We start from the raw sequence: 113,570 nt of genomic DNA, 5'->3' as shown, positions 1-113,570 counted from the left end.
GGCGGGCGAGCAGCACCCGGTGCATCGGGGTGTCGAGCAGGCCGATCCGGCGCAGCCCCGCGTCCGCCAGCCACTGGTCGTAGTCGTGGACGGTGAAGGCGTCGCCGCCGCCGGTGGCCAGCATCGACGCGGCGAACAGCCGGAAGAACCTGTTCTGGACCGAGCCCTCCCCGTTCTCCTCGTCGACGATGTGGTCGGCGATCGCGATCACTCCGTCCTCGGTGAGCCCCTTGGCCGTCTTCAGCAGCAGCTCACGGGCCGACTCGGGGGTCTGGAGGTGGAAGATGTTGACGAACAGCGCGAGGTCGGTGCCGTTGCCCCAGTCCTCGCTCCAGAAGTCCACGACCTCGCCCCGGAACCGCTCGGCGACCCCCAGCTGTGCGGCCTGCCGGGCGGCGATCGGGATGATCCGCTCGGCGTCCAGGCCGCGCGCGGTCAGCTCGGGGAACTCGCGCAGCAGCAGGTGGCTGTAGATGCCGGTGCCGCAGCCGACGTCCAGGAGGGTCGCGGAGCGGCCGGTGCTCCAGCCGAGGTCCCGCAGGGCGTCGGCGAGCGCCCGGGTGATCGGCGGCGCCCAGAAGCTGATGCCGCGGACCAGCGAGGTGTAGTCCTCTTCCGATATCTGGTTGAGCTGCTGCGCGCCGTCGGCGGACCGGGCGCCGGAGCGGACGTTCTCGGCGAGGTGGCGCCAGGCGTTCCAGGCGACGTTGCGGTCGTGGCCGATCTTCCCGGCGAGGCTGAACAGCCCGTCGGCGGCGAAGACGCCGTGCAGCTCGGGCGGGAGGGTGTAGACGGCCTGACCGTCCGCTCCTCTCGTGCGTTCGACCACGTCGTACGCATAGAGGCCGTCCAGCAGGACGCGGGTGGCCCGCAGGTCCGTGTCGAGGATCTCGGCGAGCTGGGCGGCGGTGGCCGGGCCGACGGTGAGGGCGGCGAAGGCGCCGAGGTCCTGGGCGGCCTCGATGACGCCTGGCGCCCAGATGCCGATCAGATGCTCGTACAGCCGGTGGGCGGCCCGCACCTCGCCGTCCATGGTCTGCGGGAAGGCGGTGGTGTCGACGAGCGGGGTGAGGTTGGCGGACGCGGTCGTGGCGGGGAGGGTCATGAGGCCGGCTCCTTGGCGGGGCGAGTGAGGACAGGGGTGTGGTGGGCGGTGGTGCGGCGGGCCGGGGGCGGGTGCGTCACAGGATGATCCCGCCGTCGATCTGAAGCACGGATCCGGTGATGTACGCGGACCTGTCGGAGGCCAGGAAGGACACGGCCTCCGCGACCTCCTCCGCGGTGCCGAACCGGCCCAGCGGGATGGCCGCCACGGCGCGGTCCCGCCGGCTGCCGCTGAGGGCGCCGGTCATATCGGTGTCGATCATTCCGGGGGCCACGGTGTTGGCGCGGATGCCGTACCGGCCGACCTCCTTGGCCAGCGCCCGGGTCATGGCGACCATCCCGGCCTTGGAGGCCGAGTAGTTGCCCTGGCCCGGGTTGCCGTAGACCCCGGACACCGACGAGAGGGTGATGATGGAGCCCGACTTGCGCTTGACCATCGGGAACAGCACGGCCCGGCAGACGTGGGCCGCGCCGTCCAGGTTGGTGGAGACGACCGCGTGCCAGTCCTGGTCGGACATCATCAGCATCGGCTTGTCGCGGGTGATGCCGGCGCTGGCCACGGCGACGGCGACCGGGCCCAGCTCGCGCTCGGTGCGCGTGACCCATGCGCGTACGGCCTCGCCGTCGGAGATGTCCAGGCGCTGGGCGAGCGAGCCGACCCCCAGCTCGGCGAGTTCCTTGCCGAGCTGCCGGGCCGCCTCCTCGTCCGAGCGGTAGCAGAAGCTGATCGCGTAGCCGTCCTGGGCCAGCCGCAGCGCGGCCGCCCGGCCGATGCCCCGGGAGCCGCCGCTGACCAGCGCGACCGGAGGCACAGGCGGGATTGGAGCGACCGGCGGTTCCGTGGGGCTCATCGGGCACCGCCCAGCAGCCGCAGCACCGCGCAGGCCACCAGCCCCTCGCGGTCCACCGAGGTGATCACGGCGGCCCGGCCGGCCGAGGCCGGGTCCTCGGCCGCCGTGACCAGGACCCCGGCGAGCTGGAACGCGGCCTGGGCGGAGGCCGTGTCGCCGATGAGCTCGTGGCACACCAGGCGGCCGGCGGCCTCCTGCCCGAACAGCTCGGTGAGCAGCGCCCGTTCGGCGTCTCCCGCGGCGCCGGTCAGCCCGCCGCCGGCCGCCGCCCACACCTCGCCCGGCTCGACGCCGGACTCGGCGAGGGCGTGGCGCACGCTCTCCCGCAGGGTGCCGGGGAGGTCGCCGGTGACGTCCACCCGTACGTCGATCGCCAGGAGTTCGGCGAGCGGCGGACGGTCCTCGGGGAGGGCGTCGGCGGGCTCGACCAGCAGCACCGCGCAGCCCTCCCCCAGCGGCGCGGCCTGATCCTCGTCCGCGCCCCGGCTGTGCCGCTCCAGCCAGGATCGGGTCCCGGAGTACTCCTCCATCGCCCCGACCAGCGCCCGCTCGGCCCGGCCCGCGGCCAGCAGCCGGCGGGCGTAGGCGAGGGCGAGCAGGGCGGCGGGGCGGCCGCCGGCCAGGGTGGTGTTGGGGCCCTTGAGGCCGAAGCGGATGGCGCTGGCCCCGGCCGAGCTGTTCATCAGGGTGTTGGGCATCAGCTGGGCCGGCACGTCGTAGGGCTTCTCCCCGACGAACGAGGCCCGGCTGAAGTTGTGCTGGCCGGCCGCGCCGCCCCAGGTGGTGCCGAGGACGAGCGCGGTCCCGGCCCCGCGGGTCACCGGGCGCTCGTCGGCCTCGGCCTCCGCGAACAGTTCGCGTACGGCGGTGACGGCGAGCCCCATGCCCCGGTCCATGGTGCGGGTGCCGGCCCGGCCCAGGACCGTACGGATGTCGAAGCCGGGCACCAGGCAGGCGGTGGCGTCGGGCGTCTGCCAGGCGTCCGGGTCCGGGGCGGCCGCGGTGGGGCGGCGCGCGGCGATCCCCGCCGCGTACGCCTCCCGCCCCAGCCCGTACGGGGAGACGGCCGACCAGGCGGTGATGACGGCGCGGTCGGTACGGGCGGCGGTACGGGCGGGCGGCCGGTCGTTGGGCCGGTCGTCGGGGGTGACCTCCGTGAGGTGTGCGGGGGTCATCGCTGGTCCTCCTCGTAGCGGCCGAGGACGACGGAGGCGTTGTTGCCGCCGAAGGCCAGGCCGTTGTTGACCACGATCCGCAGGGGCGCCGCGACGGCCTGGTTGGGCACGCAGTCGATGCCGCACTCGGGATCGGTGGAGCGGTGGTTGACGGTGGGCGGGATGAATCCGTGGGCCAGGGCGACGGCCGAGGCCGCGGCGCCCAGGGCGCTGGCCGCGCCCATGGAGTGGCCGAGCATGGACTTCAGGGCCACGGTGCGCGGCGGCCGGTCGCCGAACAGCTCGCGGATCGCGCGGGTCTCGGTGATGTCGTTGGTCTTGGTGCCCGTGCCGTGCGCGGACACCAGATCGACCTCCTCCGGCTTGATCCCGGCGTCGGCGAGCGCGAGGCCCATGCAGCGGGCGACGCTCTCCCGGTCGGGCGCGGTCGGGTGGTGGGCGTCGCAGTTGAGGCCGTAGCCCAGCAGCTCGGCGTAGATCCGGGCGCCGCGCGCCAGGGCCGACTCCAGGGTCTCCAGCAGCAGCACACCGGCGCCCTCGGCGGTGAGCAGCCCCTCGCGGTGGGCGTCGAACGGCCGGCACCGGTCGGAGGCGACCAGGCCGAGCCGGGAGAAGCCGGCGAAGGTACGGCGGGCCAGCGCGTCCGACCCGCCGACCAGCGCGTAGTCGGCCTCGCCGGAGCGTACGGCGTCGAAGCCGTCGCCGATGGCGTAGTTGCCCGCCGCGCAGGCGGTGCCGAGCACGGACGGCACCGCCCGCGGCAGCCGCAGTTCACGGACGACGGCGAGGGCCAGCCGGTGGGCCGGCAGCCGCCGCACCGCGGTCGGGGACAGGCCCTCGGTGCCGAACTCCAGCTCGGACTCGACGAGCCGGTCGAGCTCGCGGGCCTCGCCGTCGGTGGTGCCGATGGTGACCAGGCCACGCCCGCCGCGCAGTTCGTCGAGGCCGAGCCCGGCGTCCCGGACCGCCAGCCGGGTGGCGGCGACGGAGAACTGGGCGGCCCGGCCGAGTTCCTCGAGCGGGGTGTGGTGGATCCACTCGGCCGGGTCGAAGCCCCTGACCTCGTGGGCCAGTTGGCGGCGGAAGCCGGTGGCGTCGAAGAGAGTGATCTCTCCGGCGCCGCACCGGCCTTCGCGCAGCCCCCTGGTGAACTCGGTGACGCCATTGCCGATGCTGGACAGGACCCCGAGTCCGGTCAGCACGACTCGCCGGGCGGTCATCGCGACTCGGCCCGGGAGAGCACCTCGAGGACCGCCTCGAAGTGGATCATGTTTTCCAGTTCGTCCTGCTCGATGGTGACGCCGAAGGCCACCTCCAGGGCGGACAGCATCTCGATCGCGCACAGCGAGTCGGCCCCGTACTCGTCCACGAACAGCCCGGTGCGGGTCAGCTCCTCGCCGTCCAGGTCGAGGGAGTTGGCGAGGATCTCACGGACCTTGTCCTCGGTGGCGGTGTCGATGGTGATGGCGCTCATGGCGAATTCCTCCGTTGGGAAAATGAGTGGTGCGGCGGTGCGGCGGTGCGGTGGGGGGTTGGGCGGTGCTCGGTGGCAGTTGTCGGTTTCAGCGGTCGGGCCGCCTGGCTCAGACCGCGTCGATCAGGCTCTTCGGGCGCAGATCGGTCCAGGTGCGCTCGACGTAGGCCAGGGCCTCCTCACGGCTGGTCTCGGCGAGTACCGCCGTCCAGCCGGCCGGGACCTCGGCGAACGCGGGCCACAGGGAGTGCTGGCCCTCGTGGTTGACCAGGACCAGAAAGGTTCCGGTCTCGTCGTCGAAGGGGTTTGTCATATCCGGGTGTTGTCCTCTCTCGTGTTCCTTTTCCGGCATGGGCATCCCTCGGAGGAAATTCACCATTCTCGTCGGGAGGTCTTCTCGGCTCAGCCGCCGAGCGCTTCGGAAATCACTTTGGCGATATGGGCGGCGGGTTGCGGGGACAGCATTCCGTCGTGGTCGGCGTCGACCTCGTGGCGCACGATGGCGCCCTCGATGTGGGCCGACCAGCGGGCCTCGGTGGGGGCCGGTTCCGGGAGCCCCCGGGTGGCCGCGAAGAGGAGCAGATCTCCGCGGTAGCGGCCCGGGCGGTGGGCCGATCCCAGGCCGCTGAAGTGGCGAATCACCTGGAGGAGATTGCCGAGCTGCGCCTCGTCGAGCTCGGCGAGGGGGTTGCCGTCCCGGGCCAGCAGCGCCAGCACCCCGGCGGCGTCCAGCTTGCCCCCGCCCTCGGCACCGCCCCGCGGATCGAGGCCGCAGCGCAGCAGGACCTGGGCCAGCAGGGCCTGATCGCTCAGGTCATCCTCGGGATCCCGCTCCGCCCCCGGGTAGCCGTCCAGATCGGCCAGCAGCGCCACTTCGCGCCCCTGCGCCTGCAATTGGACGGCCATTTCATGGGCCACCAGCGCTCCGAAAGACCACCCGAGAATATGGTAGGGGCCGTCGGGCTGGATTTCCACCAGACTCCGGATGTAATCCGCTGCCATTTCCCGTACGGAGGCGGGCTGTTGTGCCGGTGCGAGAATTCCGCCCGCCTGGAATCCGTACACGGGGAATTCGATGAGCGCGCCGGCCAGCTCAAGGAACGGCCAGGAGAGGCCGACCCCGCCGTGCACGCAGAACAGCGGCGGGCGCGTCCCTCGGGAGCGGATCGGCAGCACCCGGGCGAAGGCGTCGGCCACTTCCGGCGCCGACCCCGCCGCGGTGGCCGCCGTGGCCAGGCCCGCTGCCGTCCGGTGCAGGAACACATCGGCGGGGGTGAGCCCGACGCCCAGCTCGCGGGCGCGGCCGACCAGCCGGATGGAGCGGATGGAGTCGCCGCCCAGCTCGAAGAAGCTGTCCTCGGCGCCGACCCGCTCGACCCCCAGCACCTCGGCGAAGGCCTGGCACAGCGTCTGTTCCAGCGGGGTGCGCGGCCCGCGGCCGGTGGCCGCGCGGGGCAGCCCGGGCGCCGGCAGGGCCTTGCGGTCCACCTTCGCGTTGGGCGTCAGCGGCATCCGCCCCAGCTCGGTGAAGAACGCCGGGACCATGTAGTCGGGCACCGCGCCCGCCACATGGGCCCGCAGCTCCGCCGGGTCGAGGCCGGGCTCGCCGCGCGGCACGACGTACGCCGCCAGCGAGCCCTCGCGCACGACCACCACCGCCTGCGCCACCCGCGGATGGCTCAGCAGCGTGGCCTCGATCTCGCCCGGCTCGATCCGGAAGCCGCGCACCTTGACCTGGTGGTCGGCCCGGCCCAGATGGTCGAGCGTGCCGTCCGGCCGCCGCCGCACCAGGTCGCCGGTGCGGTACATCCGGGCGCCGGGCACCGGCGAGTACGGGTCGGCGACGAACCGCTGCGCGGTCAGGCCCGGCCGGTCGTGGTAGCCGCGGGCCGGGGCCGCCCCGCCGAGATACAGCTCGCCGGTCACCCCGGCCGGCACCGGCCGCACCGCCGCGTCCAGGACATACGCCCGGTTGCCGGCCAGCGGGCGGCCGATGGGCGGGGTGCCCGTGCCGTCCAGTTCGGCGGCGGTGGACCAGATGGTGGTCTCCGTCGGCCCGTACAGATTGGTCACCCTGCGCGCCGCGCCGTGCAGCGCGGCGGCCAGGTCCTGGCCGATCGCCTCGCCGCCGGTCAGGGCGTGCACCTCGCGCAGCGCCCCCGGGTGCCCGGCCACCAGGGCGTGCCACAGCGTCGGGGTGGCCTGCATGACGGTCGCGCGGGACTCGACCAGCAGCGCGGCCAGCGCCTGCGGGTCCCGTACGGTCGCGGGCGGGGCCAGGACCAGCGTGGCGCCGGAGAGCAGCGGGACGAAGATCTCCAGGTTGGCGATGTCGAAGCCGAAGGTGGTCACCGACACCAGCCGGTCGTCCGCGCCCAGGTCCAGCAGGCGCGAGGTCTCGGCCAGGAAGTTGGCGAAGGCGCCGAGGGGCACGACCACGCCCTTGGGGCGGCCGGTGGAGCCCGAGGTGTAGATGACATACGCGGTGTGGCCCGCGCGCGGCGCGGCACGGCGCTCGTGCGGCCGCAGGTCGTCCGCCGGCAGGGCGCCGATCTCCGCCTGTGCCGACGGGTCGTCCAGCAGCAGATGCGGTGCGGCGGCCAGTCCGGGCACCGCCCGCGCCACCTCACGGTCGGTCAGGGCCAGCACCGGGCGGGCGTCCTCGACCATGGAGACGATCCGGTCCGCCGGGTACGCCGGGTCGATGGGCAGATACGCGGCGCCCGACTTGAGCACCGCCAGCACCGCCACGACCATCTCGGGGGAGCGCGGCAGGGCGATGGCGACCAGCCGGTCGGGGCCCGCGCCCCGGGCGACCAGGGCCCGCGCCAGCCGGTTGGCCCGCTCGTCCAGCTCGCGGTAGCTCGTGGTCCGCCCCTCGAAGAGCAGCGCGGGATGGTCGGGCACAGCGGCCACCCGCGCCTCGAACCGCTCGTACAGCGGCGGTTCCGCCGGGTGCGCGGGTGCGCCGTTCCACTCCTCCAGCAGCCGCTCCCGCTCGCCCGGCAGCAGCGCGTCCGTCTCGCCCAGCCGGCCGTCGGGGGCGGCGGTGAGCCGGTCCAGCAGATGGCACAGCCGGGCGGTGAGCGTGCGCGCGGTCTCCTCGGTGAACAGGTCGGCGCTGTACTCCAGGCGCCCGGCGATCCCGCCCGGTTCCCCGGACCCGGTGTGCTCCTCGGCCAGGTCGAAGGCCAGGTCGAACCGGGCACTGCCGGTGCGCGCCGCCCCGGCGGTCCCGGTGAGGCCCGGCAGCTCCAGCTTCGCCGCCGCGTTGTTCTGGAAGGCCAGCATCGTCTGGAACAGCGCGTGCCGGGCCATCGACCGGGCGGGGGACAGGGCGTCCACGAGCCGCTCGAACGGCAGGTCCTGGTGGGCGAAGGCGGCCAGCGACGCCGAGCGCACCCGGCCCACCAGCTCCCGGAAGGTCGGGTCGCCCGTCAGATCGCCGCGCAGCACCAGGGTGTTGACGAAGAAGCCGACCAGGTCGTCCAGCGCGTCGTCGGTGCGCCCGGCCACCGGGGTGCCCACCGGGATGTCCTCCCCGGCGCCCAGCTTGGACAGCAGCGTGGCCAGCGCCGCCTGCACCACCATGTACAGGCTGGCCCCGCACTCCCTGGCCAGCGCGGCGGCGCGGGCGTGGACGGCGGCGGGGACGGTGAACTCCACGGTGCCGCCCCGGTAGGAGGGCAGTGCGGGGCGCGGGAAGTCGGTGGGCAGCGCCAGCTCGTCCGGCAGCCCGTCCAGCGTCTCGCGCCAGTACGCGAGCTGCTTCGCGGCCAGGGACGCGGGGTCGCCCTCGTCGCCCAGCAGCTCCCGTTGCCACAGCGCGTAGTCCGCGTACTGCACCGGCAGCGGGCTCCACCGCGGCTCCTCGCCGCGCAGCCGGGCCGCGTAGGCGCGGCTGAGGTCCCGGGCCAGCGGGGCGTTGGACCAGCCGTCGCCCGCGATGTGGTGGATGACCGTAACCAGCACGTGGTGGTGGTCGCCCAGTGCGAACAGCGCCGCCCGGAAGGGGAGTTCGCGCGCGAGGTCGAAGCCGCGCGAGGCGAACTCGGCGACCGCGTCGTCCAGCCCGTCCTCGCCGACGTGGTGCACCGGCAGCGTGATCCGCGCCCGGCGGCGGACGCGCTGGTACGGGCCGTCGGCCGCCTCGGGGAAGACGGTGCGCAGCGCCTCGTGGCGCATCACCACATCGCCGAGGGCGGCGCGCAGCGCGGGCCGGTCCAGCTTCCCGGTCAGCCGCAGCGTCCACGGCAGGTTGTAGGTGCCGGACGGGCCCTCGAGCCGGCCCAGGAACCACATGCGCCGCTGGGCGAACGACAGCGGCAGCCGCCTGGGCCGCTCGCCCGCGGTCAGCGCCGGGCGGGCCGCGTCGGCGCCGGTCAGCCGGGCGGCGAGCGCGGCCGGGGTCGGCGCCTCGAAGACCGTACGGAGCGGGACCTCCGCGTCCAGCAGCGACCGCACCCGGCTGATCAGCCGGGTCGCCAGCAGCGAGTGGCCGCCGAGGTCGAAGAAGTCCTCGTCGATGGAGACCCGGTCCAGGCCGAGCACCTCGGCGAACGCCTGGCACAGCAGCTCCTCGCGAGGGGTGCGCGGGCCGCGCCCGGCCGAGGTGGCGATCCCGGGGGCGGGCAGCGCCTTGCGGTCCACCTTGCCGTTGGCGGTCAGCGGCAGGGCGTCCAGCAGGACGAACGCGGACGGCACCATGTACTCCGGCAGCCGCTCGGCGGCCGACGCCCGCGCCGCCACCGGGTCCGCCGCGCCCGCCAGATAGCCGACCAGCCGGCCCTCGCCCCGGGTGTCCTTCGCGACGTTCACCACCGCGTCGGTGACCCCGGGCACGGTGCGCAGCACGGCCTCGATCTCGCCGAGTTCGATGCGATGGCCGCGGATCTTGACCTGGTGGTCGCGCCGCTCCAGGAACTCAAGACGCCCGTCTGCCCGCCGCACCACCCGGTCCCCGGTGCGGTACATCCGCGCCCCGGGCAGCGGCGAGTACGGGTCGGCGACGAACACGGCGGCGGTGCGGCGCGCGTCCCGCAGATAGCCGCGGCCCACCCCGGTCCCGCCGACGTACAGCTCGCCGGGCACCCCGGCGGGCACCGGGCGCAGCCCGTCGGCCAGGACATACAGACCGGTGTTGCGGACCGCCGACCCGATCGGCGCCCGCACCCCGGGCACCTCGCCGGCGTCATGGATCACGGCGTGGGTGACATCGTCCGAGCACTCGGTGGGCCCGTACGCGTTGACCAGCGGAATGCCGGGGAAGTACGCGAACCAGCGGCGGCACAGCTCGGCGGGCAGCGCCTCGCCGGTCACCACCAGGCGGCGCAGCCGGGACAGATCGGGCATCGCCGCGCCCGCGTCCCAGCTGTCGAGTGCCGTCCGCAGCAGCGAGGGCACGACCTCCAGGACGGTGATCCGCTCCGGGCCGACCATCCCGAACAGCTCGGCCGGGTCGGCCCCCGTCCGCTTGGGCACGACCCGCAGCAGACCGCCGACGACCAGCGGGGACAGCATCTGCCACACCGAGATGTCGAAGGTGACGGGCGCATTGTGCACGACCGTGTCACACGCGGTCAGATCCAGGTCCCAGACCTTGGCCAGCAGGTGGTTGACCATGCCCCGGCGGTGCACCATCGCGCCCTTGGGGCGGCCCGTGGAGCCCGAGGTGAAGATGACATACGCCAGGTCGTCGGCGGCCCCGGCCACGGGTACGAGGTCGCTCACGGCGTCGCGGCGGTCGGAGACCGGCAGGACGGGCAGCGCGCCGCCCACCTCGGCGGCGAGCGCGGCGTGTTCGTGGTCGGTCAGCAGCAGGGCCACCCCCGCGTCCGCGACCAGCGCGGCCGTACGGGCGATTGGCGCCGCGACGTCCAGCGGCACCCACGCCGCGCCCGCGCCCAGCGTGCCGAGCACCGCCGTCACAAACCGGGCCCCGGGCGCGGCGAGCACGCCCACCAGCGAGCCGGGTCCGATGCCGAGCCCGGACAACTCCCGGGACAGGGCGCTGCCCCGGGCCACCAGCTCCCGGTAGCTCAGGGTCTCCCGGCCATCGGTGACGGCCGGGGCCTCCGCCTGCTCCCGGGCCAGCGCCCGTACCCGCTCCACCACATCCGCGAACGGGTCCTTGGGCGCCGGGTCGGCGGGCAGGTCCAGGACCCGCTCGCGCTCGCCGGGCAGCAGCGCGTCGAGCTGCCCGAAGGGGCGGTCGGGGTGGTCGAGCAGGGTGCGCAGCAGCCCCGTGAGGCGGTCCATCACCGCGGCCGCCTCGTCGGCGGTGTACAGGTCGGGGGCGTAGCCGACGTCCAGCCGCAGCCGCTCGCCGGGCAGCGCCATCAGGCTCAGCGGATAGTGCGTGGCGTCCTTGGCCTGGAGGGCGGCGATGCGCAGCCCGGGCGCGGGCTCCGCCATCTCGGAGGGGTCGAGCGGGTAGTTCTCGAAGACCAGGACGGTGTCGAACAGCTCCCCGGCGCCCACGGCCTGCTGGATGCGGGTGAGGCTCAGATGCTGGTGCGGCAGCAGGCCGGTCTGCCGGTCCTGGAGCGCGGTGAGGATCTCGGCGAAGGAGCGCGCCGGGTCCAGGTCGACGCGTACCGGCAGGGTGTTGATGAACAGCCCGACCATCGTCTCGACCCCGGGCAGCCCCGGCGGCCGGCCGGAGACCGTGCCGCCGAAGACCACGTCGCGCAGGCCGGTGAGGGTGGAGAGGGTGGCCGCCCAGGCGCCCTGCACCACGGTGTTCAGGGTCAGACCGCGCCCGCGTGCCCAAGCGGTGAGTTCGGCGGTGAACGCCTGGGGCAGCTCCACCGCGTGGTGTCCGGGCAGCGCCGCCGTGAGCCCGGTCGCGGCCGGGGCCACCAGGGTCGGCTCGTCGAGTCCGGTCAGCGCCCCGCGCCACGCCTCCTCGGCGGCGGCCCGGTCCTGCCCGGCCAGATGCGCCAGATAGGACTTGTACGGGGCGGCGGGGGCGAGAGCCGCCGCGTTCCCGCCGTACAGGGTGAACAGCTCGCGCACGATCAGCGGCATGGACCAGCCGTCGAACACCATCTGATGCGCGGTCAGCACCACACGGTGCGCGCCCCCGCCCAGGTCCAGCACGATGAACCGCAGCAGCGGCGGGCGGTGCACGTCGAACCGGCGCACCCGGTCCTCGTCGGTGAGGCGCTCCGCCTCGGCGGCCCGCTCCTCGGGGGCGAGCGAGCGCAGATCGGTCTCGGTCCACGGCACCTCGACGGCGCGCGGGATCAGCTGCACCGGATCGCCGTTCCCGCGGTAGCGGAAGGCCGCCCGCAGATTGGGGTGGCGCTGGAGCAGGGCGGCGGCCGCGGCCTTGAGGCGGCCGGTGTCCAGCGGGCCCTCCAGGTCCAGGACCAGCTGGACGGCGTACACGTCGAGCTCGGCCTGCTGCTCGTACACCGCGTGGAAGAGCAGCCCTTCCTGGAGCGGGGTCAGCGGCAGGACGTCCTGGAAGTTGGACCGCTTGGCGGTGCGCGCCGGCGCTCGAAGCGCGCCTTCCGGTTGACTCAGGGTTCCGCTCACAGAGACCACGCATCCATCTCGTCTTCGAACTCGTCGATCTCGTCCTGGCTCAGCTCCACCAGGTCGACATCGGAAGGTGTGTGTCCGCCCGAATCGGGGCTCTGGGCGTGCAGGGCCAGGGCCCCCAGCGCGCGGAACCAGGCCTCGGCGATGGCCCGCGCGTCCTCCTCCGGCAGGAGCTCGGCCGCCCAGGTCCAGGCGGCGACCAGCCGCGGCCCGTCCGGCCCGTCCTCGGTGCGGGCGTTGAGGCCGAGCACGTGCGGCAGCGGCAGGGACGGGTCCGCGCCGGCCGCGACCAGCGCCGCCTCCGGGGCGACCGACCAGTCCTCGGCCACCGGGGCGGGCAGCCGCCCCAGGTAGTTGAAGCCCAGCTGCGGCGGGCCGGCCGCGACCAGCTCGGGCGCCGTGTCCGGGGCGAGCCGCCGCAGCAGCCCGTGGCCCAGGCCGTGGTCGGGCAGGGCGCGCAGCTGCTCCTTGACCGACTTGAGGACCAGCCCGGCGGCGGGCCCGCCCGACCAGGCCTCGGCCCAGACGGAGTCGTGCACGAGGTGCGAGCCCACCTCCAGCCGGGCCGGGCAGGTGGTGGTGAACCAGCCGACGGTCCGGCTCAGATCCACCCCCTCCGTGAACTCCTCGCGGCCGTGGCCCTCCAGCTCCACGAGCACCGCCGAGCTCTCCTCGCCCCTGCGCCGCCGCCAGTCGGCCACGGCCAGCGCGAGACCCGCCAGCAGCACGTCGTTGGCCTCGGTGTGGAAGGCCGCCGGGACCTCGGTCAGCAGCGCCGCCGTGGTGGCGGTGTCCAGGGTCAGCCGCAGGGTGCGGGCGGTGGCCGCGGTGTCCCGGGCGCGGTCGAGCGGGCGCGCGCCCAGCAGCGGGTCGGGGGTGGCCACCACCTCGCGCCAGAAGGGGAGTTCGGCGCCGCGGCGCACGGTGCGCGCCTCGGCCGCCAGCAGCCCGGACCAGTGGCGCAGCGAGGTGCCCACCGGCTGGAGCGCCACCGGGGTGCGGTGGGTGACCGCCTCGTACGCCTGTGCCAGGTCGGGCAGCAGGATCCGCCAGGACACCCCGTCGACGACCAGGTGGTGCAGGGCCAGCAGCAGCCGCCCGGGGCGGCCGGGGCCCGCGTCGAACCACACCGCCCGGACCACGACGCCCGCCCGCGGGTCGAGCCGGGCCTGGGCCGCGGCGGCCGAGCCGGCCACGGCCTCCGCGAGGGACTCCTCGGGCAGTGAGGCGACGCCCACGCGGCTCAGCAGCTCCTTGGCCCGCACCGCGCCGGGCTCGGCGATCCGCAGCGTCCAGCGTCCGTCAGCGGATTCAAGGCTCATCCGCAGCGCGTCATGGTGGTCGAGCAGGGCCTGGAGCGCCGCGGCCAGGGTGGCCTGGGAGGCGCCGGCCGGGGTGCGGATCACGACCGCCTGGTGGAATCCGGCGAACTCCGCTTCCTGGGACAGGTCCTGGAGCCAGTGCGCGATCGGGGTGGGCGCCAGGGTGCCGACGCCGTCGTCCGTGCCGAGCACCACGTGTTCGGCGGCGGGCCTGGCGGCGGCGGCGAGCGCGGCGGGGGTGCGATGGGTGAACACGTCCTGCGCGGTGATCAGCAGCCCGGCCTTGCGGGCCCGGCCCACCAGCTGGATCGAGACGATGGAGTCGCCGCCCAGGTCGAAGAAGCTGTCGTCGGCGCCGGCCCGCTCCAGGCCCAGGACGTCGGCGAAGACCTGGCACAGCGTCTCCTCCTGCGCGGTGACCGGCGCCCGGCCGGTGGCGCGGGCGGTGAAGTCGGGTGCGGGCAGCGCCTTGCGGTCCAGCTTTCCGTTGCCGGTCAGCGGCAGGGCGTCCAGCGTGACGAAGGCGGTGGGGACCATGTAGTCGGGCAGCCGCCCGGCCAGCCGTTCCCGTAGCCGCGCCGCGTCAGGCGCCTCGCCCCCGGCCGGGACGACATACCCGACCAGGCGCTTCTCCCCGGGCCGGTCGGAGCGCACGATCACCGCGGCCCGGGCGATGCCGGGGTCCGCGAGCAGGGCGCTCTCGATCTCCCCGGGCTCGATCCGGAAGCCGCGCAGCTTGACCTGGTCGTCCGAGCGGCCGATATAGTCCAGCGTGCCGTCGGGCAGCCAGCGCACCAGGTCCCCGGTGCGGTACATGCGCGCCCCCGGCTCCCCGTACGGATCGGCGACGAACCGCTCCGCGGTCAGCCGCGCCCGCCCCAGATAGCCGCGGGCCAGCCCGGCGCCCGCCATGTACAGCTCCCCGGTGACGCCGACCGGCACCGGCCGCAGCGAAGCGTCCAGCACCCGCACCTGTTTGCCGGCCAGCGGGCGGCCGACGGGCGGTTTGACGGCCCCGGCGAGCGGCTCGCTGAGGGTGGCGCACACCGTGGTCTCGGTGGGCCCGTACGCGTTGATCATCCGGCGTCCGGCCGACCACCGCTCCACCAGCTCGGGCGGGCAGGCCTCGCCCGCCATGATGACCGTGATCCCCTCCGGCATCGGCAGCTCCTCGGGCCACGCGGAGAGCACGGTCGGCGGCAGGCAGACCACGTCGATACGGGCCTCGGTGATCAGCGCGGCGAGCGGTTCGCCGGGCGCCCGGTCCGCCTCGGAGGCCAGCACCAGCACCGCGCCGGTGAGCAGCGAGGTGCACACCTCCCAGGCGGCGGCGTCGAAGCTGAACGAGGCGAACTGGAGCACCCGGGTGCCCTCGCGCACCCCGAACGGCTCGCCCTGCGCGGCCAGCGCCACCACATTGGCGTGCGGCACGACCACGCCCTTGGGGCGGCCGGTGGAGCCCGAGGTGTAGATGACGTACGCGGGGTGCTGGGGCGTCAGCCGCGCCCGCCGGTCGGCGTCCGTCGGGCCGTGCGCGGGGGCCGTGGCCAGCGCGGCGGCGGTCTCCGGCGCGTCCAGCGCGACGATCCCCTCCGTCCGCCGGAACGCTCCCGCCCGCTCCACCGTGGTCAGCACCGCGGCCGGCCGGGCGTCGTTGACCACGTAGTCGACGCGGTCCTGCGGATACGCCGGGTCGACCGGCAGATACGCCGCACCGGCCTTGAGCACCCCGAGCACCGCCACCACCGCTTCGACCGTGCGGGGCAGGACCAGCGCGACGGTGTCCTCGGGGCCCACGCCCAGCGAGATCAGATGGTGGGCGAGCCGGTTGGCCCGCTCGTCCAGCTCCCCGCGGGTGACCGGGCCCACGCCCGTGGCCAGCAGCGCCGTACGGCCCGGATCCGCCGCCACCCGGGCCGCGAACAGCTCGGGGAGCGTGGCCGCTTCGGGCGCCCGGGCACCGCCGCCGGCCCATGGGCCGAGGATCCGCGCGGCCTCCTCGGGCAGCAGGGCGTCCAGCCGGCTCAGCGGCCGGTCCGGCCCGGCGGTGGCCTTGCGCAACAGCTCCACCAGCCGTTCGGCGATCACCGCGGCGCTCGCCTCGGTGAACAGGTCCGCGCTGTACTCCAGCTGTCCGCCGATGCCCCCCGGCGCGCCGCCGTCCGTGTGCTCCTCGGCGAGCTCGAAGGCCAGGTCGAAGCGGGCGGTGCCGGTGGGCACCGGGGCCATGGTGGTGGTCAGGCCCGGCAGCCCGAAGTCGGCGGGCGCGTTGTTCTGGAAGGCCAGCATCACCTGGAACAGCGGCTGCCGCGACAGCGAACGGGCCGGGCCGACCGCATCGACCAGCGCCTCGAACGGCACGTCCTGATGGTCGAAGGCCGCCAGGTCGGCGTCGCGCGCCCGCCCCACCAGCTCCCGGAACGTCGGGTCGCCGGAGACATCGGTGCGCAGCACCAGCGTGTTGACGAGAAAGCCGACCAGCCCTTCGAGCGCCGCCTCGCCGCGCCCCGCGACCGGCGTGCCCAGCGGGATGTCCTCCCCGGCGCCCAGCTTGGACAGCAGCGCCGCGAGCGCCGCCTGGAGCACCATGAACACGCTGGCCCCGGACGAGCGCGCCAGCTTCGTGACGGCCGCGTGCAGCTCGGGCTCCAGGCGGAAGTCCACGGTGCCGCCCCGGTAGGAGGGCACGGCGGGGCGCGGGAAGTCGGTGGGCAGCTCCAGCCCGTCCGGCAGCCCCGCCAGCGCCTCGCGCCAGAAGGCGAGCTGCCGCGCGGCCAGGCTGTCCGGGTCCTTCTCGTCGCCCAGCAGCTCCCGCTGCCACAGCGTGTAGTCGGCGTACTGGACCGGCAGCGGCCGGTACGCGGGCGCCCGGCCGCGCACCCGCGCCGCGTACGCCTGGCGCAGATCCTGGGCCAGCGGCAGCACCGACCAGCCGTCGCCCGCGATGTGGTGCAGCACGACCAGGAGTACGTGCTCCTCCCCATATACGGCTCGGTTCGCCTCCGGGGCGCCACAGCCTCCCCCAGCTACCGCTGGGAGGTGTCCCCGGCCGGCGCCGAGCCGGAACAGCTCGGCGCGCAGCGGCAGTTCCGCCGCGAGGTCGAACGGGCGCGCCGCCCGCTCGGCGAGCAGCGACTCCAGCTGGTCCTCGGCCGCCTCGGTCACCGGCAGGCCCGGCCGGGCCACCTCGGCGGCCAGTACGACCTGGGTGGCGCGCCCGTCCACCTCGGGGAAGACGGTGCGCAGGCTCTCGTGCCGGGCGACCACGTCGGCCAGCGCCTCGGCCAGCGCGCCGGTGTCCAGCTCGCCGGAGAGCCGCAGCGCCCTCGGCAGGTGGTAGGTGGCGCCGCGGTTGTCCAGGTGGCCGAGGAACCACAGCCGCTGCTGGGCGAAGGACAGCGGCAGCTCGGCGGGGCGGTCCGCCGCGACGAGCGCGGGGCGCGCCTGCCCGGCGCCGTCCAGCGAGGCGGCGAGCCGCTCGACGGTGGGCGCGTCGAACAGCGCCCTGATGGGCAGTTCGATGCCGAGCAGCACCCGCAGCCGGCTGATCACCTTGGTGGCGAGGAGCGAGTGGCCGCCGAGCCCGAAGAAGTCGTCGTCGATGGACACCCGCTCCAGTTTCAGCACATCGGCGAAGAGCTGGCACAGCACCTCCTCGCGCGGGGTGCGCGGGGCGCGGCCCGAACCCGCCGCGGCGGCCGCGAAGTCCGGCTCGGGGAGCGCCTTGCGGTCCACCTTGCCGTTGACGGTCAGCGGCAGGGCGTCCAGTACGACGAACGCGGCGGGCACCATGTAGTCGGGCAGTGCGCCGGCCACCCGGTCCCGCGCGGCGACCACATCGGCGGAGCCGGACAGGAAGGCCGCCAGCCGGGAGTTTCCCTCGCGGTCCACGGCCACGGTCACCACCGCGTCGACGACCCCGGGCACCTCGCGCAGCACGGACTCGATCTCGCCGAGTTCGATGCGATGGCCGCGGATCTTGACCTGGTGGTCGACGCGCTCCAGGAACTCCAGTTGGCCGTCCGGCCGGTGCACCACCCGGTCCCCGGTGCGGTACATCCGGGCGCCGGACACCGGGGAGTACGGGTCCGCCACGAACACGGAGGCGGTGCGGCGCGAGTCGTCGAGATAGCCGCGGCCCACCCCGAACCCGCCGACGTACAGCTCGCCGGGCACCCCGGCGGGCACCGGGCGCAGCCCGTCGCCGAGTACGTACAGGCTGGTGTTGCGCACCGCCGAGCCGATCGGCGCCCGCACCGGGCCCAGGTCGTCCTCGGAGCGGATGAACGCGTGGGTGACGTCGTCCGAGCACTCGGTGGGCCCGTACGCGTTGACCAGCGGAACGCCGGGGTAGTGCGCGAGCCAGCGGCGGCACAGGTCCGCGGGCAGGGTCTCGCCGGTGACCACCAGATGGCGCAGCGCGGCCAGTTCGGGCCGGGACGCCCCGGCGTCCCACTCGTCCAGGGCCACCCGCAGCAGCGAGGGCACCACTTCGAGCACGGTGATCCCCTCGGTGTCGGCCAGGGCGAACAGCGTCTGCGGATCGCCGGCCACCTCGCGGGACACCACCCGGGTGCGGCCGCCCACGACGAGCGCGGACAGCATCTGCCAGATGGAGATGTCGAAGGTGACGGGGGCGTTGTGGACCACCGAGTCGGCGGCGGTCAGATCCAGGTCCTCGACCTTGGCGAGAAGGTGGTTGACCATGCCGTGGCGGTGGACCATCGCGCCCTTGGGGCGGCCGGTGGAGCCCGAGGTGAAGATCACGTAAGCCAGGTCGTCGCCCTTGCCCGCGACCGGTAGCAGATCCGCCGCGGCATTCCCGGAGCCCTCCGCGCCCGGTCCGGTCGCGTCCAGCTCGATCACCTGGGGCCAGCCGCCGCACGCGGCCAGCGCCTGGTGGGCGAACCCCTCCTGGTCCCGGCCGAACAGCAGCGCCCGCGCGCCGCTGTCGGCCAGCAGGGAGGCCCCGCGGGCGACGGGGGCCCGTACGTCGAGCGGCACCCACGCGGCGCCCGCGCCCAGCACGCCGAGCAGGGCGGTCACAAAGGCCGCGCCGGGCCCCGCGGCCAGCGCGACCAGCGAGCCGGGTCCGAGCCCTGCGGTGGTCAGGGTGCGGGACATGGCGTCGGCGCGGGCGACCAGCTCGGCGTAGCTCAGCCGGGTCGCGCCGTCGTCGACGGCCACCGCGTCCGGGGTCAGCCCGGCCAGCTCGCGGACCCGTTCCACCACGTCGGTGAAGCCGTCGGTGCGCTCGGTGGCGTTCCGGTCGACCAGCAGCCGCTGCCGCTCGGCGGGCAGGGTGACGTCCACGCGGCCCAGCGGGAGGCCGTCCGCGCCGTGCGCGAAGGCCTCGATGGCGGCGAGCAGCCGGTCCTGATGCGCGGTCAGCTCGGCTTCGGTGTACAGGCTGGAGTTGGCGTCCAGGCGGACCGTCCAGCCCGCGTCCGGCGTGTCCAGGTAGATGATCTGGAGATCGGGCACCGGGCCGGTGGACAGGTTGTGCAGCCGGCCCGTGCAGGAGTCGCCGAAGGCGAAGTCGGCGCCGGACTCCAGCACATTGACGGTGGGCCCGTACGTGGTGTCCGCGTCCCCCGTGAGGCCCAGTTCGCGCCGCAGCTCGTCGCCGCGGTACCGCTGGTGGCGGACGGTGGCGCGCAGCTGGGCGGCGGTGTGCGCGAGCAGCCCGGCGCGGGTCATCGAGGGGCGCACCGACAGGGCCAGCGGCAGGAAGTTGGCGCGCATCCCGGGCACGGCCCGCGCGGTGGCGGTCGTCCGGGCGGGCACCGGGAGGGTCAGCAGCACCTCTCCGTCGCCGCTGGCCCCGGCGGCCCATGCGGCGGTGGCCGCGATCAGTGTGGTGGGCCAGGTGACCCGCGCCTGCCAGGCCAGCTCGCCCAGCCGCGCCACGGTGGCGGCGGGCAGCGGGGCGGTGCGGCGCAGGGTGTGGCGGGCGTGTTCCGGGCGCCTCGGGGACAGCCGGGTGGGCTCGGGGGCGGCCTCGAACCGCCCGGCCCAGAACCGCGCGTCGCGCTCGTACGCCCGCGAGGCGTGGTACGCCTCCTCGTCGGCGAGCAGCTCGGCGAGCGGCGGCAGCGGGTCCGTGGCGTCCGCTCCGTCGTGGCCGCCCTCGGCCGCCTCATTCCGGTAAAGCGCGGCCAGCCGCTGGTGGAACACCGCCCGGCTGAACCCGTCCATATGGATGTGGTTGGTCCGGGCGTAGAGCCTGACCCGCCGCAGGCCGAGCAGATGCAGCTCGCTGTGGAAGGCCTCGGCGCCCAGGGACGAGGGGAGCCGCAGGTCTTCGCGCATCCGGTGGCGGGACGCGGCGTCGGGGTCGGTGGCGGCCCGGAAGTCCCGCACCGCCAGCGTGCGCTCCCCGAGCGGGTGGATCGTCTGCACGGGCTCGCCGCCGCGTTCGGTGAACCGGGCCCGCAGACACTCCGTTTCGCGGATCAGCCGCCACCAGGCGCGCTCGAACCGGGCCAGGTCCAGCGGCCCGTTCAGGTCGAGGTGGTCGGCCATGGTGAAGACCGGGTTGCCGGGGTCGAGCGCTTGCGCGTACCACATCTCCCGTTGCGCACCGGAGAGCGGCAGTTCGAAAAAGGCGGTCTCTCTCATCGTCAGTGCACTCCTGATGTGACGGCGCCCGGACGGGGGGCCGGCTCCAGTGCGGCCGGCCCGTAGACGTCCTGGACCCAGGTGGGCCGGTAGATGGTGTCCAGGTAGCGGTCGCCGAGATCCGGCGAGATGGCCACGGCGGTGACGTCCCGGCCCGGGCGGTGTTCGGCCAGCCACTTCACGGCGCCGTTGACGACGGTGCCGGTGGAGCCGCCGAACAGAAAGCCGCTGCGGGCCAGGGCGTGACAGGTGCGGACGGTGTCGACCTCGGGGACCAGCACCATGTCGTCGACGTACCGCGGGTCGAACAGGGCGGGCCGCACTCCGGCGCCCAGGCCCGGGATCATGCGGGGGCCGGCCGGGGCACCGAAGGTGACCGAGCCGACGCTGTCGATGCCGACGATGGTGACGGGGGAGTTCGGCTGCTCCTTGAAGTAGCGCGCGCAGCCCATGAGGGTGCCCGTGGTGCCCGCCCCGACGAACAGCACGTCCAGGTCGGGAAACTGCTTTTCGATCGCGGGCGCGGTGGTGCGGTAGTGCGCCTTCCAGTTGTTCTGGTTGGCGTGCTGGTTCAGCCAGACGTAACGCGGATCCGTGGTGCAAAGACCGCGTACGAAATCGAGGCGAGCCCCGAGAAAGCCGCCGGTGGCGGAGGGCTCCGTGATGACGTGCACCTCGCTGCCGAGCGATTCGATGACCTGCCGGGTCGACAGGTTGGTTCGTGAGTCCACCACGCAGATGAACCGGTAGCCCTTGGCCGCGGCGATCACGCTGAGCGCCATACCGAGGTTTCCCGAAGAGGACTCGACCAGGATCGATTCGGGGCCCAGGAGCCCGCCGCGCTCCGCGGCTTCGATCATGGACGCGGCGGCCTTGAGCTTCACCGAGCCGGCGAAGTTGAACCCCTCGCACTTCAGGTAGAGCGGATGACCGAACATCTCCCGCAGGTCCACGAAGAGGTCTTCCTCGTTGAACTCCTGCGGCGTCGTGATGATGGGCACGAGGCCTTCCCCCTGATCGCCGTATCCGTCCCGCCGCTCAGTCCCAGCCCACGTCGGACTTGTCGGCCGGCCTGCGGTCCCGGCCGGCGCCCGGCCCGTTCGCCGGCGCGCTGTCCCAGCCCACGTCGGGGCGGTGCGCCCCGACCAGGTCCCAGCCGACCTCCGGTGAGGCGAGGACTCTGTCCCAGCCGACGCCCGGAGCGGTCTGGGCGGTGGCGAGAATGACGGCTCCGAAAGCGAGCGAGATGAAGGCATTCATGCGAGCGGAGGAGTTATTGGCGGCAGGCATGAGTATTCCCTTTTCTCTGGGATTTGGTTGGTCTCGAATATTGGAATCGAGAATTCCAGAATGGATTTTGAATTCTCGTCCGGTGTTACGAGTCTGTACCGCTGTAGACCCGGTGTCATGTGTTTACGCTGTCAGGGTCCTGCGGTGGCCGGAGAATGCCAGGGGGTATTTGGGTTTCCCCTAGACTTAGCCTCGACGGCCTTCCCACTCCCAGCCCCGGAGTTCATCCTGGGCAAGCAAGCGGTCCACGATGCGGACGGCGGTGGCCTCAGCTCGTTCAGCGGAAGCGGCACAGAGAAAGAGGACGGTGCCGGCGCCCTCCAGATCGGTCTCGGCATAGACGTGCTCGAGACCGTCGTCCGGCTCGGCGGCGGCGAACACCAGGGCTCGCAGCTGCCCTGCGTCCACGATCGTACGGCCGCGCAGCATGCGTCCCATGACGATGTACATGGCCACCTCTCACGGTTCGATGCCGGGCTGCCGAAGGACAGGTGAATTAATCAACTACCGCGCGGTCACACCCCGTTCGTGCCGTAACATGCAGGAGAATGATCGGGACGTAGGGGTGGGTTTCGATCACGCGCGGGGGGCGCGGGGACGAGGGAGTACACACGTGCTGGAGATCCTCGGTGTCAGTTCCGCGGCCGAGAGCGTGTACCGAGCGATGCTGGGCCGGCCCGAACTCGGCGTATCGGACCTGGCCGGACATCTCGGCTGGGCTGAGGAGCAGGTCAGGAGCGCCCTGGACGAACTGGCCGGGCTCTCCCTGGTGCGCCAGTCCGACCAGCGGCCCGGCGGGCTCTTATTGATCAATCCGGAGATCAGCCTGGTGTCTCTGCTGGCGCGCCAGGAGGTCGAACTGACCCAGCGGCAGCAGGAGATCATCTCCGGTCGGCTCGCCATCAGCAAGATCGTCGCCGAATACGTCGACGGCGTCCAGAACAAGCGCCGGGTGGACGTCGAGGAGCTGAGCGGCATCGACATGGTCCGGGTCCGGCTCGAGGAGCTGGCCCATGACTGCACCTCCGAAATCATGGAATTCACCACCGGCGGGGGGCAGTCGGCCGAGTCCCGGCAGGCCAGCAGGCCGATCGACCAGGCACTCCTGGAGCGCGGCGTGCGCATGCGCTGCGTGTATCTGGAGAGCGTGGTCAACCACCCCCAGACCGTGTCCTATCTGGACTGGCTGACCGGCCTCGGCTGCCGGGTCCGGGTGGTCCCCTCGTTGCCGCTGCGCATGGTCATCTTCGACCGGCAGGCGGCCGTCGTGCCCAGCAACCCCGACGACACCGCCGTCGGGGCGCTGCTGCTGCGCGGCACCGGGCTGGTCTCCGCCCTGTGCGCGCTGTTCGAACACATCTGGGAAGAGGCCCCGCCGTTCGGCTCCACGCGCCGGCGCGACGAGGACACCGGGCTCACCAGTCAGGCCCGCGCCGTGCTGAGCCTGCTGGCCCAGGGCCACACCGACGAGGTGGTGGCCCGCAAGATGGGCATCTCGGTGCGGACCGCCCGCCGGATCACCGCGGAGCTGATGACCCAGCTCGGCGCCCGCAGCCGCTTCCAGGCCGGTGTGATCGCCGGCGAGCGCGGCTGGCTCCAGGGCAGCACGGACGGGTCCTCGGAACCGGAGTGACCGGCGGGGTCTCCCCACGGTCAGCGCACAGCCGCCGTGCGGAAGGTCCGCAGGGCCACCGGGATCAGGACGGCGATCAGCGCGCCCACCGTGATGACCGAGACCAGCACCGGATGCTGCATCGGCAGGCTGCCGCCCGTTGACGCGGGCGCGTTGCCCCACAGCACCCGGCAGGCCTCGGACACCGTGCTGACCGGGTTCCACTCCACCACCGTGCGCAGCCAGCCGGGCAGCCCGGACAGCGGCATGAAGGAGTTGGACATGAACGACAGGATGACCAGGGCCAGCGCCGAAATGCCGTTGATGGCCTCCATGTTGCGCAGCACCATCCCCAGCAGCGCGCCCAGCCACAGCATCGCGTACGCGAAGGCCAGCAGCAGCGCGAAGCCGCCGGCGATGGACAGCGGCCCGGCGTCGGTGCGCCAGCCGACCAGCAGCCCGACCGCCCCCACCGCGACCATGCTGATGGCCACCGGCACGAGATCGGCCGTGGTGTGGCCGACCAGCACCGAGGACCGCGCCATCGGCAGCGAACGGAACCGGTCGATCAGCCCCTTGCCCAGGTCCGAGGCCACCCCGAGCGCGGTGATCCCGATGCAGGTGAGCCCGATCTGGGCGAACACCCCGGCCATCACGTAGTCGTGGTATTCGACCCCTCCGCTGTTCTTGATGGTCACGACGCTGGCGAACAGATAGCCCAGGATCACCACCATGGCCACCGGCGTCAGGGCCACCGCGATCAGCTTCTCGGGCGTTCTGCGCAGATGCCTCAGATGCCGCCCGGTCAGCGCCAGCACATCCCCGACGGCCGCCATGCGACCCATCCCGGCCACCCCCGTCACGCCGCTCATGACCCGTCCTCCGCGGTGGTTGTGGTGTGTTCCCCGGTGAGGTGGAAGAACACGTCGTCGAGCGAGGGGCGGCGCAGGGCGAAGTCGACGACATCGGCCCCGCTGGCCTCCAGCGCCGTCGCGGCGGCCGCGATGGCGCCCATCCGGTCCGTCAGCTGGACGGAGATCCGGTGGCCCGCCTCGTCCACGGTGGGGCTGGCGACGGCCACCGGCCCCAGCGCGGACAGCGCCGCGGGGAGGTCCCCGGCGGTGGCCACGGCCACCTCCAGCCACTCCTCGCCGACCTTCTGCTTGAGCTCGTCCGGGGTGCCCTCGGCCAGGGTGCGGCCCGCGGCGAAGACCATGATCCGGTCGGCCAGGAAGTCGGCCTCCTCCAGGTACTGCGTGGTCAGCAGCACGGTCACCCCCTGGGCGACCTGCTCGCGCACCATCTGCCACAGCACCATCCGGCTGGCCGGGTCGAGCCCGGTCGTCGGCTCGTCGAGGAACAGCACGCTCGGCGAGGAGATCAGACAGGCCGCCAGGTCCAGCCGGCGGCGCATCCCGCCGGAGTAGGTGCGCACCGGACGCTCCGCGGCCCCGGTCAGCTCGAACGCCGTCAGCAGCTCGTCCGCCCGCTGCCGGGCCCGCTTGCGGCCCAGCCGCAGCAGCGTGCCCAGCAGGACCAGGTTCTCCCGGCCGGTGAGCAGCTCGTCCACGGCCGCGTACTGGCCCGCCAGGCCGATCCTGCGGCGCACCTCGCGCTGTTCGCGTACGACGTCGAAGCCCGCGACCCGGGCGCTGCCGGAGTCCGGTTCCAGCAGCGTGGCCAGTAACCGGACGGTGGTGGTCTTGCCCGCGCCGTTGTGCCCGAGCAGTCCGAGCACGGTTCCGGCCCGCACTTCGAGATCCACTCCCGCGAGCGCCTGGTGATTTCCGTAGCGCTTTCCAAGATTCTCTGCCGCGATGGCGATATCCACGAATCCCCCTCTCCCAGCTTCCTTTTCGGTGGAAAGTTCGATGGAAATCCGAATTCCCTTCGAAGCCTGGGAGTTCGGGTGTCAACTGCTGGGGAAATGTAGCAGCGGAATCGCATACCTGGTGCCCGATATGCCCGGATCGTGGTGGCAGTACTCTGCAAGCGCAGCTTGCTGCAAGCTCCATGCCCGCCACGGCCTCTGATCAGCGCCTAGCGTTTTGGGTAATCCCCCACAGCCTCCGCGGCTACGGGGCAAACGCCGCTGACCGCAGGAGAGGTAATGGCACGTCATCGAAATTTCGCCGCCGCGCTCGGTGACTGGAGCGCCCGCCACCGGAAGACGGCCGTCTTCGGCTGGCTGATCCTGGTGGTCCTGGTCACCGTCGTGGGCGGCGCCGTGGGACAGAAGACCCTGACCAACGCCGATTACGGAACGGGGGACTCGGGCCGGGCCGAGCGCATCCTCCAGGACGCCGGCCTCGCCCCGCCCGCCGCCGAGCTGGTGCTGGTCCACAGCGATAAACTCACCGCCGAGGAGGCCGAGTTCCAGGGTGCCGTGACCGCCACGGTCAACGCCATCAAGGCGACCGGGCTGGCCGAGAACCTGCGCGACCCCAACACCACGCGGGTGGTCTCGCAGGACAAGCACTCCGCGCTCATCCAGTACGACGTCAAGGGCGACCCGGACACCGCGGCCGACCGCATCCAGCCCGTCATCGACGCCGTCAAGAAGACCGACCAGGCCCAGGACTCGGTGACGCTCGGCCAGTACGGCGCCGCCACCGGCCTCAAGGGCATCAACGACAGCCTCGGCGAGGACTTCGCGCGGGCCGAGATGACCGCCCTCCCCGTCGCCCTCGGCATCCTGCTCGTCGTCTTCGGCGCCTTCGTGGCCGCCGTGCTGCCGGTGCTGCTCGCCGCCACCGCCTGCGTGGGCGCCATGGGCCTGCTGGCCCTGACCAGCCAGGTGGTGCCGGTGGACGGCATGACCAGCTCCGTGATGTTCCTCATGGGCCTGGCCGTCGGCGTCGACTACTGCCTGTTCTATCTGCGCCGGGAGCGCGAGGAGCGCGCCGCCGGGCGGGACAAGGACACCGCCCTGCACATCGCCGCCGCCACCTCGGGACACTCGGTGCTGATCTCCGGCATCACCGTGGTGGTCGCCATGGCCGGCATGTTCCTGTCCGGGCTGACCGTGTTCAAGGGCTTCGCCTTCGCCACCATCGAGGTGGTCCTGATCGCGGTCATCGGCTCCATGACCGTACTGCCCGCCATGATGGCCATGCTCGGCGACCGGGTCGAGAAGGGGCGCATCCCCTTCATCGCCCGCCGCCGCCAGGCCCGCGCCGAGGCCGCGGCGGCCGTCGGCGGCCGCCGCACCAACGCCCTGCTGCGCGGCGTGCTCGCCCGGCCCGGAGTCTTCGCCCTCCTGGGCGCCGCGCTGCTGCTCGCCCTGGCCGCGCCGGCCCTGGGCATGAAGACCGAGAAGCTGGGCACCGACAAGCTGCTGCCCGCCGACAACCCGATGGTGTCCGTCTCGACACGCATCGGAAGGGAGTTCCCCGGAGCGCCCGCCCCCGCGGATGTGGTGGTCACGTCCGACGACATCGACTCCCCGAAGGTCACCCAGGCCATCGCCGACTTCAAGAAGCAGGCGCTCGCCTCCGGACAGACCGGCGAGCAGATCGACGTGACCGTCCACGCCAAGGAGAACATCGCCGAGATCAGCGTCCCGCTGATCGGCAACGGCACCGACAAGACCTCCAAGAAGGCCCTCGCGGAACTGCGCGGCACGCTGATCCCCGACACCCTCGGCAAGGTCGCGGGCACCACCACCCTCGTCCGCGGTGACCTGGCCTTCTCCGAGGACTACAACGACCAGCTCAAGAGCAGCATCGTCCCGGTCTTCGCCTTCGTGATGGGCGTGACCTTCCTGCTGATGCTGGTGTCCTTCCGGTCCCCGGTCATCGCGCTGACCTCGATCGTGCTCAACCTGCTGTCGGTGGGCGCCGCCTACGGTGTGATGACCGCCGTCTTCCAGCACGGCTGGGGCGCCTCCCTGGTCGGCACCGAGGCCCCGGGCGCCCTGGAGTCCTGGATGCCGCTGTTCGTGTTCGTGGTCCTCTTCGGGCTCTCCATGGACTACCACGTGTTCGTGGTCTCCCGGATCCGCGAGGCCTACGACCAGGGGGCGAGCACCCGGGACGCCATCGCCCACGGCATCCGCTCCACCGCCGGGGTGGTCACCAGCGCCGGGCTGATCATGGTCGCCGTGTTCGCGGTCTTCGGCACCCTGGCCATGCAGGACTTCAAGCAGCTGGGCGTGGGCCTGGCGGTGGCGGTCCTGCTCGACGCCACGGTCGTCCGGGCGATCCTGCTGCCCTCCGTGATGGCCCTGCTGGGCCGGGCGAACTGGGCCGCCCCCGGCTTCCTCCGCAAGTCCCGCCCCACCGAGGCGGACCACGGCGGCCCGAGCCATGTGGTGGCGCGGGAGACCCAGCAGGGTGTGCCGGTGACACACTGATTGACACCTGGGTGAAAGCGACATCGACACATTCGGCACGAGGAAACGTACTGAAGTAATGACAGCGGGCGGGGCCGGCGGCATGCTGGCCCCGCCCGCCCCCCACGTAGACGCGACGCAACGCCACCCCCCAGCGCGCCCAACGACCGGAAGGACACCCGTGTTCGAGTTCAGCGTGATCGGCGGCAAAACGGCCCGCGAGATCATCGGCCGCAGCCGGCGGGAGATCGTGCGGGAGGTGAAGGACACCTATCTGACCCACGACGACGGCGACTCCGTCAACCCGGACAGCTACTTCCTGCGCTTCCCCGACAAGCCGGACAGCCGCATCATCGCGCTCCCGGCCTACCTGGGCGGCAAGCACGACGTCGCCGGGATCAAATGGATCGGCAGCTTCCCCGGCAATATCGAGAGCGGTATCCCGCGCGCCTCCGCCGCCCTGTTGCTCAATGACTACGCCACTGGCTACCCCTTCGCCCTCCTGGAGGCCTCGCAGATCAGCGCGGCCCGCACCGCGGCCTCCGCCGTCCTCGCCGCCGAGCAGCTGACTGGCGGGCGCGCCGCCCGCCGGCTGGCCGTGATCGGCGCGGGCATCATCGCCCGCAACATCCTGGAGTTCTTCGCCGCCCAGGAGTGGGACATCGAGACCGTGGTCGTCCACGACCAGCACCCCGAGTACGGCCAGGCCCTGGCCGACCATGTCACCGGCTCGCTCGGCTACCGCGCCGAGACCACCGACGACCTGCACACCGCCCTGGACGTGGCCGATGTGATCGTCTTCGCGACCACCGCGGGCGAGCCCTACGTCCTCGACCCGCGGGCCTTCGCCCCGGGCCAGACCGTCCTCAACATCTCGCTGCGCGACATCGGCCCCGAGATCATCCACGCCTCCTACAACATCGTCGACGACATCGACCACTGCCTCAAGGCCAACACCTCCCCGCACCTGGCCGAGCAGAAGTACGGCAACCGCGACTTCGTCACCGGCACCCTCGCCCAGCACATCCGCGGCGAGGTCACCACCGGCCCGGACAAGCCCGTGATCTTCTCGCCCTTCGGCCTCGGCGTCCTCGACCTGGCGGTCGGGGCACTCGTCTACCGTGTCGCCACCGAGGCCGGAGAGGCCGTCGCGATCGACGACTTCTTCGGCGAGACCACCCGCTGGTAGCCCTCCTGCGTTCGGGACACCGGCCGCCCCGTCAGCTCACCGCCACCCAGGAACAGCGGTGCTCGGGGCGGCCGGTGTCGCGTCCAGTGCGTTATTGGACGGGTCCTACCGTGCTTCAGCCGTACGGCCCGAGGAACCGTTCGCCATTGAAATGGATCAAGTGAGTGGGATGATCGGCGCACCACACGTCCGTCTCCCACGCGATGTCCTTTAGATACTTGCGGAGTTCGACACGAGACGGTAGAGCCGAGATGAACACAAGGCCGGCCGTCGAGCCATGGAACAGTTCGTTCAGTTCCCGGTACCTCTTATGATCCACAGGTCCGTGACTTGACGCTGCCTCAATGAGTACAAGCCAGTTCTTCTCGCGGAGATAGACGACTACGTCAGGCATCTTCCCGTGGGAGTCGAGCTCCACGCCCAGTGACGCCAGCGTCTCCCGTTCGAAAACAGCCCACTTGTCGTCAGCGTCTCCGATGTAGAGCACTTCGCCGTTCGGCGTGTATCGTTCACAGAATTCTTTGATGATCTGGACGATCAGTACGTTCTGGCCGCCCGGACTGAGGTCAACCTTGTTGCCGCCAGGAAGTTGAACAGGAAGTCTGTTCATCTCACGCTCGCGTGCATAGAGCGCTTTCAAGCCAGGACGTTCGCCAAGATATTCCTTCAATCGCTCCTGAAATTCGCCCTGCTTGAAGGTTGTGATCATCCCATAGGCTGCCGGTTCAATTTGATAGCACCACTTCGGCGAGTTGGTGGGCCGGTCTGGCTGGTCAGGGTTCTGTACCACAAGCCCGGCTTCGGCGAACTGATGCAGCGTGGATCGGCGAATCGTCTCCCGCGTGTTCGGCGCGTAGTCCTTGTCGTACGTGTCGCGAAGCCATTGCATGATCTCTTTGGTGCGCAGCAAAGGCCGCTCAGCTTCATGCCATTCCGCTTCGGAGCCCAATTCCAGCAAGGCGAGCAACACGAGAGCGGAACGCTCGTTGGAGCGTTCGGCGTCGAACCCCAGCAGCCTCAGGAAATTTTGCGCCTCAGAAATCTTCTCCTCGCGCGGATCGCCGGGAATAGCTATTGCGGTCTGCTCGCTCACCTAGCTCCTGCTCTCATTATTTACTTGACGTTCTGACGGACTAGCTCATCGATTTCTTCTTGCTCCAGCCAGGTGCCAGGCTCCCAAGAGCGGCCTATTGCTGAAAGCTGTTCGACGCTCGGGTACCGCAGATTCCTCAGGTCGGTTGCGTTGACCTGAGTGTGTCCATTGAAGCGCCGGATGAAGCGGTCAAGAATGGTGGAGTTCAACCAAATGCAAAGCCCTCTGGCCACCTCGGCGGGTAGCCCAGCCCCGTCGACATGGAAGACGTTGACGTGGTTTTCGAATCCGATCCGCCCATAGGGAACCTGCTCCGGGTCGAACACGACAGAAATTACGCGACGCTTCTCTTCTTTCGAGGAGAGGCGTTTCACGACAACATAATGCCCCAACGGAAAGGTCAGCTTTTCTGTCTCTTCGTTGAGCATGATCGCGTTGTTCTTCTTCGCGCCAGGAACCGGCCACTTGATAGAGCCTTCGCGCATGTGGAGTGGATAGATGAGCGGCACCGCGCCGTTGACCGGATCGGGACGAAGGTGTTCCTTGCTCCGGAAGTCGACGACGCGCCCCGTCGAAACCTTGAGACCCAAGTCGGGGAGAGTGGCCGGCAAACCCGCATGCGATGCTGCAAGCTCTGTGTCCTCTTCGTCGGCACTGATGTGGATGAAGAACTCGCGGTCATCGGGGTGCACCATCTCAGCGTAGGGAACGGATCGTCGGCGTACCTCCTCGGAGTAGCTTCGGCTGGTCGACACCACAACGGGCCCTCGTTCCGTAGTGGCCATCCGGGTCGCTGCGAAGATGACGTTCTCTTGCAGCACCGCCGAGTCGGCGAAGACCTTGTTGCGCGCCTCAAAGATGTGCACGCGGTCAAGATGCATCCGCTCGAGGAAGTACTGACGAAAGAGCCGGAAGTAGGGGCCGTTGGCGAAGCTGCGAGGAGTGATTGCCAGGAGCTGGCCCCCCGGACTCAAGAGGTGGACCCCGAGTGCCATGAACGCCGAGTAGAGATTTGAGGTCTCGGTGCAGGCTGCCGAAACGAGCTTCCGCTCACGCGAACTTGCCGGGAGCTTCTTATAGGGCGGGTTCATGATGACCACGTCGAAAGGGTTAGGTGGCTGGCCCAATAGACCCTCTCCCTGGGTGGCCCAAGAGATGAAGTCATGGCGCACGAGGTTCACCTCAAGGTGCGCGCCGTAGCTACCTGCCGTGTTGACGCAGTCATCGAGCGTAGCTTGCAGTGCAGGGTGCAGCTGCGGGTCCACCTCGCATGCCGTGACGCTGATCTTCACCCTCGGACGCTCTTCAAGGAGCCTCGCGACGAGAGATGCGGTGAGGGAGCCAGCGCCCGCACCCGGGTCAAGGATGCGGAGAGTGCCCGCCTCGGGCAGCTTTGTCAGCGACGCGATGAAGTCAGCGGCTGGCGACGGTGTGAAGAACTGGCCGAGCTTCCCGCGCTGGCTTGAATCGAGGGCAGATGAGGCCTCTTGCCGCCGTGCCTCCGTCCGGAGAACAAGATCCTTCGCCAATGCGGGTGCTTCTGTTGCCATGCGCACAGCCTACGCATCTCCGAGGCACTGGCGTGGTGTGCCCAAGTCTCTCTGGCGGCCCGCCTCCACGATCACTTGCGGTGACCGGTAGCCGCTCCCGGAGGCCCGGCTCGTCCGGCGTCTCCACGGTCGGCTGCTGGTGGCCCTCCGCCTTCGGAAGCTTTCGAGAGTCTCGTCGGCACTCTCTCGACCACTTCATCCGCCGCGGCGGTGTCGTCCGACTGGGCGCTACCGTCCCTGGAGGCGGTGACGGTGGACTCGGATTATGCGTGAGGCGTGGGCGCGGAGGACCTTCGTACGCTCGTACCAGAATGGATTTCCTGGAGCCTTCGAAAGCCTGGCGCGCTGCAAGTGACGCCGCAATTAGGTCGGCGACCTAGTCTGATGACTCGCACGCTTGACACCCCGCGCCTCCTGAATGATCTCGTCGCACGGATTGGTCGTGCCGACCTCACCCTCGTTCGATCAGGAGGAATTCCATTAGCCCGGGTTGCTGTGAAGAGTCGGGTGAGGTGTGTAAGGTCCCGGTTCACATCAGGTACTGGGGAACTCCCTCCTTCGACGGCCGAGTGAACGATTCCCAAGAAAATTTGAGGAATACAAGTATCGGACCGTGGGGATTTTAGCTGTCTCGAATAGGAACGGCGTCGAGGACCGTGACCAGCGTCAAGCTGCCTCCGAGGCGCGTACGCGGCTGGCGCAAGGCCCGTGAGGGGCCACTCCTCTGAGCGGAGGTTTCACATCAGCTGCACGTCGTCATGCCAACGCGTTCAGTCAGCTTCGCTGAGTCGGAGTAGCTTGGACGCATGGCAACGGACTGTCTGGGGGACCGCGTCAGGCGCCTTCGTCGGTTGGCGACGCTGACTCAAGAGGGGCTGGCCGAGCGGTCCGGCATCTCGCTCGACACCATTCGACGGCTGGAGCAAAAGCCGCAGAGTTCCGTTCAACTACCCACGCTGCACGCCCTGGCATCGGGACTGGGCGTAGAGCTGACAAGCCTCTTGGGCGACCCTCCCGGCGCGCCCTCGTCGGGCGAATCGGACTCCCCTCAGCTCGTCGCGGTGCGACGTGCCATCATGCCCCCGCTCTTCGCCCCGCCGGCGCCGCCACGCGACCTGTCGACGCTGTCTCTGGACCGGATCCGTCGAGATCTCGCGCAGGGGTGGACGCTCTACCACGCAGCGGAGTTCGACGATCTACTGAACTCCCTCCCGGGGCTTATCACCGACGCTCGATTCGCCGCTGCCGTCGGTGACGCCGGCCAGCGGGCTGCCGGGCAGGCTGCGCTGAGCAAGGCGCTGCAACTTGGCGGGCACCTGGCAATTCGCATGGGTAAGACGGACCTTGCTCTGTCGTCGCTGGAGCGCGCCATGACAGCGGCGGACGCATCGTCGGATCCTTTGATTGCTCCCATGATCTCCAACTCCGTGGCCTGGGCGTATCAGCGGCAAGCACGGCTGGACGACGCACGGAGCCTGGCCGTCCATGCCGCCGACTGGGTCGAGAGGGAACACAGCGAGACCTCAGAGGGGCTTCGCGTATGGGGCGGCCTGTTGATGTCGGCTGCCACAAGCCACGCCCGGAGCGGCGACTACCAGCGCGCCAGCGACATGATGGTGACGGCCGAAAAGGCGGCGGAGCGGCTCGCCAAGATGCCGACACCACAAGACGGCAAGCTACTGAGCGTCTTCAGCAAGTCCTCCGTTCGCATCGAGCGAGTCCGCCTGGCTGTCCAGCACGAACGGCCGACCGAGGCTTTGTCCCTCGCTCGTGGAATGCGTCTGTCCAAAGACACCCCGCCGTCGTGGCGAACCTGGCTGCTGCTGGATGTCGCTCGCGCACACACTGACCTGGGCAACGGGGCGGGGGCCGTCAAGGCGTTGGAGTCGCTGAGGCGCCATGCTCCCGCATGGATGCGGCATCACACGCTTGCTGTTGCCATCGTGCGTGACCTGTGGAACTGGCCGTCACGTCCCGCTGGGGTCAGGCCACTCGCCCGGTTCCTGGGCATCGTCGATTAGCGTCCTGAGACTATGTAACGCGTTCCCTGTTGTTCCTGCTCAAGTCTCGCCAGGCTCGGCCTATCAGGACCCCCGCGACCGTGCAGCCGGCCCGGGGGCATGGCCAACGCTGAAGAGGAGCGTCAACATGGAACACATTACTGCCCGAATCGTGGAGGGGCTGCGCCGGTTACTGTCTCCGGCCTCGGCCCAACGTCGGTCGATCGACGTCTCGCCCCCCGTGCGATCCGTCGACACTCCCACCTTGACGCTTCCGCGGATCCCTGCCGTGCCGATCGTCGACTACGACCCTGCTCCGCCGTACGTGCACCCGCATCTGCGGATGTATCAGGTCACCCGATGAGCGCGGGCCCGCCATCGCACGAGCCTCACGAGGGTTCGCGCCCGCCGCACCCCACCCCACCGGGGCTGGCGCAGCGCGTGGAGGCTTTGGACGAGGAGGTCCGCAAGCACCTGGACCGGTGGCCCATCGGTGTGGCGGTACATGTCGTGGGAGCGGGGCGGTGACCGCGACGAGCCGCTTGCGGCTGCTGCCGTGGTCCAGCCCGGACGGTCGGCCGTGCTTCCTGGCGGCGGCTGGCGCCAACAGTCGGCTGAGCCGACGTGCGGACGAGATCGAGGCCCTCCAGCTGTTCATGGGGTCCGAACTCCTCGGCCATGCCAGCGCGTTGCTCGAGGACCACAGGGCGGACGTGAGGGAAGTGCGCTTCCTGGCGGAGCGGCTGTGTGAGTCACTGCGCGATGTGCTTCGGGTTGCCGAGAGCAGGGGAGCGCGTCTGCCGGTGGACGAAGAGAACCAGGTCGATCCCGAAGGCGGCCCGGACGGCGGCAGCGCGTGAAGCAGCGGAGAGGAGACACCGTGACCCACTGGAAGATCAGCCTCGTCCCAGGGCGGGGTCTGTACCGCGCCGACGGTGGCGTCCTCGCGCTGCCGCTCCGGATCAACAGGTGCCGCCAGCACCTCGCTGTGGCCGAACTGCGGCTGCCCGCCGCCTCGGCGGAACAGTTGCACGCGGCCCTGTGCTACGCGCTGGGCGGGCAGCTCCCGCCCGACGGCGCACCGGAGTGCGATCAACCGGTCCGCTACCCGGGCGACCGACAGCGGTACTGAAGACAAGCCGCCTGCCCTTGCCGCCCCTGCCACGAGGGGCAGGGGCGGGCGGCTCCCCGGGCAGTGGGCATCACACCGGCCGCTCCGTCAGGTCACCGCCACCCAGGAACAGCGGTGCTCGGGGCGGCCGGTGTCGCCGTATTCGCCACGCGCCCCGCTCGTCTCGTGAAAACGATCATCTGAAACCGGTGAACCCGGCGGGCGCGGGCGGTACTGCCGCGGCATCCGGCAAGAGGCCGGCGGCCGGTCAGCCCAGCACACGCAGCACCAGCCGCACCACTCCCCTGAACCCTCGCACGATCCACCCGAGGAGCCCCGCCTCCACGGCCAGCTCCGCGGCACCCGCCGCCACGTCCGGCCGCTGCGAGCCATAACTGCACCGGGAGCAGGAGCGGGGCCAACGGCGCTTTGACGCACCGCACTTCTTGCACATCGCCATGGTCCCATTCTCCCCTGCCACCACAGCCCGTCAGCTCACCGCCACCCACGAATAGCGGTGCTCGGGGCGGCCGGTGTCGCCGTATTTGAGGGTGAGGCTGATCCGGCCCGCGTGTTCCAGGTACTTGAGATAGCGCTGGGCGGTGGAGCGGCTGATGCCGGTGCGCTCGGCGACCTCATGCGCGGACAGCGGGTGTTCCGCCTGGTCCAGGGCGCGGCGGATGAGGGCGACGGTCGGCGCGGAGTGCCCCTTCGGCAGTACGGAGCGGGCGGTGGCGTCGGCGGTCCGGAACGCGCCGAAGATACGGTCCGCCCGCTCCTGGCCCGTCTCACCGCGCCCGCCGACCCCTTCGAGGGTGTGGCGCAGCGTCGTATAGCCGTCGAGCTTGGCCCGCAGCCCGGCGAAGTTGAACGGCTTGACCAGGTACTGGAGCGCGCCGTACCGCATGGCGGCCTGGACGGTGGCGACGTCGCAGGCCGCCGTCACCATGATCACGTCGGCGTGGTGGCCGAGCTGCCGCATCCGCCGTACGAGGGTCAGCCCGGTCTCGTCGGGCAGGTAGTGGTCGAGCAGGACGAGGTCGACGTGGGCGCGCTCCAGGGTCGCCAGGGCCTGGGCGGCGGTATGGGCGCGGGCGGCGACCCGGAAGCCGGGCACCTGGGCCACATACGCGGAGTTGATCTCGGCGACGTGGAAGTCGTCGTCCACGACAAGGACGTCGATCATCGTGACTCTCCCGCTGCGGTGAGCTGCTGGATGGGCGTGTTGTCGGCGTGGCCGCCGTCGGTCGGTGTGGGGGATGGATCGGGTTGCGGTGCCGGGTCCGGGGCTCCGTCCGGGTCGAGCGCCTCGGGCAGGATGACGGTGAACACCGCGCCCCCGCCCGCGCGGGCGGTGACGCGGGCCATTCCGCCGTACCGCTCGGCGAGCCGCCGCACCAGGGCCAGCCCGATGCCCCGGCCGCGCGGGGGCGGGGTCGTCGACAGGGGCCCCGGGGCGGGCAGCTTGGTGGACCAGCCCTGGGCGAAGATCTGTTCGCGCATCTCGGGCGGCACCCCCGGGCCGTTGTCGCTGACGCGCAGTACGGCGGTGGTGCCCTCGGCGCGCAGCTCGACCTCGACGAAGGAGTCGGGGCGTGGATGCGAGGCCACGGCGTCCAGGGCGTTGTCGATCAGGTTGCCGAGCACGGTCACCAGGTCGCGCGGGTCGACCACCCGCTCGGACAGCAGCGTTTGGGGGGAGACGCGCAGGGACACCCCGCGCTCCGCCACGATGGCGGCCTTCCCGACGAGCAGCGCCGACAGCAGCGGGTCGCGCACCCGCTCGGAGATCTGCTCGGCGGAGGCCCGGTGGGTGTCGGTGAGCCCGGCGATGAACTCCGCCGCCCGCTGGTGCAGACCGAGTTCCAGCAGCCCGAGCAGGGTGTGCAGCCGGTTGGCGTGCTCGTGGTCCTGGGCGCGCAGCGCGTCCAGCAGCCCGCGGGTGGAGTCCAGCTCCCGGCCCAGCAGCTCCAGTTCGGTGCGGTCGCGCAGGGTCGCCACGGCGCCGCCGTCCTTGGTCGGCATGCGGTTGGCGATCAGGACCCGGCCGCCGCTCACCGTCAGCAGATCGGCACCGTCGGCCCGTCCCGCCAGCACCTCCGTGGTACGGCCGGCGGGCAGCGTCTCCTCCAGGGTGTGGCCGGCGGCGTCCGCGCCGACGCCGAGCAGCCGCCGCGCCTCGTCGTTGATCAGACGGATCCGGCCCTCCCGGTCGAAGGCCACCACGCCCTCGCGGATGCCGTGCAGCATCGCCTCGCGCTCGTCGAGCAGCGCCGAGATATCGGCGAACGCGACCCCGTGCGTACGGCGGTGCAGGCTGCGCGAGACGGCGATCGCGGCCAGCACGCCCACGGCGAGCGCCATGCCCGCGTACAGCAGCAGCCGGGGCAGGGTGGCCAGCAGCTGATCGCGGACGCTGCCGTAGCCGATGCCGACCGACACCGCGCCGACGATCTTCCCGTCGTCGTCGCGCAGCGGCACCTTGGCGCGGGCCGAGCGGCCCAGCGTGCCGACGTCGATCTGCATGACCTGCTGCCCGGAGAGCGCCGCCTTCGGATCGGTCGAGACATGGTCGCCGATCCGGTCGGCGTTGGTGTGCGACCAGCGCACGCCGCGCCGGTCGAGCACCACCACGTACAGCGCCCCGGTGGCCCGGCGGATCCGCTCGGCCGTCTCCTGCACCGGCCCGCGCGGGCTCGGCTCGGTGTTCTGTAGATCGCGGGCGAGGCCGGGGTCGGCGGCGGTGGCCTGGGCGATGGAGAGCGCCTTGTGCATGGCCTGGTTGTCGATCTCGGAGCTGAGCGGGGCGAGAAAGAGCCCGGTGGCGAGCACCATCACCCCGACGGTGATGGTCAGCTGCACGGCCAGTACCTGGGCGGAGACGCGTCTGGGCCAGCGGATCCGCATCTGGGTCACTCCCGTCTCCTGGCCCTCCCCGTGAAGCGGTAGGGACTATTCCGTTTACGGCGCTGTAAACGCACGGTAAGGGCGGTCTGCGGTGGTTGCCCAGGGTCCGTAGCGGATTCGTTGCCGTAGCGCGAGCTAAACGAGCAGAACGGGGCTTGTGGGCACAAGAACGCGTTGTGCCCACAAGGCTGCCGGTGTGGCCCGCGCCACTCCTAGCCTCCCGGCCATGAGCAGACAAACGAGCCCTGCCATCGAGTTGCGGGGCGCGAGCAAGGTGTTCCGGACTCCGTCCGGGGGCCTCCACACCGCCGTCAGGGATCTGGACCTGACGGTCGGGCGGGGCGAGTTCGTCGCCGTGGTCGGCCCCACCGGATGCGGGAAGTCCACGACCCTGACCCTGGTCAGCGGGTTGGAGGAGCCCACGGAGGGCGATGTCCTGGTGACCGGCGAGCCGGTCCGCGGCATCGGGTCCAAGGTCGGCTTCGTCTTCCAGCAGGACGCGGTCTTCCCCTGGCGCAGCGTGCTGTCCAACGTGATGGCCGGGCCCCGCTTCCGCGGCGTACCGAAGGCGGAGGCCAAGGAGCGGGCGCGGGAGTGGCTCGCCCGGGTCGGGCTGGCGTCCTTCGAGGACCGCTACCCGCACCAGCTGTCCGGTGGCCAGCGCAAGCGCGTCGCGCTCGCGGCCACCTTCGTCAACGACCCCGAGATCCTGCTCATGGACGAGCCGTTCTCGGCGCTCGACGTGCAGACCCGGGCGCTGATGTCCGACGAACTGCTCGAGCTGTGGGCCGGGACCGGCGCCTCCGTCGTCTTCGTCACCCACGACCTGGAGGAGTCCATCGCCCTCGCCGACAAGGTCGTGGTCATGACCGCCGGCCCGGCGACCGTCAAGGAAGTGTTCGAGATCGATCTGCCACGGCCCCGCAAGGTCGAGTCGGTCCGGCTGGAGCCCCGGTTCATCGAGATCTACCGCGAGATCTGGTCCTCGCTCGGCGAAGAGGTGCGGATCACCCGCGAGAGAGGAGCCTCGCATGCCTGAGGCCACCACTGCCGCGCCCACCCCCGTCAAGGACGGGATCGCCAAGGGCCCCGGCACAAGCCGTACGACGGCCAGGGCACGGGCCGCCCGCAAACGCGCGATCCTCGTCCAGTCCACCCGCGCGCTGGTGCTGGTCGCGGTCATCGGGCTGTGGGAGTGGCTCGCCCGGACCTCCGTCATCGACCCGTTCAACTTCTCGATGCCCTCGAAGATCTGGGACCAGCTGAAGGACTGGATGCTGCACGGCACCGCGCAGGGCCCCCTGTGGGAGCAGGTCTGGACGACGCTCCAGGAGGCCCTCATCGGATGGGCCATCGGCGTGGCCGCCGGCGTCATCCTGGGCATCGGCCTCGGCCGCGCCCCCTTCCTCGCCGACGTACTGGGCCCCTACATCAAGGTGCTCAACGCGCTGCCCCGGATCGTCCTCGCCCCGATCTTCCTCATCTGGTTCGGCCTCGGCCCGGCCTCGAAGGTCGCCTCGGCGGTCGTGCTGGTCTTCTTCCCCGTCTTCTTCAACGCCTTCCAGGGCGCACGGGAGGTCGACCGCAACCTGGTGGCCAACTCCCGGATCCTCGGCGCGAGCAACCGCCAGGTCACCCTTCAGGTCGTGATCCCCGCGGCCACCTCGTGGATCTTCACCAGCCTCCATGTCAGCTTCGGCTTCGCGCTGATCGGCGCGATCGTCGGCGAGTACATCGGCGCCACGAAGGGGATCGGGCTGCTGGTCGCGACCTCACAGTCCACGTTCAACGCGGCCGGGGTGTACGCGGCGATGGTGATCCTCGCCGTGGTGGCCCTGCTGGCCGAGGGCCTGCTGACCTTCCTGGAGCGGCGGCTGTTCCGCTGGAAGCCGGCCCAGCCGGGCGCGGACCACTGACGCCGAGCCCTCTTTCCCTCCCCTCCCCTCTCCTCTGTTTTCCTCATCTCACAAGGACGTGACATGCGCAGCTATGCCAAGTTCTCCGCGGCGGCGGTCGCCGCGGCGCTGTCCCTGACCACCCTCACCGCTTGCGGCAGCGACTCCGGCGGGGACGGCAAGGACGGCAAGGTCAAGATCATGGTGGGTGGCCTCGACAAGGTCATCTACCTGCCCGCGATGCTCACCCAGCGGCTCGGCTACTTCAAGGACGAGGGCCTCGACGTCGAGCTCCTCACCGAGCCCGCCGGTGTGCAGGCCGAGACCTCACTGGTCTCCGGCGAGGTGCAGGGCGCGGTCGGCTTCTACGACCACACCCTGGACCTCCAGGTCAAGGGCAAGGAGGTGGAGTCCGTGGTGCAGTTCTCCCACGCACCCGGCGAGGTGGAGATCGTCTCCAACAAGGCGGCGGGGGAGATCACCTCGCCCAAGGACTTCAAGGGCAAGAAGCTCGGCGTCACCGGCCTCGGCTCCTCCACCGACTTCCTCACCAAGTACCTGGCCGTCAACAGCGGCGTGAAGACCAGCGAGTTCACCCCGGTCGCGGTCGGCGCTGGCCAGACCTTCATCGCCGCCCTGAAGCAGGGCGCGATCCAGGGCGGCATGACCACCGACCCCACCGTCGCGCAGGTCCTGGACCAGAAGCTCGGCAAGATCCTCGTCGACATGCGCACCCCCGAGGGCTCCAAGGCCGCCCTCGGCGGCCCGTACCCCTCCTCCAGCCTCTACATGAACACGTCCTGGGTGAACGGCCACAAGGACACCGTCCAGAAGCTGGCCAACGCGTTCGTGAAGACCCTCAAGTGGATGTCCACCCACAGCCCCGAGGAAATCGCCGCCAAGATGCCGGCCGACTACGCCCAGGGCGGCAAGGAGCTCTACGCCCAGGCGATCAAGAGCACTCTGCCGATGTTCACCACCGACGGCGTCATGCCGGCCGACGGCCCGGCGACGGTCGAGCGCGTCCTGAAGTCCTTCAACCCGAACCTGAAGAACGCCACGGTGGACCTGAACAAGACCTACACCACGGAGTTCGTCAAGAAGGCGAGCTGAGCCAGGGCCCCGGCCGGTCGGACAGCCGACCGGCCGGGCCGCTTACGGCGGGGCGCGTCAGCGGACGTAGCTCTTCAGGACGTCCGTGTCGAGCGTGATACCGACCGGATCGGGGAGCACCACCTGCTCCCCGAAGGGTGCCTCGTGGGTGTCGCGGTAGCGGCCGCTCTTCGGGTCGGGGTTGGTCTGGACGATGAGTGCGCAGGCGTCACGGTCCACGAGGAGATAGACGGGGATGCCCGCCGTCGCATAGGCAGCGGGCTTCTCGATGCGGTCGCGGCGGTTGGTGTCCCGGTCGTGCGAGGTGACCTCGACGGTCATGAGGACCCCGTCGGTGTCGGACCATTCACCATCTCCCGCGAAGCGTCCGTCAGGCGCCAGCACGCCGTCTGGGCGGGCGCGCCCCTTGCGGTATGCCTCGACCTTCAAACCGCAGTCGTTCGCGTAGAGCCAGAGATCGGGGCGGTTCTGCATGCAGCGCTTCTGCAGCCACTTGACGATCTCGCGGTGATCCCCGTCCGGCACGTACTTCTCCTCGATCCGTCCGTTGATGAACTCCAACAGGACGGTTTCGGGCGCGGCGGAGGCGATCTCCTCGAACTCCTCCACCAGCATGTGTGACGTGCGCTCGGTCATAACCGTCATGTTGCACCCCTTTCCTGGAGGAGGCCAGTGTTTCCGGACGCATGCTCGCCTGAGGCACATTCCGGCGAGGATCACTCCTGCGAGTGATTGTTCGATATCAGGCGGTGACGTCTCGCGCGGACCGGACCCTCCGGCGGTCCGCGGCGTCGAACACCGCCAGGGAGCGTGCCCCGGGCCGGACGGCCTGGTCCAAGCAGCGCAGGAGCGAGTCCTCCAGTCCCCCCACCGCTTCGGCGATCTCCTCCGCGACGTCCCGTGTGATCTCTTCCGCCACGTCGTCCACGGAAGCGTGAGGCCCGAGCTTGCTCACCGCGGCGGCCGCACGGGCTGGGGTCAGGAGCGCCGAGGCCTGGACCAGAAGCCAGGCGGGGACCCCGGCCGCCCCCTGCGGCGGTGCCAGATAGGGGCGTGAGCCGTCGAAGCGCTCGTCCTCGGCGAAGGCCTTCTGCTTCACCTTCGCCACCGGACGCGCGCGAGCGCCCGAAGGGCCCGACTCCCGCCATTCCCCGCCCGGCTTGAGGACATAGCCCTCGGCGAGGTTGTCGGCCAGCTCGGGAAGCCCGAAGAGGGCAGGCACCCTGGTGGGAAAGGCGCAAGGCAGGTCCTGGAGCCTGTTCAGCGGGCCCTGTCCGAGAGCGGGTACGCAGGTGAGCCCGGCGGCAGCGGCGGCATCGCGCAGAGCGCGGTCGGAGATCCAGCAGCGGCCTTCCGCGGTTTCGACCGAGGCGTCGAACAGCAGCCAGTGCAGGCCCGGCGCGTACCACACACCGGTCTGCACCGGATCGACGCCGGGAACAGCGGGAACATCCGGGTGTGGATAGCACCCGCCGGCCAGCTCACCGTAGACCGTCACCACCGCGGCAGTACCCCAAGCGACCCGCAGCACCGAGGCGAACCGGGCCGCCGCCACCGACAGTGCCGGCCAGATCCTGCTGACGCCGAAGAAGCCGTCCAGACCGTCATCTCCCAGCAGCTCACGCCGCTTCGCCGGACGGACGCCGGTGCTGTCGCAGGCCACCGCGAAGTGCGCTCCGTGCACCTTCTCCGCGGCGATCCACTCCCGCACCCCGGGCACGCCGATCCGCCCCCTCGAAGGGATCTTGGGGTACGGCCTCAGCGCAGATCCTTCAGACGAGCCTTCAGACGCGATGTCGGACATGAACGGGCATCATCGCCGTGCGCCAGGTCTGAGGCAACAGAGATTCATCGCCGTGGCCGAAAACGCGACTGGGGTTTCTCAGATAACCGAGAAACCCCAGGTCAGTGGCTTAAAAACCAAAGTGCGCCGCCAGGGACTCGAACCCCGGACCCGCTGATTAAGAGTCAGCTGCTCTAACCAACTGAGCTAGCGGCGCGTGCTGACGTCGTAAATACTACCCGGCCCGGAGGGGTGCTCCTGACCGCCGCCCGCCCTCAGATCGTGAGGGACAGCAGCACCGGAGCCGCCTCCCGGTTCAGGGTGTACGCGGCCTGGCGTAGGCGGTGGGCGTGCTCCAGAGGGAGGGAGAGGGCCAGGCAGCCGGCTGCGCGGCCGGCGGTTATGGGGACGGCGGCGCAGACCGTGCCGACGGCGTATTCCTGGATGTCGAGGACCGGGACCGTGGCGGGCTGGCTTTCCAGCTTGCGGAAGAGGACCTTCTCGTTGGTGGTCGTGCGGGAGGTGAGCCGCACGGTTTTGTGGCGGGAGAAGTGGTCGCGGCGGCCGTCGTGGTCGAGCTGGGTCAGCAGGCACTTGCCGACGGCCATGGCGTGGGCCGCGGAGCGGAAGTCGACCCATTCGTTGACCTTGGGGGTGCGCGGGCTGTCGGCGTACTGGGTGATGCGGACCTCGCCGTCGATATAGCGGCTGAGGTAGATCGCCGCGCCGACCGAGTCGCGCAGGGCGGAGAGCGACTTCTGGAGCTTGTGCTCGACCGCGGTCTGGCGGTCGGCGCCGGAGGAGCCGAGCAGGGAGAGCGAGGTGCCGGCGACATACGCGCCGTCCGTGACCTGCTCGATATAGCCCTCGCGGCGCAGCATCCGCAGCAGCTGGGCGAGGTGGGCCGGTGGCAGGCCGGTTTCGCGGGCGATGCCGGCGTCGGTCACGCCGTTGGTGTGGTGGGAGACGACTTCGAGGACCCGGAGGGCATGCCGCACCGAGTGGAACGGCGCGGTCGACTCGGGCTTGAGCGCCACGGTTTCCCCCCTAGCAGGTTGTGACCGCTTGCGTCGGCGCCGTCGCCGCAGGTCATGGCCATGGGATCAGCCCCTTGGTTCACCGATGGCAGCTTTTACCCGGCGCGGCTGCGTACCACGATAGCCGCCAAGCGGGCTATTCGGCGCGGGTGTTGGGCATATTGATGGCGAGTGGCGGGCCGCTCAGCAGCGGCGCGCCACCCTGGCATATGCCACAGGCATGTCCTGCGAGTGGTGGCCGACGGGGCTCCCGCCGACCACCGCGCCGTCCGCCGCTACAGCACCGCGCTCAGAAACTCGCGGGTACGCTCGTGTTCCGGCTCCGTGAAGATCTTCTCCGGCGGCCCGGCCTCGATCACCCGGCCCGAGTCGAACATCAACACCTCGTCCGAGATGTCCCGGGCGAAGTTCATCTCGTGGGTGACGCACAGCATCGTGATGTCCGTGGTGTGAGCTATGTCACGCAGCACGTCCAGCACCCCGGCCACCAGCTCCGGATCCAGCGCCGAGGTCACCTCGTCCAGCAGCATCACCTGCGGCCGCATCGCCAGCGCCCGCGCGATCGCGACCCGCTGCTGCTGCCCGCCGGACAGCTGGGTCGGATACGCGTCGCACTTGTCGCCGAGCCCGACCAGGTCCAGCAGCTCGCGCGCCCGCTCCTCGGCCTCGTCCTTGCTCAGGCCGAGCACATGCACCGGGGCCTCGGTGATGTTCCGCAGCACCCGCATGTTCGGGAAGAGGTTGAACTGCTGGAAGACCATGCCGATCTTTTTGCGCACCTCGCGGGTGTGCTTCTCGCTCGCCTCGACCATCTTTCCGCCGCGGTACTCATGCGTGAGACAGTCGCCGTCGACCTGGATCTTGCCCTGGTCCGGTTTGATCAGCGTCATCAGCAGCCGCAGGATCGTGGTCTTGCCGGACCCGGACGGGCCGATGAGGGTCACATGCTTCCCGGAGGACACCGAGAAGTCGAGGTCGTCGAGGACCGTGTTGTCGCCGAAGCGCTTGGTCACCCGGTCGAACCGGATCAGTTCGCTGCCGTCCACGGCAGGGTTCTTGTGCTCGGTTTCAGTGGCCAAGGCGACGCTCCAGGGCTCGCATGAGAAGGGATGCCGGATAGGCGATGAGGATGAAGGCGATGCCGACCATCGTGTAGGGCTCGATGTACTCGAAGGACGTGGCGCCGTGCGCCCGTGCCTTCTGGAGCATGTCGACGACCCCGATGAGCGCGAGCATCGGCGAGTCCTTCAGCATCGCGATCACGTAGTTGCCGAGGGCGGGCACCACGCGGCGGATCGCCTGCGGCAGGATCACCGCGACCCAGGTGCGGCCGCGCGAGAGGCTGAGCGCGGTGCACGCCTCCCACTGGCCCTTGGGCACTCCGTCGATGCCGGCCCGGTACACCTCGGCGGTGTACGTCGAGTAGTGCAGGCCGAGCGCGATCACGCCGGTGGTCAGGGCGGAGAACTTGATGTCCCAGGTCGGCAGCACGTAGTAGAAGAAGAACAGCTGGACCAGCAGTGGGGTGTTGCGGACGAACTCCACCACCGCGGCCACCGGCCAGCGCACCCAGCGCGTCGGGGAACGGAAGGCCAGCGCCCACACCAGCCCCAGGGCGAAGGACAGCACCGAGCCGAGGGCGGTGGCCTCCAGGGTGATCAGCAGTCCGTCGCCCAGCTCGGGGAGGAAGTCCTTGGCGACATCCCAGTCCCAGTTCACTTGGCACCTCCCGCCGCGATCAGGTTGGCGGGCTGCTCGGTCTCCTTGGAGGCGGACAGCTTCCTGGTCATCATCGGGCCCTTGCCGCGCCGCTCCGGCGCCTGCCCGATGCCCGCCTTGGCGCGCCGCTCCAGCAGCCGCATCAGCCGGGTGAGGACGAAGGCCAGGACGAAGTAGAGGACGAGGATGATCGAGTAGATCTCCAGGCTGTCACCGGTCGCCAGCCGCGAGAGCTGGGCGGCGAAGGTGATGTCCGCGACGCTCACCGCGGAGACCAGCGCCGTCGCCTTCAGCAGCTCGATCAGCAGGTTGTTGAACGGCGGGATCATCTCGGGGATCGCCTGCGGCAGGATCACCCGCCGCATCCGCTGCGCGGGCGTGAAGCTGAGCGCGAGCGCCGCCTCGCGCTGCGCGGGGGACACGGCGGCGATCGCGCCGCGCACGATCTCGGAGCCGTACGCGCCGTACGTCAGGCCCAGGGCGAGCACCGCCGCCCACATCGGCAGCAGCTGGAACTGGAACCCCAGCGGCATCACGAAGAACAGCCAGAACATCAGCACCAGGGCCGAGGTGCCGCGGAAGATCTCGACGTAGAAGCCCGTGAGGAAGCGGACGATCCACAGTCTGGAGGTACGGGCGATGCCGACCCCGAAGGCGACGACGGTGGCGAAGAGCGCGCTGTAGAGGGTGAGCTGGATGGTGATCCAGATCCCCGGAAGGAGCCATTTCTCCCACAGTCCGGCTGTCATCGGCACAGCTCCTTGGCGGTCAGATCCGTCATCTCGGCCTTGGTGAAGCCGAACGGCCCGACGATGCGCAGGAGTTCGCCGCTCTTCTTCATCTTGTGCAGCTCGACGTTGAAGGCGTCCCGGAGGTCGGTCTCCTCGGGGCGGAAGGCGAAGCCGCCCGCGCCGATGTCCGGCTTTCCGTCGAGCAGCGCCTGGAACGGCTCGGTCGCTTCGACCCGGCGGCCCCCGCTCTGCCGGACCACGTTGCGTACCGTCACCGCCGTGCCCGCGAAGGCGTCGGCGCGGCCCTGCTCGACCGCCAGCAGCCCGGCCAGCTGGTCGGGGAGGACCATGATGTCGCCCTCCTTCACCCCGGCGTTGACCGCGTAGCCGATCTGGGCGTACGCGGAGCCGCTGGCGAGCTTCGCGCCCGACTTGACGATGTCCTCGTAGGTGTGGAGGTTCTTGGGGTTGCCCTTGCGCACGATGAACGAGTCACGGACGCGATAGTCGGGATCCGAGAAGATCACCTGCTGACAGCGATCCGGATTGATGTACATGCCGGCGGAGACCACGTCGAATTGCTGCGAGCGCAGCCCGGGTATCAGCGAGGCGAACTCGGTCGGGACCGGCTGGACATGTGCCACCCCCAGCCGTTTGAAGATCACTTTCGCGATTTCCGGCGCCTCGCCGGTGAAGTCTCCGTTCTTGTCGATGTATCCGAACGGGATCTCACCCGCGATGCCCAGACGTACCGTCCCCTGCGACCGCAGGCGCGTCAGCAGGTTTCCCCCATCCTTGGCTTCGGCGCTGGACACCCGGCTACAGGCCGTGGCGCCCAGCAGACCTATGGCCGCTCCGCCCGCCAGAAGCGCGCGGCGGTCCAGCCGTCTTCCGCTGTTGTCCTTGTGTGTCCGTCGTGGTGGAGCCATGGGCGCGCGGCTACCCGACCGCACGCGAAATATGCAGATCGTTTTCAGCCCTTGACGCTTGGTCGGGCTGGGTAGGCGCACTCGGCAACAGGTCCGCAAACGAGCGGGAGGAATGTCATGGCTGACCGGTTTATCGAGGTATCGCTCGCCAAGAGGGGCGTGAGTTGCACGGCGAAACTCCTCGACGACCGCGCGCCCATCACCTGCGAGGCGGTGTGGAACGCGCTGCCCCTGGGAGGCGACGTCTACCACGCGAAGTACGCGCGCAACGAGATCTACGCGCTGCTGCCCCCCTTCGCCCCCGAGGAGCCACCCCTGGAGAACCCGACCATCACCCCCATCCCCGGCGACCTGTGCTACTTCAGCTTCACCGACACCCAGCTGGGCACCGCCTCCTACGGCTATGAGCGGCAGGCCAAGCACCAGGGGCAGCAGCGGGTCGTCGACCTCGCCCTCTTCTACGAACGCAACAACCTGCTGATCAACGGCGACGCCGGGTGGGTGCCTGGCATCGTCTGGGGCGCGGTCGTCGACGGGCTGGACGAGATGGCCGACGCCTGCCAGGACCTGTGGCGGGCCGGCGCCCTGGGGGAGACGCTGAGCTTCCGCCGGGCGTAGGCGGGCGGTTCCGTCCCATCCGGGCTGTGCGGCCCGGATGGGACGGGACGGTCCGTACGGGGCCGGGTTGTCCCCGTCCGTCAGGCGGCCTGGGCCGGCGGCCTGACGCCGTCCGCCAGGCCTGCCTCGTACAGCGCGTGCGCCGCCCGCAGCACCAGCGCGTCCGCGTGGCGGGCGCCAACCAGCTGCACCCCGATCGGCAGCCCCTCGGCGGAGAGGCCGCAGGGCACGCTCGCCGCGGGCTGCTGGGTCATGTTGAAGGGGTAGGTGAAGGGCGTCCAGCCGGTCCACCGGGAGTGGCCCGAACCCTTCGGCACCTCGACCCCCGCCTCGAAGGCGGTGATCGGCAGCGTCGGGGTGACCAGCAGGTCGTACGCGGAGTGGAACCGCCCCATGGCGTGTCCGAGCGCCATGCGCACATCGACGGCGGCGAGATAGTCCAGCGCGCTGTACGAGGCGCCCTGGGCGCAGATCTCGCGCAGCCCCGGGTCCAGCAGCTCCCACTTGTCCTGCCCCAGCGGCTGCACCACCCGCGCCGCGCCGCTGAACCACAGCGTGTGGAACGCCTCGACCGGGTCCTCGATGCCCGGGTCGATCTCCTCCACGGACGCACCCAGCCCGGCCAGCAGATCCACCGCCCGCCGCACCGCCGCCGCCACCTCCGGGTCCACCGCCGCCGAGCCGCCGAGCGCCGGGCTGTAGGCGACCCGCAACCCGTCCACGCCGCCCCTCCCCGCCGTGATGGCCTCTTGGAAGCTGCCTTCCGGGGGCGCGAGCTGGGACCAGTCGCGCCAGTCCGGGCCGGAGATCACATCCATCAGAAGGGCCGCGTCGGCCGCGTCCCGCGTCATCGGGCCCACATGAGCGAGCGTCCCGAACGCGCTCGCCGGATACAGCGGGACCCTCCCATAGGTGGGTTTCAACGCGAAGACGCCGCAGAAGGAGGCCGGAATGCGCACCGAACCGCCGCCGTCCGTCCCCAGACTCAGCGGACCCGCGCCCAGCGCCACCGCGGCCGCGCTGCCCCCACTGGAGCCGCCCGCGGTGCGGCGCGGGTCGTACGGATTGCCGGTCACCCCGTACACCGGGCTGTCCGTGACGCCCTTCCAGCCGAACTCGGGGGTCGTCGTCTTCCCCAGGAACACCGCGCCGTGCTCGCGCAGCCGGGCCACCGAGGGCGCGTCCTCGTCCCAGGCCCGGCCCTCGGCCTCGACGGTCAGCGAGCCGCGCAGCGTGGGGCCGCCGCGCTGGAGCAGGATGTCCTTGACCGACACCGGCACCCCGTCCACCAGACCGGCCGGTTCGCCGCGCCGCCACCGCTCGGCCGACTCCTCGGCCTGCCGCAGCGCGGCCTCCGCGTCGACCCGGCTGAACGCGTTGACCTCCGGCTGGATCTGCTCGATCCGCCCCAGCGCGGCGCGGGTCGCCTCGACGGGGGAGAGTTGGCCCGAGGCGTACCGTTCGAGGAGTTGAACAGCTGTCAGATCGTGGATGTCGGTCATCCACCGTCTCCTTTCAGTCGACCGGTACGTACCCCAGGCGCTTGTCGATGACGTTGAGCAGCGGCTCGCCCGCGGCCCAGCGGTCGTAGTTGTCCTGGAACTGCTCGGCCAGCTGGTCCCGCCAGCCGACCGTGTCGCCGCTCATATGGGGCGAGACGAACAGCCCCGGCACATCCCACAGCGGGTCGTCGGCGGCCAGCGGCTCATGCTCGAACACATCCAGCGCCGCGCCGCCGATCCGCCGCGCGGTCAGCGCCGCCACCAGGTCGTCCGTCACGACCAGCGGCCCGCGCCCCACGTTGACGAACAGGGCGCCCGGCTTCATCCGGGCGAAGGCCTCCCGCCCGAACATGCCGCGCGTGCCGTCGGTCAGCGGCGCCGCGCACACCACCCAATCGGCCTCCGGCAGCAGGCCGTTCAGCTCGTCGCCGCCGCGCACCCCCTCGCGCGCCGTACGCCCCACCAGGTCGACCGCGATGCCGAGCGCGCCCAGCGTACGGCCGATGGCCCGCCCGATCGGGCCGGCGCCGACGACGACCGCCCGGGACCCGGCCAGCCGCACCGTCTCGCGATGGCGCCAGCGGCGCTGCCGCTGAAGCTCCCAACTGCCGTGGAAGTCCTTGGCCATGGCGATGACGAGCCCCGCGACATACTCGGCGATCGGCTGCTCGAAGACGCCGCGGGCGTTGGTCACCACCGTGTCCGACGCGGTCAGTTCGGGGCACATCAGCCGCTCCACGCCCGCGCTCGCGGTGTGGACCCAGCGCGGCCGGGGTCCGCCGCCGGGCCAGGCGGCGCGTACCGCGTCGGAGGCGAAGTCCCAGACGAGCAGGGCGTCGGCGGCGGGCAGCAGTTCGGGCAGCGAGGACTCGTCGCACACGAGGATCCTGGCCCGGCCGGCCAGCCGGTCGAGACGGACTGGAGGGTCGTCTCCGAAGACGACCAGAGTGCTTTCGGTCATGGGCGGGAAACCGTTTCGAAACGTAGGTGCGCTTGGCTGTTGAGTTGGCTGTCGTGGACGTTCGGGATGATCGGGAAGCCGCCTCGGAAGCAAGGATTGACCACGCTAGGCAGCGGAAACTACCGTCGTCAATAACGGCATCGTTCCGGCATCTGTCCCGACGTCCCGGCATTCAGGCCGGCTCATTCCCTCTGGCCAATGGTCCAGCCCTCCGTTGTGTATTGGGGCTCGATATGGACGTCTCCTTTCTGGGTGGCCCACAGCCGCAGCGCGGTGTGGGTGTCGTAGCACCATTCGATTTCGCTCTCGACCGTGAGCTGTGGCGCTGGGTGCCCGACCAGGTCTCCTTGCATCTGACCCGCACTCCGTTCGTTCCGGTCGAGGTGAGTCTCGATCTGGCGCGGCTCGTCAGCGAGCACGAGACCCTGCACGAGGCGGTGCGCGCCCTGTGCGCGATCGCGCCCGAGGTGGTGGCGTACGCCTGCACGTCGGGCAGCTTCGTCGGCGGCGTGGCCGGTGAGCGCGCGATGTGCGCGGCGATGACGCAGGCGGGCGAGATGCCGTCGCTCACCACGTCGGGTGCGCTGCTCGGCGCGCTGCGGGAGATCGGCGCGCGGCGCATCGCCGTGGTGACGCCCTATACGAAGTCGGTGACCGACTCCCTGGAGGAGTATCTGGGCGAGGCCGGGATCACCGTGACCGGGCGGGCGTACCTCGGGCTGACCAGGCACATCTGGAAGGTGCCGTACCGCGATGTGGTCGACATGGCGCGGCAGGCGGTGGTCGGCGCGGCCGACGCGCTCTTCATCAGCTGCACCAACCTCCCCACGTACGACGTGATCCCGCAGCTGGAGGCCGAGCTGCGGATGCCCGTCCTGTCGGCGAACCAGGTCACGATGTGGGCGGCGCTGCGGGCGATCGGCGAGCGGGCGGTGGGGCCGTATCAGGCCCTGCTGGACCCGGCGGCGCGGCGCGGCCCGGCCGGTATGGCGGGGATGGATCACTTCGTCGGGCCGGTGGAGCCCGTGGTGATCCCTTCCGTGCCGCTGGTCGACCCCGCTCCGTCCCTGCCCCTGCCGGAGCCCGAGGCGGCGCTGGCCGGGCCGCCGCAGGGGCCGGACGGTGATCCGGGCGAGGGGCTGGATCCGGCGTTCGGCTCCGGGACGGGGGACGGCCCGTACCTGGACGAGTCGGGAGGTGCTCCGCCGGCGATGTGAGGGAACGCGATGGGCGGCCGCGGTGTATGAGAAGTGACAGGCGACGGGGCGGCGCTCGCGGGGGCCGCCGGAGGGAGGCAGCCATGGTGGATCCGGTGATGGACGCAGCTGTGGACGGGGCGGCGAGCGGCCCGGCGGGCGATGCGGTGGGCTTTCTGTATCCGGGATATTCCGCGGAGGACGAGTATCCGCGGCTCGAAGCCATCCTGGGCGCCGGGGTCCGGCTCCCTCTCGTCCATACCGACATCGGCGAGGACGCCCATCGTGTGGACGCCCTGCTGGAGATGGGGGCGGCCGCGCGCCTCGCCGCCGGGGTGGGGGAGCTGAAGGCGCGCGGCGCCCGGGCCGTGGTCTGGGCCTGCACGAGCGCCAGCTTCGTCTTCGGCTGGGACGGCGCGCATGAGCAGGTGCGCGAGCTGTCGGAGACGGCGGGCCTGCCCGCCTCCAGCACCTCCTTCGCCTTCGCGCATGCCGTGCGGGCGCTGGGCGCCGAGCGGGTCGCGATCGCCGCGACCTATCCGGCGGATGTCGCGGATCACTTCAGGGCCTTCCTCAAGGAGGCGGGGGCGGAGGTCGTGGCGATGCGCGGCAGCGGCATCATCACCGCGGCCGAGGTCGGCACCTGGGGCCGGGAAGAGGTGCTGCACCTGGCCCACGCGGGCGATCACCCCGACGCCCAGGCGGTGCTGCTGCCGGACACCGCCCTGCACACCGCCGCCTGGATACCCGATCTGGAGGAGGCGCTGGGCAAGCCGGTGCTCACGGCGAACCAGGTCACGGTCTGGGAGGGGCTGCGGCTGCTCGGCCGGGAGGTGTCCTCTGACCGGCTCGGGGCGCTCTTCCGCCCCGCGGGAGTCACGGGGGAGGAGAGGAAATGAAGCCGTGGGAATAAAGCGGAGCCATTCTCCGGTTGGCTGTGTCCGGTGCGGTGTGACGCACGCAGAGCAACGCGGACAGAGCGACCAGGGAGGCGGGCCACCGTGGCCGACCAGCAGGACGGGCAGGACCGGCAGGACGGGCAGGACCGGCAGAGCGAGCAGAACCGGCTCCACGGCGAACAGGGCGGGCAGACCGACCAGGCCGGGCGTGACGCCCGGCATGAGCAGGGCGGGGCGGGGGATCACGGCGTCCACGCCGCTCCCCGGGGCAGTGCGCCCATCCCGCTGTCGGTGCTGGACCTGGCGACCGTCGGCAGCGGGCTGACCGCCACGCAGGCGCTGCGGAGCAGCGTCGAGCTCGCCAGGCTCGCCGAGCGGCGGGGCTTCCACCGGTTCTGGGTGGCCGAGCACCACTCCATGCCCGGGGTCGCCAGCTCCTCCCCGGCGGTGATCCTGGCCCATCTGGCCGCGCACACGGAGCGGATCCGGCTCGGCTCCGGCGGGGTCATGCTGCCCAACCACGCGCCGCTGGTCATCGCCGAGCAGTTCGGGACGCTGGAGGCCCTGGCGCCGGGGCGGGTGGACCTGGGCCTGGGACGGGCGCCCGGGACCGACGGGGCCACGGCCGCCGCGCTGCGCCGCACCGACCGGCTGCACGAGGGCGCCGACGACTTCCCGCAGCTCCTCGCCGAACTGCTCCGATTCCTCGACGACGACTTCCCGGACGGCCACCGCTACGCGCGCATCCACGCGGTCCCCGGGCCGGTGCAGGGCACGGTGCCCGGCGGGGTGCAGTCCGCCGACCGGCCCTCGGTGTGGCTGCTGGGGTCCAGCGGCTTCAGCGCCCGGCTCGCCGGGGCGCTCGGCCTGCCGTTCTCCTTCGCCCACCACTTCTCCGCCGCGAACACCATCCCCGCGCTCGACCTCTACCGCGAGTCCTTCCGGCCGTCCGCGGTCCTCGACCGGCCGTATGCCTCGATCGGGGTCTCGGCGTTCGCGGCCGAGGACGAGAAGGAGGCGCGCCGCCAGGTCCTCACCGGCGCGCTGTCGATGGTGCGGCTGCGCACCGGGCGGCCGGGCCTTGTGCCCACCCCGGAGGAGGCGGAGGCCTATGAGTTCAATGTCATCGAGGAGGACTTCGTCAACAGCTGGCTGACGAACGTGGTGTACGGCACCCCGGAGGCGGTGCGCGACGGACTCGACGGGCTGATCAAGAGGACCGGTGTGGACGAGATCAAGATAACCACCACGGCCCATGGCCCCGAGGCCAAGCTGCGCTCGTACGAGCTGATCGCCGACGCCTACGATCTGCCGACGGCGGCAGCCTGACCTGTACGGGCCCCACCGGGCCGGGACCGCCGGGCCGGGCCGGGCCCGGCCCCGCCCGTTACGGCGCGCCCGTGGCCGCCGGATGGCCGCCGATCATGGCGGAGATCTGTTCCGGCGGCACCGGGCGGGAGTAGAACCAGCCCTGCCCGGTGTCGCAGCCGATCCGCGCCAGCCGCTCCGCCTGCTCGGCGCTTTCCACACACTCGGCGGTCACCGTCAGGCCGAGCCGGTGCGCGAGCTCGACGAGCGCCTGGACGATCGTTTCATCGGCCGGGTTCGGGTGTTCCTCCGCCCGGAACCCCTGGACGAACGACCCGTCGAGCTTCAGCGTGGAAACCGGGAGTCGGCTGAGGTAGGCGAGGTTGGAGTAGCCCGTGCCGAAGTCGTCGATGGCGATGGCCACGCCCATCTCGCTGAGCCGCAGCAGCGCCTGCAACGGCCGCCCCGCCGACCCCATCACCGCGGACTCGGTCAGCTCCAACTCGAGCAGATGCGGCGGCAGTCCCGTCTCGGCGAGGATCGCGGCCACGTCCGCCACCAGGTCCGAGTCCCAGACCTGACGGACCGCCACATTGACGCTCACGATCAGCGGGTTGTGGGGGTGGGCCAACTGCCAGGCGCGGGCCTGCCGGCAGGCCGTCCGTAGCACCCACCGCCCCAGCGGAACGATCGCGCCGTTCTCCTCCGCGAGTGAGATGAACCGATTCGGCGACAGCCTGCCGAATCGTGGATGCTCCCACCGCACCAGCGCCTCCACACCCTTCACCACACCGTCGACCAGCCCCACCAGCGGCTGGTAGTCGAGCACGAACTCCTCCCGCTCGACCGCCGGACGAAGCGTGCTGGACAGCGCCTGTCTGGTCATCCGGTGTGCGTTGCGCTCCGGGTCGAAGAGCGTCCAGCGCGCCTTGCCGTCCTCCTTGGCCCAGTACAGCGTGGTGTCCGCGGCCTGCATCAGCCAGGTGGTGTGTGTCCCGGCGGCGGGCCGCTCCACCACGCCGATGCTGGCCGACACCGACAGCCGCTGCCCGGCCACGTCGAACGGCCGCTGGAGCGCGGCCAGCACGGACCTGGCCAGCTCGCACAGCTGCTCCGTGCCGGTGGAGTCCCGCACCAGCAGGGCGAACTCGTCGCCGCCGAGCCGCGCCACCAGGTGGCCGCCGGGCGCGGCACACTCGGTGAGCCGCTGGGCGACCGCGCCGAGGAGCCGGTCCCCGACCCGGTGGCCGAGCGTGTCGTTGATGGCCTTGAAGCCGTCGAGGTCGAGGTAGCAGAGCCCGATCCGCCCGGTGCCGCCCCGGTCGTACGCGGCGGCCTCCAGGGCGGAGGACAGCCGCTCGAAGAAGAGGTTGCGGTTGGGCAGCCGGGTCACCGGGTCGTGCATCTGAAGGTGGCGCAGCCGCCCCTGGAGGTCGCGCCGGTCGCTGATGTCGGCCATCGACAGCAGCATGCTGCAACTGTCCGGCACCGGCTCCACGGTGATCTCGGCCCACAGGGCATGGCCGTCGGGGTGTTTCAGCCGACGGGTGCAGCACAGCCGCGAGCGGCGGCCGAGCAGCACATCGCGGTACTCGCTCCAGGTGCGCGGATCCTCGCGCAGATCCGCCAGGTCGGCGGCGCTGCGCGCGATCAGCCGGGACGGCTCGGCGCCCAGCAGCGAACCGAGCGCGGGGTTGGCGTCGAGCACCACGCCCTCGCGGTCGATGACGGCCATGGGGAGCCGCGCCGCGTTGAACGCGGCCCGGTAGTCGCTCGGCGCGGGGCCGGGCGCTGTGCTCCCGGGCGGTGTGGATCCGGCCGGTGCGGCCTTGGCCGGTGTGGCTCGCTCATCGCTGGGTACCGCGTTACGTTCCGTGATCGTCGGCAGAGTCGCGCCGGGCGCGCGGCCCTGGCCGTCAGGGGATCCGCTCACCGCTCGCTCCCGCGTGGCGCTCGTCTCGTACAGGTCTGTCGTACACATCTTGTGCATGTCTCACACCGGGTGCCGGACGGGCCGTGAATGCCCGCCCGAATAGGGAGTCCCCGCTGGAAATGTGCCGATCATAGAGGCTCGTGCTCCGACAGTTCCAACAATGCGACCGCGACCAACGAAGACTTGAACAACTGTTTGGTCAAATCTGTTCGACTCTGCACGGACCAACTGACCTCACGACCGACTGTGACCGTCTGTTACGTACCCGCATCGAGGCCGATTCACTCGACCGGGCCAGCCGAACAGGGCGTACCGCGCGAATCCGCCTGAGGGTGGATGGGGTGGTCCGACTCTGTCCGGGAGGTCGACATGGGGCGTCCTCAGCTGCCCGCGGGGGTGGGGTGCCCGCCTCGGTTGCGCCGCGCCGGGGCCATGCTCACCTCGCTGAGCGCCGTGATCGCGACCACCGTGGTGTCGGGCCCCGCCATCGCCGCCGGCGCGGGCGGCCCGTGCACCCTCGAGCGCACCGGCGCCCACCACTCCGAGGGCCTGGACACCTGGAACACCAGCTACCCCCGCCCCGCGCGCACGGTCCACGCGGCCATGGTCTTCCTCGCCTTCCCCGACGCCACACCCAAGGTGACCCCCCGCCGGCTGGCCGCCGACCACATCCCCGCGACCACCGACTTCTTCCGGCGGGCGTCATACGGGCAGTTCAGGCTGCGGGTGCACCTCGCGAAGCGGTGGATCACGATGCCCGAGGCGTCCACCTCCTACGCCATAAAGCGCGACTGGAACCCCGGGCGGCGGGCCGCGTATCTGCGCGACGCCATCGCCGCCGCCGACCCCTCCATCAACTTCGCCCGCTATGACGTGGTCTATCTGGTGGCCGATCCCGACGCCCCGGGCGTGGACGCCGATGCAACAAAAGTGGTCAACTTCGAGCAGCCGCTGCGCGCGGACGGTGTCGAGCTGCGCCGGCTCGTCACCGTCTTCGAGAACCACCCGCCGGACCGGAATGTGCTGGCCCATGAGACCGGCCATGTCTTCGATCTCCCCGACCTCTACCACCGGCCGAAGAACGACGACGGCGAAGGCGACTGGGACACCTATGTCGGGGACTGGGACCTGATGGGCAGCCAGTTCGGGCTGGCGCCCGACCCCTTCGGGTGGCACAAGTGGAAGCTCGGATGGCTGCGCCCGCGCCAGGTGCAGTGTGTGCGCGCCCCCGGCGCGACCCTGCACACCCTCGAACCCCTCGGCGCGCCCATGGCGCCCGGCGGCCCGGCCGCCGACAGCCGCACCCGCCTCCTCGTGGTGCGCACCGGCCCCACCACCGCGCTGGCCATCGAGGCACGCGGCTCGTACGGCAACGACGAGGACACCTGCACCGAGGGGGTGCTGGTCTACCGCGTGCGCAATGACGCCGCCTCGGGCGAAGGCCCGATCGAGGTGCTGGACGGACACCCCGGCACCGGAGCGTGCTGGAACGAGTCGGTCTACCCCGAGCTCGCCGACGCCACCCTGGGCGTCGGCGAGACCCTGTCCACGCGGCGGGACCATGTGCGCGTGACCGTCACCGGTCGCACCACGGATGGCGGCTGGACCGTCGAGGTCGACCGCGAGACGCGGCCGACCTGAGCCGACGCGAGCCGCGAGAGCGGGAGACACACCGCCTCACCTGGTGTGCGTACTCTTCCGGTACGCGGACGCCGCGTAGGCGCCGAACGCCGCGAACCATCCCGCCAGGACCACCACCGCTCCGAGCGCCGGCAGCGCGCCCTCGGACACATCCCACCCCAGCTGCGCGAAGCGGTTGGTGGGTGTCCACTCGGCGATCGAGCCGAACCAGTGCGGGAAGGCGCTCAGCGGAATCCACAGCCCGCCGATGATGGACAGCCCCATGCTGGCCGCCATGTTGACCATCCCCGTGCTCTGGGCGGACAGCCGATAGCCGTTGCCGAGGCCCAGCAGCGTGAACGGCAGCGTGCCCAGCCACAACACCACCACCAGGGCGAGCGCCCGCAGGACCGGCATCCGCACCCCGTTGACCAGGAAACCGGCCGTCAGCACCGCCACGATCGACGGCAGCACCACCAGCGAGCCGGTCACCGCCCGCGCCCCCACCACCTGGAGGGGTGTCAGTGGGGTGATCCGCAGCTGGCGCAGCCAGCCGCGCCCCCGGTCCTCCGCCACCCCCGTGCCGTTCGCCAGGGCCGCGCCGAGCGCGCCGTACGCCGCCATCCCGATCATCGACGCGGTGTTCGAGGCGTCCCGGTCGCCGTCCCCACCGCCGACGTTGGTGAACAGCAGATACATCACCACAGGCAGGGCGACCCCGAAGATCAGGAACGCGAGGTCCCGGGTCGACCTGCGCAGCTCCAGCGCGATGGATGTCAGCATCAGACCATCGCCTCCTCTCGGTCCTCGTGGCCGTCCCGGCCGTCCATGTCGTCTGCGCTGACCGCGCCGTCCGCGCCGTCCGTGTCGTCCGCGCCGGTGGTGAGCGCGACGAAGGCGTCCTCCAGCCGGGACACCCGAACCTCCAGATTCCGCACATCACCGCGCTCGGCGAGCGCCAGTACCGTCGCGTCCGAATCGGCGCTGCGCAGATACGCCCGGCTGCGCCGGATCTCGACGCTCGTCACCCCCGGCAGCTGCTCCAGCCCCTCGGAGGAGCGGTCCCCCAGGTCGAAGGCGACCACATTGCCGCCCACCGTCCGCTTGATCTCCTCACCGGTGCCGTCCGCCACCTTGCGGCCCTTGTCGATCACCACGATCCGGTCGGCGTTCTCATCGGCCTCCTCCAGATAGTGGGTGGAGAACAGGACCGTGTTCCCCCGGGCCGCGTAGCCGCGCATCGCCGCCCAGAACTCCCGGCGGGCGCTGACGTCAAGCGCCGCCGTCGGCTCGTCGAGCACCACCAGCTCCGGGCCGCCCGCCATGGCGAGCGCGAACCGCAGCCGCTGCGCCTGCCCGCCGGAGAGCCGGTCCGCGCGCCGCTCCGCGAGGTGGGTCAGCCCCGCCAGCTCCAGCGTCTCGGCCACGGGCAGCGGCCTCGGGTAGGTGCCGGCCACAAAGGCGACCAGCTCACGGACGGTCACCCGGGTGATCAGCGCACCCTCCTGAAGCATCGCCCCGATCCGCCCCGAGCGGACCGCCGCCTCCGGAGCGCCGCCGAACAGCCGCACCCGGCCCTCGCTCGGCGGCAGCAGGCCGAGCAGTATCCCGATCGAGGTGGACTTGCCCGCGCCATTGCGGCCCAGCAGGGCGATCGACTCGCCGCGCCGGATGGTCAGGTCGATGCCCTTCACCGCGCGCACCGCGCCGTAGTGCTTCGCCACCCCGGCGAACTCCACCACGGGCGTGTCCGCCGCTGTCATCGCTGTGCTCGTGCTCGTCATGAAAGAGACGCTACGGAACGCCACCGTGCCCGCGGCAGTGTCGTCAGTCCGCAGTCTCACAGGACAAATGTCATGACCGGAGGGGTGATCTGCTCAGCTTCTCCGCTTGTCCTATGACCTGTTGTCCTATCACCTGCCCAGGCTCGAGCAGGCTTCGAGCCGCCACCCCGAGACTCCCTGCGAGCCGCCGCCCCGCTGCCTCGACACCTCGATGCCCCCTACGCCGAGGCGGCGGGGCGGTGTCGGGCCGGTGGTCCCGTGCGGCGCTGGGGAGTTGAGAATGCACCATCCAACGAACAGGGCGAACAGGGCGAACATGGCCGAGGCCCTGATGGACCGGGCCATGCTGTGCGCCGCCGACGAGGCGCTGGCGCACCCGGCCGAAGGCGGCGGCGAACAGCGGATCACCTACGCCGCGCTCGACGCCCGCGCCCGCGCCGTGGCGGCCCGGCTCCGGGACCGCGACGCGCCCGGCCGCCGGGTGCTGATCGCCCTCGACCCCGGACCGCACGCGGCGGCCGCACTGCTCGGCTGCCTCTACGCGGGGGCCGTCGCCGTGCCCGTCCCCGCCCCGACCGCCTCGCGCACCGAGGCGGAGCGCTTCGCGGCCATCGCCAAGGACGCCGCCGTGGACCTGGCGCTGACCGAGACGGCACACGCCACGGAGACCTCCCGCAGGCTCTCCCTCGTCGGCCGCACCGGCATCACCTGCCTGGCCGTGGACGGCCTCCGGCCGGACACAGCCACACACGACCACGACACCACAGGTGCCACCGCGCCCGACCCCACGCCCGTGCGCATCACCCCCGACAGCCTCGCCCTCCTCGCCTACGACACCGGCCCGGCCACCGCCCCGCGCGGCGCGCTGATCACCCACGGCAACCTCCTCGCCGCCATGCCCGCGCTGCGCCGCGCGCTGGGCACCGGCCCCCGCTCCCGGATCGGCGGCTGGCTGCCGAGCCACCACACCTCCGGCCTCATCGGCCAGCTGCTGCACCCGCTGTGGCTGGGCGCCACCGCCGTACCGCTGCCCGTACAGCCGCACCTCGCCGACCCCGTCGCCTGGCTGTGGGCCCTCGCCCGCCACCGCATCACCGAGACCGTCGCCCCCGACACCTGCTACGCCCGCTGCGCCGCCGAGGCCACCGACGAGCAGCTGGCCGGGCTCGACCTGTCCCGCCTCCGTACGGCGCTCAACGCCGCCGAGCCGGTCTCGGCCGCGACCGCCGAGGCCTTCCAGCGCCGCTGCGCCGCCGCCGGGCTGCACCCCGGCACCCTGGTCGCCGGATACGCCCCGGCGCAGGCGGCGCCGCTGCTCACCGCGGAGGGCCGGGGCCCGGTCCCCGGCCTGGACCTCCGCGTCGTCGACCCGTCGAACCGCGCCCCGCAGCCCGACGGCGTGGTCGGCGAGATCTGGGTGCGCGGCCCCGCCGTGGGGACCGGTCACTGGGGCCACCCGCGCGACACCGACACCGCGATGGGCGGGTTTCTGCGCACCGGCGACCTCGGCCTCGCGCGGGACGGGGAGATCCGGATGACGGGCCGGACCCAGGAAGGCCACCCGGCCGACAGCCTCATGGTGGACGGGAGGGCCCTGCACCCGCAGGACGTCGAGCGCGAACTGCTGCGCTGTGGCAGGCCCTTGGGTTCCGCCCGGGTGTTCTGCGCGGGGCCGGGCGCCGGGCCCCTGGTGGTGGTGCAGGAGGTCCGTACGGCGGGCGGCTCGCACGCCGTGCTCTCCCGGCTGGCCAGGCGGATCCGCGAGCGCGTGGCGGAGGAGTTCGGCGCCGCCACGGGCGCGGTGCTGCTCGTGCGCCCCGGCACGGTCCGTCGTGCCGGGTCCCACAAGGTGCCCCGCGCCACGCTCCGCGAGCTGTATCTGCGGGGGGAAGTCAGGCCGTTGTACCGCGACTTGGCGCCCCGTCGACGCGAGCCCGCGGCCGGCCCCGCCGCACTCGCCACATCGACCGAATCCGCCGGGGGCGTGGCGTGAGCGCGGACGGCGCACCCGTGCCGCCCCTGGCGCTGACCGGGCCCGACGGCCCCTGGCACCCGGTGCGCGAGGCCTTCGCCGCGCACGGCCGGGCCGTCGTCCACAGCCGGTGGCGGGAATGGCCTCCGGCCGGTCCCCAGGGCCCGGCGCTCGACGCCCGCGACCGGCGGCGCCTGCGCACCCTGCCCCGCCCGGCGGCCCGCGGGCGCTTCGTGGCCTCGCGCCTGCTGCTGAAACACCTGGTCGCGGCGGTGTCGGACACCACGGCCGAGGCGGTGTGCCTCGCGTACGAGTCGGGTGGGCGGCCGTACGCGGTCCGCCCAGGGGGGTATCGCGTGGAGATCAGCCTCAGCCACACCGGGGACCTGCTCGTGGCGGGCGTCAGCCGGCGCGGCCGCATCGGCGTGGACGTCGAGGCGGCCGGGCGGCCGATGTGCTACGACGACGTGGGCCCGCGGCTGTGCGCCCCCGCCGAGCGCGCGGCACTGGCCGGACTCGCCGAACCCGAGCGTGAGCGGGCGCTGCTGCGGCTGTGGACATTGAAGGAGGCCTATACAAAAGCGCTGGGGCGCGGAATGCGACTGGCATTCGCCGAATTCGAGTTCGAGGCCATGGTGTCGCGCGGTGGATGGCGCTTCATGGTCTCCGAAGTGAGCGGCGGCGAAAAGGAAAACGGCCATCTGGTGAGTGCGGTATGGCGCCAGCACGCGTGTTCGGTGGGCGGATTCGGCCGAGAATTGGTGGAGCGGCCGGGGGGATTTGGGAATAATCGTATGCGGGCAGACGGCGGGGGATGAGCAAGCAGGGGCAGGGGCGACGTGGTCAGAGTGCTGATAGCCGAAGACATGCACATGCTGCGCAAGGCACTTGTCGCCCTGCTCGAATTCGAACCGGATATCGAGGTCGTCGCCGAGTTCTCGAGCGGTGCCGAAATCCTGCCGCGTGCGAAGGAGCTCCGCCCGGATGTCGCGGTCCTCGACATCGACCTCCCCGGCATGGACGGACTGACCGCCGCCGCCGAGTTGCACACCGCGGTGCCCGAGTGTCGGACGATGATGCTCACGAGCCTGGGCAGACCCGGCAATCTGCGCCGCGCCCTGGCCGCCCATGTCTCGGGCTTTCTGCTCAAGGACAGCACCCCGGACAAGCTGTGCGACGCCATCCGGGCGGTCGCGAAGGGCGAGCGGGTCATCGACCCGCAGCTCGTCCTCGCCGCCCTGGACGACAAGCCGCAGCCGCTGACCCCGCGCGAGCTGGAGGTGCTGCTGCTGGCCTCCCAGGGGGAGGGCTCCGCGCAGATCGCGGCCCGGCTCTATCTGTCGGTGGGGACGGTGCGCAACTATCTGACGTCCGTCGTCACCAAACTGAACGCGCGGAACCGGGTCGACGCCATCCGCATCGCCCGCGAGGCCGGCTGGCTGTAGCCGTCACGCCGTCACGCCGTCATACCTCCATACGTCGTCGGTGGGGCGGGCCGCCCCACCGACGACGTCGTACCGCTCACCGCTCACCGCCGCACCGTGCAGCCGTACTCGTCCTCCGTGCCCCGCTCACGCCCCTCCGGCGCCGCCTCCACGGGCAGTTCGAGCTCGGCCCGCAGCTCGAACCAGCCATCGTCGCGTACGCGCGCGCTCAGCCGCCCGCCCAGATGCTCCAGCCGGACCTTGAGGTTGCCGATCCCGCTGCCGCCGTCCGACCGGTCGGAGCTGTCGGCGCGCAGAATGGTCGAGGGCTTGCCCACCCCGTCGTTGGCGAGCGTCAGTCGGACGGTGCGGTCCGTGCGCCGCGCCTCGATCGTGCAGTGCTCCGCCTTGCTGTGGCGCAGCACGTTGGTCAGCCCTTCCCGCAACACGCTCGCCAGCACGGTGTCCACCAGACCGGGCAGCTCCCCGCAGTCGACCTCCGCGGTGGTGTCGATGCCGACGGCGGCCAGCATCGACTTGGCCGTGCCGGCCTCCGCGGACAGCGACATCTTGCGGTATCCGCTGGCCACCGCCCGTACGTCCGCGAGCGCCTGGCGCGAGGTCTGAAGGATCTCGGACAGCTCCTGCTGGGCGCGGGAGTTCTCCGGGGGCACCAGGCGGTGGACCAGCTCGCACTTGAGGGTGATGGTGGACAGGCTGTAGCCGAGCAGGTCGTGCAGATCGCGGGCGAACCGCAGCCGCTCCTGGGCCACCGCCAGACGGGCCAGCTCGGCTCGTGACCGGGACACCTCGGCGACCAGCCCGGACAGCCGGGAGAGGCCGAAGACCACCAGCCCGGTCAGGGCGGTGGAGACGGTCGTGTATGCCACCTCGCCCCACCCGAACCCCACCTGGAACAGCAGCACATCGGTGCACCCCATGATGGCGGCGAAGGCCACCCAGGACAGCGGGGGCGGCAGCACCAGCAGCGAGGAGCCCGCCAGAAACCCCGGCATGCCGAGCCAGGCGTGTTTGAAGACCGCGAAGGGGAGGAAGGTCAGCAGCGCCTGGAGCCCCAGCGTCCAGTGCCGGGCCCCGCTGAGCCGGGGCGCGAGCCCGGGGAAGGAGTGCGTCAGCTGGAGCCCCAGCAGGGCGGCCAGCACCGGGAGCAGCGCCAGCATCAACAGCGCCGCGTCCAGGGCCCGTCCGGACGGGCGCGCGTCGACCACGTAGGTGACCGCGACACAGAAGTAGCCCACGAGCACGACCGCCGTGATCACCACGGCCAGGCGCGGCGCGAGATCGTCGCGGTAACGAGCCGGGTCGTTCCCGGCTGCGTCGGGCAAGGGGGTCCCCTGCACTCGTCCTCCGGATGGTCGAGCCGGATTGGGTGGCTTGCCCGAGAGTATCCGAACTTTTCCAGGGGTGGAGAGACGGCGTAGGAGGCTGACGGTGCACAAAGGGTTACTGGAGCTCACGGCCGATCACAAGGGTTTACAGAAAGAGCGGGACGGGGTTGAGGTCGTGGTACGGGGTGGGTTCTTTCAGCCGCCCCAGGGTCACCGGCGCTTGGAAGAGCCGGCCGGGCGCGAAGCGGGCCCAGTGCGGGCGCAGTCCGGGCACCAGCACCTTCGCCACGGGCAGCCCGACATCCGGCCGGGTCTGGTCGAGTACGAGCAGCTCCATGCCGAGCCCGCGGACCAACTCGGCTATGTGGCACAGGGGATCGCGGGGCAGGGGCGACGGACCGGATATGTCCGCGCCTTCCGCCACCGCCCCTGACGGGGCCAGGTAGGGCTGGTTGGCGAGGGTCGCGGTGTGGAACCAGCGCAGCGCTTCGAGGTCGGCCGTCGCGCCGTACCCGCCGCCGTCGGCGCGGGCCTCGACCACGGGCGGCAGCATCTGGTTGAGCTCGGCCAGCGCGTGGCGCAGGGCGGTGTGCCGGTCGAAGTGGGCGCCGAAGCCCAGGGTGATGTCCTCGGCGGGCTTGTCGTGGCGGCGGGACACGGCCGCCACCACCGGGATGCCGAGGTCGGAGGTCAGGTCGAGCGCCCACACCTCGCGCCGCAGTTCGCCGTGGACGCGGCGCAGTTCGGCGATCCACGGGTCGTGGTAGGCGTCGAGGTCGAGCGCCGGCTGGCGGGTGCGGTTGTACCACCACAGGGCCACCGCGTCCCGCTCCACCAGCTCCAGGAAGCCGCGCAGCGCCGCGTCGGCCAGACCGCCCCCGGCGGCGGCGCCGTTGGAGTCGGCCCGGCAGTAGCGCCGCCCCGGCGGCTGGGGTGCGCCGTAGTACAGCAGGGCGGTGGGCAGCATCCGGTGGCGCTGTGCGGTGAGCGACCACATCGGCGTCCAGTCGAGCTCCGCCCCCTCGTCGAACGGATCGCAGACCCGGTGGCGCGCGGAGGTGCCCCGGTCGTGGAACTGTCTCGGGTCGAAGAGCTGCACCGCGTCGGGGTGTACGGCGTCCTCGGGGTCCAGGTCGCGGTAGCGGGCGCGAAGGCGGGGCTCGTCCCCCTGGAAGTGGCCGCTGTAGTGCTCCAGGGCCTCGCACAGCGCGCTCGCCTGGGCCTGCTCGGTGGTCATGCCCTTGCCGTGGGCGGCGGTGTGCAGCCCGGCCCGTATGACGTCGAGGCCGGGGGGCGCGCCGGGGCCGGAGCGCGCGCCGGGCGCGTCGGTGGCGTTGGCGGCGTGCACGTTGGCGTACGAAGGGTGCCTGGCGTGGAAGCAGTTGAGGAAGGCGGGCCCGCGCGGGTCCCGGCGGATCTCGCTCACCAGCCCGGTCACGGGGCTGATCAGATGCCCGTACGTCTCCATGATCCGCCGCGCGGGGATCTCGGCGAACTGCTCCGGGGGCGCGGCCGCGGGCGGTGGCATGGGCGTCCGTATCCGGGTCGCGACCAGCCGTGGGTCCCCGCAGGCGGGGCACTGCGGGCGGCGGCTCACCGCGTGGTGTTCCAGGGCGGAGGTGAGGGTGTCCAGGGTGCACAGCGCCCGCTGTCCCGGGTGGCGGTGCCCGGCCAGCCAGCCGGCCGCCTCCAGCGCGGCCAGCTGGAGCGCGGCCGCGCGGCTGGCGGCCAGCGACGCGGGCGGGAGCGGCACCGGGCCCTGGCGGCCGAGTCTGCGCTGGACGTGCGCCTCCGCCTGTCTCCGCCGCCACAGCCGGTCGGCCAGGCAGGACCAGCACGGGTCGTCCGGTCCGCCCAGGAACGGGCCGATCCACGCCGTCGTGCCGACGGGCTTGACCGGCAGCCAGCGGCGGCCGGCCGCCCGGTGCTCGGCGTCGAGCGCCGAGAGGCGTTGATCGAGGTAGTCGTCGCACACCACAAGAGTGAGATGCGCGTCGCTGTGTTGACGCTTGTCGATTTGACATGACCCGTCCTCGTCCAGTGCGCGGATGCCGGCCGCCCGCAGCGCCTGGACGGCCTCGTCCCGGCCCGTGCAGCCGAGGGCCACGGGCGTCACGGCGGCGGCCCGCAGGGCGGCGGCGCAGGGCCTCCTCGGGAGGGCGAGGGGGGCCATGGCGGGGGCGGTGGTCACCCCGGCCAGCCCCCAGTACGCGTCCTCGGGGCGCGGGTGGCGCCCGCGCTCGCACACCAGGCCCGCCTCGCACAGCCGGGCGATGACGCGCTCGACCTGTGCGGCGGCGGTCCGCACCGCGCTGTCGACGACGCCGGTGACACCTGTGACGCCTGTGGTGCCGGCGGTACCGGTGGCACCGGTGACGTCCATGGCCCCGGCGGCGTCAGCGGCTTCCGTGACGCCGGCCGCGCCGGTGCGCACGGCGGCCTCGGCGAGGATGCGCTCCAGGTCCCTGGACCCGTCGAGCAGCGGCGCGAGCGTCTCGACCGTCCGCCCGTGCAGCGCCGTGACGCCGCGCTCCGAGACGAGATAGACGGCCTCTCCCGGGACCCGCTCGACCCGCAGATGCGGGGAGAAGCCCAATGTGCCCATCAGCAGACGCTGATGGTGCAGATGCAGATTCCCGGCGCGGGCGCCGGCCAGGGGTCGGCGAAGAGGTCCTCGATGACCAGATCGTCGGCGACGGGGAGCTGGCCGCCCGGGTCGGCGCTGCTCGGGCCCGTGGCGTACCGGGCCGGGGGGCTCGCGGGGAGCATGGATGTTTTGGTCATTGGGGGCTCTCCTCGGGGTAAGAGGCGGTCCTGGCAAGGAGTCTGCGGTGACGGATCCATGGCTTGCCAGTGCTTATGTCATAACCAGGGTGTGAACTTGTCATGACCTCCGCCTCGCAGGACTCATGGGCAGTTCGGGAGTCCGGCACTGGCCGCGTCCACGGCCCGCACGCGAGGCTTCTACGTGTCTCAATGGCAAGGCCGCGCGGCCAACGAGGCACCTGGCGGACCGTCTGACGGAGGTGTACAGGACCATGGACATCAAGGTGTTGGGGCCACTGAGCGTCGAGGCCTGCGGTCAGTCGATCGTGCCCAGCGCGGGCAAGCCGCGGCAGATCCTTGCACTGCTTTCGGTCTACGCCAACCAGATGCTCCCGGTGCCCACACTTATGGAGGAAATCTGGGGCGCGCAGATGCCGCGCAGCGCACTGACCACCTTGCAGACGTACATCCTCCAGCTGCGGCGGAGACTGGCCGCGGCGTACGGTCCCCAGGCGCCCGAGGCGTCGAAGAACGTGCTGGCCACGCGGTACGGCGGATATGTGCTGGAGGCCCAGCCGGGCGCGGTCGACATCCATGAGTACGACCGGCTGGTCGCCGCCGGGCGGGACGCGCTCGACGCGGGCGACGACGTCGAGGCGTCGTTCCTGTTCCGCGAGGCGCTGGCGGTCTGGCGCGGCCCCGCCCTGGTGGACGTGCGCGTCGGCCCGATCCTGGAGATCGAGCTGGCCCGGCTGGAGGAGAGCCGGCTGGGCGTCCTGGAGCGGCGGATCGAGGCCGACCTCCGCCTCGGCCGCCATGCCGAACTGCTCACCGAGCTTACCGAGCTGACGGCCCGACATCCGCTCCACGAGGGGCTTCACGCGCAGTGCATGGCCGCCCTGTACCGGTCCGGCCGCCCGTGGCAGGCGCTGGAGGTGTACCAGGGGCTGCGCGGCAGGCTCGTCGAGGATCTGGGGCTCGAACCCTCGCCGCGGCTCCAGAAGCTGCAACAGGCGGTGCTCGCCTCGGACCCCGCGCTCGACCTGGAGCCGAGCGCCCACTGGCGCCGTCCCGTGCTCGACCTGTTCGCCGCGTAGGGCCGGGCAGGGCCCGGCCGTACCTCCGCACCTCAGCCGCTCCACCCGTACCCCCCCCCGAACGCCCGGCGCCGCCCTTCTGCCGGGCCGGCTACGGCTCCGCTCCCCGACACCCCCCGCGCGGGAGAGCGGAGCCGTAGTGCTGTCCGGGTCCCGTACGCCCTGTCCGCGTCGGCTGGATCCAGCCGTATTCCAGGGCCTCCTGCCACGGTCCGGCGGTGAGACACACCACGAGCCAGAGGGGGCCCGCAATGCGCATCATCGACCTGTCGACACCGGTGGACGCCTCCGGCTGGGAGCCGGACCCGCTGATCCACGAGATCATGACGCCGGCCGAGGCGGCCCGCCACATGAGCGAGGAGATGCGCGAACACTTCGGCATCGAGTTCGACCCCGCCGAACTGCCGGGCCAGGAGTTGCTCTCCCTGGACACGCTCACCCTGACCAGCCACACCGGCACCCATGTCGACGCCCCCGCGCACTACGGCTCGACCGGCGCGTACGGGGTGCCCCGCACCATCGACCAGATGCCCCTGGAGTGGTTTCTGCGCCCCGCCCACGTCCTGGACATCACGGGCGTGGAGCCGGACACCCGCACCGTCGGGGTCCCGCACCTGGAGAAGGAGCTGGCCCGCATCGGCTGCCGGCCCCAGCCGCTGGACATCGTCCTGCTGCACACCGGCGCCTCCCGGCACGTCGGAACGCCCCGCTACTTCACGGAGTTCACCGGGCTCGACGGGCCCGCCACCGACTATCTGCTCGACCTCGGCGTCCGCGTCATCGGCACCGACGCGTTCAGCCTCGACGCCCCCTTCGGCGACATGATCCGCCGCTACCACGCCACCGGCGACCCCTCGGTGCTGTGGCCCGCCCACTTCGCGGGCCGCCGCCGCGAGTACTGCCAGATCGAGCGGCTGGCGGGTCTTGAGACCCTGCCGCCCACCGGATTCCGGGTCGCGTGCTTCCCCGTGAAGATCGCGGGCGCGGGCGCGGGCTGGACCCGGGCCGTGGCGCTGCTCGACGAGTGACGGACGCCCCGCCGCCCGCCGTCGGGGCGCTCCGTCCCGAGTCGAGCGGCGGTTGAGAGGCCGGCGGCACTGTCGCACGGACGGCACGGACGGCATCGAGCAGGAAGGTCGAACCGACGTGAAGCATCAGCGCGTTACCGATCGACGGGGGAGGAGGCGGGTGGCGATCACCGGCATAGGCGTGGTGGCCCCGGGCGGCGTGGGGACCAAGGAGTTCTGGTCGCTGCTGACCGAGGGCCGCACCGCCACCCGCGCCATCTCCCTCTTCGACGCCACCCGCTTCCGCTCCCGGATCGCCGCCGAGGCCGACTTCGACCCGCACCATGAGGGCCTGACGCCGCAGCAGGTGCGCCGCATGGACCGCGCCTCGCAGTTCGCGGTGGTCGCGGCCCGGGAGGCGGTGTCCGACAGCGGCATCGAGGCCGCCGGGGCGCTGGGCGGCGCCGGGTTCGACCCGTACCGGGTGGGGGTCACCGTCGGCAGCGCGGTGGGCGCCACCACCAGCCTGGACACCGAATACCGCGTGGTCAGCGACGGCGGCGCGAAGTGGCTCGTCGACTACACCTACGCGGTGCCGCACCTCTTCGACCACTTCGTGCCCAGCTCGTTCGCCGCCGAGGTCGCCTGGGCCGTGGGCGCCCAGGGCCCGGCGTCGGTGATCTCCACCGGCTGCACCTCCGGCCTCGACGCGGTCGGCCACGCCGTCGAACTCATCCGGGAGGGCAGCGCCGACGTCATGGTCGCCGGGGCCACCGACGCGCCCATCTCCCCGATCACGGTCGCCTGCTTCGACGCCATCAAGGCCACCTCGCCCCGCAACGACGACCCCGAGCACGCCTCGCGCCCCTTCGACCGCACCCGCAACGGCTTCGTCCTGGGGGAGGGCTCGGCCCTCTTCGTCCTCGAGGAGCTGTCCCTGGCGCGCCGCCGGGGCGCCCATGTCTACGCCGAGGTCGCCGGCTTCGCGTCCCGTTGCAACGCGTACCACATGACCGGGCTGCGCCCCGACGGCCGGGAGATGGCCGAGGCCATCCGCGTCGCCCTCGACGAGGCCCGGCTGCCGTCGACGGCCGTCGACTACATCAACGCGCACGGCTCCGGCACCAAGCAGAACGACCGCCATGAGACCGCCGCCTTCAAACGCGCTCTCGGCGAGCACGCCCGGGCCACGCCCATCAGCTCCATCAAGTCGATGGTCGGCCACTCGCTGGGCGCCATCGGCTCCCTGGAGATCGCCGCCAGCGCCCTGGCCATCGAACACGGTGTCGTACCGCCCACCGCCAACCTCCATGAGCCGGACCCCGAGTGCGACCTCGACTACACCCCGCTGGTCGCCCGCGAGCAGCGCATCGACACGGTGCTGAGCGTGGGGAGCGGCTTCGGCGGCTTTCAGAGCGCCATCGTGCTGGCCCGGGCGGACTCGGAGCGGTCCGAGAGGGGAGCGTGGTGAGCGCCGCGGCCGTGTTCACCGGCATCGGCGTCGCCGCGCCCAACGGCCTGTCGACCCCGGAGTGGTGGAAGGCCACCCTGAACGGCGAGAGCGGCATCCGCCCGGTCAGCCGCTTCGACGCCTCCGGCTACCCGGCCCGGCTCGCGGGCGAGGTGCCCGGCTTCGACGCCGCCGAACACATCCCGGGCCGCCTGCTGCCGCAGACCGACCACATGACCCGGCTCGCCCTGGCCGCCGCCCAGGAGGCGTTCGACGACGCGGGCACCGACCCCGCCCAGCTCCCCGAGTACTCCGCCGGGGTCGTCACCGCGAGCTCCGCGGGCGGCTTCGAGTTCGGCCAGCGCGAGCTGGAGGCGCTGTGGAGCAAGGGCGGGCAGTACGTCAGCGCGTATCAGTCCTTCGCCTGGTTCTACGCCGTCAACACCGGCCAGATCTCCATCCGGCACGGGCTGCGCGGGCCCAGCGGCGTCCTCGTCACCGAGCAGGCGGGCGGCCTCGACGCGGTGGCCCAGGCCCGCCGGCGGCTGCGCGGCAGCAGCCGGCTCATCGTCACCGGCGGCGTGGACGGGGCGATCTGCCCATGGGGCTGGACGGCACAGCTCGCGGGCGGCCGGCTGAGCCTCGCCGACGACCCCACGCGCGCCTATCTGCCCTTCGACGCCGCCGCCCGCGGCTATGTGCCGGGCGAGGGCGGGGCCATCCTGATCCTGGAGGAGGCCGCCGAGGCCCGCGCCCGCGGCGCCCGCGTCTACGGCGAACTGGCGGGCTACGCCGCCACCTTCGACGCCAGGCCGGGCAGCGAGCGCGTCGGCGGCGTCCCCGCCCTGCGCCGCGCCGTCGAACTCGCCCTGGCCGACGCCCGCCTCGCCCCCGAGGACATCGATGTGGTCTTCGCCGACGCCGCGGGCGTGCCCGACCTCGACCGGGCCGAGGCGGAGGCCGTCACCGCCGTCTTCGGGCCCCGCCGGGTGCCGGTCACCGCGCCCAAGACCATGACCGGACGGCTGTACGCGGGCGGGGCCGCCCTCGACCTCGCCGCCGCCCTGCTCGCGATCCGCGACGCCCTGATCCCGCCGACCGTCAACGTCACCCGGCTCGCCGAGGGCCTCGAACTCGACCTGGTGACCGCGGAGCCGCGCCCCCGCCCCGTACGCACCGCCCTGGTGCTGGCCCGCGGCCGCGGCGGCTTCAACGCGGCGGCCGTGGTCGCCGCGGCCCGCCCCCACTGACCGCGGCCACCAGTCGGCCCGCAGCCCCGAAGAGAGAGATGGACACGATGACACAGATGACCCGGATGACGCTGTCCGAGCTGACCACCCTGCTGCGCGAGTGCGCGGGCGAGGACGAGACCGTCGACCTCGACGGAGATGTGCTCGACACCCCCTTCACCGACCTCAACTACGACTCCCTCGCCGTGCTTCAGACCGTGGGCCGCATCGAGCGCGAGTACGGCGTCACGCTGGCCGACGACACGGTCGCCGAGGCCGTCACGCCCCGGCTGCTGCTCCAGTACGTCAACGCGGGCCTGACCGAGGCGCGCACCCGGCCCGCCCAGGCCTAGGGGGAGCCGCCGTGCGCGTACTCATCGTCGTCACCCCGATCAGCAGCCATCTGCTGCCGCTCGTCCCGCTGGTCTGGGCGCTCGCCGGGGCGGGCCATGAGGTGATCTGCGCGGGGGAGCCCGGGGCCGTGGAGGTGGCCCGCGCCGCCGGGCTGCACACCGTGGACATCGAGGCCGAGCCGCTGCCCGCCGACGCCCCGCCCCCCGCTCCGGCCCGGCGTACGGGAGGGGCGCCCGCGGCGGCGTGGGAACCCGACTGGGAGGCGCTCGCGGTCCGCTGGCGGTTCCGCGTCGGCCGGGTGATCGACGGGTATCTGAGATTCGCCCGGGAGTGGCGCCCCCACCTCGTCCTGTCGGACCCGGTCGAGTTCTGCGGGACGATCGTCGCCGGCGCCCTGGGCGTGCCGTCGGTGGTCCACCGCTGGGGCACCGACGTCCTGACCACGCTGGCCCGCGGCCCCGCCCGCGCCGCGCTGCGGTCCGTGTGCGAGCGGGTGGGGACCCCGGGCGGGCTGCTGCCCGACCCCGACCTGCTGCTCGACCCCTGCCCGCCGCTGCTGCGCCACCCCCGCGCGGCCCCGGCCAGGCCGGTGCGGTTCGTGCCGTACAACGGCCCGGGCAGCTACCCCGTCCGGGGGCCGATGGCCTCGCCGGAGCGGCGGACCATATGCGTGTCGTTCAGCTCCCGGACCATCGACAAGTCGGGGACGGCCACGCTGGCGGCGACGGCCCGGGCGTTCGAGGGGCTGGAGGGGGTGCGGGGCGTGTTCACCCTGTCCCGGGCGCGCGCCGAGGAACTGGCGCCGCTGCCCGGCAACGTACAGGTGATCGAGCCCACGCCGCTCTCGCAGCTCCTGACGCGCTGCACGGCCCTGATCCACCACGGCGGCTCCGGCACCGGGCTGACGGCTCTGCGCCACGGGCTGCCCCAGCTCGTCCTGGCCCCACCGCTGCCCAGCCTCGGCGTCTACGCCGAGCGGATCGAGGCCTGCGGCGCCGGCCGGTCGCTCGACCCCGGTGAGCAGCTGGATCCCGAGGCGATCCGTACGGCGCTGCGCGAGGTGCTGGACGACCGGTCCTACCGGGCGGCGGCGGGCCGGGTGCGCGACGAGATGGCCGCGATGCCGGCGCCCTCGGAGGTGGTCGCCGAGCTGGAGGAACTCGCCGGGGCGCGCCCCGCGCCGGCGCGCGCCGCGGCCCCGCGCGCGGCCTGAGACGCCCTGTCCTCCTGGCCGTTCCACCAGCTCGGCCGGCACCTCGTCCACAAGGCCCGCAGGGCCGCGGGGTGCCGTTCCTCGAGGTGGATGCGGCCTATACCGCACAGCGTTGTCCGCGCTGTGGGGGGGCAGTCGGGAGGGCGACGAGGTGTGAACGACCGAGCGCCCAAGCTCGGCCGTTCACGGCCGAGAAGGTGACGGACGAGCCCGTTCCGTTCCGCACCCTCACCGGCGGCGACCACGGCCGCGACATGCGGCTGCTGCCGGGCGTCGAGGCGCCCGGCGCGAGCGGGCTGGACATCCACGCCCGCGCGTGATCAGTCCAGGTCGTCGCGGTGGATCCGGCGGTCGAGCACCAGCCATCGGCCGTCCCGCCGCACCAGCAGATCCGCGCACGTAGTAGAGGCCCGCAGCGCGGACTGGCCGCCCCGCGCGGTCTCGATGACCTGGGCGTACGAGCGGACGAAGACGGTGTGCTCGTCCTTCGGTTCGAGGGAGAGCATGCCCAGCCAGTGGCGGCGCCGGATGCCACGCGCGGCGAAGTCGTCGGTGGCCCGGCGGGCGCCGGCGGCGATGGCCGGCCGGCCGGTGAACGGCTCGGGGTGGGCGTTGGCGGCGAAGACGCCGTCCTCGGCGAAGGTCTCCGCCCAGGCCTCGGCCTCGCCGTCGTCGAGCAGCTGCATCTGGCGGGCGTAGAACTGCTGGATCTCCGCATACAGCTCGGCGAGGCCGGTGGGCCGGGTGGGGCCGGTGGGCCCGGCGGGGCTTGCCGGTGCGGTGGTGGCGGGGCGTGCCGCGACGGTCATGACGGTCCCTCTCTCGCGTCCTGTGTGTCGCGCGGCAGCGTCGCCGCGTGCCCTCGCACGCCCCTTGACGGGCGGTCGAACAGCCCGCTCGACCGCCGTGCGATCGAGGATCGAGAGCCCCCGGTCACTCTTCGGTGCAGACAACGCAACCAAGGATCCCGGGGAGGACGACGCGCATGGCGAGCGACGAGCGGCGAGTGGCGCTGGTCACGGGAGGCACGAGCGGAATCGGTCTCGCGGTGGCGCGGGGGCTGGCGGCGGCGGGCCTCGCGGTCTTCATCTGCGCCCGGACCGCCGAGTCCCTGGAGATGACCGTCAAGGAGCTGCGGGCCGCGGGCCACGAGGCCGACGGCGCCCGCGCCGATGTGAGCAAGCGGAAGGACGTGCGTGCCCTGCTGGCGGCCGTGACCGCGCGGTACGGCCGGATCGACGTCCTGGTCAACAACGCCGGGCGCAGCGGCGGCGGCGAGACCGCCGGGCTGGCCGACGAGCTGTGGTACGACGTGATCGACACCAACCTCAACAGCGTGTTCCTGACCACCCGCGAGGTGCTGGCCGAGGGCGGGATGCGGGACCGCGGCTGGGGCCGGATCGTCAACATCGCGTCCACCGGCGGCAAGCAGGGCGTCGTGCTCGGCGCCCCGTACTCGGCCTCCAAGCACGGCGTGATCGGCTTCACCAAGGCCGTCGGCCTGGAGCTGGCCAAGACCGGCATCACCGTCAACGCGGTCTGCCCCGGGTATGTCGAGACGCCGATGGCCGAGCGCGTCCGCCAGGGCTACGCGGCGGTGTACGACACCACCGAGCAGGCCATCCTCGAACGCTTCCAGGCCAAGATCCCGCTCGGCCGCTACTCGACCCCGCAGGAGGTGGCGGGCCTGGTCGGCTATCTGGTCACCGACACCGCCGCGTCCATCACCGCCCAGGCGCTCAACGTCTGTGGCGGGCTGGGAAATTACTGAGGGGAATGCGCGCCGTGACCACCACCGACACATATCTGACCACGCACGGCATCACCGTGCTGGCCCCGGCCCGCGCGGTGTACGACATCATCGCCGAGGTCGCCGACTGGCCCCAGCGCTTCGCGCCCAACGTGCATGTCGAACACCTGGAGCGGACGCCCGACGGCGAGCGGATCCGGATCTGGGCCACCGCGGGCGAGGTGGTCAAGAGCTGGACCTCGCGCCGCGAGCTGGACCCGGACGGGCTGCGCGTCACCTTCCGGCAGGAGGTCTCCGCGCCACCGGTGGCGGCCATGGGCGGTGAGTGGATCATCACCGCGCATGGGGAGAACATCTCCCGGCTGGAGCTGCGCCATGACTTCCGTGCCGTCGACGACGACCCGTCGGGCGTCCGCTGGATCACCGCGGCGGTGGACCGCAACAGCGACTCCGAGCTGGCGGCGGTCAAGGCGCTCGCGGAACTCGGCGACAGGATGGGAGAGTTGGAGTTCTCCTTCGAGGACACGGTGTTCACGACGGGCGACCCCGCGCTGGTGTACGACTATCTGTACCGCGCCGATCTGTGGCCCGAGCGGCTGCCGCATGTGTCCCGGCTCGACCTCAAGGAGGACCCGGCCGACGCCACCGAGCCGCGCGTCCAGGTGATGACGATGGACACCCGCACGGCCGACGGCTCGGTGCACACCACCGAGTCCGTACGGGTCTGCTTCGGGCCGGACCGCATCGTCTACAAGCAGACCACCGTGCCCGCGCTGATGACCGCGCACACCGGCAGCTGGACGATCACCCCGGCCGGCGACGGCGTGGCCGTCACCTCCCGGCACACCGTGATCCTCAAGCCGGAGGCCGTGGAGCGGGTGCTCGGACCGGACAAGACCGTCGCCGACGCCCGCGCCTTCGTACAGCGCGCGCTGAGCACCAACAGCACCACGACGCTCCGCCACGCGCGGGCGTTCGCGGAGGCGGCCACTCGTGAGTGAGCCGAGCCATAGGGCTGAGCGGGGCGGCGGGGCCGGGAGGGGCGGCGGGGCCGTGCGGCTCGACGGGCTGCCGGCCGAGGCGGCCCGGGCCCACCCCACCCGGCCCGCGCTGGTGTGGGACGGAAACTCCGGGCAGACCCCGGCCCGCCGGGAGACGCTGGACTTCGCGGGGCTCGACCTGCGGGTGTCGCGCGCCGCGGACGCCCTGCGGCGGCTGCTGCCCCCGGGCCGGGGGGGCAGCTCCGTGGTGGCGGTCGCCTCCGTCCTGCACCCGGACTTCGCCGTGGCCTACTACGCGGCCGCACGCTGCGGAAACGTGGTGGCGGTGGTCAACCCGCTGCTGCGCGAGGAGGCGCTGCTGCACACCCTGTCGGTGAGCGAGGCGCGCCTGGCGCTCGTGGACGCCGGGCTGTACGCGCGGCTCGCCGCCGTGCGCGACCGGCTGCCCGCGCTGCGGGAGGTGGTGCTGATCGGCCCGGCCGAGCCCGGGGCGACCGGGCCGGACGTGCCACGCCTGGACGATGTGCTGGAGAAGCGGACGCTGGTGGGGCCGCCCGGCACGGTGGGCCCGGACGACGTGGTGTGCGTCCAGTTCACCAGCGGTACGACGGGACTGCCCAAGGCCGTCCGGCTCACCCACCGCAACCTGGTCGTCAACGCGGCGCAGATCGCCGAGGCCCATCGGGTCGACGGCGGCTCGGTCGCACTCAACCACCTGCCGACCTACCACCCCATGCACCTCAACTCGGCCGTGTTCGCGGGCGCCACGCAGGTGCTGTGCGCCGCGCCCGACCCCCTCGACGCGGTGGCGGCGGCCAACCGCCACTCCGCCACCCACTTCTACAGCCTGCCGGTCAGGCTCGCCCGGCTCGCCGCCGACCCCGCCCTCGACGGCCTGGAGCTGACGACCGTACGGCAGATCGCGTCGGGCGGCTCGGCGCTGCCGGTGCGGGACGCGGCGCGGCTGGCCGAGCGGTTCGGGGTGCCGGTGTTTCAGGGGTACGGGCTCGCCGAGACGTCCCCGCTGACCCACAGCGACGACCCGGCCCGCCCGGCGCCCGGCTCGGTGGGCCGCCCGGTGGCGGGCACCGAGTGCCGGGTCGTGGACGTCGAGCGCCGTACGGTGTCGGCGCCCGGCGAGGTGGGCGAGGTGCAGGTGCGCGGGCCGCAGGTGATGAAGGGCTACCTCGGCGGCCCGGACGGCACCGGCCTGGAGGACGACGGCTGGTTCTCCACCGGAGACGTCGGCCGGATCGACGAGGAGGGGAGGCTGTTCCTGGTCGACCGGCTCGGCGACACGTTCAAGTGCGACAACTTCCTCGTCGCGCCGGCCGAGGTCGAGCAGGTGCTGCTCGACCACGAACTGGTCCGGGAGGCCGTGGTCTTCGGCCTGCCGGATCCCGCGCGGGGCGCGCTCGCCGCCGCGCTGGTGGTGCTCCGGCCGGGTGCGGGCGGGCCGGAGGCCATCGCGGAGGCCATCGCGGCGGCCGTGGCCGACCGGCTCCCGTACTACCAGCGGCCGCACCACATCGAGGTGGTGGAGGCCATCCCGCGCAACGCGAACGGAAAGGTGCGGCGCCGCGCCCTGCGCGACGCCCTCGTCCACACCCAGGAAGGCCGTACCCCGATGTCGTCATGCGACGAGCTGGACCACCCGACCGGTCTGTTCACCGTCATCAACACCTTCACGCTGAAGGACCCGGGCCGGGCCGATGAGTTCGAGCGGCGCTTCCTCGACCATGTGGCGTGGATGCGCGCCCAGGAGGGCTTCGACTCACACCAGGCGGTACGGCTGGTGGAGCGCCCGGGGGTGTACGTCAACCTCGGCCGCTGGCGCTCGCCCGAGTCCTTCCAGCGGGTGCGGGGCAGCGAGGTGTTCCAGGCACACGCCGAGCAGTTCCACGAGCTGGTGGACGTGGACGCCGATCCGTCCCTCAATGTGCTGCGGGCGGGCGGCGATGTCGCCGAGGGCGCGCCGGTGGTGGTCGTCGAGCATCTGGGCGCCGAGGGCGCAGAGGGGGCCGAGGGGGCCGGGGCCGGCCTGGACGCCTTCGCCGACTCCTACCGGGCGTACGTCCGGGACCTGGCGGCGCGGCCGGGCTTTCTGCACGCCGACCTCAGCCGGTCGCTGACGAGGCCCGGCAGCTACACCTTCGTCACCTGGTGGTCGGACGGGGGCTCCTGGCGCGCCTCTCGTACCGGTGCCCCGGCCGCCGGTACGGCCGAGCGCGCCGTGCACCTGGCCGCTCATGCCGCGGACCGGAAAGCGGCGAACCATGTCGCCTGAACCAGCCGAGCCGGGTGAGCCGGGTGACCCGGGTGACCCGGTCACGCTGGGGCTGGAGGGAAAGGTCGCGCTGGTGACGGGCGCGACCCGCGGGGTCGGGTTCGCGGTGGCCCGCAAGCTGGCCGTCGCGGGCGCGCAGGTGATCCTCGACTACGCGCACAGCGACGCGGACGCCGAACGCGCGCTCCGCGAGCTGTCCGGACTGGGGGGCGGCGCGATCGCCCGCCGGGCGGATGTGACCAGCCCCCAGCAACTGCGCGCGCTGCTGGCCGAGGTGCGCGAGCGGTACGGCCGGCTGGACATCTTCGTGCACAGCGCCGCCTCCTGGCACCCCATGCCCGCGGTGGGGGCGCGCCCCGGGGACATACGGGCCGACCTCTCGGCCGCCCTGGACCCGCTGCTGTACGGGGCCTCCGCGATCGCCGAGCTGATGGCGGGCGGCCCCGGGCGGATCGTCGCGGTGTCCAGCAGCGGGGCCCACCGGGCCGTACCGCGCTACGTCGGCCCCGGGATCGCCAAGGCGGCGCTGGAGAGCCTGGTGCGCTATCTCGCCGTGGAGCTGGCGGGCCGGCGGATCGCGGTCAACGCGGTGGCCACCGCGAAGCTCGACAAGGGGCCGGACACCCCCGACCCGGCCGCCGCCGCGGCGCTGGCCGCGCGCACCCCCGGCGGCCGGCTCACCACCCCGCGCGACATCGCCGATGTGGTGGCCCTGCTGTGCACGGCGGAGGCCGGCTGGATCCAGGGCCAGGTGATCACCGCGGACGGCGGCCTGGGGCTGCGCGCGTGAGCGCGGCCCCGGCGGACCGGAAGGGAGGCGAGGTGGCGGAGGAGTTCGACACCGACGTGTGCGTGGTCGGCGGCGGACCGGCCGGGCTGGTCCTGGCCCTGCTGTTGCTGCGCTCGGGCGTCCGGGTGGCCGTGGTGGAGCGCGCCCGCGGCCACCACCGGGAGTTCCGCGGCGAGATCCTCCAGCCCGGTGCGATGGCGCTGCTGGACGAACTCGGCGTGCTGACCGGGGCCCGGGCCCGCGGCGGACACGAGCACGACCGGTTCCGCCTGGTCGAGGGGGACCGCGTGCTGCTGGAGGCCGACTACCGGCTGCTGCCTGCCCCGTACGACCACCTGCTGAGCATCCCCCAGGCGCATGTACTGGACGAACTCCTCGACCACTGCGCCAAGTTCGACGGCTTCCAGTGGCTGGACGGGCGCCGGGTCGGCGGTCTGGTGCGCCGGGAGGGGCGCGTCGCGGGCGTCACCGCCGCCGGGCCGGAGGGCCCGTGCACCGTACGGGCCCGGGTGGTCGTCGGCGCGGACGGGCGCTATTCGCGGATCCGGCGGCTGGCGGGCATCGGGGCGGGGCGCACCGAGGCGTTCGACCACGACGTGCTGTGGTTCAAGCTCACGGAGCACAAGAACACCGGCAAGAACACCGGCAAGAACACCGAGAAGAACACCGAGAAGAAGAGCGGCAGGAGAGAGGCCGGGCAGGAGAGCCGGCGGGAACGGGCGCGGGAGCGGCCGGGCGTCGAGCCCCCGCTCCGCGATGTGCGGGTGTTCCGCGCCGGTGGCAGCCCCGTGCTCGCCTACGCCTCGTGGCCCGACCGCATCCAGATCGGCTGGACCCTGCCGCACCAGGGGTACCGCGACATCGCGGGGCAGGGCCTGGACCACGTCAGGGAACAGCTCTGCCGTGCCGTGCCGCCGTACGCCCACCTCATCCGCGAACAGATCCGCTCCCCGCGCGACCTCAGCCTGCTGGACGTGTTCTCCTCGCGGGCCGAGCGCTGGACCGACGACGGGCTGGTGCTGATCGGCGACGCCGCCCACACCCACAGCCCGATCGGCGCCCAGGGCATCAACCTGGCCGTCCAGGACGCGGTGGTGCTGCACCCGGTCCTGGTCGGCGCGCTGGCCGCGGGCGACACCGGCGCGGCCCGCCTCGGGGTCTTCGAAGAGCGCCGCGGCCCCGACATCGCGGCCGTGATGCGGCTCCAGACCCTCCAGAGCAAGGCGATGCTCTCGCAGGGCCCCATCGCCACCCGGGTCCGCCCCCGGCTCGCCCGCGTGCTGCGGCACACGCCGCTCTACCGCAAGGTCCTTCACCGCATCGCCTACGGCAATCCGTCGATCCGCATCTCGCACGGCTAGAAGGCCGTCGACGTGGCCCACGTCGGACCGGAAGTCCGGTGCACGGCAGGTCCGTGGCGAGGTTCACCGGTCTTCGAGGGGTCCTCGACCAGGCGCTCACATGCTCGCGCTGTCCGCTAAGGAGGACTTACATGAAGGCTCTCGTGCTGTCCGGTGGGTCGGGCACCCGCCTGCGCCCGTTCAGCTACTCGATGCCCAAGCAGCTCATCCCCATCGCCAACAAGCCGGTCCTCGAACACGTCCTGACGGCGATCCGCGACATCGGCGTCACGGACATCGGCATCGTCGTCGGCAACCAGCTCCGGGCGATCTCGGCGGCGCTGGGCGACGGTTCGGCCCTCGGCGTGCGGATCACCTACATCCAGCAGACCGAGCCGCTGGGGCTGGCCCACTGCGTCGCCATCGCCCGCGACTTCCTGGGCGACGACGACTTCGTGATGTACCTCGGCGACAACATGCTCCCGGAAGGGGTGGCGGCCGTCGCGGCCGAGTTCCGCGCCAAGCGGCCCGCCGCGCAGGTGGTGGTGCACAAGGTCCCCGATCCGCAGGCGTTCGGGGTGGCGGAGGTGGCGGCGGACGGCTCGGTGCTGCGGCTGGTCGAGAAGCCCGCGCGGCCGCGCACGGATCTGGCCCTGATCGGCGTCTACTTCTTCACCCCCGCCATCCACGAGGCCGTCTCCGCGATCGAGCCGAGCGCGCGCGGCGAACTGGAGATCACCGACGCCATCCAGTGGCTGGTCGCCCGGGGCGAGACGGTACGGGCCAGCGAGTACTCGGGCTACTGGAAGGACACCGGGCGCGTCGAGGACGTCCTGGACTGCAACCGCGAGGTGCTGCGCACCCTCACCCGCTCGGTGGCGGCGGACGTCGACGAGGTCAGCGAGATCACCGGGCCGGTCGTGGTCGAGCCGGGCGCCCGGGTGGTGCGCTCCCGGATCGAGGGACCGGCGATCATCGGCGCGGGCACGCTGGTGGAGGACAGCCACGTGGGGCCGCACACCTCGGTCGGCAGCCACTGCGTGCTGCGCGACACCCGGCTGGACGACTCGATCGTGCTGGACGGCGCCTCCCTCTCCCGGGTGCGCGGGCTGTACGGCTCGGTCATCGGCCGCTCCGCCGCCATCGCCACCGTCCCGCCCCCGGAAGCCGCCCCCGAAGCCGCCCCCGGAGCCGCCACGGGCGTCACCACCGGCCCGCGGATGGCCTCCAGCCGCCACCGCCTCGTCGTCGGCGATCACACCCGTATCGAGGTGGCCGCGTGAGGATCCTGGTCACCGGCGGCGCCGGCTTCATCGGCTCGACCTACGTCCGCACCCTGCTCGCCGACGGCTACCCCGGCTGCGCGGGCGCCCGGGTCACCGTCCTGGACAAGCTGACCTACGCCGGACACCGGGACAGCCTCCCGGCCGCCGATCCGCGCCTGACCTTCGTACGCGGCGACATCTGCGACCCCGCGCTGCTGAGCGACCTCCTGCCGGGGCACGACGCGGTGGTGCACTTCGCCGCCGAGTCGCATGTCGACCGCTCCCTGGAGGCCGCCGCCGACTTCGTGACCACCAACGCCTGCGGCACCCAGATCCTGCTCGACGCCTGTCTGCGCGCCCGCGTCCCCCGCGTGGTGCACGTGTCCACCGACGAGGTCTACGGCTCGATCGAGCACGGCTCGTGGACCGAGGAGTGGCCGCTCGCGCCCAACACCCCGTACGCGGCGTCCAAGGCGGCCTCCGACCTGATCGCCCGCGCCTGCTGGCGCACCCACGGCCTCGATGTGTCCATCACCAGGTGTTCCAACAACTACGGCCCCTACCAGCACCCCGAGAAGCTCATACCGCTGTTCGTCACCAACCTCCTGGACGGCAAGGAGGTCCCGCTCTACGGCGACGGCTCGAACATGCGCGAGTGGCTGCACGTAGAGGACCACTGCCGCGCGATCCACCTGGTGCTCAACCGAGGCCGGGCGGGCGAGATCTACAACGTGGGCGGGGGCAACGAGTACACCAACGCCGCCCTGACCCGACGGCTGCTGGAGCTGTGCGGCGCCGACGAGCGCATGGTGCGCCACGTCGCCGACCGCAAGGGCCACGACCTGCGCTACTCCCTCGACGAGACGAAGATCCGGGAGGAGCTGGGCTACGCGCCGCGCGTGCCCTTCGACACCGGCCTGGCCGCCACCGTCGCCTGGTACCGCGACAACCCGGGCTGGTGGAAGGGGGAGACGCGCGGATGAGTCTCACGCAGCGGCACCAGCCGGGGGACGACCCGGGGCCGCGGGCCCACAAGGAACACGGAGGCCACGGGGGCCACAAGGACCACACGGACACGCAGGTGCTGGTGGTCGGCGCCGGGCCAGTGGGGCTCACCATGGCGCATGAACTGGCCCGCCACGGGGTGCGGGTGCGCCTGGTGGACGGCGCCCCGGGCCCGGCCACCACCAGCCGCGCCCTGGCCACCCACGCGCGCACCCTGGAGACCTACGACCAGATGGGCGTGGCCGCCGACCTGCTGCCCCGCGGACAGCGGGTGGAACACTTCACCCTGCACCAGAACGGCCGCCGCCTCATCCGCCTCGACACCGACTACAGCCGGCTGCCCACCCGTTTCCCCTTCACCCTCATGGTCGACCAGGTGATCACCGAGGAGGTGCTGCGCACGGCCGCGTCCCGGCACGGGGTCGACGTGGAGTGGGGCATGCGGCTGACCGGGTTCGAGGACCTGGGCACCGCGGTGCGCGCCCGGCTGAGCCGCGCGGACGGCGGCGTGGCGGAGATCCGCGCCGGGTGGCTGGTGGGCTGCGACGGCGGGCACAGCACGGTGCGCAAGAAACTCGGGCTGCCGCTGCTCGGCGACTCCAGCGAGACCTGGCTGATCGCCGACGCGGTCGTGGACTGCGACCTGCCGCGCGACAGCATCCACTGGATGCGCACCCCCGCCGGGACCGTGATGATGGTGCCCTTCCCGGAGCCCGGCAAGTGGCGGCTGCTGGACACCACGGACGTCGACTACGACGGCGGCGAGGCGCAGGACGCTGCGGTGGCGCGGCGGTTCACCGCCAAGATCCGCGCGGGCACCGGCCGCCCGGCGCGGGTCGGGACACCCAGCTGGGTGTCGGTGTTCTCCATCCAGCAGCGCATGGTGCCGCGCATGCGCGCGGGGCGGGTGTTCGTCGCGGGCGACGCGGCCCATGTGCACAGCCCCGCCTCCGGACAGGGCATGAACACCGGCGTCCAGGATGCCGCCAACCTCGCCTGGAAGCTCGCCGCCGTCATCCGCGGCGAGGCGAACACCCGGCTGCTCGACTCCTACGGCGCGGAGCGGGTGCCGGTCGGCGAGCGGCTGCTGCACTCCACGCGGTTCGCCACCGCGCTGGTGCAGCTGCGCAGCCGTACCACCGCCTCGCTGCTGCGCGCGGCGTTCGGCGTCGTCCGCGCGCTGCCGCCGCTCAGGGCCCGTATCCAGCGCCGGATCATGGGCGGGATGACCGCGCTCGACCTGACGTACCGGGCCGGGTCCGCGGTCCTGGGGGAGACGGCCGGCACCCGGGTGGCCAAGGTGGGGCCGCGGCGGGCGGCGCGCAGCCCCGGGTGGCGGGAGCTGACCGCCGAACTGGCCCGGCCCGGCTGGACGCTGCTCGCCTTCGCCACCCCCGACCAGTACCCGTCGCTGTGCGCGCTCGCCGAGGCGTACGGCGGCTATCTGAGCGTCCGTACGGCCGTGCCCGGGACGCCCGTGCCGGGGTCGCCCGTGCCCGGGTCGCCCGGGGAAGGCGCGCCGGGGCCGCTGGCCGACCCGGACGGCCGGCTGCGGGCCGACCTGGGCGCCGAGCCCGGCGGCTGGCTGCTGATCCGGCCGGACGGCTACTCGGCGGCCCGTGGCACCGCCGCCGACCGCCCGCGCGACGCGCTCGCCGCGCTGGGGCTGCGGCCGGTGCTGTACGTGGTCGGACGCACGGGCGCACCGCGGCCCGAGGTGCTGGGAGGCGAGTCCTGATGCGAGCCCCGATGCGCGTCCTGCGCGCGGTCTCCCACCGACCGGCCCCCGGCACCGCCCCCTACGACACCGACTCTCACCTCAGGACGTGGCATGGAGATTGTGGGAAACGGGTTCCTCGCCCGGAGTCTTGAGCCGATCGCCCATCAGCACCCGGACACCGTGGTCCTCGCGGCCGGTGTGTCCTGGGCGAGCGGCACCTCGGACGCGGACTTCGCGCGGGAGGCGGCCCTGCTGGCGGAGGTGGCGCGGGGGTGCCGGGCCACCGGACGGCGGCTGCTGTTCTTCTCCACCGCCTCCACCGGGATGTACGGCGGGGTGGACGGCCCCGGCCGGGAGGACGCCCCGGTCGTGCCCTGCACCCCGTACGGGGCGCACAAGCTGGGGCTGGAGCGGCAGTTGCACGACTCCGGGGCCGAGTGGCTGGTGCTGCGCCTCGGCCATCTGGTCGGCCCCGGGCAGCCGCCGCACCAGCTGCTGCCCGCGCTGGTGCGGCAGATGCGGGAGGGCCGGGTGCGGATCCACCGGGGGGCGGCGCGGGATCTGATCGACGTGGTGGACGTGGTGCGCGTCATCGACCTGCTGCTGACACAGGATCTGCGGGGCGAGACGGTCAACGTGGCCTCGGGGGAGGCGGTTCCGGTGGAGCGCATCGTCGACCATCTGGAGGGACGGCTGGGTCTGGTGGCGCACCGGGAGTACCGGGAGGCAGGCGCTCAGCACGTCATCTCCACCGAGAAGCTGCGGGCCCTGGTCCCGCAGACGGCCCGGATGGGCTTCGGCCCCGGCTACTACCGACGGGTCCTCGACGCCTTCGCCAAGACCTGCGCCACCGGCCCGGCCGTGCCCGAGGCGCCCGGCTGCCGCTGATAGCGGGGGTGCGGTCGCGGGGCCGCCGCCCGACCGGGTGTCGAGGGGGCTTCGAGCCGATGACGGCAGGGTCCGGTCTGTACGGAACGGACGACGACGGCACAGGCGGTGGCCAGTGGTGAGCGGTTACGGACAGGAAGGGCGTGGCGATGAGCGACCACAGGGCGCTGGTTCTCGATGAGGTCCGCAAGTACCACCAGGAGCGGGAGCAGGAGCGCGAGCCCCGCCGGGCGTTCGTCCCCGGAGTGACCGAGATCTGGCCGTCGGGCGCGGTGCTGGACGAGGACGACCGGGTGTCCCTGGTGGAGGCCGCCCTGGAGATGCGGATCGCCGCCGGGCGCAGCTCCCGGAAGTTCGAGTCGGAGTTCGCCCGCAAGCTGGGGCTGCGCAAGGCGCACCTGACGAACTCCGGCTCCTCGGCGAATCTGCTGGCCGTCGCGGCACTGACGTCACCGCAGCTGGAGGACCGGCGGCTGCGCCCGGGGGACGAGGTGATCACCGTCGCGGCGGGGTTCCCCACCACCGTCAATCCGATCCTCCAGAACGGGCTGGTGCCGGTCTTCGTCGATGTCGACCTCGGTACGTACAACACCACCGCCGAGCGGGTCGCCGCCGCCATCGGCCCGCGCACCCGGGCCATCGTCGTCGCCCACGCGCTGGGCAATCCGTTTCCCGCGACCGAGCTGGCGGAACTCGCCGAGCGGCACGAGCTGTTCCTGATCGAGGACAACTGCGACGCGGTGGGCTCCCGCTACGACGGCCGGCTCACCGGCACCTTCGGCGATCTGACCACCGTCAGCTTCTACCCCGCGCACCACATCACGATGGGCGAGGGCGGCTGTGTGCTGACCTCGAACCTGGCGCTGGCGCGGATCGTGGAGTCGCTGCGGGACTGGGGGCGGGACTGCTGGTGCGAGCCGGGCGAGTCCAACAAGTGCCTCAAGCGCTTCGACTACCAGATGGGGACGCTGCCCGCGGGCTACGACCACAAGTACATCTTCTCCCACGTCGGTTACAACCTGAAGACCACCGATCTCCAGGCGGCGCTCGGGCTGACCCAGCTGGCCAAGCTCGACGCCTTCGGCGCGGCGCGCCGCCGCAACTGGCGGCGGCTGCGCGAGGGCCTGGACGGGGTGGAGCATCTGCTGCTGCCCGAGGCCACCCCGCGCAGCGACCCCAGCTGGTTCGGGTTCGTCATCACCGTCGAGCCCGGGGCCCCGTTCGGCCGCGCCGAGCTGGTGGACTTCCTGGAGGGGCGGCGGATCGGCACCCGTCTGCTGTTCGCGGGCAACCTCACCCGCCACCCGGCGTACCGGGGGCTGACCCACCGGGTGTCCGGGGACCTCACCAACAGCGATGTGATCACCGAGCGGACCTTCTGGGTCGGGGTCTATCCCGGGCTGACCGAGGAGATGCTGGACTACGTCGTCTCGTCCATCCGCGAGTTCGTGGCGGCCCGCGGGGCCCGCGGCGCGCGGGGGACCGGCCGGGCGCGGGCACGGGCCGCGACCGGCCGGGGAGCCGAGGCGTGATGGACCTCGGCCTGGAGGGACGCACGGTCCTGGTCACCGGCGCCACCGGCGGCATCGGGCGGGCCACCGCCCGGGCCTTCGCCGAGCAGGGCGCGCGGGTGGCGGTGGCCTACCGCCACCAGCGCGAGGCGGCCGAGGCGTTCGCCGCGGAGCTCGCCGGGGAGGCCGGTGAGAAGCGGGCGTTCGCCGTGCCGTACGCGCTGGACGACCCCGCCTCGCCGCGGTGGGTGGTGGCGGCCGTGGAGCGGCGCTGGGGCGCCCTGGACGTGCTGGTGGCGGGCGCCTGGCAGTGGGGGCGCCGCCGGGGGCCGCGTGAACGGTTCGAGGACGTACGGGAAGACGAGTGGCTGCCGGTCGTCTCGGACAACCTGGCCCCCGCGATCCGCACGGTCCAGTGCGCCGTGGCCGGGATGCGCGAGCGCGGCTGGGGCCGGATCGCCCTTGTCTCCTCGCACAACGCGCTGGACGGCGCGCGCGGCCAGGAGTTCTACGGCGCGGCGAAGGCCGGGCTGCACGGCCTGGCCCGGAGCCTGATGTGGGATCTGGGCGGCGACGGGGTGCTGGTCAACGTGGTGTGCCCGGGCCTGACCACGACCGACCGGGTGCTGTCCGGGCTGCCGGGCGCGGTCCGCGAGCGGGAGCTCGCCGCCACGCCCACCGGGCGGCTGAGCACCCCCGAGGACACCGCCCGCGCCCTGCTGTTCCTGTGCTCGGCGGCCAACGGCAACATCACCGGCGAGGTCCTGACGGTGTCCGGCGGGCGGTGAGCGGGCCCGCTCGTGTCCGGTAGCCCCCTTTCCCTACCCCACCCCGCCCCTTCCCGGCCGCCTCGCGGCGGAGCCGCACATCGACAGCCGCTCGATTTCGCGGGCCGGCTCGTTCGAACTTCCGGAGGAGTCCCGTGCGTGTTCTGTTCACCACCTGGTCCTCGGGCGGGCACCTCGCCCCGATGGTGCCGCTCGCGCGGGCGTTCGTGGCGGCCGGACACCAGGTGCGGGTCGCGGTGCCGTCCGGCTGCGCCGCGGCCGTCGCCCACGCCGGTCTGATGTCCGTCCCGGTCGGCACCCTGCCCAAGGCGTCCGGGGCCGCCGCGGCGGCGCCCCGCCCCCGCGGACACTGGCCCGCCGACTGGCCGTCACGGCCCGAGGCGCTCGGCCCGGAGCAGCGTGGCATGCTCCGCGCGCTCGGCGACAAACAGGTCCGGATCGCCGAGGCGATGGCACAGGGCCTGGTGGCCTTCGCCCGCTGCTGGCAGCCCGGCCTGGTGGTGCACGACGCGAGCACCTACGCGGGGACGGTGGCCGCGGCCGCGCTGGGGGTGCCCGCGGTCGGCCAGATGTGGGGGAGCGCGGCCCTGCTCCGGCTCGACCGGCAGGATCTGCACGGCCCGCCGCTGCCCGGCTACGCCCGCCTGATGCGGCGTTACGGCGTGGAGCCGGCGCGGGAGCCCGACCTGTGGCTGGACCCCTGCCCGCCCAGCCTGGCGCTGCCCTCGGCGGTGCGGCGGATGGCGGTGCGCTTCATCCCGTACGAACACGCGGGCGCGCCCCAGCGGGGCGGGGCCGCCGCCGCGCCCCGGGTCTGTGCCGCCTGGGACGACGCCGACGGCCCGCCCGAGGCCGTGCGCGACGCCCTGCGGCAGGCGGGGGCGCGGCGCGCCCCCGGGCCGCCGCAGCGGCTGCCGGCGGGCTGCCGGGCCGTGCTCCACCAGGGCGGCGGCGCGGCCGTCGTGGCCGCCGCCGCGTCGGGGGTGCCGCAGCTGGTCGTCGCGCCGCGCCCCGAGCAGCAGCTCAACGGGGCGCGGCTGGCGCTGGTGGGCGCCGGGCTCCTGCTGCCTCCGGACGCGCCCGCCGTCCGCGTCTCCGCCGCGCTGTCGGGCTTGCTGGAGCAGCCCTCGTACGCCTCCGCCGCGCGCGAACTGCGCGCCGAGGTCAGGTCGATGCCGGGGCCGGAAGAGGCGGTGACCTGGCTGACAAGCCCGGCACAAGCGCCCCGTGCACCATAGGCAGTCGCGACCCGAGCCCGCATCGGCAACCCCTGTTCACGTCCCACACCTGACGCACCTCGAGGAGCCGCCCCGTGCCGACCACCAGCCTGCCGACCCGCCCCGTCCTGCGGCCCCGGGAGGACCCCGGGCTGTCCGCCCGGCTGGCCCGGTCGGCCGCCGCGGGCCAGGGGGTTCAGCTGCGTACCGAGGACTTCGCCGACTGGCTCGCCGCCCGCGGCCGGGCGCACGACTTCGGCGTGGACCGCATTCCGTTCGCCGAGCTGGACGGCTGGTCGTTCCACCCCGGGACCGGCGATCTGGTGCACCGCAGCGGGCGCTTCTTCACCGTGGAGGGGCTGTCCGCGGGCACCGACGAGGGCCCGTACCGCGACTGGCACCAGCCGATCATCGTCCAGCCCGAGGTGGGCATTCTGGGCATCCTGGCCAAGGAGTTCGACGGGGTCCTGCACTTCCTCATGCAGGCCAAGATGGAGCCGGGCAACCCCAATCTGCTCCAGCTGTCGCCCACCGTGCAGGCCACCCGCAGCAACTACACCAAGGTGCACAAGGGCCTGGACGTGAAGTATCTGGACTACTTCGTCCAGCCCGGGCGCGGCCGGGTCATCGCCGACGCCCTCCAGTCCGAGCACGGCTCGTGGTTCTACCGCAAGAGCAACCGCAACATGATCGTCGAGGCGCTGGACGACGTCCCGCCGGACGACGACTTCTGCTGGCTGACCCTGGGCCAGATCAACCAGCTGCTGCACCGGGACCTGGTCGTCAACATGGACGCGCGCACCGTGCTGTCCTGCATGCCGGAGTACGGGCGCGAGACCGGGACCGAGCACGGCCCGAGCGCCGGGGACCGGGCGCTGCACAGCGACGCCGAGCTTCGGTCCTGGTTCACCGGCGAGCGCTCCCGGCGCGAGCTGCGGGCCGAGCGGGTCCCGCTCGCGTCGGTGCCCGGCTGGGTGCGCGGGGAGATGTCCGTCGACCATGAAGAGGGCCGGTACTTCAAGGTCGTTGCGGTGTCGGTGCGGGCGGCCAGCCGCGAGGTGAGCAAGTGGACCCAGCCGCTGTTCGAGCCGGTGGGCGCCGGGGTCACGGCGTTCGTGGCGCGGCGGATCGGCGGCGTGCTGCACGTGCTCGCCCACGCGCGCGTCGAGGGCGGCTTCCTCGACACGGTCGAGCTCGGCCCCACCGTCCAGTGCACCCCGGGGAACTGGGACCATCTGCCCGCCGCGGACCGGCCGCCCTTCCTCGACCTGGTCCTCGACCCCCGCGGCGCCCGGGTGCGGTACGACGCGGTGCACTCGGAGGAGGGCGGGCGGTTCCTGAACGCGGAGAGCCACACCCTGGTCGTGGAGGCCGAGGACACCCCGCTGGACCCGCCCCCCGGATACCGCTGGGTCACCCCGGCCCAGCTGCGCGGCCTGGTCCGGCACGGCCACTACGTCAACGTCCAGGCGCGTACGCTGCTGGCCTGTCTGGGAGCGATGGGAGAGGGAGGCCGATGAGCGACGCCGTGCTGCGGGTGGGGGTGCTGGGCTGCGCCGGCATCGCCCGCCGCCGGATGCTGCCCGCCATGACGGCCGCGCCCGGCATCGAGGTCGTGGCGGTCGCCAGCCGGGACGCGGCCAAGGCCGCGGAGACGGCGCGGACATACGGCTGCCGCCCGGTGACCGGCTACGCGGAGCTGCTGGCGCTGGACGAGGTGGACGCGGTGTACGTACCGCTGCCCGCCGCCCTGCACGAGCGCTGGGTGGCGGCCGCGCTGCGCGCGGGCAAGCACGTGCTGGCGGAGAAGCCGCTCACCACCGACCGGGCCCGCACCGCCGAGCTGCTGACCCTGGCCGGCGGGCTCGGCCTGGTGCTGATGGAGAACGTCATGTTCGTCCACCACGGCCAGCACGAGGCCGTGCGCAAGGCGCTCGCCGAGGGCGCGATCGGCGAACTGCGCGCGATGCACGCCGCGTTCGCCATCCCCCGGCTCCAGGACGCCGACATCCGCTACGACGCCGACCTCGGCGGCGGCGCCCTGTGGGACGTCGGCGTGTATCCGGTGCGCGCGGCGCTGCACTTCCTGGGTCCCGAGCTGCGGGTCGCGGGCGCGGTGCTCACCGAGGGCGAGGGGCGGCGGGTCGACACCTCCGGGGCCGCCGTGCTGCACACCCCCGACGGCGTCACCGCCCAGCTGACCTTCGGCCTCGACCACCCCTATGTGGCCACCTACGAACTGTGGGGCACGGAGGGCCGGTTGACCGTGGAGCGCGCCTTCACCCCGCCCGCCGACTTCGAGCCCCAGGTCCGGCTGCGGCGCGCGGACGGCGAGAAGGAGCTGCCGCTGGCCTGCGACGACCAGGTGGCGAACACCGTCGCCGCCTTCGTACGGGCCGTCCGGGACGCCCAGGGCGGCGGGGAGGCGCCGGACGGGCGGGCCGCCGTGCTGCGCCAGGCGGAACTGCTCCACGAGATCCGGGAGGCGGCGAGGTTGGCGGCCTCAGACCTGGGCGTCCGCCGCGAGGACGGTGAACGCTGACCAGGCTTCGCGAGACACAACCAGCGAGCCTATGTGCGTGTCCTTGGAGTCGCGGACGTGCACCCTTTCAGGACGTACGGCGACCTCGACACAGTTGCCGCCTCCACCGCCGCTGTAGCTGCTCTTGAACCAGTCCAGTTCAGTGGTGCTCATAGCGCTCCTCGCATCTGCTCGATCAGGCTCGTGGTGGCCTGACGACCCAGAGCCTGTGAGCGCATCTTGCCATAGCGCTGAAGCATGGCACTGACGGATTTCGGGTCGGTGATCAGCATGCTGGCGTCATGTGCTTCTACGTAGCCGACCCAACGGTTGTCCGCGGTTTCGGCAAGGTACATCGGCCCCTCGAAACCGGAATGGTCCTCCTGCCGCAGAGGCATGACCTGGATCTCCACGTTGCGGTGACACCCCTGTTCCAGCAGGTGGTCGTACAGAGCCTTGGTGACGTCAAGGCCGCCGAACTGGCGCTCCAATAGGGCCTGTTCGATGATGAAGGAGAACGTTGTGTTCGGGCGCTCCGTAAGGAGTTGCTGCCTCGTCAGGCGAGCAGCCACCTGGTTCTCGAACTGCTCCTCTGTGAGTGGAGGAAGGCGGCGTTCGAAGATCTCTCGGATGTACGGCTCGGGCTGCAACAGTCCTGGTACGACGCTCGATTCGTACGCATACAGCGACACCGCCTCCTCCTCGATCCCCGCCCACTGCTGGAACCACGACGCCAGCCCCGCCTTGCGCGTCAGACTGCGGGCCGCAGCCCTCAGGACGCGGGCGGCCGTCGCGCCCAGCACCCCCTCCGACCGTTCGATGAGGTCCCTCGGAGGGAACCGCCTCCCCTGCTCGATCTTGGCGATGTAAGCCCCAGTAGCGGCTTCGAGGCTGCGGCCCTGGTCGTCGCAGAGCTGGCCGCCAACGCCGTGGTGCACGGCCTCGTCCCGGGGCGGGACTTCGCGCTGCTGCTCCGGTGCGACGACGAGACCGGCGTCGTGCAGATCGAGGTGTCGGACACGCACGACAGGCAGCCCGCGCGGCTCGTGCCCGAGCGGGACGACGAGCACGGCAGGGGCCTGCTCCTGGTCGATGCGTTCGCCGACCGCTGGGGTGTGCGGGATCGCCAAGGACCGGGGAAGACGGTGTGGGCCGAGGTAACCGCACCATGCCAGCGGGATGAGCCGACGACGCACGGCACCGGGGCGCTCGTGGAGCGATCAGGCTGAGCGAGGTTGCTCGCGCCGGGCTGACCTCGGTACGGCGACCAGCGATCTTCCCGGAACGTGTATCGCGGACGTATCGAATATCGCATACGCCACCGCAACAGTCTCCCGTCTTCAGTGGAGTCATGGACCACAGTGCGTCAACGGTCAGTTCGTCCATCGGAAAAGGACTGTGATCATGGACTCGGATTCCGTACGCGGTGTCAACCGGCGGCAGTTGCTCGGGTGGGGCGGGGTGGCGGCCGCCGGCGTGGTGGCAGGCGCGTCGCTGGTGGACGCCCAGCCCAGCCACGCCGACCAGGCCCCAACCGACCCGATCCCGCCGGACACCCGGCCTGGCGGAGCCTACGACCGGTATGTGGCGAAGTTGGCCGCCGAGGGCAAGTTCTCCGGCGTGGTGCTGTTGTCGCACCGGGGCCAGACGGTGCTGTCCCGCAGCTACGGCATGGCCGACAAGGAGAAGGGGATCGCCAACCACGAGGGCGTCGCGTTCAGCCTCAGTTCGGCGGGCAAGCCCTTCGGCGCGGTGGCCATTCTGCAGTTGGCGCAGCAGGGCAAGGTGAAGCTGTCGGACACGGTGGGCACCCACCTGAAGGGCTTCGCCAGGGAGGTCGCCGAGCAGGTGACCATCCACCACGTGTTGTCCGGCACCTCCGGGCTCGACGGCCCGGATGACGACGTGCAGCGTGTCTTTCAAAGCCGGGATGAGGTGCACGAGTACTACGAGCAGCGGGCCCGGCAGGCGAAACTGGTGGGCGCCCCGGGCGCTCCTGACACCGACCATGAGGAGGCGGAGGTCACCATTTCCGCGCTGATCGTGGAGGCCGTGACCGGCAAGACGTACTGGGACTACGTGCAGGAGAACATCTTCGAGCGCTGCAACATGACCGGCTCGGCGTTCTGCACCAGGCCGCAGTGGCTCACCGACGAGCACATCGCGCACCCGTACATGAAACTGGCCGACGGCAGCGTGGTGGACGCCGTCCGCAACCTGGACAAGAGCAGTCCGGACCCGAACGTACTCGGCAAAAATCCGGGCCGCGCTTTCATCGATGCCCCCGGGGACGGTGGCTTCGCCACCGCGCCGGATCTGGTCCGGTTCGCGCGCGCGTTGGGCGACGGAACGGTGCTGGACCGGCCCTGGGCCGACGTGCTCACTGCCGCCAAGGTCCCCCATGGACCGGCGTCGTTCGGGGCGTACGGGATTCCGGTCTCCATCGTCAACGGCCAGTGGAACTACCAGCGCGCCGGTGGCAACCCCGGTGTCGGCGCCAACTGGGACATCTACCCGTACACCGGCTGGGTCGGTGTCATCCTCAGCAACCGCGACGGTGTGCCGTTGCAGGAGATGATCGGGCAGGAGATGCAGGCCATCACCGGGGCCCCGGTCGGCGGGGGATCAGGTGGCTGAGCTACCGGGGGATTCCGCGGCCGCAGGCACGGAATCCGAACCCTGAGTTTGCGGTGAGTATTGGACAGCGACACGCCGACACCATGGTGTGTCGCTGTCCGATACTCACCGCAAACTCACTGGCACGGCCCCCGAAAACGCGACTGGGGTTTCTCGGAGAACCGAGAAACCCCAGGTCAGTGGCTCTAAGAGCCAAGGTGCGCCGCCAGGGACTCGAACCCCGGACCCGCTGATTAAGAGTCAGCTGCTCTAACCAACTGAGCTAGCGGCGCCTGCTGACGTAGGAGACCTTAGCACCCGGATCCGGCGGAGAGAAAATCGATATCCCTCACCCCGGAAAAACGGCGGGTGTGCTGGTCACAGTGGTGCGGCCGAGTAGCTGGGAGGCCGCGCGGGCCGCCCGTACGCACGCCCACAGCAGCGCCTCGGGGCCGGGCAGCCAGGGCCGCCGGACGTCGGGGGCGACCAGCCACCGGCCGGTGGCGGCGGCGGGCGTCTCCTCGGGGTAGGGCGGCGGGACGGTCACCGCGTCACCCCAGCCGTAGCAGAGCAGCGGCGGGGCGGTCGCCGCCCACTCCTCCCAGCCGAGCAGCGCGGAGAGGCGCCGGGCGGCGCCCGGGGCGGCGAACAGCATGACGCGGCCGCGCCCGGTCGCGACCGGGCCGGTGCCCGGCCCGTCGGTCCATAACCGGCTCACCACCCGGCGGCCGAAGAGGGCGTCCATGCTGACGACGTCGAAGACGGTGCCGCACGGCAGCGTGACGGGCATGGTGGGGCGCTGTGCCCACAGCGCGTGCACGCTGCGGGGGCAGGCGCTGGCGGAGGCGAGCCAGTCCGCTCCGGCGGGGGTGACATAGGCGGCGGCGTGATGTGAGTCCCGAGGCCATGTGGTCATGTTTCTACACTTACCGGTGGAGGTGATTACTTAGGGGAATGAGGTAAAACCGGTACGTGACGATGAGGGGTGCGGTATCTTCCGCCCGCATATGCCAGCGGCCCTGTTACGGCCCCTTGGCGGCCACGCGATGGCGGCCCTGCGTACGGCGAAGGATCGTCGCGGTCGGTCCGTCGCGAACACCGTCGCGATCAGTCCGTCGCGTCGCCGCCCCGCATCAGCTCGCGGCCGAATTCGACCATCTTCTTGGCGTAGTCCTCGGTCCACTCCGCGCGCTCGGCGATCACGGCCGGGGTGAGCCGGTCGAACCGCCGGGGATCGGCGAGCTGGGCCGCCGCCATCGCCTGGAACTCCATCGCGCGGTCGGCCGCCGCGCGGAAGGCGAGCACCAGCTCAGTGGAGCGGGACAGCAGCTCGCGCGGGTCCTCTATCGACTCCAGATCGAAGAAGTGCGCCTCGTCCGCGGCGGCCGCGATCGGTTCGAACAGCAGGGGTGCGGGTTTCAGCCGCCGGGGCGCGGTGCCGTGCGGGCCTTGAGCCGGGTGCGGCTCGGGCATGTGATCTCTCCTCGTGAGTCCTCGGACCCGTAGGGGCCTTATCGGCCGTGCTGTCTCGTTCTCTCCCCCCATTGTCTCGCGTTGGGCAAGAGCGCCTCAGGACATACCCGATGGCCGCCAGCTCACACGGTGTTCCGCCAGATGCGCCAGGACCGCGTGGTTGGCCTCCCATCCATCCGGAAACTTCACCGTCACCCCCAGCTGCACCGGCTCCGTCGACGGGTGCTCGTCCAGCAACTCGGCCACGCCCGCCCGGCACACCACGACGCACGCGTGCCGGTGGCGCGAGGCCAGCACGCACAGCCGGCCGGTCTCCAGATGGAACTCCGTGGCATCCGGCCGCCCCGACAGCGGGTGCAACACCACGGTCACATCGAACTCACGCCCCTGGAGGCGGTTGGCCGTGTCGACGGTGACCCCGGTCACCCCCAGGTCCGCCAGCGCCGCCCGGACCGCCGCCGCCTGGTCCCGGTGCGCGGTGCCCACCGCGATCCGGTCCGCCGTCAGCGGCACCGGGTCCGGTGAGCGCTCGCTGACCGCGGCCCCGCCCCGGTCCAGCAGCCGCCGCACCACCAGGGCCACGGCGCCCACCGCCTCCGGGTCGGTGCGCGGCGTCCGCCGGGCGGGCAGCTCCAGCAGCCCCCACCCCGACTCGGCGGCCTCGTCCAGCACCCGGTCCGGGCCCGAGCCGTCGGAGGGGACGCCGAAGCTCAGCCGCCGGTCGCCGTGGTCGGTGCCGCTGCGGAAGGGCGTGTACGGGTAGAAGGCGTCCGAGACCAGCGGCGCGGCGGAGGCGGGCAGCCGCCAGGAGACCGGCAGCCGGTGCTGCGGCAGGTGGGGGTTGTGTGCGAGCAGCGTGGTCACCGCGCTTGCCGACGGGTCGTACGACAGGCCCGCCCACTGCTCCGCGCCCACCACGCTGAACGGGTCCAGCTGCCCGGGGTCGCCCACGAACAGCGCCCGCTCGAAGAGGCCCGCGACGGCCAGCAGCGCGTCCGACCGCATCTGGTAGGCCTCGTCGACGATCGCGTGCCGCCAGGGCTCCACGTTCTTGACGTGCGCCCACTTCGCGGCCGTGGAGACCACGATGTCGAGCCCGGCGAGGTCCGCGACCTTGGCCGACATACGGACGGCCGGGTGCCCGTCGAGCACCGGGTCGTACGGGTGCGGCTCGCTGCTGTGCAGCCGCCCCACGGGCAGCTCCGGGTCCTCCCGGGCCAGCCGGTCCACCAGGTCGTCCACCTGGGCGTTGGTCTGCGCGACCACCATCAGCGGCCGCCCGGCCGCCGCGAGTTCGCGGGCCGCGCGCACCACCAGCGTCGACTTGCCCGCGCCGGGCGGGGAGTCCACGACCACGCCCCGGTGCGGGCCGTGCAGCGTGTCGCGCAGGATCGCGTCCGTCGCGCGGGCGGCGGCCGCCCCCGGGTCGAAGGCCGGGGCGGCGCCCCCCGCGGCCGGGTTCGGGGCGGTCACAGGAAGTCCTCCTCGGACACCGGGTCGGGGGCCTGCGCGGCGGCCGCGTCGGGCGGGCCGCCGTGGGTCCAGGGCGTGGCCTCCGGATCGGGCAGCTCCGGGCCGCCGCGCGGCGCGTGCTCGAACAGGGTCCAGCACACCAGGTCGCCCGGCTCCGGCACCGACCCGGGCTCGGGGGTCTTGCCCCGCCCCATGCCGCCGGTCAGCCGCACCACCAGCCCGCCTCCGGCGCCCTCATCAGGGGCATCAGGGTCGTCGGGCTCCGCGTGGCCCGCGAACTCCCCGGTCTGCGTTCTGCCGTCGGCCGTCGCCCGGTACAGCTTCACGCCCACGCCCAGGTAGGGCCGGTCCCCGGTGCGGACCGTGACCAGCGGGCGCGGGCGCGGGACCCTCGCCTCCGACCAGGCCATGACCACCTCGGTGACCTCCCCGGCGAACGCCTCCCCGGCCAGCCGCCGCCCCGCCATCACCAGCGGGTCGTCCAGCGCCTCCTGCGCGTCCAGCTGCGCCTGCGCGGTCTCGCGGGCGGCCAGCTTCTGCGCGGCGGTCACCGCGTCGTCCCGCTTGGGCTGCGGCGGCTCCCCGGCGCGCACCCGGTCCCGGTGGCCGGTGTACGACCAGCGGTCCCGCTTCCAGCGCTCGGCCACCCGCGCCCCCTCCGGGAGGTCGCGCAGCAGGTCGAGGCCGTGCCACACCGCGTCCCAGGTGGGCCGCAGCTGCGCGGCGATCAGCTCCCGGATCTCGGCCTCGGCGCGGTGCAGCTCGGCTTGGTGCCGCTCCGCGCGGGCGCCGTCCACGGCGCCGGCGGCCGCCATGCGCGCCGCGTCGTAGCGGGCCATCGCGGGGGCCAGCAGCTTGTTGTCGAAGGCCGGGTCGGTGGCGGGGCCCGCGGGCGGGCACAGCAGCTGTCCGGCCGCGTCCCGCTCCGACTCGGCGCGCAGCGCCGCCGCGTCCCCCCGCGCTCCGTCCGGCGGGTCGATCCAGGCGAGCAGCGCGCCCAGGTGCTGGTCCTCCAGATTGGACTGCCCGGTCGCCCAGTGGCGGGTCAGCAGGTCCGTCATCGACTGGAGCAGCGACGAGCCGGGCACCCGGGACCGCTCCCCGTAGTGCGTCAGCCACCGCCCGAGCAGCGGCACCCGCGCGGGCGCAGGGAAGGGCGTCTCCGGGTCCTGCTCGGCCGTCCGCCGGAACCGCATCGACCGGCCGAGCAGCCGTACGAACTCGCGCGCCGGGCCGCTGGGCACCAGCAGCTGCGGGGCGTCCGCGCACAGCTCGACCTGGACCGGCACCTTCTGCCCGGTCTCCGGGTCGGTCTCCTTGCGCTCCTCCAGATCGACGTCGTCCGCGTACGAGTCCAGATGCGGCAGCACCACCTCCGCCAGCTCGGCGAGGAACGCGAACCGCAGGTCGCGGTCGCGCGGCTGCGCCACGGCCAGCAGCCGCGGGGCGTCCCGCTCGGTCCCCACCAGCGCGCCCAGCGGGGCACCGGCCTCGCCCGCGGTGGTCAGCGGCACGAAGACCAGCGGCCGGTCGGACAGATGGCGGTGGCGGACCGTCGCGACGGGCCGCGCCCGCCCGTCCCGGACGGCCTCCATCCGGGCCAGGGTCGTGATCAGCGACACGCCGCCTCCCGGGCGGGCGGCGGCACGGCGCCCAGCGCCTCGGCGCGCAGGGCGGCCGCGCGGCGCAGCGCGTCGACCGCGGGGTCGCCGGTGGACGCGGCGGGGCGGTCGGTGCTGTCGGCGCCGGCGGCCTCGCCGAGGGCGGCCGCGAGCACTGCCTCGATGGTCGCCAGCCCGCCCAGCTCGCCCCGGACGCCCCGGCCCAGCGACTCCACGCCGCCCGCGGCCCGGCACCGCGCCCGGCAGTGGACGGCCAGCTCGCACGCGGACAGGCACTCCGGGGCGTAGGCCGCGTCCACCGCGTCCACGGCGGCGGCCAGCTCCTCGGCCGGCCGGGTCACGGTGCGGCCGTCGTCCGCGAGCCGCAGATCGAAGGTGAGGCCCTCGGGGAGCGCGGCGGCGATCTCGTCGATCCGGGTGAGCCGGGTCAGCTGCCGCCGGGTGACGGCCAGCTGCTTGCGCACGTCCACCAGCTCCGCGGTGGGGAGGTTGGAGAAGTCCTTGGGGCACACCAGCAGCACCTCGTGCCGCACCCGTGCGCGCGCCGGGCCCGGTGCCGGGGCCTGCGGGGACTCCGCGGCCTCGGGGGAGACGTCGGTGATCCGGGCGGCCACGCGCTCCAGAGCCAGCGCGTACACCGCGGCCTGCCGCGCCGCCGCGCCCACCTTGGCCGGGTCCGCCGAGCCGTCCACCATGGGGAAGGACTTGATCTCGACGACGGTCCAGGAGCCGTCGGGGTGCACCACGACCGCGTCCGGCTCCAGGAAGGCGGGGGAGCCGGCGATGTCCAGGCTCACCATCGGGTGGTCGAGCAGCGCCCAGCGCCCCGCGGCCGTGGCCTCCCGCAGGGCCAGCGCGGTGCGCGCGGTGCGCCCCTGCGGGCCGACCGCGGCCAGGTCGGGGACGTCGGTGGTGCCCGGCTCGGGCTCGGGCGAGCCGTCGCGCAGCCGCTCGTGGAGGAGGCGCAGCAGCGCCTCGCCGCCGTCCGTCTTGGCCCGGGCCTCGAAGGTGTTGCCCCGCTGGTGCGCGAACTGGGACTGCCCGAAGGAGCCGGGAGACCCCAGCGCCTGGGCGAGCGCGAGCTTGTCCACCCCCGCGCCGTCCAGCAGCGCGCGGCGGCGGCAGCCGGGGTTGGCGGCCAGCGCGGCCAGCGCGCGGGCGTCCAGGGGGTGCGGGGAGGCGGCCGGGCCGCGCAGCTCAGCGAGCCGCTGCCGCAGCGCTGTCCCCGGCAGTGGCGGTCTTGCCGCCGGTGCCGCTGCGGACGCCCGCCCCGGCCCCTCTGCCGCCGCCGTCGCCGCTCGCGCTTCCGTCCGCGTCCCTGCCCTGCTGTCGAGGGATCCGTTCCCGTTCACGCGCCGAAGTCTCGCACTTGTCACTGACATTCGAGGCGACATTGAGGTTTGAGGCGCCATTCGCGGCGGTAGCGACGCCGGTTGTTCCGGTGGCCGCGGCGGGGTTGCCTGCCTGGTCTGGCCGTTGGTTCGCGCCGAGACGGGCCCGGATCAGGCCCGCGAGGCGCAGTCCGGGCTTGGCCAGCAGCAGCCCGACGCCCATGACGGCCGCCCCGGCGACCGCGTCGAGGAAGTAGTGGTTCGCGGTGCCCATCACCACGATGGCGATGGTCAGCGGATAGCCGATGGCCACGGCCTTGGCCCACACCGAACGCCCGTGCCGCCACAGCACCACCCCGCACCACAGCGCCCACCCCACATGGAGGCTGGGCATGGCCGCGTACTGATTGGTGAGCCCGCCGAGCCCGCGCGGCGCGCTCGCCTCGCCGCCCCACCAGCCGTAGGAGCTGTACTGCGCCATGGTGTCGACGAAGCCGTGGCCCGCCTCCAGCAGCCGGGGCGGACAGGTCGGCATCAGCGTGAAGCCGACCAGCCCGATGAGCGTGGAGACCAGCAGCCAGGTGCGCATCAGCCGGTAGTCGGCGGCGCGGTGGCGCTTCCACAGCCAGATCAGGATCGCGGGGGTGACCACGTAGTGCAGCGAGGCGTACGCGAAGTCGGCGGGTATGCCTATCAGCTTGTGGGCGGTGAATATGTCGTTGAGCGGCGTCTCGAAGTCGATGTTCAACCGCTGCTCGAGGTGGAGTATCCCCAGGCCGTGGTCGACGGCGGTGGTCACGTCGCCCCGGGCCAGCAGCCGGCCGGCCGAGTACGCCGCGTACACCACGGCTATCAGGGGCAGTTCGGTCCACCAACGTGGCCGACTGCCCTGCCATGTTCCGGCACGGGGCGCGGTCTGGGGCATCCGGACGCTCTCCAAAAAATCAGGCGGCCACGAAATGGCGCGCGGTCAACCGTACGGTGTAGGCAAGGCGGCTTGCGCACCGCCCCCGGGATGCGTCCGGAAAGCGTGGGTCGCCGCAGATGGAATCCCCCCCACCGTCAGGTGCGCGATCAGGAAGACGCCGAGATCGCCCCGGGGGTTGCATCCAGAACGCGTGAGCGATGATGGGGCTGTACGGCGCTACCCGTCCGGTGAGGCGCTCCCGATCCGGTGAAAGGCAATTCCCTCATGGCACCACGCATCCTCCTGGCCCGGCACGGACAGACGGAGTGGTCGCTGTCCGGGAAGCACACCGGCCGCACCGACATCCCGCTCCTGGAGGAGGGGCGGCGCGGCGCCAAGCTGCTCGGCGAGCGGCTGCACCACGGGTCGTGGGCGGGCCTGCCGGGCGTCGAGGTGCGCACCAGCCCGCTGGCGCGGGCCAAGGAGACCTGCGAGCTGGCGGGCTTCGGCGACCGGGCGCGGGACTGGGACGCGCTGCTGGAGTGGGACTACGGCGCGTACGAGGGCATGACCCCCGCCGAGATCCAGGCGATCCGGCCGGGCTGGCTGATATGGCGCGACGGCGTCCCGGAGGGCGAGACGCGGGCTGAGATCGCGGCGCGGGCGGACGCGGTGGTGGAGTGGGCGCGCTCGGCCGACCGGGACGTGCTGGTGTTCGCGCACGGTCACATCCTGCGCACGCTCGGCGCGCGCTGGCTGGGCCTCGACGTGTCCTTCGCGGCCCGGATCCGCCTGGAGCCGACCTCCCTGTCCGTCCTGGGCTGGGCGTACGGCGAACCGGCCATCGAGCGCTGGAACGACACGGGCCACCTGGGCTGACGGTCGCCAGAGGGGCTCAGACAGCTCCCGGGGCCGCCTCATAGCGCGCGAGGAAGTCCGCCACCACCGCGTTGCGGGCGTGCGGGAGCAGCACCCGGGCGGTCTCGTCCAGCATCAGCCGGATGCGGGCGGATCTGACCTGGTCCATCAGCGCGAGGGCGCGGCCCGCCGCGACGGCCGCCGCGTCCGGCGCGCCGTCGGCGAGCAGGTCGCTGGCCAGCTCCGTGGTGAACAGCGCGATATTGCGGGTGAAGTGCGGATTCTGGAGGGCGACCGCGCGCCGGGCGTGCTCGACGGCCCGCCCCCACTCGCCGAGCGCCGACCAGCACTGCGCCTCCAGGCCCTCCAGCTCGGCCTCCCCGTAGAAGGACATCCACTCGGGGTCGGCGTCGGACGGGCCGCGGCAGAAGAGCGCCTGGGCGCGCAGCAGGGCGCGCTCGCAGCCGGCCCGGTCGGTGAAGGCCCAGCCGCCCGCCTCGCGCAGCGCGATCAGCGACAGCAGCCGCGGCGAGGCGAGCCGGCCCGCGGCCCGCTGCGCCGCCTGGGCGGCCCGTACCGCCTCGCGGGGGCGGCCCGCGTCGCGGGCGAGGAACGCGGTGTTGCAGAAGGCGTGCGCCTCCAGGGCCGGGTCGCCGGTGACGCGCGCGGTGGCCAGGGCCTCCGCGTAGTGCGCGCGGGCGTCGGCCAGCCGGCCCGAGTCGTGGGCCAGCCAGCCGACCGAGATGGCCAGCTCCCCGGCGCCCGCGTACAGCCGGTCGGCGATCGAGCGGCGCCGTACGCCCGCGTCGAGCAGGGCGTAGGCGGCGTTCAGCGGGCGGGCGGTGTGCGGGTAGATGCTGTCCGCGCCGTGCCGGTCGTCCAGCACCCGGATGCGGCGGACGGCCTCCTCGACGGACGCCGCCTCCGTCTCGCCGACCCGGCCGCCGGGGGCGCCGACCGGCTCCTGGATCACAAAGGCGCGGCGCAGCGGGTCGCCGCTGTCTACGGGCGCCGTCCGCGGGCCGGTGCCGGTGCCGGGACCGGCCCTCGGTGCGGGGCCGGATCCCGGCGCGGGGCGAGGGCGCGGCACCGGGCCCGGGGCGGGGCCCGGCGCGGCGGTGGGCCGGGTCCGGTGCCCGCGTACCGCCTCGCGGGGCGAGAAGCCCATGTCCGTCAGGGTGCGGCCGGGGAACATATGCAGGAAGACGCGCTCGTACGCGTAGTTGGGGCAGCGGATCGCCCCGGACTCGACGCGGCCGATGTAGCGGGGGTCGCAGGAGACTTGTTCGCCGATCTCCCGCGCGGCTCTTCGTACGGCCGCCGCGAACTCGGACGGGGAAAGCTGCCCGCGCAGCCGCCGGAAGGCGGTGTTCGGCCGCGGCGACGAAGGCGGTGACGGCGAAGACGCTGGAAGCGGCGTCATAACGGCGCCTCCTTAACGGGGCTCCGTGTGGGCGAAGAGGAGAACCGTACCGGTTGGGGCACCATCGGCACCCGGACTTTATTGATAAACGGGGCATATCGCCCGTGATTTGCCATGAACTGCCATCCTTTATGGCGGCATTCGGCCGTAGCCGTTGACACTGTCATGCGTTGGGCTCTTTGCAACCCGTCGGAGAGGGAGGCCGGAGTGGACATCAGTGGCTCGCGGACAGCTGCTCAGCATCTCCCGTGCCAGGACTGCGACCTCGTGACCGTGCCGGCCCGCCAGGGGCTGGAGACGGTGGACCTCCTGCGCCGCGCACGCGACGGAGTCGGCCCCGTGCTGCACGACAACGCCTGTGACACGCTCGGCTTCGTGGTGCCCGCCGGCACCGCGGCCGGCTGGGACATGCCGGGCAGCGAGTGCGCGGAGACGCCTGGGTGCGGGGTCCGTCTGAGTACGGGCGGCGCCGCCCAGGACGGCGCGGGGGAAGACGATGGCGTCGCGGACGGACCCGGCACGGTGTCACCACCGCTGACCGGCACCGGCTGGCTGGTGCCGCCGGCCGACGCGTACACCGGCACCACCGACCCCGCCGAGCTGCGGGCCGCGCTCGGCGAGGCCGCCCGCATGATCGAGGCCGTCGACCGCTGCCAGTGACCGCCCGCCGCCGGTGTCCCCTGTCGCTCACCGCATACTGGGCCCCATGGCGAAGGGCGTACGGAAGCGAGCGGCGGCGGTACGGGAGCGAGGCCCGGCGCGGGCGCGCGCCCTGGAGCCGGTCGCCGCGCCGGTGGACGGCGGGCTCGCCGAGCTGGTGCCCGACCGGGACCGCCCGCGCGCGTGGACCCTGCTGGTGGACGGCAAGCCGCAGTCGCATGTGGACCTCGACGACCCGTCGTACCTGGACTTCGAGTACCAGCGCAGGCTCGGCCACATCGCCGACCTCACCGCCCCGCCCGGCCGTCCGGTGCACGCCGTCCACCTCGGCGGCGGCGCCTTCACCCTCGCCCGCTACATCGCGGCGACCCGGCCCCGCTCCACCCAGCAGGTGGTCGAGATCGACGCCCCGCTCGTCCAGTTCGTACGGCGCGAGGTGCCGCTGAACCCCGCCGACCGGATCCGGGTGCGCGGCGCGGACGCACGGGCCGGGCTGGCCAAGGTGCCCGACGGCTGGGCCGATCTGATCATCGCCGATGTCTTCGGCGGGGCCCGCACCCCGGCCCATCTCACCAGCGTGGAGTTCCTGGCCGAGGTGCGCCGGGCGCTGCGCCCCGACGGGCTGTACGCCGCCAACATCGCGGACGGCCCGCCGCTCGCCCATCTGCGTGCCCAGGTCGCCACCGCGCGAGCGGCGTTCGCCCAGGTGTCGCTGACCGCCGACCCCGCCGTGCTGCGCGGCCGCCGCTTCGGCAACGCCGTCCTGCTGGCCGCCGACCGCGAGCTGCCCGTCGCCGAGCTGACCCGCCGCGCCGCCGGGGACCCCCACCCGGCGCGGACCGAACACGGCCGCGCCCTCGCCGACTTCACCGGCGGCGCCGCCCCGGTCACCGACGCGACCGCCGCGCCCTCCCCGGCGCCGCCGCCGAAGGTCTTCGACTGACGCCTCGGCAGCGCGCCCGCGACAGTGGGGATGTCGACCGACGAGGTGTCAGGCCAGGCCCAGCGACCTGACCAGGTCGAGCATTTCCGCGCGGTGCAGGGCGGCCGGGTTGCCCGCGACGGGGTGGATATGGCCGTCGATCTCCAGGGCCACCAGGCCGTGCATCCGGCCCCAGACGCGCAGTGCGAGCGCCGCCGCGGCGGGTGGCACGTCCGGGAGGTCTGCCTGGATCTTCACGACGTAGTCCGGGTGGAGGTCGGACCAGGAGGTGTCCTCGGGCTGGTGGTGCCGCGCGTGGGGCCATGCGGCGGCCACCAGGCGGGTGAGCTCGCGGCACACTCGGCGCGCGGCCTGTTCCACCGGCCCGTTCTCAGGGGGCTGGTAGCCGGGGACGGGGTGGCCGTAGAAGAGCCGGAAGCTCTCCGGGTGGGCCAGCGCCCATTCCCTCAGGGCCTGGCCCCACGCCAGCAGTCGGCCGCCGGGGTCGGTGTCGGGCACGGCGTTGCTGGCGGTCGCCACCGCGTCCGCGAGTGAGGCGGCGATTTCGCTGATCAGCGCCGTGATCAGGTCGTCGCGGGTGGGGAAGTAGCTGTAGATCGCACGAGCGGTCATCCCCATCTCGCGGGCGATGCCGCGCAGCGAGATCGCTCCGGGTCCCCCTTCTGCCATCTGCCGCAGCGCGATGGTCTTGATCTCCCGGCTCGTCTCCAGCCGCAGCCGCTCCCGGCGGCTCATCACCCCCGCGGCGCGTTCGCCCTCGTCGCTGCTCACCTTGAACAGGTTACAGGGGTGCAATAGTCTCCGCCGTGACATAAGTACACGCCGTGTCCAAAGGAATGGGGAATCCCATGCCCGCTTACGTCATCGTCAACGTCGATGTGCTGGACGAGGAGGCCGGACTGGCCTACGCGCCCGTGGCCCAGAGATCCATCCTTGAACACGGCGGCCGTTACCTGGTCGCGGGCGCCACGCCCCAGGCCGTCGAAGGCGTCTGGGACTCCTCCCGGTTCGTGGTCCTCGAGTTTCCGGACATGGACCGGATCCGGGAGTGGTACGACTCCCCCGAGTACCGGCGAGCCCGGGAGATACGCGAGGGCGGGGTACGGGTGGCGATGCTGTTCGCCGAGGGCGCGCCGCCCGAGGGCTTCTCGCTCCCGGCCTAGGCGGGCCGGGGAACGGCCGGCCGGTGCCGCCTGGAGGCACCGCGCCGGGCCGGCCGGTCAGTGGGTCCGCTCGGGCTCCTCGTGTTCCTCGTGGTGGTGCTCCCGGTACTCCTCCACCGTGGGCTTGGGCATCTGCCCCCGCGCGCCGAAGTAGCTGCGGGACAGCCTGGCGCGCAGCTTCTCCCGGCGGGTCACCTTCCGGGGGATCCCGGCCTTGTCGACCTCGACCGGCGGCTCGATGGGGACCATCTGGTCGTGGGCGACCAGGGTGTACCGCTCGGCCTGGGTCAGCGGCTCGTGGATCTCGACGTACTCGCCGTGCGAGAGGCGCTTGATGATGCCGGTCTCGCGGCCGTGCAGCACCTTCTGCCGGTCGCGCCGCTGGAGGCCGATGCACCACCGCTTGGTCACGATGAACACCACCGTCGGCACCACGAAGAAGGCGATCCGGGCGGCCCAGGTGACCGCGTTGAGCGACACATCGAAGTGGGTGGCGACGAGGTCGTTGCCCCCCTCGGCCAGTAGGACCACGTACAGGCCGATCCAGGCGGCGCCGAAGGCGGTGCGGGTCGGGGCATTGCGGGGGCGCTCGTTGAGATGGTGCTCACGTCTGTCGCCGGTGACCCATGCCTCGATGAACGGGTAGAGCCAGATGGCCAGCAGCACCATCGGAAAGACCAGCAGGGGGATGAAGACCCCGAGGACCAGGGTGTGGCCCCACAGATGGATCTCCCAGCCCGGCATCAGCCGGATCAGGCCCTCGGAGAAGCCCATGTACCAGTCGGGCTGGGCGTCGGTGGACACCTGGTCGGGGCGGTAGGGGCCGTAGAGCCAGACCGGATTGACGCTGGCGATCGCCGACATGACGGCGGTGACGCCGAAGACGAGGAAGAAGAAACCGCCGGACTTCGCGACATAGATGGGCCACAGGGGCGGCCCGACGATGTTCATGTCCCGTCTTCCCGGCCCGATGTTGTGGGTGTGCTTGTGGTAGACGAGCAGGATCATATGGACCGCGAGCAGACCGAGCATGATGCCGGGAATCAGCAGGACGTGGACCGTGAACAGCCGCGGAATGATGATCTGGCCGGGGAACTCCCCGCCGAAAACGAAGAACGAGAGGTAGGTGCCGACCAGCGGTACCGACAGGATCGCGCCTTCCATGAAGCGCATACCCGTGCCCGAGAGGAGGTCGTCGGGCAGGGAGTAGCCGAGGAATCCGTCGAACATGCCGAGGATCAGCAGGCCGGCGCCGGAGAGCCAGTTGAGTTCGCGCGGCTTGCGGAAGACGCCGTTGAAGAACGTGCGCATCATATGGACGAGCATGCTCGCCACGAAAAGGATGGCCGCCCAGTGGTGGATCTGCCGCATGAGCAGCCCGCCGCGCACATCGAAGCTGATGTTCAGGGCGGACTGGTACGCCTCCGACATCCGGATGCCGTTCAGCGGCCGGTACGAGCCGTGATAGACGACCTCGTTCATGCTCGGCGTGAAGAAGAAGGTGAGATAGACACCGGTCAGAATGATGATGAGAAACGTGTAGAGGGCGATTTCGCCGATCAAATAGGACCAGTGGTCCGGAAAAACCTTCCTCAGTTGGGCCTTGCCCATCTTGAAGAGGCCGACCCGCCCGTCGAACCAGTCGGCGAGAGCCTCCCCCTTGCCGACCCGTTCGGGTCGCTCTCCGGGCCGGCTGGGGCCGGTTTCGTGTGCGGTAGGTCGGCGCCCCGGTTCTGCTGTCATGCCTCACCCTCGTCACCGAGTCTGGATATGCCAGATTTACCAGGACATTCCAGTGGCCGACCACGCACGGCGGGCCTGCGTAGGCCGTTCGGAGGAAAGGCACGCCCGTATGTCGGTGACGGCTTGCGGTGAGGGACGGGGTGAGGGGCGGGGGTGAGGCGGGCTCGACCCGGCCGCCTGATCGCGACCGGGTCTCCGTGGTCCTACGCGTCCGGCACTTCGCCCGTACGGGCCACCTGGCCGTACCAGTGGGCGCTGGACTTGGGGATGCGGGCCAGCGTCGAGTAGTCGACGTAGACCGCGCCGAACCGCTTGCTGTAGCCGTAAGCCCACTCGAAATTGTCCATCAGCGACCACAGGAAGTAGCCGCGCAGATCGGCGCCGTCCGCGATGGCGCGGTGGGCGGCGGCGAAGTGGGCGCGCAGATACTCGATCCGCTCCGGGTCGTGGACCGCGCCGTCCGCGTCCGGCTTGTCGTCGTAGGCGGCGCCGTTCTCGGTGATGTACAGCGGCACGCCCGGCGCCTCGCGGGTGTAGCGCATCAGCAGCTCATGCAGGCCGGTCGGGTCGACCGTCCAGCCCATCTCGGTGCGCTCGCCCGGCGTCTGGTGGAAGGCCACCCGCTCGGAGCCGGGCCAGGGGGAGTGGTCGCTGGCGCCGTGACCGTCGTTACGGGGGCCGCGGTCGCCCTCGCTGCCGGCCGACACCAGCGCGGGCGTGTAGTAGTTGATGCCCAGCGCGTCGAGCGGGTGCTTGATGGCGGCGAGGTCGCCGTCGCGCACGAAGGACCAGTCGGTGATGGCCGCGGTGTCCGCGATCAGGTCGCTCGGATAGGCGCCGCGCAGCAGCGGGCCGGAGAAGACCCGGTTGGCGAGCGCGTCGATGCGCCGTTGGGCGTCCAGGTCCTGCGGCTGCTGGGTGAGCGGCCTGACCACCGACGGGTTGAGGCTGATGCCGATCTGGGCGCGGGCGGGCAGCGCGGCGCGCAGCGCCTGGGCGCCGAGGCCATGGGCGAGGTTCAGGTGGTGGGCGGCGCGCAGCGGGGCGAGCCGCTCGGTGCGGCCCGGGGCGTGCACCCCGGAGCCATAGCCGAGGAACGCGCTGCACCACGGCTCGTTGAGGGTGATCCAGAACTCGACGCGGTCGCCGAGCGCCTCGGCCACGATTCCGGCGTACTCGGCGAACCGCTCGGCGGTCTCGCGCTCCGGCCAGCCGCCGGCGTTCTCCAGCTCCTGGGGCAGGTCCCAGTGGTAGAGGGTGAGCGCCGGCTGGATCCCGGCCGCGAGCAGCTCGTCGACCAGCGAGCGGTAGAAGTCGAGGCCGCGCTGCACGGCGGGCCCGCGGCCGGTGGGCTGGACGCGGGACCAGGAGACCGAGAAGCGGTACGCGCCCATGCCCAGCTCGGACATCAGGCCGACGTCGTCGCGGAAGCGGTGGTACTGGTCGATGGCGATGTCGCCGTTGTCGCCGCCGAGCGTCTTGCCTGGCGTATGGCTGAAGGTGTCCCAGATGGACGGGGTGCGGCCGTCCTCCTGTGCGGCGCCTTCGACCTGGTAGGCGGCGGCAGCCGTGCCCCACAGGAATCCGGGCGGGAAGGTCAGACTCATGGAAGCGCTCCCATTCGATGTTGTGGTGCGGGGCGGAAGGGAGGGGGGTGGCGAGTGGTGGGTCACGGCGCGCCGGCCGGGCTGCGGCCGGCGCGCCGGGGTCGGCGGGTTGTGGCCGGTCAGCCCTTGACCGCGCCCTGCATGATGCCTCCGACGATCTGCTTGCCGAAGAGGACGAAGGCGATCAACAGGGGAAGGGTACCGAGCAGTGCTCCCGCCATGATCAGCGACTGGTCGACGGTGTAGCCGCGACCGAGCCCCGTCAGGGCCACCTGCACGGTCGGGTTGCCGGCCTGGGTGAGGGCGATGATGGGCCAGAAGAAGTCGTTCCACGCCTGGACGAAGGTGAGCATGCCCAGCACGGCCATGGCCGGACGCGCCACCGGGAAGACGATGTGCCAGATGACCCGCAGACTGCTGGCGCCGTCCACGCGCGCGGCCTCGATCAGCTCGCTCGGCAGCGCCTGGGTCAGATACTGCCGCATGAAGAACACGCCGAAGGCGCTGACCAGCGTGGGCAGGATGACCGCCTGCAACTGGTCGGTCCACTCCAGCTTGGCGATGGCCATGTACAGCGGGACCACGCTCAGCTGGGGCGGCACCATCATCGTCCCGATGGTCAGCATCAGCAGCAGGTTCTTGAACCGGAAGCGCAGCTTGGCGAACGCGAAGCCGGCGATGGTCGAGAACAGCACGGTGCCGGCCGCGATGGTCCCGGCCACCAGGGTGGTGTTGAGCAGCGCGGCGCCCATGTTGACGTCGTTCCACGCCGTGTCCAGGTTCTTGAAGAGATTGCCGCCGAACCAGAAGGGCGGTGGCGTCTCGGCGAGCCGGGTGCTGGTGCGGGAGGCGGCGATGGCCGTCCACACCAGCGGGAAGAGCGAGCCGATGGTGAACAGGATCAGCACGGCATAGGTGATCTTGCCACCGTGCAGCTGCCGGCCGGCGCCCTTGGCCCCCTTGTTCCCTCTTCTCGCCTTTGTGTCCGGGCTCCCCCCGCCCTCGGTGGCCTCGGCGGCCCTACCGGAAGAGATAACAGCGCTCATGGTTCTCCCTCGGGCAACTCACTGGCTCTTGCGCAGCCGACGGGCCACGATCGCGTTGACGGCGGCGATCAGCAGCAGGATCACGAACATCGTCCAGGCGATCGCGGAGGCCCGGCCGAGGTGAAGGTTCACCCAGCCCTGCTCGTACAGGTACAGGCCGAGCGTCTGGTACTGGTGGTCGGGGCCTCCGGAGGCCCCGGCGCCGCCGTTGAACAGCAGCGGCTCACCGAAGAGCTGGGTAGCCCCGATCGTCGAGACGACGACCGTGAAGAGGATCGTGGGCCGCAGCGAGGGGATGGTGACGTTGAGGAACTGCTGCCAGCGGGAGGCGCCGTCCAGCGCCGCCGACTCGTACAGATCGTTGGGCACGGCCTGCATGGCGGCCAGATAGATCAGCGCGTTGTAGCCGGTCCACCGCCAGATGACGATGGTGGACACCGCGAGCTGCGAGGTCCAGGTGCCGTTCTGCCAGTCGATGTTGTCGATCCCGAACATCCCGAGCGCCCAGTTGATCATGCCGTAGTCGCGCCCGAAGAGCAGCACGAACACCAGCGTCGCGGCGGCCACCGAGGTGGCGTATGGGGTGAGGATCGCCACCCGGAAGAACATCGAGCCGCGCAGCTTGTAGTTCAGCAGATGCGCGAGACCGAGGGCCATCAGGAGCTGCGGAACGGTCGAGATCACCCCGATGGTGAAGGTGTTCTGGAGCGCGTTCCAGAAGAAGTCGTCCTCCCACAGCCGGGAGTAGTTGTGCCACCCCGCCCACTCCATATGGGTGGGGTCGGTGAGCTCCACCCGGTGCAGCGAGGCCCATCCCGTGTAGAGCAGCGGGAAGAGCCCGAAGGCCGCGAAGAAGAGGAAGAACGGGGCGACGAAGGCGTACGGGGAGTACTTGAGGTCCCAGCGGTAGCGGCGGCTGCGCCGGGCGCGCCGCCGCTCCTCGCCCGGATCGGGGGCCTTGGCGGCCGTGGCGCGCGGGGCCGCGCCCCCCTGCCCTGTGGGGGGCGCGGCCGTACCAGCAGTGAAACCGGAAGGGGGTGTCATCCCGGGCTCACTGGTCCAGTGCGTTGTCGATCGTCTTGGTGGCGGCCTTCCAGGCGTCCTTGGGGGACTTGCCCTGCTGGTCCACCTGGAGCAGCCCGATGTCGGCGATGTTCGAGCCGATGATCTGGTCCTTCGGGCCCAGCACCTGGGTCGGGATGCCCTTGGCCGCCTCGGCGAAGATCTTGCCGATGGGCGCGTTGCCGAAGTACGGGTGCTTGGCGTCGCCCACCTGGGGCAGGCTGTACGCGGCCTGGGAGCTCGGCCAGCTGGCCTGCTTCTCGAAGACCTTGGCCTGCTGCTCGGGCGCGGTCAGCCAGGCGGCGAGCTTGATCGCCTCTTCCTGGTGCTTGGAGGCCTTCGGCACGCCGATGAAGGAGCCGCCCCAGTTGCCGGGCCTGGGGGCGGCGGCCACGTCCCACTGGTCCTTGGCCTTGTCCCCGGCCTTCTCCTTGATGTGGCCGAGCATCCACGGCGGGCAGGACACGGTGGCGAACTTGCCGTTCGAGAAGGCCTGGTCCCAGGACTTCTGGAACTGCTGGAGCTTGGCGGTCAGCTTGTCCTGTGACGCGGTGGTCGCGAGGTCCCACGCCTCCTTGACGGCAGGGCTGTCCTTGTAGATGACCTTGCCGCTCTCGTCGTAGTAGCGCTTGGCGTTGCTGGAGATCACCGCGTTGTAGACACCGCCGGCGGAGTCCACGAAGGTGGTGTCGCCCGGCGCCTTCTTCATGTACTTCTTGCCGGTCTCGATGTACTTGTTCCAGTCGCCCGCCCACAGCTTGGCGACCTCGGTGCGGTCGGTGGGCAGCCCGGCCTGCTGGAACAGGTCCTTGCGGTAGCAGATGGCCATCGGGCCGATGTCGGTGCCCAGGCCGATCGTCTTGCCGTCCTCGGTGGTGCCCTGGGCCCACTTCCAGGAGAGCCAGTTGTCCTTCTTGACCCCGGGCGCCTTGGAGAGGTCGACGAACTTGTCGGCCTGGGTGGTCTTGATCTCCGTGATATTGGCGATCTCGATGGCCTGGATGTCGGCCAGGCCGCTGCCGGCGCCGAGGTGGGTCAGCAGCTGCGGATAGTAGTTCTCGTTCCGCTCGATCGACGTTTCCTCGATGTTGATATCGGGGTGGAGCTTCATGTACTCGTCATAAAGCCCGGCCTGCTTGTAGCCGAAGACGCCGAAAGTGCCGACCGTGATGGTCGTGCCCCCCTTGTTGCCACCCTTGCCGCCGCCGGACGAGCCGGTCTCGTCATCGCTGTCGTTGGCGCAGCCCGCGAGGAGTCCGGCGCTGATGGCCGCCACGGCCGCGAGGGTTACCGCCCGGTGTCGGTACGTACCAGAACTTCTGAACATTCACGTCCTCCTTGACGCCCTGACGTACCGCTCCCGGCCAAAAGGTGGCATTGCATGGGGGTTTGTGGTGCATCGGCTCGGGCGGGGAACGTGCGGGTTATGTATGGCTCAGGTACTGTGGGAGCGCTCCCAGGTTGATGTGTTGAAGGGTTGCGGCTCCCCGACGGGGTGTCAAGGGAGCGTGCGGAAACATTTCGGTCCCACTCCTGCTGTTGAATGGCCCAACAGCTCCCCACGCGGGGTGGTTCTGCTCGGTGTACCGGACGGCTGGAGGCGCGAAATGGCAGGAACCCGACGGCGCGGTGTGGGCCGGGGAAGGCCCACGCTCGAAGAGGTCGCGGCCCGCGCGGGGGTCGGCCGCGGCACCGTGTCCCGGGTGATCAACGGCTCCCCGAGGGTCAGTGACCGCACCCGTAGCGCGGTCGAGCAGGCGGTCGCCGAGCTGGGGTACGTACCCAACCGGGTGGCCCGCGCGCTGGCGGCCAACCGCGCCGACGCGGTCGCGCTGGTGATCCCCGAGCCCGAGACCCGGCTGTTCGCCGAGCCCTACTTCTCGGACATCATCCGCGGGGTGGGCGCCGAGCTCGCCGAGGCCGATCTCCAGCTGCTGCTGACCCTCCTGCGCACCCCCAAGGAGCGCCAGCGCTTCGCCGAGTACCTCTCGGCGCACCGGGTGGACGGGGTGCTGCTGGTGTCGGTGCACGCGGACGACCCGCTGCCCGACCTGCTGGAGCGCATAGAGATGCCCGCGGTGCTCAGCGGCCGCCGCTCCGCGCACGAGTCGGTGCCGTACGTCGACTGCGACAACACGGGCGGCGCCCGGTCCGCGGTCGAGCACCTCCTCGGGCGCGGCCGCTCCTCGGTCGCCACGATCACCGGTCCGCTGGACATGTACGTGGCGCAGTGCCGCCTCGACGGCTACCGCGAGGCGGTCCAGGCGGCGGGCCAGGAGGTGGACCCGGGGCTGATCGCGGCCGCCGACTTCACCGAGGAGGGCGGCCGCCGGGCGATGCGCGATCTGCTGGACCGCCGCCCCGGCCTGGACGCCGTCTTCGCGGCCTCCGACGTGATGGCCGCGGGCGCCCGCCAGGTGCTGCGCGAGAAGGGCCGCCGGGTGCCCGAGGACGTGGCGCTGGTCGGCTTCGAGGACTCGGCCGTCGCCCGCCACATGGAACCGCCGCTCACCAGCGTCCGGCAGACCACCGAGGAGATGGGGCGGGCCATGGTCCGGGTGCTGCTGGAGGAGATCGAGTCCCAGGGCGACCGCACCTCGAAGCGGCCGCAGCTGGTGCTGCCGACCGAGCTGGTGCGGCGGGGGTCGTCCTGAGGACCCCCGGGCACGGGGCTCGGCGCCGCTAGTTCTTCTGAAGGGTGCGGGTGACACCCGCGATGACGGCGGTCGTCAGCACCCAGCCGAAGGCGATCAGCAGGTAGGCCAGCCACTGGACGCTGTCGTCCGTCCAGTACCAGGCCGTGCGCTGACCCAGACCACCGATGGGGATCAAGAGGTCGAGTGTGTAGACGAGTGGCTGGAACGGGGCGCCTTCGCCCTGTTTGACCGGGACGGGGGAGTGGGCGTCGAAGGACACCGCGCCCAGCGAGGTCAGCGCGAGGATCCAGACGCCGGCCAGCCAGGGGCGGTAGCCGTAACCGACGGTCACGTCCAGCAGGTGCCCCCACACCCACTTGACCGGGGGCAGCGTGCGACGCCGATGGCGCTGTTTGGCCAGGAGCACGCGGCGGGCGTCGTCGTCATGGCCGCCCTTCCGGTACCAGCTCCCTGCATCCGCAGGGCGACCAATGACGGGCCGTGGCCGTCGGGCGGCCCGTTCAGGATGGCTCCCGCGAAGGTCAGGTCGTCCGAGATCCGGGCACCCCGCAGCCGTACGGTCCCGTTCGCGGTGAACCCGTCGGAGAAGGCGAGCGTCGAGGCCACGGCGTTGTCCAGGGCGAGCGCCACCCCGCTCGGGCCGGGGCGTTCCAGCAGTGCACCCCGCATGTGCAGGCCGCCGGGCAACTGCGCCGGCCGTCCTGAGACCACGCGCCCGGATCTGTGGTGAGTTTGGGTCGTGGGGGCCGCGCACCCGCGGGGGGGGGTGGGGGCCAAAAAAACACAAAAAAAGCAGGGGGGGGGCCCACAGCGGGGTGGTGGGGGGGGGGGGGC

94 protein-coding genes, 2 tRNA genes and 1 pseudogene (1 of these 97 only partly in view) are annotated in these 113,570 nt (G+C 72.1%); 45 read left to right on the top strand and 52 right to left on the bottom strand.

The features are described from left to right. From ACZ4WQ_RS06795 to ACZ4WQ_RS06745, 11 genes are all read right to left on the bottom strand, one after another. A protein-coding gene (locus ACZ4WQ_RS06795; RefSeq protein WP_398369056.1) for a class I SAM-dependent methyltransferase crosses the window boundary here: on the bottom strand, positions 1–1,105 show its 5' portion. 8 nt of this gene lie to the left of the window's left edge; the window shows 1,105 of its 1,113 coding nt (coding positions 1–1,105); its start codon is at positions 1,103–1,105; its stop codon lies beyond the left edge, outside the window. 76 nt (positions 1,106–1,181) lie between these two features. After that, positions 1,182–1,955 carry a 3-oxoacyl-ACP reductase FabG gene (fabG, locus tag ACZ4WQ_RS06790; RefSeq protein ID WP_398369058.1) on the bottom strand — a complete coding sequence of 258 codons (774 nt, stop codon included), beginning with the start codon at positions 1,953–1,955 and terminating at the stop codon, positions 1,182–1,184. Continuing rightward, positions 1,952–3,130, bottom strand: coding sequence for a beta-ketoacyl synthase N-terminal-like domain-containing protein (locus ACZ4WQ_RS06785; RefSeq protein ID WP_398369060.1), 1,179 nt, complete (start codon positions 3,128–3,130; stop codon positions 1,952–1,954). The genes fabG and ACZ4WQ_RS06785 overlap by 4 nt, the downstream gene beginning before the upstream one ends. Then, complete coding sequence (locus tag ACZ4WQ_RS06780) at positions 3,127–4,350, bottom strand: beta-ketoacyl-[acyl-carrier-protein] synthase family protein (RefSeq protein ID WP_398369062.1); 1,224 nt, start codon at positions 4,348–4,350, stop codon at positions 3,127–3,129. The genes ACZ4WQ_RS06785 and ACZ4WQ_RS06780 overlap by 4 nt, the downstream gene beginning before the upstream one ends. Then, positions 4,347–4,604, bottom strand: coding sequence for an acyl carrier protein (locus tag ACZ4WQ_RS06775; protein ID WP_311730754.1), 258 nt, complete (start codon positions 4,602–4,604; stop codon positions 4,347–4,349). The genes ACZ4WQ_RS06780 and ACZ4WQ_RS06775 overlap by 4 nt, the downstream gene beginning before the upstream one ends. A 109-nt stretch (positions 4,605–4,713) precedes the next feature. Then, on the bottom strand, positions 4,714–4,917 hold the full coding sequence (locus ACZ4WQ_RS06770) for an MbtH family protein (protein ID WP_311730753.1): 204 nt from the start codon (positions 4,915–4,917) through the stop codon (positions 4,714–4,716). 89 nt (positions 4,918–5,006) lie between these two features. Further along, positions 5,007–12,146: an amino acid adenylation domain-containing protein gene (locus ACZ4WQ_RS06765; RefSeq protein WP_398369065.1), complete on the bottom strand. Its 7,140-nt coding sequence runs from the start codon at positions 12,144–12,146 to the stop codon at positions 5,007–5,009. Then, the gene (locus ACZ4WQ_RS06760; RefSeq protein ID WP_398369067.1) at positions 12,143–20,095 is read right to left on the bottom strand and encodes an amino acid adenylation domain-containing protein; all 7,953 of its coding nucleotides are present in this window, start codon (positions 20,093–20,095) and stop codon (positions 12,143–12,145) included. Before ACZ4WQ_RS06760 ends, ACZ4WQ_RS06765 begins: the two co-directional genes overlap by 4 nt. 2 nt (positions 20,096–20,097) lie before the next feature. Beyond that, positions 20,098–21,096 (bottom strand): 2,3-diaminopropionate biosynthesis protein SbnA, encoded by a 999-nt coding sequence (gene sbnA, locus ACZ4WQ_RS06755; RefSeq protein ID WP_398369069.1) that lies wholly within the window; start codon positions 21,094–21,096, stop codon positions 20,098–20,100. A 37-nt stretch (positions 21,097–21,133) separates the two neighbouring features. Further along, a complete protein-coding gene (locus ACZ4WQ_RS06750) occupies positions 21,134–21,385 on the bottom strand; it encodes a hypothetical protein (protein WP_398369071.1) in 252 nt (83 codons plus the stop codon). A 186-nt stretch (positions 21,386–21,571) separates the two neighbouring features. Then, positions 21,572–21,835 carry a hypothetical protein gene (locus ACZ4WQ_RS06745; RefSeq protein ID WP_358847440.1) on the bottom strand — a complete coding sequence of 88 codons (264 nt, stop codon included), beginning with the start codon at positions 21,833–21,835 and terminating at the stop codon, positions 21,572–21,574. A gap of 163 nt (positions 21,836–21,998) precedes the next feature. Between ACZ4WQ_RS06745 and ACZ4WQ_RS06740 the strand changes: the two genes are divergently transcribed. Continuing rightward, positions 21,999–23,018: a LuxR C-terminal-related transcriptional regulator gene (locus ACZ4WQ_RS06740; protein WP_398369073.1), complete on the top strand. Its 1,020-nt coding sequence runs from the start codon at positions 21,999–22,001 to the stop codon at positions 23,016–23,018. 20 nt (positions 23,019–23,038) lie between these two features. On the opposite strand, the gene ACZ4WQ_RS06735 is transcribed toward ACZ4WQ_RS06740, so the two are convergent. Both ACZ4WQ_RS06735 and ACZ4WQ_RS06730 read right to left on the bottom strand, forming a co-directional pair. Beyond that, the gene (locus tag ACZ4WQ_RS06735; RefSeq protein ID WP_358847442.1) at positions 23,039–23,869 is read right to left on the bottom strand and encodes an ABC transporter permease; all 831 of its coding nucleotides are present in this window, start codon (positions 23,867–23,869) and stop codon (positions 23,039–23,041) included. Continuing rightward, positions 23,866–24,828 carry an ATP-binding cassette domain-containing protein gene (locus ACZ4WQ_RS06730; protein WP_398369076.1) on the bottom strand — a complete coding sequence of 321 codons (963 nt, stop codon included), beginning with the start codon at positions 24,826–24,828 and terminating at the stop codon, positions 23,866–23,868. Before ACZ4WQ_RS06730 ends, ACZ4WQ_RS06735 begins: the two co-directional genes overlap by 4 nt. Before the next feature lie 279 nt (positions 24,829–25,107). On the opposite strand from ACZ4WQ_RS06730, the gene ACZ4WQ_RS06725 reads away from it, so the two are divergent. Both ACZ4WQ_RS06725 and sbnB read left to right on the top strand, forming a co-directional pair. After that, positions 25,108–27,351, top strand: a complete 2,244-nt coding sequence (locus ACZ4WQ_RS06725) for an MMPL family transporter (protein WP_398369078.1) — start codon at positions 25,108–25,110, stop codon at positions 27,349–27,351. A gap of 160 nt (positions 27,352–27,511) precedes the next feature. After that, entirely contained in the window at positions 27,512–28,519 is a 1,008-nt protein-coding gene (gene sbnB, locus ACZ4WQ_RS06720; protein WP_398369080.1) for a 2,3-diaminopropionate biosynthesis protein SbnB, read from the top strand. Positions 28,520–28,634: 115 nt separating this feature from the next. On the opposite strand, the gene ACZ4WQ_RS06715 is transcribed toward sbnB, so the two are convergent. Together ACZ4WQ_RS06715 and ACZ4WQ_RS06710 are read right to left on the bottom strand one after the other, a co-directional pair. Then, positions 28,635–29,612 carry a BsuBI/PstI family type II restriction endonuclease gene (locus ACZ4WQ_RS06715; RefSeq protein WP_385347157.1) on the bottom strand — a complete coding sequence of 326 codons (978 nt, stop codon included), beginning with the start codon at positions 29,610–29,612 and terminating at the stop codon, positions 28,635–28,637. A gap of 20 nt (positions 29,613–29,632) precedes the next feature. Further along, complete coding sequence (locus tag ACZ4WQ_RS06710; RefSeq protein ID WP_385347155.1) at positions 29,633–31,162, bottom strand: Eco57I restriction-modification methylase domain-containing protein; 1,530 nt, start codon at positions 31,160–31,162, stop codon at positions 29,633–29,635. Between the two features lie 806 nt (positions 31,163–31,968). Here ACZ4WQ_RS06710 and ACZ4WQ_RS06705 point away from each other — a divergent pair. From ACZ4WQ_RS06705 to ACZ4WQ_RS06695, 3 genes are all read left to right on the top strand, one after another. Further along, positions 31,969–33,183, top strand: a complete 1,215-nt coding sequence (locus ACZ4WQ_RS06705) for a helix-turn-helix domain-containing protein (protein ID WP_398369083.1) — start codon at positions 31,969–31,971, stop codon at positions 33,181–33,183. A 503-nt stretch (positions 33,184–33,686) separates the two neighbouring features. Further along, the gene (locus ACZ4WQ_RS06700; RefSeq protein WP_385347151.1) at positions 33,687–34,022 is read left to right on the top strand and encodes a hypothetical protein; all 336 of its coding nucleotides are present in this window, start codon (positions 33,687–33,689) and stop codon (positions 34,020–34,022) included. A 20-nt stretch (positions 34,023–34,042) separates the two neighbouring features. After that, on the top strand, positions 34,043–34,294 hold the full coding sequence (locus tag ACZ4WQ_RS06695; RefSeq protein ID WP_385347149.1) for a hypothetical protein: 252 nt from the start codon (positions 34,043–34,045) through the stop codon (positions 34,292–34,294). 247 nt (positions 34,295–34,541) lie between these two features. On the opposite strand, the gene ACZ4WQ_RS06690 is transcribed toward ACZ4WQ_RS06695, so the two are convergent. The 3 genes from ACZ4WQ_RS06690 to ACZ4WQ_RS06680 are packed head-to-tail and all read right to left on the bottom strand — an operon-like array spanning position 34,542 to position 37,180. Further along, entirely contained in the window at positions 34,542–34,733 is a 192-nt protein-coding gene (locus ACZ4WQ_RS06690) for a hypothetical protein (RefSeq protein ID WP_468022080.1), read from the bottom strand. Positions 34,734–34,763: 30 nt separating this feature from the next. Beyond that, entirely contained in the window at positions 34,764–35,459 is a 696-nt protein-coding gene (locus tag ACZ4WQ_RS06685; protein WP_398369086.1) for a response regulator, read from the bottom strand. Next, a complete protein-coding gene (locus ACZ4WQ_RS06680) occupies positions 35,456–37,180 on the bottom strand; it encodes a sensor histidine kinase (RefSeq protein WP_358847453.1) in 1,725 nt (574 codons plus the stop codon). Before ACZ4WQ_RS06680 ends, ACZ4WQ_RS06685 begins: the two co-directional genes overlap by 4 nt. Before the next feature lie 226 nt (positions 37,181–37,406). Here ACZ4WQ_RS06680 and ACZ4WQ_RS06675 point away from each other — a divergent pair, with 226 nt between their 5' ends. The 3 genes from ACZ4WQ_RS06675 (at position 37,407) to ACZ4WQ_RS06665 (ending at position 40,188) form a co-directional block, all read left to right on the top strand. Next, positions 37,407–38,219, top strand: a complete 813-nt coding sequence (locus tag ACZ4WQ_RS06675; RefSeq protein ID WP_361189289.1) for an ABC transporter ATP-binding protein — start codon at positions 37,407–37,409, stop codon at positions 38,217–38,219. Further along, positions 38,212–39,096, top strand: coding sequence for an ABC transporter permease (locus tag ACZ4WQ_RS06670; protein WP_358847447.1), 885 nt, complete (start codon positions 38,212–38,214; stop codon positions 39,094–39,096). Before ACZ4WQ_RS06675 ends, ACZ4WQ_RS06670 begins: the two co-directional genes overlap by 8 nt. Positions 39,097–39,159: 63 nt before the next feature. Continuing rightward, positions 39,160–40,188 carry an ABC transporter substrate-binding protein gene (locus ACZ4WQ_RS06665; protein ID WP_311730462.1) on the top strand — a complete coding sequence of 343 codons (1,029 nt, stop codon included), beginning with the start codon at positions 39,160–39,162 and terminating at the stop codon, positions 40,186–40,188. 57 nt (positions 40,189–40,245) lie between these two features. On the opposite strand, the gene ACZ4WQ_RS06660 is transcribed toward ACZ4WQ_RS06665, so the two are convergent. From ACZ4WQ_RS06660 to ehuB, 8 genes are all read right to left on the bottom strand, one after another. Next, positions 40,246–40,833 (bottom strand): Uma2 family endonuclease, encoded by a 588-nt coding sequence (locus ACZ4WQ_RS06660; protein ID WP_361189293.1) that lies wholly within the window; start codon positions 40,831–40,833, stop codon positions 40,246–40,248. A 97-nt stretch (positions 40,834–40,930) separates the two neighbouring features. Continuing rightward, positions 40,931–41,908 carry an RNA ligase family protein gene (locus ACZ4WQ_RS06655; RefSeq protein WP_398369089.1) on the bottom strand — a complete coding sequence of 326 codons (978 nt, stop codon included), beginning with the start codon at positions 41,906–41,908 and terminating at the stop codon, positions 40,931–40,933. A 206-nt stretch (positions 41,909–42,114) separates the two neighbouring features. Beyond that, positions 42,115–42,188, bottom strand: a tRNA-Lys gene (locus tag ACZ4WQ_RS06650). Positions 42,189–42,246: 58 nt separating this feature from the next. Further along, positions 42,247–43,008 carry an IclR family transcriptional regulator gene (locus ACZ4WQ_RS06645; protein WP_358847450.1) on the bottom strand — a complete coding sequence of 254 codons (762 nt, stop codon included), beginning with the start codon at positions 43,006–43,008 and terminating at the stop codon, positions 42,247–42,249. Positions 43,009–43,283: 275 nt separating this feature from the next. Further along, a complete protein-coding gene (ehuA, locus tag ACZ4WQ_RS06640; protein WP_311730475.1) occupies positions 43,284–44,054 on the bottom strand; it encodes an ectoine/hydroxyectoine ABC transporter ATP-binding protein EhuA in 771 nt (256 codons plus the stop codon). Positions 44,055–44,076: 22 nt separating this feature from the next. After that, the gene (gene ehuD, locus ACZ4WQ_RS06635; protein WP_311730456.1) at positions 44,077–44,727 is read right to left on the bottom strand and encodes an ectoine/hydroxyectoine ABC transporter permease subunit EhuD; all 651 of its coding nucleotides are present in this window, start codon (positions 44,725–44,727) and stop codon (positions 44,077–44,079) included. Continuing rightward, a complete protein-coding gene (gene ehuC, locus ACZ4WQ_RS06630; protein ID WP_398369092.1) occupies positions 44,724–45,476 on the bottom strand; it encodes an ectoine/hydroxyectoine ABC transporter permease subunit EhuC in 753 nt (250 codons plus the stop codon). The genes ehuD and ehuC overlap by 4 nt, the downstream gene beginning before the upstream one ends. Continuing rightward, on the bottom strand, positions 45,473–46,387 hold the full coding sequence (ehuB, locus tag ACZ4WQ_RS06625; protein ID WP_398369094.1) for an ectoine/hydroxyectoine ABC transporter substrate-binding protein EhuB: 915 nt from the start codon (positions 46,385–46,387) through the stop codon (positions 45,473–45,475). The genes ehuC and ehuB overlap by 4 nt, the downstream gene beginning before the upstream one ends. A gap of 117 nt (positions 46,388–46,504) precedes the next feature. On the opposite strand from ehuB, the gene ACZ4WQ_RS06620 reads away from it, so the two are divergent. Then, a complete protein-coding gene (locus tag ACZ4WQ_RS06620) occupies positions 46,505–47,005 on the top strand; it encodes a DUF3830 family protein (RefSeq protein WP_311730453.1) in 501 nt (166 codons plus the stop codon). 80 nt (positions 47,006–47,085) lie between these two features. Here ACZ4WQ_RS06620 and ACZ4WQ_RS06615 read toward each other — a convergent pair whose 3' ends face one another. Continuing rightward, positions 47,086–48,507, bottom strand: a complete 1,422-nt coding sequence (locus ACZ4WQ_RS06615; RefSeq protein WP_398369096.1) for an amidase — start codon at positions 48,505–48,507, stop codon at positions 47,086–47,088. Positions 48,508–48,520: 13 nt separating this feature from the next. After that, positions 48,521–49,468, bottom strand: a complete 948-nt coding sequence (locus ACZ4WQ_RS06610) for a D-2-hydroxyacid dehydrogenase (protein ID WP_385347136.1) — start codon at positions 49,466–49,468, stop codon at positions 48,521–48,523. Between the two features lie 233 nt (positions 49,469–49,701). Between ACZ4WQ_RS06610 and ACZ4WQ_RS06605 the strand changes: the two genes are divergently transcribed. The 3 genes from ACZ4WQ_RS06605 to ACZ4WQ_RS06595 all read left to right on the top strand — a co-directional run bounded on the left by ACZ4WQ_RS06605 (position 49,702) and on the right by ACZ4WQ_RS06595 (position 52,892). After that, positions 49,702–50,685 carry a maleate cis-trans isomerase family protein gene (locus tag ACZ4WQ_RS06605; protein ID WP_311730450.1) on the top strand — a complete coding sequence of 328 codons (984 nt, stop codon included), beginning with the start codon at positions 49,702–49,704 and terminating at the stop codon, positions 50,683–50,685. Between the two features lie 98 nt (positions 50,686–50,783). Further along, complete coding sequence (locus tag ACZ4WQ_RS06600; RefSeq protein WP_468022100.1) at positions 50,784–51,563, top strand: maleate cis-trans isomerase family protein; 780 nt, start codon at positions 50,784–50,786, stop codon at positions 51,561–51,563. A gap of 279 nt (positions 51,564–51,842) precedes the next feature. Next, positions 51,843–52,892, top strand: coding sequence for an LLM class flavin-dependent oxidoreductase (locus tag ACZ4WQ_RS06595; protein WP_398370479.1), 1,050 nt, complete (start codon positions 51,843–51,845; stop codon positions 52,890–52,892). A gap of 58 nt (positions 52,893–52,950) precedes the next feature. On the opposite strand, the gene ACZ4WQ_RS06590 is transcribed toward ACZ4WQ_RS06595, so the two are convergent. After that, complete coding sequence (locus ACZ4WQ_RS06590) at positions 52,951–54,861, bottom strand: putative bifunctional diguanylate cyclase/phosphodiesterase (RefSeq protein ID WP_385347133.1); 1,911 nt, start codon at positions 54,859–54,861, stop codon at positions 52,951–52,953. 312 nt (positions 54,862–55,173) lie between these two features. Here ACZ4WQ_RS06590 and ACZ4WQ_RS06585 point away from each other — a divergent pair, with 312 nt between their 5' ends. Continuing rightward, positions 55,174–56,445, top strand: coding sequence for a M6 family metalloprotease domain-containing protein (locus tag ACZ4WQ_RS06585; protein ID WP_398369101.1), 1,272 nt, complete (start codon positions 55,174–55,176; stop codon positions 56,443–56,445). A 36-nt stretch (positions 56,446–56,481) separates the two neighbouring features. On the opposite strand, the gene ACZ4WQ_RS06580 is transcribed toward ACZ4WQ_RS06585, so the two are convergent. After that, the gene (locus ACZ4WQ_RS06580) at positions 56,482–57,207 is read right to left on the bottom strand and encodes an ABC transporter permease (protein ID WP_311730447.1); all 726 of its coding nucleotides are present in this window, start codon (positions 57,205–57,207) and stop codon (positions 56,482–56,484) included. Next, positions 57,207–58,187, bottom strand: a complete 981-nt coding sequence (locus ACZ4WQ_RS06575; RefSeq protein WP_311730472.1) for an ABC transporter ATP-binding protein — start codon at positions 58,185–58,187, stop codon at positions 57,207–57,209. The genes ACZ4WQ_RS06580 and ACZ4WQ_RS06575 overlap by 1 nt, the downstream gene beginning before the upstream one ends. Before the next feature lie 301 nt (positions 58,188–58,488). On the opposite strand from ACZ4WQ_RS06575, the gene ACZ4WQ_RS06570 reads away from it, so the two are divergent. From ACZ4WQ_RS06570 to ACZ4WQ_RS06560, 3 genes are read left to right on the top strand one after another with little or no spacing between them, the layout of a single operon-like run. Next, positions 58,489–60,201, top strand: a complete 1,713-nt coding sequence (locus ACZ4WQ_RS06570; RefSeq protein WP_398369104.1) for an AMP-binding protein — start codon at positions 58,489–58,491, stop codon at positions 60,199–60,201. Continuing rightward, on the top strand, positions 60,198–60,998 hold the full coding sequence (locus tag ACZ4WQ_RS06565; protein WP_398369106.1) for a 4'-phosphopantetheinyl transferase family protein: 801 nt from the start codon (positions 60,198–60,200) through the stop codon (positions 60,996–60,998). Before ACZ4WQ_RS06570 ends, ACZ4WQ_RS06565 begins: the two co-directional genes overlap by 4 nt. A 21-nt stretch (positions 60,999–61,019) precedes the next feature. After that, positions 61,020–61,625, top strand: coding sequence for a response regulator transcription factor (locus tag ACZ4WQ_RS06560; RefSeq protein WP_311730444.1), 606 nt, complete (start codon positions 61,020–61,022; stop codon positions 61,623–61,625). A gap of 83 nt (positions 61,626–61,708) precedes the next feature. On the opposite strand, the gene ACZ4WQ_RS06555 is transcribed toward ACZ4WQ_RS06560, so the two are convergent. The 3 genes from ACZ4WQ_RS06555 to ACZ4WQ_RS06545 all read right to left on the bottom strand — a co-directional run bounded on the left by ACZ4WQ_RS06555 (position 61,709) and on the right by ACZ4WQ_RS06545 (position 65,737). Next, the gene (locus tag ACZ4WQ_RS06555; protein WP_385347125.1) at positions 61,709–62,950 is read right to left on the bottom strand and encodes a sensor histidine kinase; all 1,242 of its coding nucleotides are present in this window, start codon (positions 62,948–62,950) and stop codon (positions 61,709–61,711) included. 148 nt (positions 62,951–63,098) lie between these two features. Then, entirely contained in the window at positions 63,099–65,558 is a 2,460-nt protein-coding gene (locus ACZ4WQ_RS06550; protein WP_398369109.1) for a TOMM precursor leader peptide-binding protein, read from the bottom strand. Next, complete coding sequence (locus ACZ4WQ_RS06545) at positions 65,558–65,737, bottom strand: hypothetical protein (protein WP_311730441.1); 180 nt, start codon at positions 65,735–65,737, stop codon at positions 65,558–65,560. Before ACZ4WQ_RS06545 ends, ACZ4WQ_RS06550 begins: the two co-directional genes overlap by 1 nt. A 254-nt stretch (positions 65,738–65,991) precedes the next feature. On the opposite strand from ACZ4WQ_RS06545, the gene ACZ4WQ_RS06540 reads away from it, so the two are divergent. The 7 genes from ACZ4WQ_RS06540 to ACZ4WQ_RS06510 all read left to right on the top strand — a co-directional run bounded on the left by ACZ4WQ_RS06540 (position 65,992) and on the right by ACZ4WQ_RS06510 (position 72,389). Then, positions 65,992–66,816: an AfsR/SARP family transcriptional regulator gene (locus ACZ4WQ_RS06540; protein WP_311730440.1), complete on the top strand. Its 825-nt coding sequence runs from the start codon at positions 65,992–65,994 to the stop codon at positions 66,814–66,816. A 251-nt stretch (positions 66,817–67,067) separates the two neighbouring features. After that, the gene (locus ACZ4WQ_RS06535) at positions 67,068–67,844 is read left to right on the top strand and encodes a cyclase family protein (RefSeq protein WP_311730439.1); all 777 of its coding nucleotides are present in this window, start codon (positions 67,068–67,070) and stop codon (positions 67,842–67,844) included. 160 nt (positions 67,845–68,004) lie between these two features. After that, on the top strand, positions 68,005–69,294 hold the full coding sequence (locus ACZ4WQ_RS06530) for a beta-ketoacyl-[acyl-carrier-protein] synthase family protein (RefSeq protein WP_361189327.1): 1,290 nt from the start codon (positions 68,005–68,007) through the stop codon (positions 69,292–69,294). Beyond that, the gene (locus ACZ4WQ_RS06525) at positions 69,288–70,523 is read left to right on the top strand and encodes a ketosynthase chain-length factor (RefSeq protein WP_398369112.1); all 1,236 of its coding nucleotides are present in this window, start codon (positions 69,288–69,290) and stop codon (positions 70,521–70,523) included. Before ACZ4WQ_RS06530 ends, ACZ4WQ_RS06525 begins: the two co-directional genes overlap by 7 nt. A 47-nt stretch (positions 70,524–70,570) precedes the next feature. Next, the gene (locus ACZ4WQ_RS06520) at positions 70,571–70,855 is read left to right on the top strand and encodes an acyl carrier protein (RefSeq protein WP_385347116.1); all 285 of its coding nucleotides are present in this window, start codon (positions 70,571–70,573) and stop codon (positions 70,853–70,855) included. An 11-nt stretch (positions 70,856–70,866) separates the two neighbouring features. Beyond that, entirely contained in the window at positions 70,867–72,069 is a 1,203-nt protein-coding gene (locus ACZ4WQ_RS06515) for a nucleotide disphospho-sugar-binding domain-containing protein (protein WP_398369114.1), read from the top strand. A gap of 197 nt (positions 72,070–72,266) precedes the next feature. Next, a complete protein-coding gene (locus ACZ4WQ_RS06510) occupies positions 72,267–72,389 on the top strand; it encodes a hypothetical protein (protein ID WP_398369116.1) in 123 nt (40 codons plus the stop codon). Here the strand turns inward: ACZ4WQ_RS06510 and ACZ4WQ_RS06505 are convergent, their stop codons facing one another. Continuing rightward, the gene (locus ACZ4WQ_RS06505; RefSeq protein ID WP_398369118.1) at positions 72,390–72,878 is read right to left on the bottom strand and encodes a nuclear transport factor 2 family protein; all 489 of its coding nucleotides are present in this window, start codon (positions 72,876–72,878) and stop codon (positions 72,390–72,392) included. A gap of 176 nt (positions 72,879–73,054) precedes the next feature. Between ACZ4WQ_RS06505 and ACZ4WQ_RS06500 the strand changes: the two genes are divergently transcribed. From ACZ4WQ_RS06500 to ACZ4WQ_RS06435, 14 genes are all read left to right on the top strand, one after another. Continuing rightward, the gene (locus tag ACZ4WQ_RS06500) at positions 73,055–73,840 is read left to right on the top strand and encodes an SDR family NAD(P)-dependent oxidoreductase (RefSeq protein ID WP_311730432.1); all 786 of its coding nucleotides are present in this window, start codon (positions 73,055–73,057) and stop codon (positions 73,838–73,840) included. A 14-nt stretch (positions 73,841–73,854) separates the two neighbouring features. Continuing rightward, positions 73,855–74,820: an aromatase/cyclase gene (locus ACZ4WQ_RS06495; protein WP_398369121.1), complete on the top strand. Its 966-nt coding sequence runs from the start codon at positions 73,855–73,857 to the stop codon at positions 74,818–74,820. Beyond that, a complete protein-coding gene (locus tag ACZ4WQ_RS06490; RefSeq protein ID WP_398369123.1) occupies positions 74,813–77,107 on the top strand; it encodes an AMP-binding protein in 2,295 nt (764 codons plus the stop codon). Before ACZ4WQ_RS06495 ends, ACZ4WQ_RS06490 begins: the two co-directional genes overlap by 8 nt. Beyond that, on the top strand, positions 77,097–77,897 hold the full coding sequence (locus ACZ4WQ_RS06485) for an SDR family oxidoreductase (RefSeq protein WP_398369125.1): 801 nt from the start codon (positions 77,097–77,099) through the stop codon (positions 77,895–77,897). The genes ACZ4WQ_RS06490 and ACZ4WQ_RS06485 overlap by 11 nt, the downstream gene beginning before the upstream one ends. Next, a complete protein-coding gene (locus ACZ4WQ_RS06480) occupies positions 77,894–79,258 on the top strand; it encodes an FAD-dependent monooxygenase (protein WP_311730428.1) in 1,365 nt (454 codons plus the stop codon). The genes ACZ4WQ_RS06485 and ACZ4WQ_RS06480 overlap by 4 nt, the downstream gene beginning before the upstream one ends. 131 nt (positions 79,259–79,389) lie before the next feature. After that, positions 79,390–80,520, top strand: coding sequence for a glucose-1-phosphate thymidylyltransferase (locus tag ACZ4WQ_RS06475; RefSeq protein ID WP_385347103.1), 1,131 nt, complete (start codon positions 79,390–79,392; stop codon positions 80,518–80,520). Next, positions 80,517–81,485, top strand: coding sequence for a dTDP-glucose 4,6-dehydratase (gene rfbB / locus ACZ4WQ_RS06470; protein WP_352134436.1), 969 nt, complete (start codon positions 80,517–80,519; stop codon positions 81,483–81,485). The genes ACZ4WQ_RS06475 and rfbB overlap by 4 nt, the downstream gene beginning before the upstream one ends. Further along, complete coding sequence (locus tag ACZ4WQ_RS06465) at positions 81,482–83,245, top strand: FAD-dependent oxidoreductase (RefSeq protein ID WP_398369128.1); 1,764 nt, start codon at positions 81,482–81,484, stop codon at positions 83,243–83,245. The genes rfbB and ACZ4WQ_RS06465 overlap by 4 nt, the downstream gene beginning before the upstream one ends. A 93-nt stretch (positions 83,246–83,338) precedes the next feature. Next, positions 83,339–84,115, top strand: coding sequence for an NAD-dependent epimerase/dehydratase family protein (locus ACZ4WQ_RS06460; protein ID WP_398369130.1), 777 nt, complete (start codon positions 83,339–83,341; stop codon positions 84,113–84,115). A 149-nt stretch (positions 84,116–84,264) separates the two neighbouring features. Next, positions 84,265–85,647 carry a lipopolysaccharide biosynthesis protein RfbH gene (gene rfbH, locus ACZ4WQ_RS06455; RefSeq protein ID WP_398369132.1) on the top strand — a complete coding sequence of 461 codons (1,383 nt, stop codon included), beginning with the start codon at positions 84,265–84,267 and terminating at the stop codon, positions 85,645–85,647. Then, positions 85,647–86,414, top strand: a complete 768-nt coding sequence (locus ACZ4WQ_RS06450; RefSeq protein ID WP_311730471.1) for an SDR family NAD(P)-dependent oxidoreductase — start codon at positions 85,647–85,649, stop codon at positions 86,412–86,414. Before rfbH ends, ACZ4WQ_RS06450 begins: the two co-directional genes overlap by 1 nt. A 134-nt stretch (positions 86,415–86,548) precedes the next feature. After that, positions 86,549–87,652 (top strand): nucleotide disphospho-sugar-binding domain-containing protein, encoded by a 1,104-nt coding sequence (locus ACZ4WQ_RS06445; RefSeq protein WP_398369134.1) that lies wholly within the window; start codon positions 86,549–86,551, stop codon positions 87,650–87,652. A 74-nt stretch (positions 87,653–87,726) separates the two neighbouring features. Beyond that, a complete protein-coding gene (locus ACZ4WQ_RS06440; protein WP_361189353.1) occupies positions 87,727–89,151 on the top strand; it encodes an NDP-hexose 2,3-dehydratase family protein in 1,425 nt (474 codons plus the stop codon). Then, complete coding sequence (locus ACZ4WQ_RS06435) at positions 89,148–90,173, top strand: Gfo/Idh/MocA family protein (protein ID WP_398369137.1); 1,026 nt, start codon at positions 89,148–89,150, stop codon at positions 90,171–90,173. The genes ACZ4WQ_RS06440 and ACZ4WQ_RS06435 overlap by 4 nt, the downstream gene beginning before the upstream one ends. On the opposite strand, the gene ACZ4WQ_RS06430 is transcribed toward ACZ4WQ_RS06435, so the two are convergent. Continuing rightward, on the bottom strand, positions 90,135–90,326 hold the full coding sequence (locus ACZ4WQ_RS06430) for a DUF397 domain-containing protein (RefSeq protein ID WP_398369139.1): 192 nt from the start codon (positions 90,324–90,326) through the stop codon (positions 90,135–90,137). The genes ACZ4WQ_RS06435 and ACZ4WQ_RS06430 overlap by 39 nt on opposite strands. Further along, the gene (locus tag ACZ4WQ_RS06425; protein WP_385351884.1) at positions 90,323–91,090 is read right to left on the bottom strand and encodes a DUF5753 domain-containing protein; all 768 of its coding nucleotides are present in this window, start codon (positions 91,088–91,090) and stop codon (positions 90,323–90,325) included. Before ACZ4WQ_RS06425 ends, ACZ4WQ_RS06430 begins: the two co-directional genes overlap by 4 nt. Here ACZ4WQ_RS06425 and ACZ4WQ_RS06420 point away from each other — a divergent pair. Both ACZ4WQ_RS06420 and ACZ4WQ_RS06415 read left to right on the top strand, forming a co-directional pair. Beyond that, positions 91,082–91,381 carry an ATP-binding protein gene (locus ACZ4WQ_RS06420; RefSeq protein ID WP_468022079.1) on the top strand — a complete coding sequence of 100 codons (300 nt, stop codon included), beginning with the start codon at positions 91,082–91,084 and terminating at the stop codon, positions 91,379–91,381. The two genes, ACZ4WQ_RS06425 and ACZ4WQ_RS06420, sit on opposite strands and share 9 nt — an antisense overlap. Positions 91,382–91,556: 175 nt before the next feature. After that, the gene (locus ACZ4WQ_RS06415) at positions 91,557–92,789 is read left to right on the top strand and encodes a serine hydrolase domain-containing protein (RefSeq protein WP_385351878.1); all 1,233 of its coding nucleotides are present in this window, start codon (positions 91,557–91,559) and stop codon (positions 92,787–92,789) included. A 198-nt stretch (positions 92,790–92,987) separates the two neighbouring features. Here the strand turns inward: ACZ4WQ_RS06415 and ACZ4WQ_RS06410 are convergent. The 7 genes from ACZ4WQ_RS06410 to ACZ4WQ_RS06380 all read right to left on the bottom strand — a co-directional run bounded on the left by ACZ4WQ_RS06410 (position 92,988) and on the right by ACZ4WQ_RS06380 (position 99,592). Further along, positions 92,988–93,061, bottom strand: a tRNA-Lys gene (locus tag ACZ4WQ_RS06410). Between the two features lie 56 nt (positions 93,062–93,117). After that, positions 93,118–93,684: a bifunctional DNA primase/polymerase gene (locus tag ACZ4WQ_RS06405; RefSeq protein WP_311730415.1), complete on the bottom strand. Its 567-nt coding sequence runs from the start codon at positions 93,682–93,684 to the stop codon at positions 93,118–93,120. Positions 93,685–93,875: 191 nt separating this feature from the next. Continuing rightward, complete coding sequence (locus ACZ4WQ_RS06400) at positions 93,876–94,241, bottom strand: hypothetical protein (protein WP_361193788.1); 366 nt, start codon at positions 94,239–94,241, stop codon at positions 93,876–93,878. Positions 94,242–94,337: 96 nt separating this feature from the next. Next, complete coding sequence (locus tag ACZ4WQ_RS06395) at positions 94,338–95,714, bottom strand: AAA domain-containing protein (RefSeq protein ID WP_361193791.1); 1,377 nt, start codon at positions 95,712–95,714, stop codon at positions 94,338–94,340. Next, positions 95,711–97,336: a hypothetical protein gene (locus ACZ4WQ_RS06390; protein WP_398369145.1), complete on the bottom strand. Its 1,626-nt coding sequence runs from the start codon at positions 97,334–97,336 to the stop codon at positions 95,711–95,713. The genes ACZ4WQ_RS06395 and ACZ4WQ_RS06390 overlap by 4 nt, the downstream gene beginning before the upstream one ends. Further along, positions 97,327–98,553 (bottom strand): hypothetical protein, encoded by a 1,227-nt coding sequence (locus tag ACZ4WQ_RS06385; RefSeq protein WP_398370481.1) that lies wholly within the window; start codon positions 98,551–98,553, stop codon positions 97,327–97,329. Before ACZ4WQ_RS06385 ends, ACZ4WQ_RS06390 begins: the two co-directional genes overlap by 10 nt. Next, complete coding sequence (locus tag ACZ4WQ_RS06380) at positions 98,534–99,592, bottom strand: phosphatase PAP2 family protein (protein ID WP_311730410.1); 1,059 nt, start codon at positions 99,590–99,592, stop codon at positions 98,534–98,536. The genes ACZ4WQ_RS06385 and ACZ4WQ_RS06380 overlap by 20 nt, the downstream gene beginning before the upstream one ends. A 267-nt stretch (positions 99,593–99,859) precedes the next feature. Here ACZ4WQ_RS06380 and ACZ4WQ_RS06375 point away from each other — a divergent pair, with 267 nt between their 5' ends. Then, positions 99,860–100,453 carry a histidine phosphatase family protein gene (locus tag ACZ4WQ_RS06375; RefSeq protein WP_385350641.1) on the top strand — a complete coding sequence of 198 codons (594 nt, stop codon included), beginning with the start codon at positions 99,860–99,862 and terminating at the stop codon, positions 100,451–100,453. A 16-nt stretch (positions 100,454–100,469) separates the two neighbouring features. Here the strand turns inward: ACZ4WQ_RS06375 and ACZ4WQ_RS06370 are convergent, their stop codons facing one another. Continuing rightward, positions 100,470–101,855: a hypothetical protein gene (locus ACZ4WQ_RS06370; protein ID WP_385350638.1), complete on the bottom strand. Its 1,386-nt coding sequence runs from the start codon at positions 101,853–101,855 to the stop codon at positions 100,470–100,472. A 165-nt stretch (positions 101,856–102,020) separates the two neighbouring features. On the opposite strand from ACZ4WQ_RS06370, the gene ACZ4WQ_RS06365 reads away from it, so the two are divergent. Both ACZ4WQ_RS06365 and ACZ4WQ_RS06360 read left to right on the top strand, forming a co-directional pair. Continuing rightward, the gene (locus ACZ4WQ_RS06365) at positions 102,021–102,515 is read left to right on the top strand and encodes a hypothetical protein (protein WP_468022078.1); all 495 of its coding nucleotides are present in this window, start codon (positions 102,021–102,023) and stop codon (positions 102,513–102,515) included. Positions 102,516–102,561: 46 nt separating this feature from the next. Beyond that, positions 102,562–103,458 carry a spermidine synthase gene (locus ACZ4WQ_RS06360; RefSeq protein ID WP_311730406.1) on the top strand — a complete coding sequence of 299 codons (897 nt, stop codon included), beginning with the start codon at positions 102,562–102,564 and terminating at the stop codon, positions 103,456–103,458. A 48-nt stretch (positions 103,459–103,506) separates the two neighbouring features. On the opposite strand, the gene ACZ4WQ_RS06355 is transcribed toward ACZ4WQ_RS06360, so the two are convergent. Next, positions 103,507–104,229 (bottom strand): TetR/AcrR family transcriptional regulator, encoded by a 723-nt coding sequence (locus ACZ4WQ_RS06355; protein WP_398369149.1) that lies wholly within the window; start codon positions 104,227–104,229, stop codon positions 103,507–103,509. 77 nt (positions 104,230–104,306) lie between these two features. Between ACZ4WQ_RS06355 and ACZ4WQ_RS06350 the strand changes: the two genes are divergently transcribed. Next, on the top strand, positions 104,307–104,621 hold the full coding sequence (locus ACZ4WQ_RS06350) for a DUF1330 domain-containing protein (RefSeq protein ID WP_311730404.1): 315 nt from the start codon (positions 104,307–104,309) through the stop codon (positions 104,619–104,621). Positions 104,622–104,678: 57 nt separating this feature from the next. Here ACZ4WQ_RS06350 and qcrB read toward each other — a convergent pair whose 3' ends face one another. The 5 genes from qcrB to ACZ4WQ_RS06325 all read right to left on the bottom strand — a co-directional run bounded on the left by qcrB (position 104,679) and on the right by ACZ4WQ_RS06325 (position 111,406). Further along, a complete protein-coding gene (gene qcrB, locus ACZ4WQ_RS06345; protein ID WP_398369151.1) occupies positions 104,679–106,364 on the bottom strand; it encodes a cytochrome bc1 complex cytochrome b subunit in 1,686 nt (561 codons plus the stop codon). A gap of 203 nt (positions 106,365–106,567) precedes the next feature. Continuing rightward, positions 106,568–107,971, bottom strand: a complete 1,404-nt coding sequence (locus tag ACZ4WQ_RS06340) for a GH1 family beta-glucosidase (protein WP_398369153.1) — start codon at positions 107,969–107,971, stop codon at positions 106,568–106,570. A gap of 119 nt (positions 107,972–108,090) precedes the next feature. After that, a complete protein-coding gene (locus tag ACZ4WQ_RS06335) occupies positions 108,091–109,017 on the bottom strand; it encodes a carbohydrate ABC transporter permease (RefSeq protein WP_358848306.1) in 927 nt (308 codons plus the stop codon). A gap of 18 nt (positions 109,018–109,035) precedes the next feature. Next, positions 109,036–110,061, bottom strand: a complete 1,026-nt coding sequence (locus ACZ4WQ_RS06330; RefSeq protein WP_311730400.1) for a carbohydrate ABC transporter permease — start codon at positions 110,059–110,061, stop codon at positions 109,036–109,038. 7 nt (positions 110,062–110,068) lie between these two features. Next, positions 110,069–111,406, bottom strand: coding sequence for an ABC transporter substrate-binding protein (locus tag ACZ4WQ_RS06325; RefSeq protein WP_385350618.1), 1,338 nt, complete (start codon positions 111,404–111,406; stop codon positions 110,069–110,071). A 280-nt stretch (positions 111,407–111,686) separates the two neighbouring features. On the opposite strand from ACZ4WQ_RS06325, the gene ACZ4WQ_RS06320 reads away from it, so the two are divergent. Then, positions 111,687–112,733, top strand: coding sequence for a LacI family DNA-binding transcriptional regulator (locus ACZ4WQ_RS06320; RefSeq protein WP_311730398.1), 1,047 nt, complete (start codon positions 111,687–111,689; stop codon positions 112,731–112,733). A 28-nt stretch (positions 112,734–112,761) separates the two neighbouring features. On the opposite strand, the pseudogene ACZ4WQ_RS06315 reads toward ACZ4WQ_RS06320, so the two are convergent. Beyond that, positions 112,762–113,429 (bottom strand): annotated as a pseudogene (locus tag ACZ4WQ_RS06315) (oxidoreductase); the annotation flags it as partial. Positions 113,430–113,570: the final 141 nt, after the last annotated feature.

Source organism: Streptomyces sp. NPDC028305 (assembly GCF_055569495.1).
Note: the sequence above shows the minus strand (reverse complement) of the source record. Positions and strands in the feature narration are given on the sequence as shown.

Coding starts and splice junctions, on each gene's coding strand:
- ACZ4WQ_RS06540 (WP_311730440.1), top strand. CDS start 65,992: ATGGACATCAAGGTGTTGGGGCCACTGAGCGTCGAGGCCTGCGGTCAG.
- ACZ4WQ_RS06770 (WP_311730753.1), bottom strand. CDS start 4,917: ATGACAAACCCCTTCGACGACGAGACCGGAACCTTTCTGGTCCTGGTC.
- ACZ4WQ_RS06705 (WP_398369083.1), top strand. CDS start 31,969: ATGGCAACGGACTGTCTGGGGGACCGCGTCAGGCGCCTTCGTCGGTTG.
- ACZ4WQ_RS06745 (WP_358847440.1), bottom strand. CDS start 21,835: ATGTACATCGTCATGGGACGCATGCTGCGCGGCCGTACGATCGTGGAC.
- ACZ4WQ_RS06675 (WP_361189289.1), top strand. CDS start 37,407: ATGAGCAGACAAACGAGCCCTGCCATCGAGTTGCGGGGCGCGAGCAAG.
- qcrB (WP_398369151.1), bottom strand. CDS start 106,364: ATGACAGCAGAACCGGGGCGCCGACCTACCGCACACGAAACCGGCCCC.
- ACZ4WQ_RS06320 (WP_311730398.1), top strand. CDS start 111,687: ATGGCAGGAACCCGACGGCGCGGTGTGGGCCGGGGAAGGCCCACGCTC.
- ACZ4WQ_RS06430 (WP_398369139.1), bottom strand. CDS start 90,326: ATGAGCACCACTGAACTGGACTGGTTCAAGAGCAGCTACAGCGGCGGT.
- ACZ4WQ_RS06780 (WP_398369062.1), bottom strand. CDS start 4,350: ATGACCGCCCGGCGAGTCGTGCTGACCGGACTCGGGGTCCTGTCCAGC.
- ACZ4WQ_RS06760 (WP_398369067.1), bottom strand. CDS start 20,095: ATGAGAGAGACCGCCTTTTTCGAACTGCCGCTCTCCGGTGCGCAACGG.
- ACZ4WQ_RS06330 (WP_311730400.1), bottom strand. CDS start 110,061: ATGACACCCCCTTCCGGTTTCACTGCTGGTACGGCCGCGCCCCCCACA.
- ACZ4WQ_RS06500 (WP_311730432.1), top strand. CDS start 73,055: ATGGCGAGCGACGAGCGGCGAGTGGCGCTGGTCACGGGAGGCACGAGC.
- ACZ4WQ_RS06465 (WP_398369128.1), top strand. CDS start 81,482: ATGAGTCTCACGCAGCGGCACCAGCCGGGGGACGACCCGGGGCCGCGG.
- ACZ4WQ_RS06605 (WP_311730450.1), top strand. CDS start 49,702: ATGGACGTCTCCTTTCTGGGTGGCCCACAGCCGCAGCGCGGTGTGGGT.
- ACZ4WQ_RS06750 (WP_398369071.1), bottom strand. CDS start 21,385: ATGCCTGCCGCCAATAACTCCTCCGCTCGCATGAATGCCTTCATCTCG.
- ACZ4WQ_RS06435 (WP_398369137.1), top strand. CDS start 89,148: ATGAGCGACGCCGTGCTGCGGGTGGGGGTGCTGGGCTGCGCCGGCATC.
- ACZ4WQ_RS06545 (WP_311730441.1), bottom strand. CDS start 65,737: ATGACCAAAACATCCATGCTCCCCGCGAGCCCCCCGGCCCGGTACGCC.
- ACZ4WQ_RS06485 (WP_398369125.1), top strand. CDS start 77,097: ATGTCGCCTGAACCAGCCGAGCCGGGTGAGCCGGGTGACCCGGGTGAC.
- ACZ4WQ_RS06570 (WP_398369104.1), top strand. CDS start 58,489: ATGCACCATCCAACGAACAGGGCGAACAGGGCGAACATGGCCGAGGCC.
- ACZ4WQ_RS06575 (WP_311730472.1), bottom strand. CDS start 58,187: ATGACAGCGGCGGACACGCCCGTGGTGGAGTTCGCCGGGGTGGCGAAG.
- ACZ4WQ_RS06325 (WP_385350618.1), bottom strand. CDS start 111,406: ATGTTCAGAAGTTCTGGTACGTACCGACACCGGGCGGTAACCCTCGCG.
- ACZ4WQ_RS06690 (WP_468022080.1), bottom strand. CDS start 34,733: ATGGCGATGTGCAAGAAGTGCGGTGCGTCAAAGCGCCGTTGGCCCCGC.
- ACZ4WQ_RS06665 (WP_311730462.1), top strand. CDS start 39,160: ATGCGCAGCTATGCCAAGTTCTCCGCGGCGGCGGTCGCCGCGGCGCTG.
- ACZ4WQ_RS06670 (WP_358847447.1), top strand. CDS start 38,212: ATGCCTGAGGCCACCACTGCCGCGCCCACCCCCGTCAAGGACGGGATC.
- ACZ4WQ_RS06475 (WP_385347103.1), top strand. CDS start 79,390: ATGAAGGCTCTCGTGCTGTCCGGTGGGTCGGGCACCCGCCTGCGCCCG.
- ACZ4WQ_RS06685 (WP_398369086.1), bottom strand. CDS start 35,459: ATGATCGACGTCCTTGTCGTGGACGACGACTTCCACGTCGCCGAGATC.
- ehuB (WP_398369094.1), bottom strand. CDS start 46,387: ATGGCTCCACCACGACGGACACACAAGGACAACAGCGGAAGACGGCTG.
- ACZ4WQ_RS06520 (WP_385347116.1), top strand. CDS start 70,571: ATGACACAGATGACCCGGATGACGCTGTCCGAGCTGACCACCCTGCTG.
- ACZ4WQ_RS06370 (WP_385350638.1), bottom strand. CDS start 101,855: ATGACGCCGCTTCCAGCGTCTTCGCCGTCACCGCCTTCGTCGCCGCGG.
- ACZ4WQ_RS06335 (WP_358848306.1), bottom strand. CDS start 109,017: ATGAGCGCTGTTATCTCTTCCGGTAGGGCCGCCGAGGCCACCGAGGGC.
- ACZ4WQ_RS06380 (WP_311730410.1), bottom strand. CDS start 99,592: ATGCCCCAGACCGCGCCCCGTGCCGGAACATGGCAGGGCAGTCGGCCA.
- ACZ4WQ_RS06460 (WP_398369130.1), top strand. CDS start 83,339: ATGGAGATTGTGGGAAACGGGTTCCTCGCCCGGAGTCTTGAGCCGATC.
- ACZ4WQ_RS06600 (WP_468022100.1), top strand. CDS start 50,784: ATGGACGCAGCTGTGGACGGGGCGGCGAGCGGCCCGGCGGGCGATGCG.
- ACZ4WQ_RS06365 (WP_468022078.1), top strand. CDS start 102,021: ATGCGTTGGGCTCTTTGCAACCCGTCGGAGAGGGAGGCCGGAGTGGAC.
- ACZ4WQ_RS06550 (WP_398369109.1), bottom strand. CDS start 65,558: ATGGGCACATTGGGCTTCTCCCCGCATCTGCGGGTCGAGCGGGTCCCG.
- ACZ4WQ_RS06710 (WP_385347155.1), bottom strand. CDS start 31,162: ATGGCAACAGAAGCACCCGCATTGGCGAAGGATCTTGTTCTCCGGACG.
- ACZ4WQ_RS06620 (WP_311730453.1), top strand. CDS start 46,505: ATGGCTGACCGGTTTATCGAGGTATCGCTCGCCAAGAGGGGCGTGAGT.
- ACZ4WQ_RS06680 (WP_358847453.1), bottom strand. CDS start 37,180: ATGCGGATCCGCTGGCCCAGACGCGTCTCCGCCCAGGTACTGGCCGTG.
- ACZ4WQ_RS06735 (WP_358847442.1), bottom strand. CDS start 23,869: ATGAGCGGCGTGACGGGGGTGGCCGGGATGGGTCGCATGGCGGCCGTC.
- ACZ4WQ_RS06590 (WP_385347133.1), bottom strand. CDS start 54,861: ATGCACAAGATGTGTACGACAGACCTGTACGAGACGAGCGCCACGCGG.
- ACZ4WQ_RS06505 (WP_398369118.1), bottom strand. CDS start 72,878: ATGACCGTCGCGGCACGCCCCGCCACCACCGCACCGGCAAGCCCCGCC.
- ACZ4WQ_RS06415 (WP_385351878.1), top strand. CDS start 91,557: ATGGACTCGGATTCCGTACGCGGTGTCAACCGGCGGCAGTTGCTCGGG.
- ACZ4WQ_RS06660 (WP_361189293.1), bottom strand. CDS start 40,833: ATGACGGTTATGACCGAGCGCACGTCACACATGCTGGTGGAGGAGTTC.
- ACZ4WQ_RS06535 (WP_311730439.1), top strand. CDS start 67,068: ATGCGCATCATCGACCTGTCGACACCGGTGGACGCCTCCGGCTGGGAG.
- ACZ4WQ_RS06610 (WP_385347136.1), bottom strand. CDS start 49,468: ATGACCGAAAGCACTCTGGTCGTCTTCGGAGACGACCCTCCAGTCCGT.
- ACZ4WQ_RS06340 (WP_398369153.1), bottom strand. CDS start 107,971: ATGAGTCTGACCTTCCCGCCCGGATTCCTGTGGGGCACGGCTGCCGCC.
- ehuC (WP_398369092.1), bottom strand. CDS start 45,476: ATGACAGCCGGACTGTGGGAGAAATGGCTCCTTCCGGGGATCTGGATC.
- ACZ4WQ_RS06615 (WP_398369096.1), bottom strand. CDS start 48,507: ATGACCGACATCCACGATCTGACAGCTGTTCAACTCCTCGAACGGTAC.
- ACZ4WQ_RS06450 (WP_311730471.1), top strand. CDS start 85,647: ATGGACCTCGGCCTGGAGGGACGCACGGTCCTGGTCACCGGCGCCACC.
- ACZ4WQ_RS06405 (WP_311730415.1), bottom strand. CDS start 93,684: ATGACCACATGGCCTCGGGACTCACATCACGCCGCCGCCTATGTCACC.
- ACZ4WQ_RS06375 (WP_385350641.1), top strand. CDS start 99,860: ATGGCACCACGCATCCTCCTGGCCCGGCACGGACAGACGGAGTGGTCG.
- ACZ4WQ_RS06725 (WP_398369078.1), top strand. CDS start 25,108: ATGGCACGTCATCGAAATTTCGCCGCCGCGCTCGGTGACTGGAGCGCC.
- fabG (WP_398369058.1), bottom strand. CDS start 1,955: ATGAGCCCCACGGAACCGCCGGTCGCTCCAATCCCGCCTGTGCCTCCG.
- ACZ4WQ_RS06785 (WP_398369060.1), bottom strand. CDS start 3,130: ATGACCCCCGCACACCTCACGGAGGTCACCCCCGACGACCGGCCCAAC.
- ACZ4WQ_RS06775 (WP_311730754.1), bottom strand. CDS start 4,604: ATGAGCGCCATCACCATCGACACCGCCACCGAGGACAAGGTCCGTGAG.
- ACZ4WQ_RS06360 (WP_311730406.1), top strand. CDS start 102,562: ATGGCGAAGGGCGTACGGAAGCGAGCGGCGGCGGTACGGGAGCGAGGC.
- rfbH (WP_398369132.1), top strand. CDS start 84,265: ATGAGCGACCACAGGGCGCTGGTTCTCGATGAGGTCCGCAAGTACCAC.
- ACZ4WQ_RS06400 (WP_361193788.1), bottom strand. CDS start 94,241: ATGCCCGAGCCGCACCCGGCTCAAGGCCCGCACGGCACCGCGCCCCGG.
- ACZ4WQ_RS06580 (WP_311730447.1), bottom strand. CDS start 57,207: ATGCTGACATCCATCGCGCTGGAGCTGCGCAGGTCGACCCGGGACCTC.
- ACZ4WQ_RS06350 (WP_311730404.1), top strand. CDS start 104,307: ATGCCCGCTTACGTCATCGTCAACGTCGATGTGCTGGACGAGGAGGCC.
- ACZ4WQ_RS06585 (WP_398369101.1), top strand. CDS start 55,174: ATGGGGCGTCCTCAGCTGCCCGCGGGGGTGGGGTGCCCGCCTCGGTTG.